This is a genomic window from Marinoscillum sp. HNIBRBA16962 (genome assembly GCF_057801515.1).
Genome location: NZ_CM173603.1, coordinates 2,617,538 through 2,732,880, shown reverse-complemented (window position 1 = coordinate 2,732,880; position 115,343 = coordinate 2,617,538). Strand labels below are relative to the sequence as shown.

The following is a 115,343-nucleotide window of genomic DNA, read 5'->3' as shown; positions in this document are numbered from 1 at the left end:
TAGTGAATCTCCACAAATGGCGATAGACCCCTCTCCTGCCCAGGCTGCCGTTTTTATGCCTGATGAACTCAAATACCTGGTGGCAGATCAGTTTGGTAAAATACGGATCAAGGATTTTTCAAATCACAACAGGGAAGTAGGAAGCTCGGCTTCTAAGGTGCTCAGCTTTGCGGTGAAGGAAAGTGACAATAAGATTTTTGCAGGCACAGAGGAAGGTCTCGTCCATATCTGGAAAGATACCATGCATTCTGTACTGTATTCTCAAAAGATCAGGGCCATTCACTCGTTGGCGATAAGTCATGACCAGCAATACCTGGCTTTAGGTGATGAATTTGGAGAAGCTATAATCTGGGATGTAAATGATCGCGAGATAATAAGAAAGATATCAGGACATTCTTCTGCTATCACAAAGGTGGAATTCAGCCCGGATGACCGATCGTTACTTACTGCCAGCAGGGACGGAACGATCAGGGTCTGGGACTTGCAAAATACCAAACGCCTTCCACTGGTTTTGGATGATCACAATGGCTGGGTTCTTTCAGCCACGTTCAATACCACAGGTGATATGATTATCTCCGGGTCAGCAGATAAAAACATCCGGGTGTTCCCAACCACTCCTGAAAAGCTGGCAGAGCGAATCTGCAACCTGGTCAGCAGAAACCTCACTCACGAAGAATGGCAGGAATATGCAGGAGATGACATTCCTTATCAGAAAACCTGTCCGGATATCGAATAATAGAATCATTCTGATAAGAAACTGACATACAGGGATTTACCTTTCAACAAGCCGGTGTAACCTCTGGTCCAACATAAGCCATCAAAACAGGCTCATAAGGTATGAGGTTGATTATCAGTCATTTACTAAAAACTATATCTCTTATTACTGCAATTGGTCTTTTCTCCTGCGAAAAGGTTCCACAAAAGACCTCAGTTATTGATCCTGCAGAGCCATTCACATTTGACCTAAAGGACATTAAGAAGCGAGATACATTAAGGGTGATCACTACCTATTCTTCTCATAGCTATTTTCTATACCGTGGAGAAACTATGAGTTATGACAATGAAATGGCCAGAAGGCTTGCAAATGTCAGAGAGATCTTTGAGCGGTACAACTACTACAAGGAGTTTGTACCTGATCAAAATTCCGAACTGATTGAGAATTAATCGTCAACCACATATCCCTTCCCAGGGAAAAATTCAGGCTGACAGCATCATGCCGGTACACGTGAGGTGTAGAATCCGGAAATTTCCTTAATTTGACGGGAAATTAAATCCATGCATATGACCCCATATTTTGCTGAGTTTATAGGCACGTTTCTTCTACTGGTTCTGGGTAATGGTGTGACAGCCAATGTATCTCTTAATAAAACTTATGGTAATAATTCCGGCTGGATCGTTATTTCCATGGGTTGGGGACTGGCAGTATTTATTGCTGTGTTTGTTGCCGGCTCAGTGAGCGGGGCACACATTAACCCGGCCGTCACATTGGGCTTAGCTATCGTCGGCAAATTTCCATGGGAACAGGTAGCCGGATATATTTTTTTTCAAATGATTGGGGCATTTACCGGCGCCTTTGTGACCTACGTGCAATACCGCCCACACTTCAGTGCGACAGAAGATCCGGATGCCAAGCTGGGGCTGTTTTCTACAGGCCCTGCTATCAAAAGCACATTCGACAACTTCCTATCGGAGGTTATTGGCACATTTGTACTGGTTTTCTGTGTGTTTTTCCTGGTTAGCGGAGATGGACTTGGCTCTCTGAGTGCTTTACCAGTTGGCCTGCTGGTAGTAGGCATCGGTTTATCGCTTGGCGGAACTACAGGTTATGCCATCAACCCGGCCAGGGACCTGGGCCCCAGAATATTCCATGCCCTGGCGCCTATCAAAAATAAAAGAGATAGTAACTGGCAATATGCCTGGGTACCGGTTATTGGTCCGTTGACAGGTGCTGCGCTGGCCGCTTTACTCTATTTACTCGTAGAGAGCTCTACATAACATCAAAGGCAGACACGTAACTATTGCCTGAGTCCGGCAGGGGAGTTTCTACCGACTTTGCCACCACAACGAAGGACCTTTCCTTTGATATTTTTGGCATAAATCCCCGGTTTATTTTCTGAACGGATCGATAAACTGCAGAATCCGGATCAAGGCATAAGACAGCCGTGTAAATGCCCATACGTGCCAAAACATCCTCCATTAAAACCTGGAGATAATGCTCTTTGCCCTTTTTACAATAGATCCCTTCTATGGAAAGGAAATGGAAGTTTTTTTGAAACAACCTGTTCAGAAACGGGATCTTGGATATAATATTCAGCAAAAGCTTGCCATTAGCTCCCGGCATCTCCAGCACTTTCCAGTACTCCGGAGCAGCCTGGATCCCGGCAACTATCTCTCCTTCCTTCTTACAGACAAAATAGTTACCCCGATAAAACAGGTTCTCAAAACTCAAAAAATTATGATCAACATACGTTTTCTTCAAAAGGTCAATGACCGTTTTCTGCTCACTTTCAGTAGCTTTTGATACCCGATCACTCCTCTTCGGAAAAAACCGACTAAAAAAAACCGTATTAAATATGCCAACCTTTTCAAAACCAAAACGCGTAACCAGACCGATAGAGCGTTCATTGTTTGGGTCTATGTATGCATAGTATATATGTGGACCAGAGTCACCAAACAGCCTCCCCTCCAGCAGATCCTTCACCTCACTTTTAATTCGGGTTTGCCTGTCTTTGTTACTGGCTGGTGAAGACCGGAACCGATCTCTAAACGTAAAATAACGGATATAATAAGCTTGAACCGGGCGACCTTTCAGATAAACCTTTCTTTGACAAAAACAGCATGTACCGATTAAGACATTCCGAAGACCCACCGAGACAAAATGTGATCCTGTAAGGTGGTCAAGTTTTTCATCCACCTGCTGGTGCTGATAGACCAGACTTTTACCGGGAGTTCCGATCAGATTTTCCCGAAGCAAAGCTCTGAGTTCCGGATTAGAAGAGGAGTCCTTTTTTAAAAAGTTAAAAATCACCTGATGATCAGCTTTCCTGTGTAAGTCTTATTTGTATCTTCCAGTCTGTAAAAGTACAATCCTCCTCTTAGTTTATCCAGTTCTACTGACTCCTGTCTGGTAAATAAGGTATAGCGCAGTACTTCTCCTCCCTTTTGGTCAAACAACCGAAAAACAGGGTGACTACTTTCCAGCTCTTTGGTGTAAATATTCAGGAAATCTGACCTGAATAAAGGGTTTGGAAAAACCAGCAATGCTTTTTCAGTAAGGTAGTAAGTATTGGAAGCGGTAGCAGTTATTTGTTGTCCGTTTTTCAGGTTTATGAGTACCCGGTGTTCATTATAACCCTGGTTGGGCGCATCATCAAGGACCCTGATCCGGTTGGTATTTGGTAAATCTACATGAGCCACCAACCCGGGACTATCACCAGCCAGACGCTCAAAGGCCACGCTTTCAATTCCATAGCTGGTGGTAAGATTCAGGTTCAGGTAAATACCTTCATCAGGAACCACCTCCTGGAAGAAAGAGATCAGGAAACAGCCTGATCCCTGGAAATTATAGTCAAAAGTATACCCCTCGATCAGTGGCTTATCGTTTGCTGAAAAGGCCTGAACAGCCAGGTATGGATCTACCAGCGCACTCTTTGCTAAAATTAAAAAAGTGTCCTCTGTAGCATATAAAGGAGTCATTAACCCATTGTCCAGATGAGATACTTCATACCTGCCAGCTCCGGCTACCGGTTCCCATTGCAAAAGCAGGGAATCTCCGCAGTTAAAACCTATGGATGTCTCAGGAGGTCTGGAAATAGTAAAGGTATCTGTCGCAAAGGTCTGCCCTCCAAACAGCATTTGTGCTACAGCAGGTGACTGGAGGTTCGGTATATTTTCCCACCTCCAAAAACCCCTGGAAACAGGCACTGAGTTTTCCAATACAACCCAGTCGTCTGCCCCTGCAGTCTTATACCTCAAAAGGCCTTCCTGACTGCTGTAAGTACTGGTCCATCTGAAATAGGTATCAGTTTCTCCATTATATGGCATATTATCTGCTCCTGTAGGGTAATCCCACTCAAACTGGTCATCAAACCTCCAGGAATAGGTTATATAAAATGGCTGTTTTGCCAGGGGAATGTCATACCCATTAACGATCAGCGTATAAACTCCGGGCTCTGCCAATGTGTAGCTGATTTGCTCTACATTATTCAGATGATCTTCGCCTCGTGTAGCGGGTTGTGCCAAAGCTGTACTATCCGGATCTACAGACAGCACCCACGGGTTTAGGGTATCCGTTTCCGGTGTTACCAGCTTCAGATCCAGGTCATTTACCAATGCCTTAAAATTATCTATTTCTCCGGGGGGATCGGTCCAGCATAATGTAACCTTCAGGTCCCGGGAAGCTGGCGGGATGTTGATTTGAAAGGCGCTTGCTTCACCTTGCGAGACGGTATCTGAAAAATAATACCCATTTTCCATATTTGTCAAAGCCCGATATGCATCCACAGAACCAAATCCGGTAATGTGATCCGGTCCCTCGGAACCTGCATCTCTGGCTGTATTTATAAGAAAAGCTTTAAGCAAAGCCGAAGGTATCCGGGTTTCCTCCTGCTCAAAATACTTTTCCTGCAGTAAAGCGCTGACACCACTTGCCAACGCTGCGGAGTTGGAGCTTCCTGCCATGCTATACCCCACCAGCTCTGGCTTGACGCGTCCATCATATGCAGGTCCGCGAGATGAAAGGATAACCTGCCGATATGTAGTGTCCACCGCTCCTATCACTAGAAGGTTTTTTGCCATTTTAAAGTTACCAGTAAGGTTAGCATATCCGGCTATTCCAGCATAAGTGCCCGATGAACTAACGGTGTTTCCTGCATTCCCACTCGAAAAGACATGAAGTAAGTATGGGTTTTCATAGCAGCTTTGATCAAACGCCCGGGCCTGGATCCCGTAGAAGCTTTCCTCCTGAGTTCCATAAGAATGATTTTGCGTATAAATACCAAGCTCCTGGTAATCCCCGGGAGCATCGGGAAGTGCATCGGAGAAGTCTGACGAAGTGATTTTTGCTCTGGGGGCCACCCCTCGTCCTGTAATAAATGAATTACCTGCACCAGCAATAATAGTTGCCATCTCCGTAGCATGATTGCTTTGACCCTCAGCAGCCAGATCACTGGGCACTGAGCGACCTACGAGATCCAGATCGGTCTCGTCAAAACGCTGCTCCTGGATACTTACCACTTGTGTGGACCCGGTAAGCTCAGGGTAATAAGCACGTACCTTATTAACGTAATTGGGATTAAGATTCATATCGATCACTCTACTCTCAACCGCCGGAGAAGTACCCTCCGCAGAGATAGCTAAAATGAGCGGTGACTCGATCAACTCCATCAACATGGCCTGTGTTGGAGAACTTACTTTATAAAGGTGCCTTTTTATATCAATTGTTTCAATCGGGTATTTATCCGTTAGTAATGTTATATCATTTGATATAGTTTGAATAAATACAGAATTTTCTTTTCCGGTTTCTTCAACACTTTTTTCTCCTACGAGCTTCCATAGATTATTGGCCGGCCAATGATTTTTCAAAAATTGAACTTGAGAAAGATTGCTTTTGGCAGAAATCAAATAGACTCCTTCAGCAAACCGCCTTATCCATTCTATCCCTGAACTTCTTATAGCACTGGTTTTTACTGATTTTTCCACTTCAATAATGAGATAGTCAGCCTCAGAAACTCTCTGACCAGACGGATCATCAGAAATGTACTTTTCCCAGTCATACTGCTTTTGTGAAAGAGCTGCCGGAGATAAAGTCAAAAGGATAAATATGCCAGTAATCAACCGCTTCATCGGGCTCAAATTATGGAAATTTTTGAGATTTCCTTCCTCCGGGAAAGAAAAGATTAGAAATAGAGAAATCTGATTTCACTGAATTCGAAATTGTGAAATTTTCAATATTATATTCTGAATTTATATAATAATCATAATATTATTTGTTATATCAAATGATAGTACATAAAAAAAATAATATTTTATCTTTTCAACGATATTTCATTGTGTTTATATTTAGGGGAATAACTAAACCTAATTCATTATGTACAATTCAAAATCCGCTTTGTCATTTGCGTTAATAATGACACTCTCATTTGCTTTAATCACCTCCTGTACACAAGATGTAGCGGAGCCCAAAACAGATGAGATTTCTGATGAGGTACTGACCAAGTTTGAGGAGCTTGGTTTTGATGTAAGTGATATCGAATTGGTATCCGGCAAGAACCCACTGACCGGAGAGGTTGGTCCTAAGAGTTATCTATTGGAGGGCGACATATTAATCAGTGGCCCTCAGCTGGAAGAAATGCTTTCCAGTGGTTTACATCATGAGGGACCATGCGGTGAGCAGTACAGAACCTATAACCTGGTCAGTACTCCACAAACAATCAATGTTCTGGGCTACACGGGCGGTAGTAATGCTCTTGACAACACAATGAGGAATGCGTTATCATGGGCCATTGACAATTACAACGCCATCAACACCAACCTGAACTTTACCTTATCATACGGCACCAACTACAATGCATATGATATTGTAGTGTATCGGGTAAGCGGAGGTGGCGGAGGGTCTGCCGGCTTCCCAAGTGGTGGAGCCCCCTATAAGTGGGTGCAGATCCAATCCGGAACGAGTAGCTATGGAACGAATACCACCGAGCACGTGATCACTCATGAGATTGGTCACACACTTGGCCTTCGTCACACAGACTACTTCAACCGGTCCCTGTCTTGCGGGACTGGTGGAAATGAAGGCAGTGGAAGCGTAGGTGCTGTACACATACCTAACACACCAACCGGTTTTGATGCAAACTCCATTATGCTTTCCTGCTTCAGCGCAAGTGAGGATGGGGAGTTTGGGTCTTATGACGTGACAGCTTTGGAATACCTCTATTAAGACAGGAGTCAGAGAGACTCATTTTAAGTACCAATCAGAATGAAAGGCCGCCCGTTTGGGCGGCTTTTACTATTTTTTGCGAACCGGGATTTTGAACTGTATTTTTTCCCAGGAAATGATCACGTCCACTCCCCCATCCGCAGCTTCCGTGGAAATGGTAAACTGCTCTACAAGACTTCTCTCTTCCACGGGGACTTTTATTTTTTCCACATCCAGCGTGTAGTCCGGCTCAAGTGCTCCCCACTGCCCTAATTCACTATTAAGGCGGATTTCAAAAGTTTCTTTTCCGGGAATGGCATACATCCGGTAGGTGCCCTTTTTCACTTCTTTCCCTGCGAAGAGAACATCTTCACTAAAAGTAATTTCTGTGGCTTCATTGGCTCCTAACCGCCAGTACTTCCCGTAAGGGACTAAAGCCTTATCTTCATCAGGGTCAAAGATCACCCGATCCCGGACAGAAGGGCGGCTGTAAGTCACCTCCACAGTGAGGCCCTCATTTGTCAGAGAGGTTTCACCCGGAGGACTTAAGGTACGGTTACGGTAATTCAGGTAGAAGAAGGCTACTATCAGTAGCACAACCAATATACCTGCGGCTATCAGTATTTTTTTTAACATTCGGTTTTTTTTATTAAAGCTACACAAGTCATTACTTTTTTGCCAGTGCCTAATGGCACAAATAATCAATAGAAACAACGAACTGGCAATCAACTATTTGCGACATATTTCAATGTAGTTTGATTCTGCAACTTAAATTACCAGTATTCGCTTTATAGTAAGAAATGGGTAAGTTTGACCTTAATATGAAGATCTTAGGAATAGACGTGGGGGGCTCCGGAATTAAAGGAGCCATTGTTAACACCAGGAAGGGAATACTTAAAACCGAACGTCACCGCATTGACACGCCGCAACCAGCCACACCCGAAGCTGTCATTAAAACAATCACCGATATTGTCGATTTTTTTGAGTGGGATGGCCCCATCGGAGTTGGTTTTCCGGCGGCTATCCGGAAGGAGATCATCAAAACTGCCTCCAACATTGATAAATCATGGATCGGTGTGAATGCAGCTGAGCTTATTCGAAATGCTACAGGCTGTCCTACTCACCTGGTAAACGATGTGGATGCAGCCGGACTGGCTGAAATGAAATTTGGCGCCGGTAAGGATCAGAAAGGCGTCACCATGATGGTGGCGGCAGGGACCGGCATTGGTACAGGGCTCTTTATTGGGAAAAAACTGGTGCCAAATACGGAGCTGGGTTTTATTAAGGTAGCAAACATCGCTGGTGAGCATTATGCAGCCAACTCTGTGCGTGAGGGTGAGGAACTATCCTGGAAAGAATGGGGCACACGCCTTAACGAATACCTGCAACGCCTGGAAAGTCTTTTTTGGCCCGACCTGTTTATCCTGGGTGGCGGAGTAAGCAAGAAGTATGACGAATATAAAGAGTACCTGAAACTGGATACACCTCTGGTTCCGGCTGAATCCAGAAATCATGCCGGTATCATAGGCTCTGCATTAGCTGCCAAACAGGTAAGAATTCACAAAAAGTGATCGCGTTTGTTTTAGTTGTCATTTAGTCCTTGTCATATTTAAAACCATCGCCTTGAGAGGTGTCTTCACGGTCTGTTTTATCAGCATAGAATTTCGTAGAGACACGAAATTGGGCGCAATCTTTGAAAGATGCCAGATCCTTTCAGGATTAACTAAACATAGTTGAAGCTTAGTTTATTAAAGTAACTACCGCGTAAAAGGCCAATATAACGATATTCAAGCCGGTGGCCAGAACGGTAACAGGACTTTTTGATTGCTCAAGTTGCTTAAAGAAATACTTCGTAATCCTTGTAGACCTGTAAAGCAGGTATATTCCCGCATAAGCCGAAATAAACAATATCCAGAAAAAGGAAGTCAAAAAGGTCGTCAATAAAAAGACCTTACCAATCTTAAGGCTTATAAAACCTGTCAGGCTTTCAAGGCTTAACAGGCTGATGTTATCCGGATTCACGACCTTTTGAAAAGCTGGCTCACTGTTTGTCGCTACATGTCCGAAGACCATAAAAACATAAAAGCCAACCATGAATATCAGGGAGGTCAAAACAATATCCACAAGCACCAGTAAGAAAAGCACCCAAGAAGGCTTACCTTTTGCAAAACCCAGAATCAATCGGGTTTCCAGCAATGAAAAATAATCCGGCAGGATATTAAAGAACAAAGGAGAAATCACCGCAATAATGGTAATGACCGCCGTATGGCCGGTAAACTGGACACCAGTGAAAAAGAGTGAATTAAGCTCCTCGCCTATGGGGTTGATTCCAATTAATACAGTAAATATAACCATACCCACAAGCGAAGAAATAATGGACCTCTTCAATCGCTTTTCAGAGTAATGATCTTTATCATATACAAAGTCAAAAAGCTCACAAACCAACTCATTAAACCTGGTAGTCAGTTCTTTTCGGCTACAGTTTTCTTCGAGCATATTTGTAAGCTTGCTCAAGCTACTGCGCCATTGTCCCAACTCTGGCTTTAAAAAGTACCGGTCGAGCCAGCCAGCCACGAAATAAATGATAATAAGGGTAACTATGATATTAACCATGCGAAGGACTTTGATTTTGAACCTTTGCCAACTCAATGGCTTTACCAAGCACCACTGAAGCATGAATAAGGCCATAAATCATCTTAGGCCATCCTACTGCCACAATTATGACCGAATACCAGTCTGCAGTATCCGGAAGCAACCAAATACCCAACAACCCTACGACATATCCTAAAAGGATGAACAGCAGCTTCTTTCCAACCGTATTAAGAGAATAAGGAGATGGTTTATCAAGAAATACAGGGGCCAGGACTACACCCAAACAACTAAAAAATCCCGCAAGAGGCTCCGTAGCATACAGCATAGCCACTTCAAACTTTTTTGTTTCGGTTTGTGCTAAGTCCGTTACATCAACCACAGTGAGGATTGTGTGCAAGTCTCCAAAGGCCGCAAAAAGTAAATCAAAGGAAAAGGCGGTCATTCCATCAGCAATTTTAGCTCTTAATGATTCCAAGTATAGAAAAATGCCCAATGGTAGTCAATTATTGGGCCGTTTTAAATGTATTTACATTGGAAAAATACTATTCTTTGACGGTTAAGTATAAATTTCCCCATATCGTTTTGGTGATTTGAAGATTAATCCCACCCATTCATTTGTATTTAGTAAGCTGTCTTGAGTAGATTTAGATTTTGAACTAACACATTACTCCACCTACCTATGAAAGACTTCCCGTGGTTTTCTCAATATCCCGAAAGCGTACCTCGCGAAATAGACCCCGACCGATACCATACATTGCTGGATTTTCTGGATGATTGTGTGTCAAGATTTGGTGATCAGTCGGCTTTTGAAAACCTGGGTGTAGAGATCACCTTCAATGACCTGGATGAGTTTAGCACTGCTTTGGCTAACTACCTCATACATGACACAGATCTCCAGCCAGGTGACCGGATAGCGCTCCAGATGCCAAATGTGCTTCAGTATCCTGTGGCACTATTTGGGGTGCTGAAAGCTGGTATGGTGGTCGTAAACACCAACCCACAGTACAAACCCTCGGAGATGGAGCATCAATTTAATGATGCCGGAGCAAAGGGGATCATTTTGTTAAACACGTTCGCCTATAAACTCCAGGAAATAATCGGGAAAACCCAGGTACAAACCATCATCATCGCTGAGGTGGGTGATATGCTGGGAACGCTGAAAGGCGCCATCGTGGACTTCATGATCAAGCGAGTCAGGAAGATGGTGCCGGAGTACAATCTACCTGTGGCATTGAAGTTTAACGACATCATAAAGAAAGGCAAGCAGTACGATTACCTAAAACCTGATCTAAAAAACACAGATCTGGCCCTGCTTCAGTATACAGGTGGTACTACCGGCGTAGCAAAGGGAGCAGCCCTCAGCCATCGAAATCTCGTGGCAAATATCGAGCAGGTAGCTGCCTGGATGAAACCAGGCATGGAGGATGGGAAAGAGGTAGTCATCACGGCCCTTCCGCTCTACCATGTTTTTGCCCTGACCGTCAATTGTTTTGGATTTCTGAAAATTGGGGCAAAGAACATCCTGATCACGGACCCCAGAAACATGAAGGACTTTATCGGTACCCTGAAAAAGCATCCCTTTTCAGTTATTACGGGTGTAAATACACTTTTCAACGGGTTGGTTCAGCGAGAAGAATTCAAAGCTGTCAACTTCAAACACCTGAAGGTAGCAGTAGCCGGGGGCATGGCCCTGCAGCAGGCAGTCGCTGACAAATGGAAGAAAATAACCGGAAACGATATTGTGGAAGGCTATGGACTTTCAGAAACCTCCCCTCTCCTCACCTGCAACCCCATCGATGGAAACTTCAAACCAGGTACTATCGGCATACCTGTACCATCCACTGAGATCAAAATCGTAGGTGATGATGGTGAGACCAAAACTACGGGGGATTTTGGAGAGATCTGGGCCAAAGGCCCCCAGGTGATGACCGGCTACTGGCAGAACCCTGAGGAAACCAAAATCGTCATGGAAGGTGAATGGTTCAAAACGGGTGATATCGCCTACTTTGATGCTGACGGATACATCAAGATCGTGGACCGCAAAAAAGAGATGATCAACGTCTCCGGAATGAAAGTGTTTCCGAATGAGGTGGAAGACGTAATCGCTCAAATGCCTGAAATCATGGAAGTAGGTGTGATTGGCGTCCCTCACAAAAACTCCGGTGAAGTAGTCAAAGCTTTCATCGTCAAAAAAGACCCCAAGCTAACCGATGAAGCGGTCATGAAACACTGCAGGGATCACCTGGTTGCCTATAAAATACCTAAGTTCATCGAGTTCAGAGAAGAGCTCCCCAAATCAAATATTGGAAAGATCCTGCGAAAGGATCTGCGAAAAGAAGAAGCTGCGAATGTCACTTAAAATTGTTGTTTTAGATGCAGTCTATGCTAACCCGGGCGACCTGAGTTGGGATCCGTTGAAATCTCTGGGAGAGGTCACACTTCATCAACGCACACCTCCTAATGAGGTGCTGGATCGATCAAAGTCCGCAGAAGTTCTGGTAATTAATAAAGTGAAGCTGGGAGCTAAAGAATTTGATCAGCTTCCTAATCTCAAAATGGTGGCCATCTCTGCCACGGGCACGGACAATGTAGACCTGAAAGCCGCAGAAGAACGGAATATTGTGGTCAAAAATGCTGAAGGTTACAGCACAGACTCGGTAGCACAGCATACCCTCGCCCTACTGCTGGAGCTTACCAACCGTATCAAAGATCATAATGACAGTGTGAAGCGTGGTGAATGGAACTCAGAAAAAGGGTTTAGCTACTTTCTTTCGCCCGTCCCGGAGCTAAAAGGAAAGAAATTGGGAATCTATGGTTTTGGTAAAATAGGTCAGAAAGTCGCCAAAATAGGTGAAGCTTTCGGGATGAAGATTTATGTGGTGAGTAGGCATGCTAAGGAAGAAGATTATCCATTTTACCGGATAGTAGATCTCCCTACACTTTTTTCAGATTGTGACGTGGTTAGCTTGCATAGTCCACTTACTGACTCCAACAAAGGTATTGTGGACAAAAAGCTGATTAGTCAAATGAAATCCAATGCCATCCTGCTCAGTACGGCTCGTGGCGCCCTGATCAACGAAGACGACCTGGCAGCAGCACTGAAAAACAAGAAAATAGCTGGAGCTGGGCTGGATGTACTTGTTAATGAGCCCCCTCAACCGGGCAACCCACTCCTTGGCCTTGAAAACTGCATCATCACTCCACACATGGCCTGGACTTCCACCGAGTCAAGAAAAGAACTGATAGATATCGTAGCGGAAAACATCAGATCTTCAATGAATTCACTGAAAGATCAGCCACCAGGTAAAACCGGCTCCTAAATAACCAAATAAAGCCGGCAGTGTCCCTTTTTTCAGGTATTCGATAAAGCCAAACCCGGAAACCTGACCCATGGCAGCCACACCCGCAGCTGAGCCGATCACCAGGATACTTCCTCCGGTACCGGCCGTGATTGCCAGTAGTATCCAGTACTTAAAATGGATGGCTTCCGGAAGCATATCAATAACCGCTGCTGTCAATGGAACATTATCAAGAAAAGATGAAATAACCCCCAACAACAGGTGCCCTGTAATAATGGATTCGGGATGCGCTCCAGGCAGGTCTCCAAACAGGAAATTGGCGATCTGTTGTAGTATTCCAGCGTAGCCCAAAGCATTTACAGCAAGCAAAATCCCAATAAAAAAAGTGATGGTGGACATATCTATGGTCTTAATGACATTCACAATCCGATTGGCTTTTTTATGTAGCTTTCCTCGCTTCAGTTTATAATCGATTACGATAGCTGCTACTGCAAGGCCAAACATTATTCCCATGAAAGGGGGCAGATGAAACAGGTTGACTAACACAGCAAACCCAAACGTAATCAGCCCAATGATGATTATACTCCACTGCAATGGCAAGACCTCCTCATTTTTCCGTGACTCTCTGTCTTCATAACGTATTCTGCTGGTTAACATAGCCTGAGGAATAACCCAGGCTACCAATGAAGGTAAAAACCCATAAAACAGGATTTGCCAGGCCGTAAACTTATCCGCCAGCCACATCATAATGGTTGTAACATCTCCCACGGGTGACATGGCACCACCTGCATTGGCAGCAATGACAGTGTTGATCACAAAGTAGTTGAAGTTGGCCCTGCGGATATACAGATGCCTGCCCACCTGTATCATGACCAATGTGCTGGTCAGGTTATCCAGTAGCGCTGAGGCACAAAAGGTAATGAACCCCAAAATCCAAAACAGGGTTTTATTAGATATCTGTAGTTTAAGGAGCTTGTTCTCTATCCAGGTAAAAAACCGAAAGTGTCCCATCATCTCTACGATGGTCATTGCCCCCATCAAAAAGACGATCAATTCAAATATCTCAGAAGAGCCCTCCAGAATGGCTTCATTCAAAGAGTGGGCATCCTGCCCTACAGCTACCACAATCCACATAAAGGACCCGGCAAATAACGCTACCCAGCTTTTATTGATTTCTAGCTGATGCTCGAGTGCAATGGCCATGATGCTGCCTGAAAAAATAACAATAAGGAGGACATGCTGCCAATCCATAATACACAATAATCGTTAGTTTCCAGGCGCAAAATGGAAGCTAATAAAAGCAATAAAGTATGAGCTAAATCATCTTTAGGAATGTACCTTAAGCTTTTATTCAATATCACTTTTAAGTAAACAAAGGAACTTATTTTCCATGCAGAAAGTACTAACAAGTGCTACCAAGTCACATTTATAAAACTACTCATTATTAAAATCATTCGTTTAGAGGGGTTCAATCTAAATGGATACCATTGAACTCAACCAGACAGCTTCCGCAGCTTAGGAAGCATTGGAGCATTCTTATCCTGATATTCCTCGGAGCGCACAATAATTTGATTGAGCAGTTCTATAGCTTGTACGATATGAGGCCCCTTATTCAGCATCACACATTCGGCTTTGGTTGCATTCACTGCGTCGGTTATCTCAGACCGAGCAGGTAATCCTTTTTTGGCGAGGTTTTCCAAAACCTGCGTAGCCCACACAACCGGAACATGACAGGCATTACAGATCGCAAGTATTTCCCGCTGCACATCTCCTATCCGATCCCAACCCACTTCTATAGCCAGGTCTCCCCGCGCAATCATGACCCCCAGCTTACTGCTTTTCATGCCTTCCAGCAAAATATCCGTTAGATTGTTATAGCCTTGCTGGGTCTCTATTTTCAGGATCACTCCCAGTTTATCTTTTACCCCAAGTTTTTCGAGCTCATTTAAAATATCCGACACGTCACGGGGTGTATTTACAAAAGAAAAGTTTACCGCATCGGCGTGCATGGCTATAAACTTCAGATCTTCCTTGTCCTTCTCTGTTAGTCCCCGGATTTTCAGACTGGAACGCGGAAAATTCAACCCCTTATCAGCTCTAAGCTTAGCTCCTCCGGACTTCACCCGGGTTATCCGGATCGCTATATAGTCTTTATGCTTTTCGTTAATCTCGCCCTGAATCTTCCCATCATCAAAAAACACCGATTCTCCCACATGTACATAATCCAGCACTTCAGGCAGGGTAGTGCTTATAAAACCAGGGATCAGAATTTCCCCATTTTTATTATATGTGGCCGGACTACCTTTGAGAGGCATTCTGTACAAGTGCAAAATATCACCCTTCCGAAGAAATATTGATTGATCAATGGGTGGTAACTCCCCTACTTCAGTTGCACCATGCGAGGCCTCTAGCTGTGTGCCGGTCTCAATATAAGCTGAATCCTGGCATTCTGTAATGATGCTATGAGCCAGGATTTCCGTAACAACCGCTCGTCGTTTCTTACCGCGTGTATCCGCAAATTTTATTTCCTGTCCTTCAGTCAGGCGCTTTGACCAATCCGTGGCTACCGGCAAATCATTATCTCCCAGGTGGGTTTTATCCGGACTCACCAGCCTGATGACTGCCGGGTGGACCACCTGGCCATATTCATTTCTCACCGGTTGAAAGACCTTTATTTTAGGGCCATAAGCAAGCTCTCCGGTCCTGATCTTAGGTCCTCCCATATCCATGGTGATGGTTACTTTTTTCTGCAGCTTATCTGATGCCAGCCTGATATTAGCGATCACCTCAGACCATACTTTTTGGTTGTCATGCGCACAATTAATGCGTGCACAGTTCATCCCCCGAGACAACATGTCCTCAACCATGCCGTAATCATGTGCACTTTTAGAAGGCATGGTGACCATAATGCTTAGCCTCCTGCTTTTTGGTTTTTGTCCTAAAAGACCGGCAGTGTGCTTTAGTAATAACTTTTCACTTCCCTTTATGGAAATTGCGTTTTTCACCGGAAATTCCGCAGGCTCGTTTAGAAGCTTTTTCAGGTAAAAAAGAGTTGTTCTCAGTCTTACTTCCACATGTGCTTCTGCCCGGGCAAGACGGGTCATTCCCAAATACCCAAGTTTGCGCTGAAGCTTACGAATATCGTAAGACCTTAATGACTTGTAATGAATGAGATTACGGGCACTCTTTCGGTATGCATCACTTACATGATCTAAAACAGACATATTTTCCTTTTCCCTGGTCTGAATGCCGTCGATGAGTGCCTCCAGGTTGGCTTTGATTTGCTGGATCTTGTGAGCCTTCATGGCCTTTTAAAAGTTAGAAGGTAAAGCTGGTCAAAGACCATCATCAAAACAATGACCGGAATCATGCCATTCCATGAATATGTTGACTATTTTCCTGAAAAACAGGGAATTAAATTTTCCAGGGGAGGTTTACATCAAGTGCCGATAGACCAGTAATGCGATCGCTATGAGCGCAGGCAATGCCTGGACAAAAAAGATCTTCTTTGAAGCGGTAGCCGCTCCGTAAATGCCGGCAACAGCCACACAGGATAAAAAGAAAAGACTTACATTAACCTGCCAGGACGGATCTTTGATTAACAGCCCCCAAATGAGACCGGCAGAAAGAAATCCATTGTACAATCCCTGATTAGCTGCCAGGGTTTTCGTTCTCTCAAAAAGGTCATCCGGAAATTGTTTGAACACTTTCCTGGCATGGGTGGTCCACACAAACATCTCCAGCCATAAAAAATATAGGTGAAGTAGCGCTACAAAACCTATCAGAAGCTTAGTTATCAGATCCATCGGATAAAATTAGGCCATCCATTTCTGAAAAACAACCCGGATCATGGCAAAAATTATTCAACTAAAATCACGGCATTAGAAACACGACTTCCTCTTCCTTCCTGGTTAAACGCCCTTACTTTCAACGTTGCGGATTCCTGCAGGTCTATCCCTCCTTCGTACTTGTCGGAATTCATATCAGGCTCGCTTCCATCCAACGTGTACCGCAATTCGGTCACCTTCGCAGGGTTTTCCAGCAGCAAGGCCTCTCCTGCTTTCAGTCTGACTGTATCCGCAACAGGAGGATGAGGAATGCGGTAGTTGACCCCCAGCTGGTCATACCGCAAGTATTGTTGATCCATTCTTGACTGGAAATCTGTATAGTCTTTTTGATCCTTTGGTGTCCAGGTGATCTCAGCAAGAGCTGAGATGCGTGGCATCATCATGTATTCCAGATGCTCCGGCGTAGCAATGTATTCTGACCACATGGTTGCCTCAGCCCCGATGAAGTATGGGTGAAACTCAGCCGGCACGGTATCGGGGGTTGGATTAAATCCATAGACTTTTTCGGAATTTGTCCAGCAATATCTTTGACCGTAAGGCTCCATTTTGGCACGATCAGGTTTCACATGGATCCCGTCAAAATAGAGAAACTGGTTGGGTGACATGATGACCTTATGTTTTTGTTTGGCAGCCTCTATACCGGCTTCCAGACCAAGCCACGACTGAAGCATCGCATTGGGAGCTATTCCTCCTTCCATGATCTCACTCCACCCGATCAGGATTTTGTCTTTGGAATTGATGTGTTTTTCCATCTCACTGATAAACCAGCTTTGCAGTTCATGCTCATCTGCAAGGCCTTCTTCTGCGATCCTCTCCTGACACTTAGCACATTCCTTCCACCGGTCTTTTGGGCACTCATCCCCTCCGATGTGGATATATTGAGAAGGGAAGAGCTCTGCAACTTCATCAATCACATCTTTCAAAAAGACAAAGGTGGAATCATTGCCGGCACAGAACACCTCTTTAGATACTCCCCATTTCTTCAAAACGTCAAAAGGTCCGCCGGTACAGCTCAGGTGAGGATATCCTGCAAGAGCAGCCTGTGCATGTCCGGGCATCTCAATCTCCGGAATGACCTCAATAAACCGCTCTTTCGCATACGCAACTACCTCCCTGATCTCCTCCTGGGTATAAAAACCCGCCACCGGTATGGTATCATATTTTTGGTCTTCCCAGCTGGTCTCATGGTTGAGAACGATCGTACCATCTCTCCTCGAACCAATGGTGGTAAGTTTTGGGTATTTCCTGATCTCGATCCTCCAGCCCTGATCTTCTGTGAGGTGCCAATGAAACTTATTTAGCTTATGATAAGCCATGTAGTCCAGGTAGCGCTTGGTGGTTTCCACCGAAAAGAAGTGCCTGCACGGATCCAGGTGCATACCCCGATACGAGTATGTCGGCTTATCCGTAATCTTAACCCTGGGAAGTCTGAGGCTTTCTTTCAGAGGCTCACCATTATAAACTTCCGGAGGCATGAGTTGCAAGAGTGTTTGAACACCGTAAAAAAGACCCGCAGAGGCATTGGCGGTGATAACTACCCGATCGTTCACTTCCAGCTGGTAGCCTTCAGCACCGAAGGTTTCATCAAAAGCTGTGGTGAGCATAAGCTGTATATGCCCGTCAGACCCCGTTACAACCTGACCGGTGCCCAGCTCTCCTTTCAGGTAATTCGCAACAGATGCCAGACTATCTGTGGTAGTGGCTATCACCGGATGGGATGGTAAAGTGATCGTACCGCCTGTGGGCGTTACGGAAACAGGTTTTGGAATGATGGAGGTTTCAACGGTCTCAGTGGTTTGCTTACAGCTGAAAAAAAGAGTTAAGATTAAAAAGGTTAGGATTGGGTTTTTCATATTCAGGGGTTTTGTGCTTAGGTGAGCATCTAAATTAAGGAAATTTCAGGCACTTGCATATGACTTTTGATAGTAAATGTGGTTTTATAAAGGCCTATAGTTTCGTATATTGGGAGCAGAAATCCTTTGTTCACAAACAATGTTGCATTGCCGCATCCTCATAGCGGGCCTACTGGTCACCTTATCCTGCAGTTCCCTCACTGCCCAGGTCCGGTTCAATGTAAATTCTCCATTTACCCCAAATGTAAACCTGAATCAAAAAAAACGGGAGATCAAAGACCAGTTTAAGCAGATCAGGAAAGACAGCCTCGCCAGGCTGGAAGCACGCATGGAGCAGATAGAGCAGCAAATTGAGCGTCTGGAAAACCTGGATTCTACAGATCTACAGGTGGATTCCACACTTTTTGGGGTCGACTCATCTCTCGTGGAAGTGGACACCTCTAAAGTCCAACTGGATTCACTCTATGAGGCACTTAAAGAAACAGACTATATCCAGGAAAAGCTGGGAAGGGAACTTGATTCCATTGACCGGCTCAAACAAATGATCAAATGGGACAGCCTGGAAGAGCAGTATGTGGCCGAACAGATGAAAAGCTACTTCCAGTCCAAAGGCTACTTACCTCCTACGCCAACCTCTGACGACCCGGTCAGCGATCTGAAAAACTCCATGAAAAATGAGCTGCCGGGTATGCACCTGAACCCGGAGAGCTTTAAAAGCAAAGAGGCGCTCTCCCGGGAAGCGGCTAAGCACCTCAACAAGCTGAAGAAAAAATACCTGAAGGTGGATGACCTGCGCTATCCGGAACAAGGAGTGGAAAAGCCCAAACCTTACAACACTTTTACCGACCGGCTGATCTTTGGCGGGCAGATCAACCTGACCCTTTCCAAAAAGCCCACACTGGATGTAAAACCCAATGCAGGGATCATGCTGTCTAAGCGTATCCGGCTGATGGTGGACTACAGCGCTATGTACTTTATGCGACCGGAGCTTACTTTCCTGGAGCGCAACGAAGAGAAGAAACAGCGGATTGGTTCTTTTCTGGATGTGGACATCACAAAAGGATTTTTTGTGCGTGGCAAAGCTGAAAAAGCGTTAGATGTGCCTCTAAAAAGCACCAAGGACCTGGATTACTTTATCGGTGTGGGGAAAACCCTGACCCTTTACAAAGGGTTAAAAGCCCAGGTGGTTTTCAGTCATTCCTTTACCCCCAATGAGCAGGGCAAGCGGTGGTTTCTGGAGTACGGCATCCAGCAGCAGGGTATTAGCAGGTTATTTGGGAAGAAGGAGAAGGAATGATTCTAGATATTAATTCAATTATCGGGTCCAGTTTAGAGAGAGTTAATCAGAAACTTGGAGAACCAACTTCTAAGGAATCGATTAAGCCTTCCGGCTTAATTAAAGATGCCCGAACGGGTACTGAATACGCCTCAGCTGTCTCTCCGCCTGATACCAGCCCAAACCCGCTGGTTACTTCATCGGCTATTACAAAGCTGCTGCTGTTGCTGCCCGGTGTACCCAGGTATTTGGCATAGGCCTTCACCTTCACCGTGTCCCCGGCATTTACATACAGGCTCAGGGTCGGGCCTACTACTTTTCCTTCGTTTACATTCAGCCTCGATGACTCATTCCCAAAGCCATGCACCAGGTGGGTATGGTCATAGTTAACATCTAGCTGGCGGGTTTTTCGGTCGCGTTACAAACGCACACGAACGGGGAAGCGGCAATGTAAAATCTACCTAATAATCCTAACACTGTCCTTCTTAACTTCCTCGAGCTTATTGTCTTTTATAGCAAATATGGTGACAATTGAATCTTCAATCGTCTCATACTTATCTTCTTCTTCATTGTATGCTCCAACAAACCCATTGACTGTCGTTTTGGTTAAAATACTGTCATTGAGCATCTCAGAGTTTGAGTCAGTAACTCCCCCTGAAGCAACACTATTTTCGGATATCACAATTCTATTTGATGAAGAACTAACCGATGACAAAAAAACAAGATAAGCTACGATTGAATTTATTCGATCATCTTTCTCTACCAACACTAAAGCACAAGCATCCTCTAAAATTGAATGTGCATATAATTCAGTCTCATTACAACCGTAATCAAAACCTTTACTTTTCAAAAATTTGGTGAAAAATTCACATCTAATTTCTGATAGCTCATGTATGTTGATTTTTGAGACGTCTATTGATTCAAAATCACTTAACGGTAAACGTAGTTCATCCAAAATATCACAGTTCGGGTTTTCAACAGCTACTGAATCTGACTGTAAATCAGTAGATTCATGTTTACTTGCAGGAACATTAGTGCATGATAGTAGCACTAGCATCAATCCTATAGCCTTATTTTTCATCTTGATTTAATATTTCATCCACTGAATTATAGATATTTAGTAAACTCTCATTTATAGCAAGTCTGGATTCTAATATTTCTACGTCTTTCCCTTTGGCCTGCTTTCTTGCAATTTTAGCTTTGAGTCTTTTTACCTTAGACCCAAGATAATCAATTTTATCACTTAAAGAGGGGGTATTTGATTCCCCAGCAGGCCTTCCTGCCCCAACGAAAACACTGGTTATGTCTGTTCCTCCCAGAATAACCCCGTTCCACAATGTCCCCTCTGAATTTGTCTTTTGATGATCATTTAAGCTTTTTCCACCACCGTTTTTCGTAGATTGCGCTATTGTCATTCGACCTTTTTCATCTTTTGCAATGACTAACCCTGTATGGGTAATTCCTTCACTACCCTTCATTTGCCAAAAAGCAAAGTCACCAATACGCACTTCATTTATATCAGTAACCCATTCGCCAGATTTCTTATAGTACTCAGCTTGAGCTCCTGTCCAGTTGCCCGGATCATATCCTTCTTTCAAAGCGATCTCCCGACAAAACTCCGAACAATCAACATAATTGTCTGTATACCTTGAACTTCCAGTAACCTGCTTATATTTCCGTAAATCAGATTTAACAGCTTTTTTTGCATTTTTTACTCGGTCTCCTGGTCCTAATCCATCAAAATCAACATATCTAACTGGGTTATTTTGGGTATAGTTATAGGGGGAATATGCAGGAAACATATCTACCATAGGATCAATTTGCCAAAATCTTCCCAAAACTTTATCATACATGCGGTTGCCATAATCTAAAACCCCCATCTCTGATTGCTCCTCCTTCTCGTTGTACAAGTATCTATTCGGCTTACTCAATGTTCTTTTAAACTCTCCAAAGGGAAGACCAAAGGGGTAAAACGACTGAGCCTGCACTATCGGCCCATAGCTATGCTCCACCTCCAGATCGTCAAAGAACACATTGAAATCATCCTGGGTTTCATTCCCTACATAAATATACACATACCCCTGCTGATCGGCTGTCAACTGTAGGGATAATTCTTCAAAGGCTCCATTGCTGGCGCTGCTCACCTGCATAAATCCACTGGTAATGTAGTTATGATCGGTATCAAAGTAATGGTAGGTGATGTAAGCTTTCGGTAGGTCCGGATCACTGGAGAAGCCCAGGAAGCCGGAACCACTACCCAGTAAACTATTGATAGCTGAATAGGCTTCAGCAGTCTCTCCACCGGATACCAGCCCAAACCCACTGGTCACTTCATCGGCTATCACAAAGCTGCTGCTGTTGCTGCCCGGTGTACCCAGGTATTTGGCAAAGGTTTTCATTTTTACCGTATCCCCGGCATTCACATATAAGCTCAGGGTCGGACCTACTACTTTGCCTTCGTTTACGTTGAGTCTTGCTGCTTCATTTCCAAAGCCATGGACCAGGTGCGTATGATCGTAGTTTAAGTCCGTCTGCCGGGTGGCAGCCACATTACCAAACAGTCCTTCTTCTTCGGTAGCCAGCTCGGTCTCCATGGTCGCCAGGTAGGTGTAAGACTCGGTTTTGGAGGTGAGGGTCATGCGGACATTGCCCAGGTGGTCTTTCAGGTGGTATTCATAGGCCCATAGCGGTCCCCCCTCGGTCCCCGGGATGATGCGGCCCTCACTGTGTTGGATAAATTGTAATGTGTCGTTCTCAAACACCAGTGGTCCCTGGTAGCGGGTCACGGTAGTGTCATTACCGGAGATGGTGGTTTTCTTCAGCTTTATGCCTGCTGCATCGTAGGTGTAGAATACTGTCACGGTATCCAGGTAAACCGCCTCAGGCAGGTTCAGGTGATTGTACCGGATGGAGTCGATGCCTTTGTTTTTGTCTGCCGTCATGCTGCCATTAGCGTCGTACAGGTATTCATCAGTCACTGATGCTCCATTCTTAAACCCTCCGTCATCGCCACCGTCTTCTACCTTCGTTAGCTGGTTGCCGCTGTAGGTATAGATCAGGTTGTCAAGGGTGACCGAGTTGTCATTGGCATCCATTCCCTCTCGCTGAAGCCCCAGGATGTTGCCATTCGCATCGTAGCTGATGGCCGGAACATCGTAGGTGGTAGCCCCCAGGGTGCCGTTCTCTCCGTAGTTGGCGGCTGTGAGTCTGTTTAACGGATCATAGGTATAGGCATATTGCAGATCGTCGGTATCCAGGCTGGTTTTCCAGAGCATTCGCCCGATGTTGCCGTTGTGCTGGGCATAAGTGCTCCCTGCATCGTCGTATTGCAGCTGCATGCCAAAGTGGTCCATGCTGCTATACTCATTACTGCCATCTGCGCTCAGATCGGCTTCATTGAGCTTGGTGAGCCAGCCCCGGATGTTGTATTGATAGTCTAGTGATTGTAAAACACCCCCCGGACCTCCCCCGGCCCCTCCAACTGGAGGGGAGACATGCAGATTTTTTTCTTTCAGCTGGCCTATTTCGTTGTAGACCTGTTCGCTGATGGTAACGGTATCCTCACTGCCGATCTGGTGTGCTGCTGTGATCAGCCGGTCGGCATGGTCGTAAGTGAAGTACTCGGTGATGGGCTCCGTAAAGCTGCCGCTGAGGTGCTCTGTTTTAGTGGTCAAGACTTTCCCAATGAAATCGTACTCATTGGTAGAGCGGGTGATGCTCAGGTCATCATTGTGAGTAGTGGTTTGGATCACCCGGTATTTATGGTCATAATAGATCACAGTATTTAAGAAGTTGGCGGTGCCCAGCACCCGGGTCTTGCTGCCAGTCACCTGTCCTCTTGCCGGGTCCAGCTGATCTCCGGAGGTTAATCCCACAGCCGAAACAGGTGTAAAATCAAACTCAGTCGTCCAGCCGCTCAAAGACAAATGATCATAGGTATCGTAGTAGGTTACGCTTAAGATATCTCCAAGCGTTCCCGTACCAATGTTGGTAAACGGATAGGCGCCATCATCATACCCGTGTGTACCACTGCCATCGTAAGTGAGGGATCGTTCACTAAGCCCCATAATGTAGGTCTGTAGTGTGGCCTGGTCTAGGCTATCGGTCAGGAAACCGGTGATCACAGGGCGGTTCAACCCATCATAGGTAGTGAAGGTCCATTTATTCGAGGTGCGTTGCACCGCGTCCTGGGTCAGCACCAGCCGGTCCCACTGGTCGTAGACCATAAAGACCGTATCTGCCCCCGGGACTTTTTTGTAGATCATGCGTCGGTATTCATCATATCCATAGATAAAGCTCAGCTCCTGGATATTTGTGCTACTCAGCGGACTTGTTGCTTCGGACTGCTTAGGTGGCAGCACAAACCTGAGCTGGTTGAAGTCGTCATACACGTAGTGCGTTTCATGTCCTTCCACAGACTTCAGGACGGTCTGCCCTTCCTTATCCGTGTAGGTCACCACTTCATGGTCTTCTTCATCCGTGACGGTCGTTACCCATAGTTCATTCGCCGGATAGTCTCCATTCCGGACCAGCTGATCATTGTCCACTTCATAGAGTGGCACTTCGCTGGAAGTATTGGTTCTCCAGCTGTTCTGTACCGTGTGGTTGCCCGGCTGCCAGGCCTGTCCGGGAGCCCCCTGTTCGGTAACCCGGTTTAGCGGACTGGCTTCAAAGATCTTTTTGGCAAAAGGATAAGCATCCGTAACCACATCGTTTCCTGTGTTTTGGTAAAAAGCAAATTGATCGCTGTTGGTATAATTGGTTGGGTCAATAGCGTTGGCTTTATAGCCCCCGTCATTTCCTCCGGTGTAAGGCAGGAAGCTTACCGAGTCACGCCCAAACTGATCATAAATGATCGGCTGAATAATGTCCTGATGTGAAGGGGACGCTCTCCACCCTACCGTCTGCATGGGTCGCCCGAGCCCGTCGAAATATTGGATGGAAACCGACTGCTGTTCTTCACTGAGGCCTGTGACAGTTGAGACATCTGTTATTCCTTCTTCTTTTATAGCATGGGAAATGATGTAGTTGTAGTTACCAAAAGCGGACTGGTCTTCCGTTATGGTGACACTTTGGCTGGTACCGGATATTCCCTGGCCGTCTGTAAAGGTCACATGGTAGGTGCCCGTACTGGTAGTGGTATGGCTGTTTTGAGTAGCTCCGGAAATGGAGGTATTGTCTTTATACCATTGGTAATTGGTATACCCATCAAGCGTTATCGTCACCGACTCGCCCAGAGAAACAGAAGTGGTGCTTGGCGTGGGTATCGGATCAGAGACTACAGTGATGGTCTTTGTATCGGAGTTGCTGCAGCTATTTCCGTCCTGGTAGGTATAGGTGACTGTGAATGATCCTTCACCGGATTGCTGGGGATTAAACTGGTTGCTGCTTACATAGGTGCCACTCCAAGTGCCACCGGAGGGAGAACCTCCGGAAATGGTAAAGGTTGGGGTGCTGGCATAGACTGTAATATTTGAGCCTGCCGAGACGGTGGGATTGTTATTGATGATCGCAGTGATGGCTTTACGATCTGTATCAATACAGCCGGTCGATGAATTGTAGCTGGCCGCATAATAGGTTGTTGAGCTGCTCAGGGTTGGTGTGGTGTAGCTGGTGCCGGTATACAGTAGGCTGCCTCCACTACTCGCACTATACCACCGGATCGTATTGCCGTTATTTCCTGGACTGGCGGTTAAGGTAACTGTACCACTACCACATCGATCCTCATCACTGCCACTGGCAAGGGAAGGTATGGGATCTACTATTGCTGTTATGGCTTTACGGTCTGTATCAATACAACCCGTCGATGAATTGTAGCTGGCTGCATAATAGGTCGTTGAGCTGCTCAGGCTTGGCGTGGTGTAGCTGGTGCCGGTATGCAATAAACTGCCCCCACTGCTCGCACTATACCAGCGGATCGTATTGCCGTTATTTCCTGGACTGGCGGTTAAGGTAACTGTACCGCTACCACAGCGGGCTACATTACTGCCACTGGCAAGGGATGGGATCGGGTCTATTACGGCGGTTATCGCTTTCCGATCCCCATCGATACAGCCCGTTGATGAATTATAGCTGGCCGCATAATAGGTCGTTGAGCTGCTCAGACTTGGCGTGGTGTAGCTGGTGCCGGTATGCAATAAACTGCCTCCACTACTCGCACTATACCAGCGTATGGTATTGCCGTTACTTCCCGGGCTGGCTGTTAATGTAACCGTACCACTGCCACAGCGAGCTGCATTACTGCCACTGGCAAGGGATGGGATCGGGTCTATTACGGCGGTTATCGCTTTCCGATCCCCATCGATACAGCCCGTTGATGAATTGTAGCTGGCTGCATAATAGGTTGTTGAGCTGCTCAGGCTTGGCGTGGTGTAGCTGGTACCGGTATGCAATAAACTGCCTCCACTACTCGCACTATACCAGCGTATGGTATTGCCGTTACTTCCGGGGGTAGCTGTTAATGTAACTGATCCGGTACCACAGCGGGCTACATTACTGCCACTGGCAAGGGATGGGATCGGGTCTATTACGGCGGTTATCGCTTTCCGATCCCCATCGATACAGCCTGTTGAAGAATTGTAGCTGGCTGCATAATAGGTTGTTGAGCTGCTCAGGCTTGGCGTGGTGTAGCTGGTACCGGTATGCAATAAACTGCCTCCACTACTCGCACTATACCAGCGTATGGTATTGCCGTTACTTCCGGGGGTAGCTGTTAAGGTAACTGATCCGGTACCACATCGGTCTGTGTTGCTTCCGCTGGCAAGCCCGGGGATCGGATTCACTGTAACCTGAGTAGATGGTGTATATGTGGCACAGGATCCGCGCTGAACCACTGCCTGTATTTCCCAGGTTCTTGTCCCACTTGACCACTGGCTAAGTGAATGAGCAATACTGTAGTCATTATCTGTTTCCTGAAAAGTGCTCCATGTACTCCAGGAACCACTTCCATCTTTGTAGCGCTTTTGCCACCTATGAATGGTCCCTGTTTGTCCGGATATGGAGAAAGTTACATTGCCTGTCCCACATCTGGAACCTGCACTACTGGATACAGTCCCCGCTACTGTTTGCGGATATACCGTAACCTGGGTGGAAGGGTAATAAGTAGCACAAGAGCCTCTCTGAACAACTGCACGTATTTCCCAGGTTCGGGTACCATCAGCCCATTGGCTGAGGGAATGAGAAATGCTATAGTCATTATCGGTTTCCTGAAAAGTGCTCCATCCGGACCAGGACCCACTACCATTTTTGTACCGTTTCTGCCAGCGATGAACCGTACCACTCTGACCTGATATTGAGAAAGTCATGTTACCAGTTCCACAGCGAGTCCTGGGACTGCTGGAAACTGTTCCTGCAACCGTCTGAGGCTTAACAACTACCTGAGTGCTGGGGTATAGGGTATTGCATTGAGAGCCACTTTTCACAACGGCTCTGATCTCCCAGGTCCTGTCTCCGTCAGACCATTGACTCAAAGAATGAGCAATACTATAGTCATTATTTGTTTCCTGGAAGGTGCTCCATGAACTCCACGAACCTGATCCGTTTTGATATCGCTTTTGCCAACGATGAACAGTCCCTGTTTGTCCGGATATGGAGAAGGTCACATTGCCGGTTCCGCACCTGGAGCTAACGTTGCTGCTCACTGTACCGGCAACAGTCACAGGGTCCACGGTTATGGTCTTGGTTGGATATAATGTGCTACAGGTCGATCCACTTTTAACAACGGCCCGTACCTGGTAGGTACGCTGACCACTGTTCCACTGCGATAGGGAAAGACTTTTGCTGGTTACATTATTTGTTTCTTCGTGAGTAGACCAACTGGTATAACTGCCCGACCCGTTTTTGTATCGATATTGCCATCTATGAACGGTCCCTGTATGACCTGATATTGAAAAAGTTTCCGTACCACTACCACAACGATTGCTGATCCCTGAGATGGAACCTGCAACAGTCGCTGGCTCAACGGTGACTTGCTTTGCACTAGAATATGTTGAACTACAAACCCCGCTCTTAACCTGCACCCTCACCTGGGCATATAAATTTTGAGAACTACTATTGGTTATTGTTTTGCTTCGGGTTGTAGAAGTGCTTGTGCTAAAAGTGGACCATGTAGACCATGAACCTGATCCTATTTTTTCCCGGTATTGCCACTTTTGAATAGTACCACGCTTCCCTGAAGAAGTAAAAGTCACTATAGACGAGTTGCAGAAAGTAGTAAGGTCTGAACTCATACTGCCCCCAATGGATGTCTCCCAGGACTTAGCCGTAACCTGAGTACGGCTCGAAGCTGCGCAACCAAACGCAGTTTTCAGTAATACCCAATAGGTTTTTGTCTGCCCTGGGCTGATGCTGACCGTGTAAGAGCTCCCTACATGAACAGGTGATCCACCGGTAGAGCTCGTATACCACTCGTCTGTTGAGTGATAAGATCCCATTGTTATGCTACTTACGTTACATGCTTCAAACAAGGTGGTAGACAAAGTTGCCGGGGGATCAGAATCCCACCCTGGCACAAAAACAGAAGTAGCACTGCTCCATCCTACTTGATTTTTTGCTCTTAAATAATACCACCCAGAAGATGTTATCATCCAGGTGGATGAGGAGTTTGAGGTACTTGTTCCTGTAGAAGATGTTTGCCAGTACCAGGTTGTACCGGATGGTGGTGAACCATTGAATTGCAACTCAGCACTTGTACAGTGATATTCGTATGATGGCGTAGGTGGAGGTGACGGAGGACTCAAGATAGTAATATCTTTACTTGCCGCAACATAACCACCTTGAAGAAATTCCACTCTCCCACTGCTACTGTGAGTCCATTCTACAGTTACAGTCTTACTTCTTGGGCTTTGAGAAATAATTGTTCCACCGGTCACATTCCATTCTGCCGGATTGTTGTCTAACAATGGACACTCACTACAGTCATAAGTATGAGTAGAATACCTTTCTACCGTACTAGGGCCAGTCATACCGACCAAAGGATTTTCTAAATCTGAAAAACCAGGATTTAAGAGAGTGGAGATTGCTATTAATAAAAACATTTCAGCTATTAGTTAATTGGGCGAATGGTTTATTCTATGGGAGTAGAATTGAAAAAATTATATTTATACGTCTCGATAATATTTCCATCGGAATCCTTCGCTACAGAAAGTCTTCCGAAATCATCATATTGATAGTGTATGCACTCCCTTCCCGGTGACGATTTTGCGACAATCTGATAGCGATTATTATAAGTGTACCCTTCCAGAGTGGCATTTTCAGGATAAATTTTGACCTCATCAAAACGAACTGACGCGCTGCTAACATCAATGGACATAGAGCCACCTGAGTGAGTCAAATTCCATTCAAGATATTCCCAGTCATTGGCGACATTTTTCCAGTTTCCTCCATTAATACCAACTTGTCCACTTGTCCCTTTTGCCCAAACCGAAATCACATAATCCCCCGAGGGAAGCAATGGAGAACTTATTGAATTATTCATAGCATAATTCCCAGTGTAGCCATTGTTGATCGGTGACACACCATTTAATTGCCACCCTTTTTGCGTGGCCTGGTCGAAACTATGAAATGCCACCTTGTCATTTGTGGCATTAGTCGCCTTCCCGATGATATTCACCTCATCACTATCCCATAATATAACCTGACTTATACCATCAGCACTTTCGTATTCAATGGGCTTAGCACAATTGGAATACTCTGTAAACCTCACTTGCTGATCAAATGAATAAGATGGAGTAAAAGTCTCAATTAATCCCCCTGAACCAACATTCTGAATAAAATTGCTAATCGGTGATCCAGTGATCAATTTAGAACTATAATCAAGCACAGGCTTATTGTCACTCAGTCTGTAAGCACCTACCCTCGACTCCACGGCCTTACCATCAATGTATTTAACAGAAGCGATGGGTGCTGCGTGTCTGTTTTTGCTCAGTAGAGAATCAATTGCTGGAAGAGTATTTCGGTCATACTCAAAGGCATAGTAGATTTCCTCTTTTATCTCATTTAATTCACTGTTGGTATATGTAGTTGATTTTAGAAGGTTATAAGTAGAGTCATAAGTATAGGTTACATTTCTCAATAACTGGTCTTGTCCGTTCAGATCAAATTTCTTTTCCTTAGACTCCGATAGCTCTAGCCATAAAGCAGGCAGATTATAACGTACTATATAAAAACCTAATGGAAGCCCGTTTTCTACCAATCCAGAATGATAGACCACATTCATTCCCCTAGGTGTTGTAAGACTATCAGATGAATTATTAGACTTGAAAGTATGATAACCACCCAACCTGATACGATAGGTATTTTTTCTTTCGCTGATTAATGAGTCGTCAGAGTTATAATGTTGTATTAATTTTTCTTTCCCAATAACTGGAAAAATATTTGGTAAAAGTGTTCCTGGAAAGAAGTAAGATGTAAAAGCAGGTGGAAATGAATGAGATATTGAAGGTGTGCCATACTCCTTGAAAATTTCGAGGAGAGGATAAGTATCTGAAACCTCGAAAAAAAGATCATCAAATTTTGAGTATTCATTCCCTGACAGGAACATTATGCTCATAAAATCTGATGGGGAAGTAAATGTAGTCTCTGCATACCCATTCTTAACTCCAGCCCTATTGATGTCTGTTACTCTGACTTTTCGATAATTGATATGAGAATTACCCCATGAATACAGCTGAGGATTAGCATGAACCTTTACCTCATTAATAAAATAAGAATCTTCACTAAGTTCTGAACAATCAAAATAACTAAAAACCTGACTCCAGTCCAGGGACGTCTTAATATTTTCGGGCATATCAGGATCAATTCCACAGTGATGATCCACATTATAGTCAAGGGTATTTGTTGAGTAAAGGCGTTCTCCGTAGGAAGTCCCATTTGAATCCTCATATTTAAACTGCCTTACTAAACAGTTATCTGTTTCCGCACAATTCCTTATTTCCTTTATCCTAAGACCTCCGGTGTATTCATTTGTATTTAAAACACCTAAGTTATAAATGTGATTAACTGCAAGACTTGCTACATAAAAATTAGTTCCGCTAGTAATTTCGGTATCACAAACTTGGATCTCTACTCTGTAAGTACCTGGAGGTAAACTTATGGAAGATGAATTTGATACATCATTTTGTCCACCATAAACGACAAATTCTAATGTGTTTGTATTATTATCAAATACCTTAATATTGAAACTGGAAGTAGGGCATGATGGATCACCTGTAATAAAGGAATCAAAGTTTACTTCTTGCTCCTCATTCACTGTAAAATAATCCGTGATCTGATTTTGAGGACTCCCTGCAATTATCCCAAAAGTTTTATTTCTTTCCTCACAATCATATCCTCCACCACACAAGTATGTTTTATACGCATAATGCTTTTTAACAGAATAGTCTTGATTGGCAGAGTTAAACCTATTAGGTTCATATTCATATTCCGTAAACCCACCAGTGGGATAAACAACCTTTTCAAGTATACCAGCTTTAGTAAAATTCCCGGTCGTATCAATGGACTTATCCGCATTACCAAATTCTCTCACTTGATCGTCACCCACACTACTGGGATTTTTAAAGTAAACTTTCGTCTTCTCTATATAAGAGTTATTAGAGTTTTTCCCATTATAAAAACCCCATCTATCCTGACCAGTGCTTATTCTTGAAGGAAGAAGTGTTGAATTATAGTGAAATCTCCTGTATGGAATCGTTTCTGTATCTGAAGTATTTACCTGGTCGATCCCATCCAAAAAAAGCCTGTATGCATATCCGGAACTCCCCCAGTTGTAGTAACTATTGAAATATGAACTTCCTGCTGTATTTTGTGTTTCACTATAGAGAAATCTGTACCATGAAATTGGTGTTAAAGTATTTTTGTTTTTTGCTTTAAGCTCATCCAAACGTGGGGCACCCTGTGCATCATTTCTTGTATCAGTTGAATAAATAAAATCAACGCTATATTTCGTTGAAGTGATATTGGTAACATATTTCCCATCGGATGTATTTTCATTTTTACAGATCGACCTTTGTATACCGTACCCATCCGCGAACTCATTTGGCTGCCAATCAAACTGGTAATTTGAGTTACTGTATGTAAAATAAATCGAGTTGCAGTTTGGCGATTCAATCTGACTTAAGTACCAAGCACTGTTATATTGGTTTACTCTAATATCTGTACCTGAATAACCACACGAAGAAGCTGATTTTCTTGTTTTTTCAACCTCCGTAAAATGATAAGATATACCCCTGTTATCTATTATAACAAACCCATTCTCAGGATCGCCTGAAATACTGACGTCCTGATATGGATAAGTGGATATCGATCCATTATAATGGTATATGAACGTGCCCCCACCTCCGGGATAATAAAAATTAAATATATCTGGTTGAGCATCGACCTTATTTGCTGCTACGTCACTCAGGTAGTTTGAATAGTCTATATCTGTCCCTGAAAAATCATCAATCTTGTTTCCTTCGGTAAAATAACCCCCTGTAGCTTCGTCTGGTAAACCTCGGACTGTTCGAGTAACAGCACCTCCAATGTTGATAGACCACCCAAGCCCTACTACTCCCGAAATATCTGACACTTTGATCCCTCCGGAATTATAACTTAAGGCCAGATCAATGGCAAGGTCATCCTCCTGTAAGGAGAAGAGTGGGACCGAGATCGGAATTTTACCACTTGCTCCTGGGTTCGAAAATCCGGAAAAGTTCATAAACGATTGGGCTGTCGGAGATGGTGGAAGACTGATGTTTTCTAATCCGGTGGATTGGCAAAATGCACAAAAAGAAATCGCGATCCCAATAAAGAAAATCGTAAGTTGGCGGTTCAAGGTTAATAATTAGTTAGGTTTTCAATTCAGTTTTACCCAACTAAAAAAACATTTTTTATTGAAAAACAACAGATTTCTCGAGAAACTTATTGAGTTACCTTAAAAGATTACACCTAAATAATTAAATAGTACAAAAGCGTCAGGTATCACCTACCCTCCACCTTCACCCCTACAGGCTTCTTCACAAACACCACAGGTTTCTCTGCTGTGGCTTCCAGCAAAGGCTTCAGGACCAGCTCTGCGTTTTGGGTAGTCTGCTCCAGGATCCCCGACTCCAGCGCTGCATCCCTGATCTGCTGTTCTGCTTTTCTATAGCCTTCCTGTATAAATTTTTTTGCATCTACTCTCCTGCCTGTCGTCAAAGCATAGATATGGGTTTCTTCCATATTAAGCTTATAGCTGCATAGTTCAGCATCCGGTAAGTGTATATAGACCGTGTCGTTCTTTACGGTTATATTCCCTTCTTTGATCTTTCTAAGGTCGATGCATCCAATGGCCGACCCTACGCTCACCAGGGCCATATTTGCATCTTCTCCCCAGTTGATGATATCAAAATAGTCCTTTCTCCCTTTCTTTTCCAGCTCGGTAATATCCCTGAAGTGATACCTGACCAGCTCGAGCTTACCCATGGATTCCACTTCGGTAAGGATCGTGTTTTGAGTAATGATGGTTTGGGACTGCTGACTTTGGAAGGCTCCGGAAGTGTACAAAAATGCCCCCAATAGTATTGCCAGCACCGCAGAAAGTACCCAGGGAAGGAGTTTGATGATCAAGCGAATGGTTAACACAGCAGGTTCTTTTTCCCAAAAGATACTATATATCCTTTAGTTATGTGCATTTTCCGTCTACCGGCTTTCTCTTCAACGTCTAAATTCTTATTTTTGCGGCCTTAATTCACCTTTTTAGTCATGAGATTGGGTCAGCTTTCGCGGAAACTTGAAGTAACTACCACAGATATCAGTAACTATTTATCAGAAAATGGTTTTGATGTAAAGGATCATCCTAACGTAAAACTTGATCCGGACCTGGAAGAAAAGGTGGTTGCTCATTTTTCAGAAGAACCGCTTATTGAGGATGAGCAGCCTGTAGCTGAACCGGAAATGTCTGCTCAACTGGAGGAGGAGTTTTCATCCGCGGAAATGGAATCTCCGGAAGAAGCCAGGTCTGAAGCAATACCAGCTGAGCAAAACGAAACTCCACAGCATGAAAAACAGCCTGAAGAAACGCTGAATGAAGGCACTGAAAATGATGACAGGGATGACGGGGGAGATGAAGAACCTGAGGTCATCCGTGCTCCAAAGGTAGAATTACAGGGGTTGAAAGTGGTGGGTAAGATTGACCTGCCGGAACCAACACCTAAGGATAAGGAGGAAGAAGAAACCGAAAAGCAGAAAGAAGAAGAGGATCCTGACCAGGTAAAGGTAGTACGACACAGCAGAAAAAACAGCCGGAAAAAGCTTACTCCCGAGGAACGTGAGGCCAGGAGGATCCGAAACAAAAAGGCCAAAGAAAAGCGACTCAAAAAGCAACGGGAGAAACAAAAGGAACGTGAGCTACGACAGCTAAAAAAGAAAAAAGAACAGCACTATAAGCAAAAAATCAACAAAGATCTTCCTGCAGCTTCAAGCAAAGTGAAGAAAAAGAAAAAAGAAAAAAAACAGGCCATGGAGGATACCACGCCAAAGCCTAAAACCCTGATGGGGAAGTTCTGGAGATGGTTGAATACTTAGGGATCGGTAATCGGTGAAACAGTGATCGGTGGCAGTAAGCAGTAAGCAGTGGCAGTAAGCAGTAGCAGTAGCAGTAAGCAGTAAGCAGTGGTAGTAAGAAGTGGCAGTAAATAGGCAAAAAGAAAATCCCGAAGGGATGAAATAACTATAGCTCCTGGCACATGAACCAAAACAACCCCGAAGGGGTGATATAAAGGCAGTAGGCAGTAAGACAGTTGTCGGTATGTCTGATTCTTAGCAGATTTGCGCCTCTGCGAGAAAACACGGGAGTCGGTGAGTCAGTGATCGGTGGCAGTAAGCAGTAGCAGTAAGCAGTGGCAGTGGCAGTGGCAGTGGCAGTAAGCAGTGGCAGTGGCAGTAAACAGTAGATGATTGGTAATCGGTGAAATGGTGGGCAGTGAGGCACTCCCGCAAACCCACAACACGCAACATTGTAAACCTTTGACTAACACGCAACCTGCTCAACCTCGCAACCCGTACCCCCACTACTCAGGGCTGACAAATGCTGGTAGTTCCATAGTCCCCTCCACCTCAAACGTTTCCTCCGTTTCAGGATTGACATAGGTGCCGGAAAATTTTCCACGAACGATGTAATCTATATAGCCATCGTCTTCTGAAATTTTTGTGACAGAAAAAATAGTGATCTCATTCACGGTGCTCTCATCCGGAATAACTGAGATCTCATCCATACTCATCAGCAGCCAGATCGGGTCGTCATCATTTTCCAACGTGAACACCTCACCTGACAGACTTTCAATGCTTGAAATGGTATTCTCTGTTTTTATTTCCACTTCGATCAGATCAAACGGACCTTCGCTTGGTTCTGCCCGGTATGAATTAAAACAATTTGTAAAGCACGAACCTCCATTGATCAATATATCGGGATCGTCGAGTTCAGCAACAGAAGTTGGGACCTTATAAAAGTACGATGCACCATTTACGGAGATGGTCAAGCCACTTCCTTTAGGCTTCTCTTCATCATCATCTTTACAAGAGAAAGCCACTACCAGGAGTACCACAAGGCCGCATAGTTTTTTTACCTGATTCATTTCCATGGTTAATTATTCCTACTTCAAGTTGCAGGGAGAATATTTGAATCAAACCCATGCTCCACCATGACCATTCAACATAACTTGGTGAAGTAGGATTATTTACCTTCTCCCTCTTTTTATTTCATCGATAGTGTTTACTGCTGTTTGCAGCTCACGCTTCAGCTTTACCTGCTTCTCCCTGGCTTTATCTTTATGAGCCTCAAACTCCGCACGTAAAGACTCCAGCTCTTTTTTTGATCTGGTGGTTACTTTATTGCTACGGATAAACATCAGGTAAGCCAGAATTCCTAAAACAGCCAAAGCAACGATAATAGCCCATACTAAAATATGGTAACCAAGCTTTGTAAAGGGCATTCCGACAAAATAAATGGTGTCATTCAACGTCTGGCTCTTATCTAACTGCGCCCGAACGTCAGATAGTTGCGTCCTTAGCGAATCCAGTGATGCCTGCTGAGCAGAAAGCCGGGAATTTAACTGTGAGATGGTCCTGGTATCCTGACGCAGCGAATCATTTACTGCTGCCCAGAAGTTATTCAGGTCTGTTCTCGGTATTACTTTATACTGTTGGAAGGTTTCCGTACTTTCCAGAAGATTCTGATACTTCTCTTGTAAAGATTCCTGACCGATGGACTTTGCTGAGAAAAGTACAATCAAGATCAGGCAAAAACTAAGTTTGATAACTTGTTTCAGGGTATTCATTTCGCTTAAGCTGGATTTTTAAAAAGTTAATAATAATTCACCTCACATTCCGGAAAAACCTCTTTGAGATCTTCGATCTCGCGAGACCTGACCCGGGTATTGTAACATACAAGTGTTTTCAGATTGCGAATATCGTGCAGTCTGTCCAGTTGCCAAACTCTTGTATTACTTATATTTAGATGCTTTAAGTTAATCAATTCTTCCAAGCCTTTTATCCGTTTAAGGTTTGTTCCTGAAGCATTGAGGGTTTCCAGCGAAAGTAGTGGTCTTAACGGACGTAAATCATCAATGGCTGTGTTGGAAATATCCAGCTTTTTCAGGTTTCTGAGTTTTGCCAGACCGTCCAGCTCAAAAAGCGGGCCGTTTTGACAGGTTATTTCTACCAGCGTTTCATGAGCAGCCAAATCGATAAGGCTGGTGACCCCGGTATTGTTTATGGTAATCTTTTTCAACTGGATGAAAGGGTCCAACGGACGAAGTGACACAACCGAAGCCCCTTCTATAGCCAGCTCCTCGCGCTCGATCAGCTCGTGCAGTTCCAGACCTGAAGGCTCTTCTGACAGATCAAAAACATCTCGCCAGGCATCAGACAAACCTGCCCACCAGCTTTTCAAAGCAGAGGTCTGATAAAGCACTACTACCCGGGGGTTATACGCTAAAAATCGCTCTACTTCACTTTCAATGATCGGCGTATCGTCCAGGTCTACGATCCTGAGTTTATTGAGATTATTCAACGCTGTAATATCAGTCACCAGGGAGCCCTTAAAGGAAATGGCTGCCAGGTTTTTATTGTTTTCCAGGCCATCCAAAGATTCCACCGGCAACTTCTCAGCAAAAAGCACCTCCAGGTACTGAAGCTCATCCATAAACTGAAGGTCCGTAAACAGATTGTTATCAATTACCAGGTGTCTGAGCTTCTTAAACTTGGTCAGTGGGTCGCTTTCTACCAGTCGCTGCCCAGCTAGGTTTAAAGAATCCAGGTTTATGAGCTTGATCAGGTCTTCCTTTTGAGGGTTCGAATTTCCGGTAAACGGTACCAATGCTCTTTTCCATGAGCTGTTCAGTCCCTCCCACCAATCCATCACCTTTTGGGTATTGGCGATGATCAGCACCTGTTTGTTTTCAGACATAAAATCCATGGATTGATTCTCAGTAACGCCCGTATTGTCGCAATAAATTCGTTTCAAATGCTCCAGCCCTTTTAGCGGTTTAAGGTCAAAGATCTGAGTCTGGTTGACCTTTAGCGTCTCCAGGTTATTCAGGCCGCTTAATGGCTTCAAAGTAGTGATGTAAGTTTCTGAAAGGTCCAGGTATTTCAATGCTTTCAGCTCGCTCAAATAGTCAATATTGGAAATCCCCGTTCTGGACAGGTCCAGGTATTCCAGAGCAGGGTTGTTTGAGAGCAATGCAGGATAGGAAAACGCCGTGTTAGACAGGTCTGCATACCTCAGCCCATTCAAATGCTGAAAAGCATCAAATACAGTAGCGGACACTGAGGAAAGGTTTACCCACTTCAGGTTTTTCAGGCGACCGATTGAAGACAGATCCAGCACAGGAGTGTTGTGAAGATCCAGTTTTTCGAGCTTTTCAAAGTACTGGAGCAAACTGATATCATCTACTCTGCTATTACCTGCTACCAGCGTTTGCAGTTGCATGGCAAAGCGAATAGGTTCCAGGTTATCGATCCGTGTGTCGCTTATATTGAGGTATTTCAGATTGTTAAGAGCGGAGAGTGGTCCAATATCCATCAGGTAATTGTTGCCTGACAAATCCAGGCTATCGATCGCTGCTATCTTAAGCAGTTCATCTTTCGTAGCGCTATCCCCTTTGACATACGGTCCAAATATTCGTGACCACTCGTAGGAAAGACTCCTCCACCAGAGGCGAAGCTCTTTCTCTCTGCTGATTTTGGTACTGTAAACGCTAACAATCTTTAAGTCATTTTCTTCTTCCTGAAGGTTTATTTCAACGTACCTTTTTTTTGTGCTGCTGAAAGGCTCCCCTTCCAGCGTTGTAGCTTTAATAATACTGTTAAAAGAGATGAGGTAGTAATCCGCTCCATTTTCCCTGGTGGATTTCTCCACCTCCATGTCCGTAAACTCAAACTGAATATCCTGAAAGAAAAAGTCTACATCACGCAGGTAGGCCGGTACATTTTTGTTGGTAATGGCATTTCGATTCGGCAAAAGGTCATCTTCGATTTGCACTTCAGCATCTTTAAAGACCTTTTTATAGCTTTCGGTAATGATGACCTCCTTGTCGCGGTTCGGGGTATCAGCATCCCCCACCGTATTGAGCATATACTTATAAAAGTCAACCAGGCTTTTGACCTGGTCTGTGTTATCATCCGGTGTGGTATCCTGCGCTCTTGCTACGAAAACAAAGGCTACAAGAAAGCATGCTAAAAAGCGATAGTTCATGGTCATCTAAAGTGTATCTGATCCGCTCTAATTTTTATCGTAAATGTAGTTTTTCAGTTGTTTTTTCTCCCGGTCACTGGCTTTCACCAGGTTGGAGATCAGCCAGCCGGAATTGTAGCTGCTTCGATTGAAATTTGCGATCTCAAAGTACCAGCCGTCAATCCCAAAAAAGTGAAACTTCACATTTTTTACCGTTTTGAACCTCATATTGCCTCGCTTTATTTCATACAAAAACAAGGTTAAATAATCCGGCGTATAATCTCTGGCAGTAAACGACTCTGGGTTATTTTCTTTCTGAAAAGCTTTCCTTAAGTTCATAAAATCCAACTCATGGCTCATCGGGTGGATAAACTTCTTGGATTCGGAAGTATCTTTATCAAACATCTGTTTGAAAGGATCAAAAGCCACATCGTCTATAACCCATTCATAGCCTTTGCCTTGTTTTTGAATTTTCATGTAAAGCAATACCGACTGTTCTTTTCCGCGATAGCTAAATATGGTGTTGACTTCCGCAATCCACTTACCGGAATGAAAGTCCAGGTAGGACGGTTCTTTTCGATCGGCCACATCTTTTACAAAATCTTTCGCCAGATCCGATGAAACATAGCCGGTTTCCTTATCAAAAAGATTGGGAAGATACTTTTTGCGAAGCGTTACGCTCCTGTAATCTTTATCTCCCGGGTAGTACCTGTCGCCTTTTTCGTCCTCTTCACCATTGAAGCGTCTGAAAAACTGGTTGATCTGCTTGGTAGAAGCATATAGCTGCTCCTCGGTGTCCTTCATGTCATCAGTAAGCCCACGCTGGGCCACTGATGAATAGAAGGTTACTGATAAAAAGGTTATCGTTAGTATTCGAATGCTGATCATGCGGAAGTTTCAGTTACGCGAATATCGCCAAGTAATACATCCCAAAATTCGATGGTTCTCCCGGCAATTTGCGTTTCTTTCCGCTGAACATAAATAGTTATATCCTTTTTTGTGGTGTCTTTATAATTTAATCCATCATCAGATGTACCTTCAAAACGCTGATAGATGGTAATCACTCCCACGTAGGTGCCATCAGGTTGTCTTTCCAGGTCACTGATGTAGTGAATATCATACCATTTGATGCTCACCTTATCATAGTTCAGCGCCATCAGCCGCTCAAAATACTCCCGTACTTTGTAGTAGGATATCTCCTCCCGGCTAAGTGACGAGACACCCATCTCGCTGTCAGGAGCAAAAAGCTCCTCCGCACGATCCATTACACGCTGGGCTTCTGAAAACTGGGTCTTTTTATCACCTATGATGCTGATGTATTTACTCAGGTCTTTTACTTTTTCCAGAGCAAGAGAGTCTATAGCCTGCTTACGCCTGGGGTCTACATTATCCTGGGCTACACTCACAAAAGCTGTAGCCACGAAGGCCACAAACATTATATTTTTTAATGATCTCATGTATCTTCTATTTTGACTTGGGTAATTATTTCTTTTTAAGGACCAGTTCTTTGATCTTGCCATAGTCATCCATCACCATCTCCTCTACTACAGCGCTGTTGTTCCTGGTGTCTTTCAGGTATTCAAGATACCGCTTGATAGTGGTGGGTTCATCATAATCAGTGGTGCCATTTGCGCTATAGATGACGATCAGGACAGGAGCATCCGGATTGCTAAACATGGTCAGCGTCTCGCTAATACTTCCGTTAGCTGACTGAGCGCTGGGGGCTGAAGCTATGGCTGAAAAATAGTTTTCCAGTTTTTGCGAAGCGCTGGTTTTTTCGGCTACTCGTTCCGGCTCCTCCTCTTCTTCCTCATATCCGGCTATCTCCTCCTCTATCTGTTCTTTCACTTCGGTTGGATCAGAGAGTTCCCCGGCTTTTTTCTTGTTTTTACAGGATGAAAACCCTACAACAAGAGCTAAAAATACGAGCATGTAGGTTTTCAAAAAAACTAAATTTCTTTTCTTCATTTCAATATATGTTTAATAGAGTGCTTTAACGTTTTATATAAATAAATGATGTGGCTTATCCATAAATATTTTACTGCCTGGATTATATGTGCAAATAGCATTCCAAAAACGGCAATTCATGTGAAAATAGATAAAAATTAAATCTAATTATCAAAATGAGAAAGGCAGCGCCAAAACGAGAGTTATTTTCTCAAAATATTGAGCCCCGGACAGCGACCCATCAAGGGCGTATTTAGAAGCTCAAAGTTCGGATATGATCGGCAAACTATTTAACTTTTGGATATTACTAAACCCAATATGAAATGAAACTTATAGCAGTCCTTGTCCTGATACTTGCACTCCGGCTGGATATAGAAGCCCAGATCCCGGATGCTAAAACTCAAATCGAACAGGCCATCATGGCAGCTCCTGAAGCTTACCAGCAGGATGCAAAAGTGTACGGGTATGATGAAGACGGCGCATTTGTCGTACTAAGGCAGGGGTCTAACCAGATAGTCTGCCTGGCCGATGACCCAACAAAAGAAGGTTTCAGCGTGGCTGCATATCACGCAGACCTGGACCCTTATATGGCCCGGGGGCGCACATTGAAAACGGAAGGGAAATCCTTCAAAGAACGGTTTGAAATCATCGAAGAAGAGGTAAAGGCGGGGAAGCTCAAAATGCCGGATAAGGGTACGTTATATGTTTTGAGTGGCAGCTTTGACGAAAGCGGATACCCGACGGACCTGTACCTGAGGTATGTGGTCTACATTCCTTATGCCACTGTGGAAACGACCGGGCTCCCCCTATCGCCTGCCTCTGAAGGTGGTCCCTGGCTAATGGACCCCGGTACTCATAAGGCACACATTATGATCAATCCTCCTAAAAAATAGGACCAGGCAAACATTTTTAAGAACAGGTTTGTTTTAATTAATATAACTCCCTGAAAATTATTAATTTAGCATTTGGAGTTTCTTTCATCAATTAAATTATAACAAACCAAGCGATCTATGCTTCAACAAACTAGAAGTAAAACTTCTTACGACGAATTACTTTCAAATGTAATCGAAAAGATAAAAAAACAAGGTTACGACAACATCAGAGCTGATCTGAGCGATTATGAAGCGCCTTACCAATTAATTGGGCAAACAAAAAAAGTGAATTTTACGCCAGACGTTACAGCTACTAAAAATGAAGGGAAAGCGTACTTTGAGATTTCTTCTAAAGTTGATAATCCAAACGATCTGATCAATAAGTGGAAGCTATTGGAAACACTTGCTACCATGAAGAATGGCACGTTCAAAATATTTGTACCACATGGCCATATGAAATTCACACAAGAGCTGGTAAAAGACAACAATATCCATGCGGAACTTGTAAAGCTCTGATACCTTAGGCCGGGGTTTTTATCAATTGTTCACGCAATTAATAAAAACTCCGAACTATCCTTCCTTATTACTCTCCCCTTATCTCCCCTCAGTAACAATACTTTAAGTTAAGTCCTCCTCGAAAGTCATTCCGTAGGAATCCATGTTCATTAGTCTTCAGAATATGATAGATTTAACTGCTCAAACACCAACCCACAACTCGCAACAATTTAACACGCAACCCCGCAACCCGTTACTTCAACCTGATTCCTTTCTTTTCCATTACGATCAGGCGCTTCTTATACAATGCCCCGACGGCTTTTTTGAAGTTCTTTTTACTCATCTGAAGCTGTCCCTGGATCTCCATAGGATCGCTTTTATCATGCAGAGGTAAAAACCCGTCATTTTCTTTTAGCTCTTTATAGACCCGGTCTGCATTAGGCTCTATACTTTCATAGCCCTGTTTTTCAAGAGTTACGTCAATTTTTTTGTCTGCCCGTATTTTTTTTACAAATCCTTTAGTATGATCTCCGGGCTCAATGTCCCTGAAAACCTCATTTCTAAAAAGCAACCCCCGATACCTGGTATTGATGATCACCTGATACCCCAGGTCTGTCATGTCTCCAATCAGCAGGTCCACCTCCTCTCCTTCTTCCAGCTCTATGTTTTCATGCTCCAGAAACTTATTGAGATGGGATGAAGCTACCAGCCTGTCAGTCACCTCATCCAGATACATGTATACCATGTAAGACTTCCCGGGCTCCATTTTATGACGCTGCTCCTTAAATGGCACTAAAAGATCTTTTTCAAGCCCCCAGTCAAGAAAAGCGCCGATGGAGGTCACTTCTTTTACCGTGAGGTAGGCAAATTCCCCCAGTTGGATTTTAGGAATAAGTGTCGTGGCGATCATCCGGTCCTCCGAGTCGTTGTAAATAAACACATCCAGCCAGTCTCCTACCTTGAGGCCTTCGGGAATGTATTTATTGGGTAAGAGGATCTCTTCCACCTCATCTCCCACATAAAGTCCCTGCTCAGTTTCCTTCAACACTTCCAGGTGATTAAACTTCCCGATTTCTATGATTGGTATACTCATAAAGACAATTTATCAGCCACAAAGTTATCCCAATTATCAGGCTGTCCTTAATTTAGCAGTCCAATTAAAATTTAACGGATGAAAAAAGTAGAAATACACACCAAAAGGGGCGTAATGAAAATCGAATTCTTCGAAAAAGATGCTCCTAATACGGTAGATAACTTTATTTCGCTGGCTGAAAAAGGCTTCTATGACGGGCTCACGTTTCACCGGGTTATTCCCAATTTTGTGATCCAGGGTGGCTGCCCTGATGGAACTGGCGCTGGCGGACCTGGCTATTCGATCGATTGTGAGCTGGATGGCGATAATCAACACCACGACCGTGGTGTCCTCTCCATGGCCCATGCCGGTCGAAACACCGGCGGTTCACAGTTCTTTATCTGCCACAACCGTGAAAACACTCAACATCTGGACAGGAATCACACAGTATTTGGAAAGGTTGTGGAGGGTCTGGAGGTAATCGAGGATATCCGGCAAGGTGATGTCATGGAAAAAGTAGTAGTAACCGAAGCTTGATTTTATGAAATACCTGGTTGACGAAAACTTACCCCCTGCACTTGCAGAATTTATTCGTCAATCAGGTTTTGAAGCTCTTCATGTCAATGCTTTTGGAAATGAGCTGCCCATCAGTGACAATGCGCTAAGAAAATTTGCCCTCCATAAAAACTGGGTCATTATCACCAGGGACGATGATTTTGTGAAAAGCTATGTTTCCCGGAAGGTTCCTGAAAAGCTGATCTACGTTTTTGGATTTGAAAAGAAAAAAGAAATAATGGAAGGCTTTCAAACACATTGGCCTGCCCTGATCCGGTTTATTACCGAGTTCGATCTGATAGAGATCAACCCTTCCGGTGTTAAAACACACTTCTAGGAATCACCGTATTCACTTAACTTCTCTTTCCAAAGCCAAAAAGTGGGTCAACCTGTTCCTTTTATCTGTTAACGAAAATATCTCCACCCTGCATACATATTCCTCTCCATTCTTGCGGTAGTTGATAATGTGTTCGGCAAAAGAATGCTGTTCAAAAAGACGTTCACGAATGTACTTCACTGAATTTTTTGAGGTGTTTACTCCCTGGAGCATTTTCGGGTTTTTGTCTTTCACCTCCGCGGGCGTGTATCCCGTCATTTTCTGAAAACCATCGCTCACCCACTTGATCTTCACTGCGCGATTTGTGAGAACTACTGCGTCATACGGCCTCAACAGGATCTGTCTGAAATCCACTTGCCAGCCAAACTGCTCCTGAAACTGCTGTAAGACCTTCAGATCCCTCGCTTTTTTCCCATTCTCCAGGTTTTTGGCCATTTCCATCGCATAGATGTCCCAGCTCTGTAAAGGCAGAATGATATTTGTCTTAAGTGATCCTTTTATATCTATATTCATTATACTCCAAAGTTATTTCATGATCCAAAGTTATTTCCAGGCTTTTTTAGTTTTTTCACCCCTGATGAAGCTTATGCTTTTCGGCTATTAAGCACTTTGCACAAAGACAGTCATCGTATTTTTCTTTTAGACAGATTCTTTCTTCTTCATTAAGCGGAATATCCCAGCACTGACACAGGTGAATAGAGCCAATCTTGCATTCAAATTCGCTTCCGCATCTCAAACAGACCTTAATCTCATGCTTTGCCATGATCAGTATTGGCGGACCTGGCCGGTCCGCCAAATTATCAGGTTAAACAACTTCAGGTCTGGAAGCTCTCATTTCCTGAGCTGCTCCTACCATTTCCTTAAGGGCTGCCCTGGTTTCTTCCCAGCCTCTGGTTTTCAAGCCACAGTCCGGGTTTACCCAGAGCTGATCTTCCGAAATTACTTCACGTGCCTTATCCAGGAGTTTTACCATCTCCTCCCTTGACGGTACTCTGGGTGAGTGAATGTCATACACTCCGGGTCCGATCTCATTCGGATAGTTAAAATCCCCAAATGCATCCAGCAGCTCCATTTGTGATCGTGAGCACTCAATGGTGATCACGTCCGCATCCATGGAGGCGATGTGCTCAAGGATATCATTAAACTCCGAATAGCACATGTGAGTGTGGATCTGTGTCTCGTCTTTCACGCCACAGGTAGCTACTTTGAAAGCTTTTACCGCCCAGTTCAGGTATGCTGTCCAATTGTCTCTGCGGAGCGGAAGTCCTTCTCTGATAGCTGGCTCATCCACCTGGATAATCCGTATCCCGGCCTTTTCCAGGTCCAGTACCTCATCCCGGATAGCCAATGCGATCTGAAGACTCGTTTCCGATCTGGGTTGGTCATTTCTTACAAACGACCATTGCAGTATGGTTACCGGCCCGGTAAGCATTCCTTTTACCGGCTTTTCAGTTTGAGACTGAGCAAAGGAAGACCATCGGACGGTCATGGCCTCCGGACGGCTCACATCTCCATAGATAATCGGTGGCTTTACGCATCGGCTTCCATAGCTCTGTACCCACCCAAACCTGGTAAACACAAAACCCTGGAGCCGCTCACCGAAATACTCCACCATATCGTTTCGCTCAAATTCACCGTGAACCAGCACATCCAAACCAATCTCTTCCTGTATTCTTATCGCTTCAATGGTTGCTTTCTCAATTTCCGCGTCGTACTGATCCTGAGTTAACTCACCTTTTTTAAATCGTGAACGAAGCTTTCTCACTTCCGCAGTTTGTGGAAAGGAGCCAATGGTGGTAGTGGGGTATTGCGGCAGGTTAATACGCTTCTTTTGAAGCTCCCTTCGCGCGGAAAAGGGGCTGTTACGAGATGCATCACCCTCGTTCAAAGCACCCAATCGGGTCTTTACTTCCTGACTGTGTATCAGATCAGAAGTTTTCCTGGAAGCCACAGCCTGTCTGTTTTCCTCGAGCTTTGACTGTAACACCTCGGAAGTTTTTCGCTCAGCCAAGCTGGCGATAGTCACCACCTCGTCCAGCTTTTGCCTGGCAAACGCCAGCCAATTCTTAATTTCGTTAGGGAGAGCTTTTTCATTGGTTTCCAGCTCCAGATCGCAGGGCACATGCAACAGCGAACATGAAGGACCCACAAAAACGCGCTCATAACCAAGTTTATCAACAGTCTTTTCGATCAGTTTTAGAGAATGCTCAAAATCATTTTTCCAGATATTCCTCCCATCCACCAGACCAAGGGATAGTGTAAGGCCTTCCGGAGCTAAGTCCAGGATCTTATTAAGCTGATCCGGATCGCGCACCAGATCAATATGAAGTGCGCATACCGGCAATGAAGCAGCAACTTCCGCATTATCCTCCAATCCATTGAAATATGTGGCTACAAGTGTTTTGAGGGTTGGAAAACGTTCTTTGATAAAAGAATAAGTTTTACGGAAAGCTTCTTTGGCTTTTTCGTTCAGGTCCAGACCCAAAAAAGGCTCATCCAGCTGCACCCATTCACCCCCCACAGTTACAAGATCCTGTAACAGGGCCTCATAAGCGGACAACAGCCTGTCCAGAAGATCCAGTTTGTCAAAACCATCTTCTTTTTCCTTGCCCAGCAGCAAATAAGAGACGGGACCTATAATTACCGGTTTGGTAATGATCCCGCATTCGACCTTAGCTTCCAGAAACTCATTGGCGAGTTTGCGTGAGTGGACGCTAAACGTCTGGTCTTTCGTAAATTCCGGAACGATGTAGTGGTAATTGGTATCAAACCATTTGGTCATCTCCATGGCAGTGATGTCATGACCTTTCTTTTGAAAGCCACGGGCCATTGCAAAATAAAGATCCAACTCTGTGAAATCCCCCAACATCAGGGGTTCGTATCGTTCAGGGATAGCCCCCAAAGTCAGGGACATATCAAGCACCTGATCGTAGTAGGAAAAATCATTGGAAGGGATGAGGTCGATCCCCATTTCTTTCTGAAGGTTCCAGTTGGTTTTTCGGGTTTTCTTACCAACAGCCAGCAATTCTTCAAGAGAACCTTTGCCTGACCAGTAGTTTTCACAGGCTTTTTTAAGCTCCCGATGGTTCCCGATTCTGGGGTAACCTAAATTGTGTGTGCGCATTTTTAAAGCTTTTAAAAAAATTGAACATGATTTTAAAAGCCCTTAGCCTAACTTCACAATGCCTTATAGGAACGGGTAAAAGAGGAACGGGATAAAAGATCCCACAAACTGAAAAGCCTCTTTGACCTGCTTCAAATAACGCGAAAGCATTGTCAAATCCCCCGTCAAACAGCTCTGACAGAGGTCGAAAACGGCAGGTCTCCTGGCTTATCTGATCTTCACTCCCTTCTCATCCCGTCTCAGACGAAACAATGGTCTTTTTTGTGAAGACATAACTATCAAGGCATTTCTCCCTGATCAGAATTACAGTTGCGCGTCAGCTCATGATTCCCAACCACACCTGGTCGGTCACATGATTCCCTTTTAATCCCAATATTCTAATAGTAAAATACCGGAACCGCAATCGATTTTGATTAAGAAATCAAGTAAAGAACTTACTCCCAAAGATAACTGAACTGCAACTTTCAACCAACTGAAAGCTACTAAAGATCAACCCTTTCTCCGTCTGGAAAAAGACCGGTTACTTTTTTTATGGCTCTTACCTCCTGATTTTTTCGGACGCTTAAAGTCTCCTCCGGATCTTTTGCCGGAGTGATTAAACCCTCCCCTGTCCCGACGGCCTTTACCTTTCTTTGGAGCATCTTTATAAAAATCTTCCTTCTCGTGATAGGGTTCTTCCAGCTCTTTGCTCTTCTGATCAATCTGTCCCATTTCCAATGCAACCAATCGTTCAATAAGTTCCGTTTTAGAGAGAGAGGACAGTTGGGCTTCCACTTCGTCGGTGATCGCTTTGTCAGGTAGGTCCTGCACAGACTTCACCTCACTTACCCATTTCATAAGGCGCTGCTGTGAGATCTCAACAACTGAAGGCAATTTGGATTTTTGCAGCCCAAGCTTCAGTTTTTTGTCAAACTGATTGATTTTACGTAAGTCGCCGCGGGTAGCCAGCGAAACAGAAACTCCCTTCTCTCCGGCTCTGGCTGTTCGTCCACTTCGGTGAGTATAGTACTCTACATCATCCGGTAGGGAGTGATGGATCACATGCGAGATACTTTTTACATCTATTCCCCTTGCGGCTACATCTGTAGCAGCAACCAGCTTGATCTTGTGGGTTTTGAATTTGTTCATCACCCGGTCACGCTGGTTCTGATTCAGGTCTCCATGCAGAGCCTCCACCGGATATCCCCTGCCTGATAGCTCATCGGCGAGCTTTTGGGTATCGCTCTTGGTCCGGCAAAAAATGATCCCCAGCATGTCCGGTTCCGCATCCAGCATCCTGACGATCGCTTCTGTTTTATCTTCCCGGTTGATCAGGTAGTAATGGTGAGAAATGTTTTCGTTAATTACATTTTTTGGGGTAACCCTTACTTCCTGAGGGTCTACCATGTAGGTCTTTACGATCTGCCGGATCTCCGGCGGCATAGTGGCCGAAAACAACCAGACCATGGATTCTCCTGAAGTAAAAGAAAGGATGGTATCAATGTCCTCCTTAAAGCCCATGTTCAGCATTTCATCCGCTTCGTCCAAAACCAGGGTTTTGATCTTACTGATGTCTATAACTTTTCGCTTCATCAGATCCATCAGACGGCCTGGTGTAGCGATGATGACCTGAGGAGACTTGCTTTTGATGGATTTGATCTGTACCTGTATGGGCGCTCCTCCGTATACAGTTTCCACTTTCAGGCCTTTGATGTATTTGCCAAATGCTTTCAACTGATCGCCGATCTGCTGCCCAAGCTCTCTTGTAGGAGCGAGCACCAGCGTCTGGGTGTAGTCTTTAGTGGTGTCTACCTTTTCTATTAGTGGGAGACCAAAAGCCGCGGTTTTACCGGTACCGGTCTGCGCCAGGCCTATGAAATCAATGTCCTGAGAAATTAATAACGGAATTGCTTCAGACTGAATTTTGGATGGTGTTTCAAAGCCTAACTCAGATACGGCTCTGAGGATTGAGTCGGAAAGACCCAATTGAGAAAAGTTATTCAAATTATTTTTTTTAATACGCTACAAAGGTAGCTCATTTCTGCTGATTATTTAGCAACAATGAAAATATATATGAATCGTGACAGCCTGTACTATAAGTATAATAATATTAGGGTAATAGTATCAACAGGGTTAAATTAAGGCAACAAGCCGCCTATGCGGTCCAGCTTGTTTTAGCAACATATGAACATGAAAAGATACCTCTATGTATTTAGCTTATTTTTTCTAAGCTCCATAGCCATAAAAGCTCAGGTAGATTTCCAGTCTTCCAATCTCCCTATTATCATCATTGATACTGATGAACAGGAAATCCCGGACGAACCTAAAGTTTTTTCCACACTGAAAATCATCGATAACGAACCCGGGGTGATCAATCAGGTAACAGATCCTGCAAATGATTATGATGGATATGCAGGGATAGAACTAAGAGGACAGTCCAGCCAGTTTTTTGATAAGAAAAGCTACGGACTGGAACTACGAACCATCAATAATGAAGACACGTCTGCCATGGTGCTCGGGCTTCCTAAAGAAGAGGATTGGGTATTATACGGCCCCTACTCTGATAAATCGCTGATGAGAAATCACCTCAGTTTCTATCTCTGGTCCAGGATGGGCTGGTATGGCAGTCGTACCAGGTTTTGTGAATTGGTTATCAATAATGACTATAAGGGAGTTTATGTATTTATGGAAAAGATCAAACGCGATGGGGACCGGATAGATATAAGTACCCTGAATCCTGATGAAAACACCGGGGATGATCTGACCGGTGGATATATCATTAAGATTGATAAAACAAATGATGGCGAAACTGTAAAAGGTTGGGCCTCCTCCTTCCCACCACCAAACAGGGAGCAGGACTATCAGGAGATTTTTTTTCAGGTAGAAGAACCGGACCCTGAAGATATTACTTCTACCCAGCTAGACTACATCAGGACTTATGTTTCCGGCTTTGAAGAAGCACTGGCAAGCAGTCAGTTTACTGATCCTGTCTATGGTTACCGGCGATTTATCAATATCCGGTCATTTGTAGATTATTCTCTGTTATCTGAGATAAATCGTAACGTTGATAGCTACAGACTGAGCACCTATTTTTATAAAGATAAGGACAGTAATGATGGCAGGTTAGTCATGGGGCCTCCCTGGGATTACAACCTGGCATTTGGTAACGCTGACTACTGTGACGGATGGGAAACCGACGGGTGGGCCTGGAATTTTAATCAGATTTGCCCCCATGACTATTGGCTGAATCCATTCTGGTGGAATCGGTTCATGCAAGACCCTGTCTATATAGCTCAACTCCAGGAAAGATGGGAAGAACTTCGATCAGGCCCCTTTTCCACAGAAGCTATTCATGCCTACATAGATTCACTGGCCATTGAACTGGAAGCTCCCCAGCAAAGAAACTTCGAGCGCTGGCCGATCCTGGGTTCATACGTATGGCCCAACAGCTATGTGGGTCAAAGCTACAAGGATGAAATAGACTTTCTGAAATCCTGGATTGAGGCTCGAATGAGTTGGCTCGATATTACTATTAGTGACCTGGAGGTGGTTTTAGGGAACCAGCAAGAAACCATATCAGATATTAAGGTCTTTCCTAATCCTGCTTCCGGGCACCTAAAAGTGACCGCTCCTGAAAACCTTATCCATTACCGGTTAACGGACCTGAAAGGCAGGTTGTCTGATTCCGGAGATATTGCCAACAAGTCTGAATTTCTATTGGACATCAGCGAATTACCACAGGGCATATACGTACTTAAAGTAGTTGATTCAAATCATAGAAGTCATATCCACCTGGTAAAGAAAGAATGATATTAAGTTAAGGTTGTAACTTCACAAATCAGTCATTCCAGTGATTCCATCCGGATAGAATCTATCAAATTATTGAAGCGGGAATGCCCCTTTTACCAAAGACTCCATTCTGGAGTGACCTTAACTTAAGAGCATTGACCAGCGCCCTGGTCTGATCATTACAAAGCCGGTACCAGGTTTAAAACGGACTCAGCAAACTGATATGTACTGTTTCTGACCTCCTCTACACTATTCGACTTGACAGGGTTTGCTATGACGTGCTCTCCTGCTCCAGGAAAAGCCCTTAACTCCTTTTGATCCTCGGGTGTGCTGGTTTGAGAATCAAATCGCTGAATAGCTTTTACTGAAATGACCTTATCCTGTTCTTCTTCATTTTTGTAGTAATATCCTGCAAAGTAAGGCTGCTCTACTGCTCCAAACACTTCAGTGGTCATGGTAGCATCCAGGAGTGTTTGCAATGCCAACAATCCTTCATTGCGATAGGTGGTGGTCCAGTACTGATGTCCTTCTGCAGTGGTGGTAGAATCAGGAAAACGATATTTTCCAGCGACTGTCAGAACTATTTGCTTACCCCACGGACCTGTCATTAGCTTTGCCATAGGGTTATATAGTTCAATGTTAGGCGAATACATGATCATCGCATCGATCATTTCCCTGTTAGCGCCTGCAAGGTAAATAGCCAGGGTACTGCCCGTACTGCAACTCATAACGATCACATCCTCCCCGATCAACTGTCCGATTGCTATAGCTTCTTTAGCATCTTTTACCAGGTCGTTAGGCTCCAGAGTCAAAAAAGACTCTTTGTCATCTTGTCCGTGTCCTGCAAACAACGGAGCATAGAGATTCATCCCGTAGCGTTTGGCAAAGTCAAATGGAATAGGGTTACTTTCCATAGGGCTGGCAGAAAACCCGTGCAGATAGACGAGGCTATATCTGGTTTTACGGATACTATCTGCCCAGATGATACGGGATTCATTGTTTGGCTTCAGGTTTGGTATGTCAGCATCCTTCATGTGTACATACAGGTCTACGCTATCCAGGGAGATATCCCATGCCGTGATTTGCGGACCCTCTATCGGCTCAAAAGAAACCTTCGGTCCCAGAAAGAAAGCAGCGATAAACAAAAAACAGACAACTACGACGATTAAAGGAACTTTTTTCATGGGAAGATGTTGGGTTTAGACATTAGACTTCAGAGGTTAAACTTTGGCTCTTTAGTTAAGACCTGGGTTTTCGAATACTTGTTAGTCATTGTAAAAATAGAGCTAAAACAATAAATGGATCTTAGACATTAGATGGATCTTAGACAATGCAGTCTTAAATCTTATTATCTGGCGTCTCTTGCCAGACTAACATTAACAATCTTTTTTTGACTGCAACAGACTATTGACCAAATAAGGGGTTATTTTTGCGCTCTTTTATAAAAAGGACTATGACTGATATTAGAAATATTGCCATCATTGCTCACGTAGATCATGGCAAAACGACCCTGGTAGACAAGATGATACACTTCTCTAAGCTCTTTAGAGAAAACCAGGAGTTTGATGACCTCATCCTTGACAATAATGACCTGGAACGCGAAAGAGGCATTACCATACTTTCCAAAAATGTTTCTGTAATATACAAAGACGTAAAGATCAACATTATTGACACTCCCGGTCACTCCGATTTTGGAGGTGAAGTAGAGCGGGTACTTAAAATGGCAGATGGTGTACTGCTCCTGGTAGATGCTTTTGAAGGCCCTATGCCTCAAACCCGGTTTGTAATGAGCAAAGCGCTGGCGCTCGGCCTAAACCCTATCGTAGTGGTCAATAAGGTGGATAAAGAAAACTGCCAGCCTGAATTGGTCATGGAGCAGGTTTTTGACCTGATGTTTTCACTGGATGCTTCAGAGGAGCAGCTCGACTTTACCACAGTATACGGCTCCAGCAAAATGGGCTGGATGGGCTCGGACTGGAAACACCAGACCGAGGACATCTCCCACCTGATGGATGTGATCCTGGAAAAAGTGCCTGCACCAAAGGTAGAGGAAGGTGTTCCTGCATTACAGATCACTTCTCTGGACTTTTCAAATTTCGTAGGACGGATTGCTATTGGAAAAGTGATTCAGGGTACCCTGAAAGAAGGCGCACAGCTAGGCCTGGCCAAAAAAGACGGGTCTGTGAAGAAAATTCGTGTGAAGGAACTTCACATTTTTGAGGGGCTGGGCAAAAAACAGGTAAAGGAAGTGCCCTGCGGAGACATCTGTGCCATCACAGGCATTGAAGATTTTGATATCGGAGATACGGTGACAGACTTTGAAAACCCCACCATACTACCGAGAATTGCCATAGATGAACCTACCATGAGCATGCTCTTCTCGATCAATGACTCTCCTTTTTTCGGAAAAGAAGGCAAATACGTGACCTCCCGTCAGATCAGGGACCGACTGTTTAAAGAGGTAGAACGAAACCTGGCACTACGAATTGAAGAAACCGGATCTGAAGACAAATTTCTCGTTTATGGCCGGGGGATACTTCATTTGTCCATTTTGATAGAGACAATGCGTCGTGAGGGCTACGAACTGCAGGTAGGTCAGCCACAGGTGCTGATCAAAGAAGTAGACGGGCAAAAACACGAACCAATTGAGCACCTGGTAGTGGATGTCCCGGATGAGTACTCCGGAAAAGTGATCGAGCTGGCTACTCAGCGTAAAGGCGACCTGACGGTCATGGAGCCTAAAGGAAACATCCAGCACCTAGAGTTTGATATTCCTGCAAGAGGGCTGATCGGTCTGCGTAACAGGATGCTTACTGCTACAGCAGGTGAAGCAGTGATGACCCACCGTTTTAAAGCCTACGAACCAATGAAAGGCGAAATACCAACCCGTAACAACGGTTCGCTGGTAAGCATGGAACAAGGCGCCTGCACTGCTTACTCCATTGATAAGCTCCAGGACCGGGGAGTCTTCTTCATCGATCCGGGAGACGAATTGTATGTGGGTCAGGTGATCGGAGAACACACACGTGGTAATGACCTGGTGGTGAATGTCATTAAAGGCAAGAAGCTGACCAACATGCGAGCGGCCGGTTCAGATGATAATGCGAAAGTAGCTCCAAGACGACAGTTTTCGCTGGAGGATGCACTGGAATATATCCAGAAGGATGAATATGTGGAAGTAACACCCAAGTCGCTAAGGATGCGAAAGATCCAGTTTAAGCCTTAATGATTTTGGGGTTTCGGGCTTAGGCCTCGATTTGACCCTTCATTAACATAGCCCTAAAACACTTAAAGGCCATCTTAGCAGGTTTTTGTAGACTATAATCTGTTAATCAAGGGGTTGACATGACACTACTCTCCACAGGAGATTAGCGGACATACCTGACATTCGATAAAACCAACTGATCTATCTCATAAAAAACTTATTGCGAATCAGATTAAATCTCCAGATTTCCTTCAGATTCTCCTCGTTTCTTTATATAATAATAGAAAAAACAAACCGTGTAAGTCATGGAAACTGTATTTTCATTTATTACTGATTGGACAGGGGAGATTGGTTTATTCTGCCTGGGAGTAGCCGTCTTGCTGGTTCTTATTTATGAGATTGGGTTGGTAACTACTACTAAACAAACTTCTAAATATGAGTTTGCGAGCAAGTACGAGGTGCGATTTCTTAAGAATGCTTCTACCTTTTTCTCGATTGCCGTTACGCTCCTGATCTTTGACTTCATCACTCGTGTAATTGCCAATGTAAAGATCTACGAGTACTATTTCATTGCCTTTGTGGCGCTGGGGATCGGTTTCCTCTTCGGGTATGGTCTTACCCAGTATTTTAAGGTTTACTACCCTTTTATCCTGGAGAAAAAGCTGAGCAAAATTCGGTTTAAACCGCGTAAATCACCTGAGACGGGTAAACCCATGAAGCTTCTCAATGAATTGGAAGAAGATGCTCACCTGACGGAAGAAATGATCGAGCATGAAGAAGCCTTTACGTATGACTATGATGTATGGCTGGATGAAGAAACCGGCTATAAGCTGATAGAACGCTATGATGGCCACCTGCATGCGCTGGTTTGCCCCAGGTGTAACTTCAGGACGCTGAAGGACTATAAAGAGGAAGTGATCAAATCACCCACAGCCAATGAAAAAGGGCTCTTAAAAAAGCACTATAAGTGTTCCTATTGCAACCACGAAGAGATCAAGGAAGTTAAGATCGCCTCGCTGAAGGAAGAGCAGGAGCTCATAGCATAATCTTTAAATAAAAGGTTCAAGCCATGAAGAAGGAAGTCGAATTGAGGGTAAAGATTATAAGCTGGACTTTTGGTGTGGTTATTTTCTGTGGCATCATGTTTCTGATGATGGACGTATTGCGGGAAAAAAACCAGTCGCACGAAGGAGCACTGATGAGTGCCGCATGCGAGGACATCAAATCTCATGAGACACTGAGAGCTAAGAATGACTTTGACCAGATTGTGGAAACGATCTCTTCACACCTTCACAGCTATCGTGATCAGAGTGACACCATTGTAGCCCAGGCGGTAATAAACCTGCGAATCCTTAAGGATGAAGCGGTTTTTCACAACAATGATCTGCAGATCTATCACAGACATTTTGCACATACGCTGAACCAGCTCTCTTATCTGGAGCTGGAAGATGCGATCTACCTGACAAAAAATAAAAAGCTGAAAGAGGCAAAAGAAGCCATAGGAAGGGCGCAACATTACCTCCATGATGCGCTAAATTTCACTAAAAAAACGAATTATAATGAGCAATTGGAACTACTCCATGAGGTTAACCAACTCCATTTATCCAAACCGGAAAGTCAGGATATTCAGCGGTCACTGGAGAGGGTTAGAGAGGTAATATAGTTTTTGAATCTCCGGGAAAGTAAAGAGATGCGGGAAAGTCTGTATTCCTTTACCTTCCCGATAGATTTACTTTAAACCAGACTCACTGAAAGTGCTTTAAAGAGCTTCCCATCTGATAGTTGACAGCCGGACTGTGTCATCTCAAAGAGCTCCTCTTCGCGGTTTTTTGAATAGGGCTTTTCTGAGGAAAATACTTCCAGACCTTTTGGGGGATCCTCAGTCGCCCGCTGAATAAAGGATGGATCTGTAAAGTCATGCTGTGGATTAGCCGTTTTCATTCCTATCAGGATGATTTTTTCTTTAAGACACTGAAACGTTCTAACTTCATTTTTTGAAATGTAATCCAGAAAAAGGAGCTTTCGCATGATCCCTTCAAAAACCACGTCGCTAAACAAGGTGATAATGTCCTCTGCTTTATCTTTCTCATCTTCTCTGAGCTTTACCCAATCGTCAGCAGTGATCCCATTTACGATCAGGTATTCGATAAATTCCTTTTCTAACGAATTCAGCTCTTCGGTGGTTAAATGTCTGTACTTCGGAGTAACCGGCATAATAAGTTTGTATAAATGCAATTCAGAATTATGGACACAAAGATAAAAGGCCTATTTTAAAGCCAGAATGAAAGTCAACCTGTTTCCCGGAAAATCAAAACTGAGTAAAATACTCTCCGAACACCTGCTGGTCAATCCCCAGCGAATGATACTGCTGAGTTTTCTGCTGGTCATTATATGTGGAACGATACTTCTCTCCCTTCCTGTCGCGACTACTGCGAAGGGATCATTACCGCTTTTAGATGCCCTGTTTACCGCCACTTCCGCCACATGTGTTACCGGCCTGATCGTTACAGATACTGCAAGCACATTTTCCCCTTTCGGCCAGTGGACGATCCTGATCCTTATACAGCTTGGAGGTCTGGGGATCATGTCATTCAGCACATTTTTCATGTTCTTGCTTGTGGGAAGGCTGAGTATCTACGGACGGGATATTCTGATAGACAGATTTAGTCAAAAACCGATCTTGGGGCTAGGAAACCTTATCAAAACAGTCTTTCTTTTTACCATTACACTGGAGCTGATCGGAGCAGCTTTACTTACCGTTTCATTTCTGCAGGATTATTCCCTGGCTGATGCACTATACTATGGCCTCTTCCATAGCGTTTCCTCCTTTTGTAATGCAGGCTTTTCTCTACTTGGAAACAGCTACATGGATTATGCAGGAGACTGGTATTTCTGTATAACAAACGTATTACTGATCATCGCTGGCGGATTGGGGTTCATTGTTATTTTCGATATCAAAGTCCAGCTATCTTATTTTCGATCGGGAATTCTTTCCAGACTCAGTCTTCATTCCAGGGTTGCTCTCAGTACCACTGGTTTACTTATTGCCATAGGCACCATAGGTATTTTCCTGCTGGAGACTCAGCATTCATTAGCTGACCACCCATGGCATGAACAGTTTCTCATTTCTATTTTTCAGTCAGTTACCACCCGCACAGCCGGATTCAATACGATTTCCATAACCAGCTTATCCTTACCGACACTTTTTATTATGCTCATCATGATGGTTATTGGGGCATCACCCGGATCATGTGGAGGCGGCATTAAAACCACTACATTCACACTTTTTATTCAAAACCTGCTCAAGCAATTTTCTAATAACAAAGACATCAATGTGTTTAGCAGACGTATTCCGTCAGAAACACTCTCCCGCGCTATATCCATCGTCTTCTTTGCCATATTCACTATATCAGCATTTATCTTTTTGTTGCTTTTAAGTGAAGACTACTTCGGACTTCACCAGGGAGTCCCGCCGGAGTTAATGGATATTATCTTTGAAGTTGTATCTGCTTTTGGCACTGTAGGGCTGAGCACCGGTATCACTGAAACATTGAGTCCCGTAGGAAAACTATTGATCACCATCATGATGTATATCGGCAGACTGGGTCCCCTGACTCTGGTTTTTGCACTGAAAACCAGAAAAGCATCCAGTCTACGCTATATGAAGGAAGATATTCTTGTAGGATAATCACAATGACTAAAGCTTATGAAAAAGAAAAAACGTATAGAATCCTTTATGCTAATCGGCCTGAGCACCTTTGGAAGGTTTCTTGCCAGGTACCTGCATGAAAGAAATTTTGAAGTGATCGCAGTAGATCAGGATGAGGAAAGGGTCGAGAAGGTCAAGCCCTACGTAACCAAAGGGATTATCGGGGATGCCAGGGATGAGGGGTTTCTCCAAAGAGCCGGGGTGAAAGATGTAGACTCCGTCATAGTAAGCCTTGGTAGAAAAACCGACGACAGCCTGCTGGTTGTTTTGCACTTGCATGAGCTTGGCGCAAAGAACATTCACGTAAAGGTAGTGGAAGAAGATCATGCCAGAATTTTGCATAAAATCGGTGACTGTGAAGTGATCTTTCCTGAACAGGAAAGTGCGCTTCGGCTGGCCCAGAGGATCGATAACCCAAACGTTCTGGATTATATACCCCTGACCGAAGATTACTCCATCATTGACTGGACTCCCAGCAAAGAGTTTGTGGGTAAAACACTCGGTGAGCTCAATCTGAGACATGAATATGGCGTTCAGGTAGTTTCTATTGAAGATGGTGAAAAAGAGGTTAAACTTGTCCCAAAAGCAAACCATAGAATAAAAAAAGGTGACGTATTGGTCGTAATTGGCGAAAATGAAAACCTGGAAAAACTGAAAGAAACAAATTAGCTGGCAAAAAGCTGATTCATGTCCTTAAACGCCTTAAACTCAAGGGCGTTTCCGGACGGATCTTTGAAAAACATAGTGGCCTGCTCCCCTACCTCGCCTTTAAACCGGACATAGGGCTCTATGATAAATTCCACGCCTTTGGTTTTCAGCTTTTCAGCCAATGCCTCCCACTCATCCATGTCCAATACCACTCCGAAATGTGGCACAGGTACTGCATGACCATCTACGGGGTTGTGATACAATGCTGGCTTCTCTTCATGGGGCTTCAGGTGAATGACAAACTGATGCCCATAAAGATCAAAATCCACCCAGTGATCCGATGAGCGACCTTCCGCACAACCAAGCACATCCCTGTAAAAGGCACGGGTTTCCTTCAGGTCATAAACAGGTACAGCCAGGTGAAATGGGTTGATTTTACTCATGAGATTCGTCTTTGAGCAAAAGTACCCGCTACCGCTCAAACATAGAATAAGAGCTTCACATTTTAAATGGGGTGTTTTATCCTGTTTTTTCAGGGGAATCCGGTTTAAATTGGTTCTACTGAAAAACCTTACGATGCAACGTACCTGTGCCTCATTCTTCTTCCTGATTATCACCTTGTCTGCCGCTGCTCAGATGGACAGCTTACAGTCTTACTATCAGCAGAGCATAGCTGCTTACAAATCCGGTGATTATAAGACCTTCCTGAAATACGCCAGCCTGGCTAACGATATACGGCCCAATCACCCCACCCTGGCCTACAACATTGCTTCTGCTTATGCTTTGAATAATCACAAAGAAAAAGCCATCGAAGCTCTCAAATCCTGCATCAGCATGAATGCTACAGATAGTTTCCTGGAGGATGAAGATTTTGCCAACCTGCATGGTGATCCTCGTTTTAAGGAGCTAAAAAGCTGGCTGCAGGAAAAACAGAAAAGAATAACCAACAGTAAAATCGAGTTTACAATTGACCAGAAGGATATTCATTTTGAGTCGATAGCATCAGGTAAGTCCGGAATATTTCTGGGAGGGGTTCATTCCAAAGCCATTTATCGATACCGGAACAACCAGTTGGAGCCATTTATAAAACCGGATGAGGCGGGGTTATATTCCGTAATGGGACTTGGTGTGGATGATAAGCGTAAGGTCTTATGGGCTTGTACAGCCGCATTACCCGAAATGGAAAATTATACAGATTCCCTGCAGGGAAAATCTACCCTCATGGCATTCAGCTTAAAGGATGGTAAGCTATTGAAATCCTTCAGGCTGGAGAAAGCGATACTTGGCGACCTGATTGTGACCAGTAGAGGCGATGTGATTACTTCAGACGGGATGTCTAACCGACTATTCATAGCTGATCCGGACAGCATCCAATTACTGCTGGACCTGTCGGAAACAGTTCTTAATCTTCAGGGACTGGCTATTGACGAAAAGCGAAACAGGCTTTACATCTCTGACTACCTGACGGGCATTTACCGGGTAGACATTGGCACTAAAATGCTCACTAAGGTAAACCCTAACAGACTTTATTCTGACAAAGGTGCAGATGGACTTTTATTCAATGATAACCGGCTAATTGCTTTTAAAAACGGAACATCACCCAAACGAACCATTGTGATTACACTAAATGAATCCGGTGATATGGCAGAAAAGGTTAAAATCATTGATCAAAACCTGGAAGGCAGCGGAGAGCCCACACAAGGCGTGATCATTGTGGGTTCCGTTTACTATATTTCAAACAGCTCATGGGATGCTTATGAAGATGGAGTATACAACAGGGAGCTCAGTGATAGCCTGAAAGTTCGCTCGTTTCAACTCAGAGATTAGGATAGATTTTATCACTCACTTTGTTATTTTAGGACGCCTCAAGAAATCTTATCTCAATGCACCGAAATAAGCGCTTAAGGTACCGAAATGCCATCTCAATGCACAGAAATATCCTCTCAACGTACCGAAATGCTTGCTCAATGCACCGAAATGCTTGCTCAATGCACCGAAATGTTGTCTCAATGCACCTAAATATGTGCTCAACGTACCGAAATACTATCTCAACGCGCCGAAACCTCATCTCAATACACCGAAATCTCAACTGAATGAGGCATCCTAAAATAACTTGATCCGGCGTGGAGCGCAAGTTTTTACTTAATTCCTGTTTAATCCCTATCCTGATAGAGCAGCTCATCGTTTTGGAAGTCATAGAGGGTTAGTCTTCTCAGATCAAAGTAAGCATTCCAGTATGACCTCAATGCATTGATATAAGCCCTTCTCGCCGTGTCTTTTTCCTCCAGGGCAATGTTGAGGTTTGTAATGTCGATCTTGCCGATCAGGTACCTGTTTTGAGCTACATCATACCTTTCCCGGGCCACCTCATTTGATTTTTTGGTAATCTCCACCTGTGATTGCAACACCTCAAACCTGGATACCAACGTGATGATCTCCTGCTCAAATGCCTGGACGTCCTGGGCAACAAGGTATTGGGTCAGCTCCTGATTAGCCAAAGCGGTCTGTACCCTGGACTTTGTTCTTCCCCAGTCCAGAATAGGTACTTCTAAAGTAAGGTTTACCCGCTGCTGATTATTGGGATCTACATAAGTATCCGGTAGCTGTGCAGCGGCATTGTTTAAGCCGAATGAAGCAATTAGGTTTGTCTGAAAACGTGAGGTTTTAGCCCTGGCTACTTCCCTGTCGGCTTCAGCTTTCCTTCGCTCAAACTCAATGAAGTCAGCCCGGTTTTGCTTGGCATATGACAGTGCTTTGATCAGCTCAATGTCAAACTCGGGAAGTTCTTCAGGTAAAAACAGCTCCAATGTGTAGGTAGAAGTGTCCTGCATGCCTATGTATCTCCTCAGATCCAATCGAGAAGTTTGCAGGTCCAGCTGAGCCTGGGCTACATCCTGCTGTGACCTGAGCAGCTGCAACTCCACCTGCAGCAGTTTGTCTTTGGAAGTAGTACCAATATTGTATCGCCCCTCTTCGATGTTATAGATCGTATCATTATTAGCCAGATTAAATTTGGCAATCTGTAAATTGATCTGGGCATCGAGGTAATCGAAAAAGCGATCAGTAGCTTCGCGAGAAATAAACTCCATCTCTTCCACATAGGACCGTTTAGACTCCTCATACCTCAGCGGCTCTGTGCGTTTATCCCACTTTAGCTCATTAAAGCCAAATACAGGCTGTATCAAGCGCACGTTAAACAACGTAGTGTTGTATCTGGTAAGATCCTGGTTTATATCGTTAAATTGATTCAGGCTACTGTTTACACTGATCATTCCCCCGGTCCATGAGATCGGCTGCCTCAACCCCAGCTCGAGTTGTGATGAAAGCTGCTGGCGCTCCTGGAAAACGATCTGTCCGTCATCCTGCCTGTTACCAAAAAAGTCCCGGTCATAGCCAGGGATATTTCCTTCCAGGTTAAGTGACGGATTGTAATTGGCCCTGAAGGTACGATACTGCCAGTAAAAGTTCTTTTTCCGTGTCTCAGCAGCCTTTGCCGAAGGCGATTGTGCTTTGGCCAATTCGATAACTTCTACAAGGGACAGTTGACGTGTTTGTTGCTGGGCAAAAACTGAAACCGAAAAAGCAAACACAGAAAAGGCTGCTAAAATAATCTTATTCATATCTTAGAGATTCAATAGGGTTTTGATTAGCGGCTTTTCTTGCTGGAGCAATCCCAAAGATAAGACCTACTCCAGCAGCCACACCAAATGAAAGAAGAATTGAAGTAAAGGTGATTACAGTGGGGATTTCGGCAATAGAGCTTACTAATAGTGCGATGGTTATTCCTAGAAAAACACCAATGAGCCCCCCGGAAACACTGATCATCACCGCCTCAAACAAAAATTGATTAATAATATCAAACTTCTTGGCCCCCAGGGACAACCGCAACCCGATTTCCTTAATACGCTCAAGCACCGAGGCAAGCATAATATTCATAATACCTATGCCCCCAACCAGCAGAGAGATACCCGCTATGGCCCCCAATACATAATTAAAAATATCATTAGTGCGTTGCTGTTGTTTCAGTAAAAGCTCAGGGATCTCAATCTCAAAATCGATGACATCATAATGTTTTCGCTCCAGCATTCTGGCAATTACATCGGCAGTAGGAGTCATCAACTCGGTTTTATCTACCTGAACGACCAATCTGTCCAGCTGATGATAGTTGGTTGGTCCGGTGTTTTCATTTCCTGCCTGGTCTGTTTGAAAAAATCCCCTCCCCCGACTACCTGAATTGGCACGTCTGAGCATTTCTTCAGTTACTAACGCCCTGTTTTTATAGCGAATGAGCATGGTCCGAAGAGGCACATACACATCCATATTATAGTCCCGAATACCCAGGTTGGAAATACTGCTGGAGGAAATCAGCCGCTCTTCCAGCATACCGATGACCTTGAGCCAGTTGTTTCCACATTTGATATACTTGCCTATGGGGTCTTGAGTAGGGAAAAATTTTGCTTTGATAGACTCTCCAATAATACAGACCGGTTCCCCATGCTTGAGGTGATAATCCGTGAACATACCTCCCCTGTCCAGATTGAAATTGAAAATATCAAAATAAGCGGGCTCCACTCCTACCAGCTTGGCCGTCCTTCGTATCCCGTTGTTGATCAAATAGGTATCCAGAATGATTTCGGGGCTTAACCTATTGATGCCGGGAATCACTTCCCGAATCCCCTCAACATCCTGGGTACTGAGTCCCGGAGACCATTTCTGCTTCTCCTTTTCATCCTCTTCCTGCTCTTCCAGGTTTTCCTCGCTCTGAGGCACAATAGGCCTGATAACGATATTATTGACGCCTACCAGCTTGATCTGCTCAAGGATTTCCTGCTGTGCACCGTTACCGATGGCCAACATCGCAATGACAGCAGCTACTCCAAATATGATTCCCAGCCCGGTAAGGATGGACCGCACACGATTAGCCAACACCGCTTCTGAAGCGATGTACAGATTCATTAAGACTTTTTGGGAAATCATGACGTGGGCTTCTTTCCTCTGACTCTTTGTTCTCCCGGTGTATTCTGAGCAGGACTCTCCTTAGAGCCTCCCTTGAGATTACGCTTACCGTCCAACTCAGGAAGCAGTGAAATATCGCCTAATTCATCGCTATTTCCATTAGGAGTGGAGAGATATACATCATCAGAAGCTGATAATCCAAGTAATATCTCTGCCTGGTCAGCGTTAGTGGCCCCCACCTGTACTTCCTGCTTTCGGTAGTTTATACCTACTTGTTTGTAAACGTAGGTAATACTATCCTGGAAACTGTGCAGACATTCCAGCGGAACAGAAACGGCACGCTCTATTACATGGGTATAGATCTTGTTGCTGGTGGTCATACCCGGGCGAAGGTCACCGTCTACTTTATTTAACTCAACGGTAACCTGAAAAACCTTAGCTTCAGAATTAGGTCGCTGCTCCCCAACATTAGCAACCCTTGTCACTTCGCCAGTTAGCATTTTGTCAGGAAAGGCATCCAATCCAATATCCACTTTTTGACCAACCGCAACCTTGCGAATATCCACTTCATTGATGTAGGTAATGGAGTTCATAGAAGATAGATCCGGCAATGTAGCTACCACAGGATCCCAGGCGCTGATCTGACTGCCTTCTTTCATCGGGCGGCCATCGTATCCTTTCCGGTAGATGAGCATGCCTGATTCCGGCGCTGTAATGGTAAATTGGTCCAAAAGAGACTGCATGCCATCGTATTCCAGCTGATCCTGCCGCAGGTCAATAGACACCTCCTTCATTCTGGCTGCCAGCTGCCTTTTCTTGATCTGGTAGGCCTCCTTGGCCTGCTTGAAAGCTCGTCTGGCCTTCTCCACTTCAATCTCGGCTTGCTTGATTGTAGCCGGAGGCTCAAACTGAGACTGCTCCAGGATCAACCGTTTTTCTTCAACAGCGTATTCCAGGTTGGTCAGGTTATCTCTGGCTTCCCGTAGCTGAAGGGTGGTGTCCAGCTGTACCTGTATATATTCAGACTGTTGCTCTTCTATCTGAAGCTCTGAATCCTTTATCTTGGTATTAAGCTCCGAAGGATCAAGCCGGGCCACATACTGCCCTTTTTCCACATAAGTTCCTTCATCAATGATATCCTGGATGTTTACCTGATAGATCCGGTAGTTGCGCAAACCTGACGGACCTGTGATATTTGTGGAATTTTTAGCTTCGAGCTCCCCCGAAGTATTAATATCCACGACAAACTCGCCTTCAGTCACACTGACAATGATATCAGATTCTGGTCCGCCACCGGACCCGCTTAGAAGAAAAAAGAGGATCAGTAAGGAAACTGAAACTCCTCCAACAATTAGTACTCTTTTATTTTTTAGCATTTTGACAGTAATTTCACTACAAAAGTATACTTCAGGTTAAGGACATGGTTACCATTTATATAAACCCATGACCAGCAATATAAAATACCTCAACTACTAACTAACGTTTTAGTTGTTAATTATTGTTAAGCATCTTTTTGAAGCGTAAAATTAAGTTACTAACCTGAAGCAAATTTGAAGTTGTAATTAACGCTTGGCCCTGAAAAGTCCGATAGTCTAAAGCTTTGCAACAGATACTCTGAAGCTAGCACTAAAATGTTCTCCCTGGTTAAGAACTTTCAGCCCCTGCCCATTATTAAAAGCATTTACGTTACAGGTCATAGGCTCTATGGCTACCGTCTCATCGCCCGGAGGAGTAAATACCTGGATGTAATCAAAGTCCTCTGATACTTCCATTTTAAGACGCACTCCGGATTTTTCATCCAGCAAACTGTAAGTACGATCGCCGTTTACAATCCTGAACCCATTATCCAGTTTAGTGGCTTTCAGATCAATCAGACGATTACTATATGGAGTCTCTTTACCTGTTGGTATGGCATTTTGATCCAGCTCGATGATATTTACCTCGGGCAGCTCCAGCTTATATGAATGAATGTTATTTTGATCTATCTGAAAGTAAGGGTGCCACCCTATCCCGTACGGCAGGGGCCTGTCTCCTGTATTTTCCACATCAAATCTCACTTCCAGAGACCCGTTGATGTATGTATAGGTAATCGTAAACTTAAATGGAAAAGGATAATAGTCTAAGGCACCGTCATATTTATGAGTCAGCGATACATGTGCCTTATCATCTCCTGCCTCCTGGCTTGTAATTTCAAAAGGCACATCAAAAATCAACCCATGAAGCTGATTCCCTTTATCCGGCTCATTGATTGGAAACTGGTAATCCTCTCCTTCAAAATGATACCTGCCTTTGGCTAACCGGTTTGGGTAGGGAAATAATGCAGCGCTCTTGTACCAATCATTTGTTTTCAGGTCTTCCGCACTCATCCCCCACAAAGTCTCATGGTAACTCGCATTACTTTTTAATTTAAGACTCACAAGTTTAGCGCCATGCTCTGGCGCCACACTCAGGAGTACTTCCCGGTCATCCACGAGGTTTATATAGGTGATGCCCAGATCCTCTCTTGTGATAAACTTCATTCTTAATTGTTCGTTGAAATGTATGGAATTAAAATAAATTTCGTTTTTGTTCGAAAAAGGTCCTCAAGATATTATTTTTGGAGACTTAATTTGAACAATCATTAAAAAATCCATCCATGAATAATAGAGTCAGTATTGCACTTATTATTATCCTAGGTTTAATTTTTACCTACTGTAGTAGCGGTAAAAAGGGATCTGAAGAAGCCGAAGAGAAAAAGAAGGAGTTAGAGGCCTTTGTCGAAAAGCAGTTTGAATACCCTATACCTACGGCATTTGAAGTAAGTAAAATGCTACAGGACGCTAACGCTTCATATATAGCAGATCTTACTAATGATCCGGAAAATGTGGATCAGTACGTGACCGAATGGCAAAAGGCTCTGAATCTTGGCGTATACGGAGCGGACCTTAGTTATTCAAGCACATTTGACAAGCAGCAGGAAACCGTAGCATTCCTTGAGTCTTCCAAAAAACTGATCGATGACCTGAATATCTCAACAGCTTACAACCAAGCCCTGGTTTCCCGAATTGAAGAAAATCTGGAAAATAAAGATTCATTGATCCTGATCATTACTGAGTCATTCTATGATACTTACAACTACCTGAATCAAAGCGGTGACGAAAAAACCTCACTTCTTGTAGTAGCAGGAAGTGTAATCGAAGGTCTGTACATCACCACCAACCTTATTGAGTCAAGTGACTACAACGCTGAGCTAATGCGTGTACTCGCCAATCAAAAAGATCAGGTGAGTAAACTGACTGAGCTTATGGAAAAGCACGCTGAGGATGAAAACGTGAATAAGGTTTTACCATTTCTGAGATATGTGAACCTGTTTTACGATCAGCTGGGCGATGACGGTGAGATCAGCAGAGGACAATTTGATGATGTTTCCAGCAGTATTGCCGATATGCGAAGTGAAATTGTTAGTTGATATATTAAAACTTTGATAGTAATTTAAGCCTCTCCCTGTAAAACCGGAGAGGTTTTTTTATATTCAATTCCCAGAAATGACAGAATCCATAATTAATGCCCTTGTTCATCTGTTTGCTATCATTGAAAGCGTGAAAGAAGATCTGGATGTTGTGGATTCCGGTGAAGTCATTGTAAAACCCTACCTCTCTAAAACCCTCAATCATGAGCTAACCTCAGAATACCTGCGACTGTTCTACGATTACCTGTCTTTTTACAGGGAGGCTAACACGGACCCTTCGGGAAATCACGAGTTGGGCATTGACTCCACGAGCATTCTCCAGGTAGCCAAAATCTGTAACCAGCTTAATAAAGAACTTCTCTCCAAGGAGCGATTTATCGTATTGCTACAGCTTCTTGAGCTTATTCATACTGATCAGCAGGTCACCCCTAAAGAAAACGAATTTATCAACCTGGTAGCCATGAACTTCAACCTCAATTCCAAGGAGGTTGAATCTCTGAAGTCCTTCATTATAGACCCTGAAGTAAAGAAAATTGAGAAGGATAAAGCCATGGTCATCGACAATAAGATGACTGAATGGCCGGAAGAGGTGGCCTGGATGATGCGAAAGAAGCGCAAAAAGGTACCCGGAGGTACAGAGTTTCACCACATGTACGTGGAAAATCTCTTTGGCAAAATACTGGTGATGCACATCGAAAGCGTGGATACCTACATTTTCAAATATGAAGGACCACTGAACCTGTATGTGGAAGGGAATCGCATCACGCCAAAGAAATTTTACATCCTGAAACCCGGCTCTATCATTAAGGGCCCCAATATTCGATCGATATACGAATCTGATATCATCCGCCACTTTCTTAAGGAAAAAAGCAAGGTAAAAATTGTTCTGGCTGGTGAGGACCTGGAATATCACTTTAAAAACAGTGATAACGGAATCCAGAAGTTTTCCTTCTACGAGGAAAGCGGTAACCTGGTTGGCGTCATGGGCGGTAGCGGAGTGGGCAAATCCACTCTCATCAATCTGCTGAATGGAAAGCTCACTCCAACCGGCGGACGAGTGCATCTAAACGGGCATTCCATTCACCGGGCAAGCAGTGAGGGTGTAATCGGTTATGTACCTCAGGATGACCTCTTGTTTGAAGAACTTACAGTCTATCAAAACCTGTATTACAATGCCCGTATCTGCTTCAGTGACTTTTCAGACAGTCTGCTAAACAAAACAGTAGACAAAGTGCTGGATGACCTGGACCTGCTGGAAATCAAAGACCTTCGGGTAGGTGATCCATTAAATAAATTTATCAGCGGTGGTCAGCGAAAGCGGCTCAATATAGCCCTGGAGCTGATGCGGGAACCATCGGTGCTTTTTGTAGACGAACCTACCTCAGGTCTGTCCTCCATGGACTCTGAGAAGGTTATGCTTCTCCTCAAAGAACTGGCACGCAGAGGTAAGCTGGTCATTGCAATCATCCACCAGCCATCATCTGACATTTATAAGCTCTTCGATAAATTATGGATCCTTGACAAGGGTGGTTACCCTGTATATAACGGCAATCCAATAGATGCTGTGGTGTATTTTAAAACAATGAGCACCCAGGTAAATGCCGCGGAAAGTGAGTGCCCTAAATGTGGAAATGTCATTCCCGAACAGATCCTGCAGATCATTGAAGCCAAAGAGATCGATGATAATGGCAAGGTAACTCATAAACGCAGAGTTGGCCCGCTCACATGGTACCAGAAATACAAGAGCAATCTGGAATCCAGACTCAAAAAGATCAGGTATGAGGAGCGCCTGCCTCCTACTAACTTTAATATTCCCAGCCTTTTCCACCAGTTCAGGATATTCTCAGAAAGAAATTTCAAATCCAAGCTCTCGAACAAGCAGTATATATTTATCAACCTGCTTGAGCCTCCAGTGCTGGCCATGATCCTGGCGTATTTTTCCATGTATGCCCCACATGGAAACTATGTGTTTGCCGATAATAAAAACCTCCCGGTGTACTTGTTTATGTCCGTAGTGGTGGCCCTTTTTATGGGCATGTCAGTAAGTGCAGAGGAAATCTTTAAAGACCGCAAGATACTGGAGCGCGAGTCCTTCCTCAATTTAAGCAGGTACAGTTACATCAACTCAAAGATTATGTTCCTGTTTTTGCTCTCGGCCATTCAGACCTTATCTTTTGTGCTGATCGGCAATTATATTCTGGAAATACAGGGGATGACATTTTATTACTGGATCATTCTGTTCTCTACGTCCTGCTTTGCAAACCTTGTAGGCCTCAATATTTCCTCGGCATTAAATTCCATTATAACCATTTATATACTGATCCCATTTATCCTGGTTCCTCAGCTGCTTTTGGGTGGGGCTATGATCAAGTTTGATGAACTGCATAAAAATATATCAGGACAGACGTATGTCCCTCTCGTAGGAGATATTATGACTTCCCGGTGGGCCTATGAGGCCCTTTCCGTGGCCCAGTTCAAAGACAACAAATACGAAAAATACTTTTTTGATGCTGAGAAAGAAATGAGTGAAACTTCCTTTCAAAGGTCTTATGTGATTCCCCGTCTGGAAAGCATCACCCGTCAGATCATCAAAGACAGTACTAATTATGGAGCTTACAAAGATGAGTTTACCCTGCTCAGAAATGAATTGGAAAAGCTTAATCAACGTCATGAGGTGAGGTCATTTTCTTTTACGGCATCATTAGCTCCCGAAACCTTCAGTACATCCACAGGAAACCGGTTCCTCAACTTTCTGAAAAATCAAAAAAATGAATTTCAGGAAGACTACAAACAGGCCGTTGACAAGAAAGACTCCATATATGAGGCTCTGGTAAGTAAAATAGGAAAAGAAGGTTTTATAGAGCTAAAAAAGAATCATTTTAATGAAAGCATTTCTGACCTGGTAGAAAACAGAAATGAGTTTAACAAAATTGTCAGAGTTAACAATCACCTGGTGCAGAAAAAAGATCCCATTTTTATGGACCCGTATACAAAAATAGGCCGGTCCCATTTTTATGCGCCAGTCAAACTGATCGGTAGCTGGCGAATCGATACAATAGTCTTTAACATCGCCGTTATCTGGGTAATGATTATTCTGCTGTATATTGCCCTTATCGATAACACACTGAAGAAGGTCATCTTACTTTTCAGCGGAAAAAAGAAAAAGTAATCACCATCCTGTTCGAAGGGCTCCTTCTACCGCTTTTTTATACTTCTGCTTGTCGAATTTGTACAAAAGCGGAGCTTTATGTCTTCCCCCTCTCCTACGCTCATTGGTTGAGATGAGGATATCATAACTAAGTATTTTTCTTCTGAAGTTTCTGCGATCCAGAGATCGCTCCAGGATGGTTTCATACAGTGACTGAAGCTCCGGCATGGTAAATTGATCCGGCAGCAGATCCAAACCTACAGGATGGTAATTAAGCTCCTTCTTCAATGAGTCATGAGCCTTCTCCAGAATCCGGAGATGATCCAGCATCAGGTCAGGCAAATGGTTAATAGCATACCAGTCACAGGACTCGGAAGTCATATCCGGAGATGGTTCTCTTACTTTAGAGTACTCAACCAATGCGTAATAACCTACAGTAACAAACCGCTGCTCAAACCAGTCCTGAAATTCTTTAGGGATAACATCATGATTCACGAGGTTGCGCGCATGATCAGGATCATTACGGGCTACATCACCAAAAAAATGAAACTGCCTGAGAAAAATATTATCCAGTCCTGTTCTTTGCTTAAGAATGCTAACAGCTTCTTTATCCACATCTTCCTCTTTTCTAATAAAACCTCCCGGTAAAGCCCACTTATTCAGGCCTTTTAACTTGAGCAATAGTACTTTAAGCTCATTTTCGTGGAAGCCGAAAATGACACAATCCACGGACAATCCCGGCTGATACTTATCTGGTTCAAACATCCTCTATTCTTCAATTCTCCCTCAAAGTTGAATAAAAAATCCGAATTGTTTTTTTATGTTTGTGTCAATACGACACAATAAAGATATGAAGAAGCACATTACAACATTTATCACCATTTTGCTGGGAATTACCCTGACTGCTAATGCACAAAGCAACTACCGTGACCTGAACGGAAACGGTAAAAAGGACAAATACGAAGATCCGGATGCATCCATCAATGATCGTGTGGACGACCTCCTTTCAAGGCTTTCACTTGAACAAAAAGCAGGTTTAGTGGTAGGTATGGGAATGAGTATCCCAGGCATATCCCAGGCAGAGCAGGAAGAAAAAGTCCCGGGAGCAGCAGGTAGTACCATGCCTGTTCCTGAGCTGGGAATACCTTCCATCGTATTGGCTGATGGCCCGGCCGGGTTGAGGATAGCGCCAGTCAGAGACTCATCCACCAATGAGACTTTTTATTGTACTGCATTCCCAATTGAGACGTTAGTAGCATCTACCTGGGACCGGGACCTGGCTCGTGAGCTGGGCAAGGCCATGGGTAGTGAGGTGATGGAATACGGAGTGGACATACTGCTGGCACCTGCCATGAATATCCATAGGAATCCCCTGGCTGGAAGAAATTTCGAATACTTTTCGGAGGATCCTTACCTGAGCGGACACATGAGCGCCGCTATAGTGAATGGTGTAGAATCAAATGGTGTAGGAACTTCTGTGAAGCATTTTGTAGCTAATAACCAGGAAACTAACCGAATGATGATCAATACGATCCTAAGTGAACGTGCCCTGAGAGAAATTTACCTGAGAGGGTTTGAAATCACGGTAAAAGAAGCTCAGCCCTGGACCATCATGAGCTCATACAATAAGGTAAACGGCACCTATACTTCACAAAGTGAGGAGCTGCTTTCCACCCTGCTGAGAGACGAGTGGGGGTTTGAGGGACTGGTAATGACCGATTGGTTTGCCGGTGAAAATGCAGTGGAACAGATGGTAGCCGGAAATGACCTGCTGATGCCCGGCATACCTCCACAGCGGCAAGCTATCCTGGAAGCCGTGAAAAATGGTGATTTGGACGAAGCTGCTTTAGACAGAAATGTAAAGAGAATTCTTAAGGCTGTATTGAAATCCCCTGCTTTTGCAAAATATGAATACACCGATGCTCCCGACCTGCAAAAGAATGCGGCTATAGCCCGACAAGTAGCTGCTGAAGGGATTGTCCTTTTAAAAAACAACGAGACTTTACCCATAAAAGACACAAGCATTAAAATAGCCGCTTTTGGTAACGGCTCTTATGATTTCATTGCTGGCGGGACTGGCAGTGGCGATGTGAATGAAGCGTATACGGTTTCACTAGTGGAGGGACTTGAAAATGCCCAATACTCAATAGATGAGGAGCTAAAGTCAATTTATGACCAATACATTCAAAATGAAAAAGCCAAACAGCCTGAAAAAAGGTTTTTCTTTGAATTACTCCCTCCCATCCCGGAAAGACCTCTCGAAAGTGAGGAGGTTAAAGAAAAAGCCAAAGAATCAGATATTGCCTTTATCACTATTGGAAGAAACTCGGGAGAATTTCAGGACAGGCAAAAAGATGGAGACTTTTACCTGACTCAGGCTGAAACAGACATGATCCGAAAGGTTTCTGAAGCATTTCACAATGAAGGCAAGAAGGTTATCATGATCCTGAACATAGGAAATGTCATCGAAATAGCCAGCTGGAGGGAGCAGGTTGATGCCATCGTATTGGCATGGCAAGGTGGACAGGAAGCCGGAAATGCGCTTACAGATGTGCTATCCGGGAAAGTAAACCCTTCCGGAAAACTCCCCACCACATTCCCAATAACTTATGATGATACACCCAGCGCTAAAAACTTCCCGGGAAAAGAACTTCCGGGCGCACAGGAGCAAATGATGGGTGGCTTCTCCAGAGGCACTCCGTCTGAAGTGACCTACGAAGAAGGAGTATACATTGGCTATCGGTATTTCAATACATTTGATAAGCCAACAGCTTATCCGTTTGGGTACGGGCTCTCCTACACCACTTTCGGCTATGAAGATCTCAAATTAGGTTCTGCCACTTTCGACGAGCAGCTACAGGTAAGTGTTGCTGTTACCAATACCGGAGAGGTTGCCGGTAAAGAAGTGGTGCAACTGTACCTCTCTGCTCCCGGTAAGTCACTGGATAAGCCCTCAATGGAGCTGAGAGGATTTGATAAAACCAGACTGCTGAAGCCTGGCGAAAGTGAAACAATCACGTTCACGCTATCTCCAAAAGATCTGGCTTCATTCGATTCTAATCAATCTGCATGGGTTGCCGAAGGTGGCACCTATACAGTCCATATCGGAGCATCCGGTAAGGACATCAAGGTGAATAAATCGTTTACATTGCCAAAGGAGCTGATTGTGGAAAAAACCAACAAAATACTGAGTCCCAATCGTAAGATTGAGGAATTTGCTACTGCAGATTGATATCGATGAAAAAGACACTATTTACTTCGTTTGTGTTTTTCATGCTCCTGTCCGCAACGAGCTACGGACAGGGCGTAATGCTAAACACCTACACGGTTGAGAACAATATCGTTTGGGCTTCTCCGGGAGGATTTGATCTCATTATGGATATCTACACTCCTGAAACAGGAAAAAAGAAATTACCCGTGCTGATCATTTTTCATGGCGGTGGCTGGCTCATTAACAATAAGTCCATCATGGACGAAATGTCCAAATATGTTGCGGAACAAGCTGATTATGTAGTCTGTAACGTAAACTACCGGCTACTCGCAGATGATGAGAATACCGTCACAATGAATCAGATCATAGAGGATGTTTTCGGGGCTGTGCTGTGGATTAAAACCAACATTAAAGCGTATGGAGGTGATCCTAAAAAAGTGGCCGTAACCGGAGATAGTGCAGGCGGGCACCTGGCCGAGATGATTGTTGTGCTGGGGTCACGTTTGTCCGAATACGGATATAGTAAAAAACCTCTGGGATTTAGACCTACTTACCTTCCCCCTGGTAAAAAGGTGGCCAAAATCATTAAAAAGGATCTCATGAATGTCCAGGCGGCAGTAATTAGCTATGGAGCATTTGATATTTATGAAAACTGTAAAGGGAATTTTGAAAAGCCTTCAAATTTTTTCTGGCAAATGGGTGGCGCTAAAGCAAGACCAATCTTTGGTGACACGATCAGTGTATCCGAAAATGAGGAATATTACAAACTGGTATCTCCAATTTATAACATACCAAAAAGGTCAGAAAGGGAATTGCCTCCACAATTATTTACAGTAGGCTCAAAAGACAACCTGACTACACCTCAATCTGTCAAAGCTTATGCAGATAAGCTTGAAGAAGCTGGTCAACCTGCTGAATATTGGGTCTATGAAGGGAGGCCTCATGCTTTTTTGGATTCGGGGTCCAATGACTATCTGGGAACCAGCTTTGACAAGGATGCTCCTGAAGCACTGAATAAAATGATCGAGTTTCTGAATGGAATTTTCTATTAAGCTTCTATATTCTTGGGCAAGCCTATGCGATCATTTTTCCAGTATAGTCTGAATCGTTTGTCGCAGCAGGATCTATTTCCAGTTCTTCACAGAAGTAATTAAAGCACCCCAGCTGCTTTTCTTCATTCAGATCACTCCATATCGTTTTAAGTGGCCTGAGTTGCGGAGCTACTGAATCTGCCTCCATATAGCTCTTCAACCGCTTTAAATTAAAGGTTTTGAAAACACTCTCACCATCCATTAAGTCATCTGCATCAATTACCTTATCACAGACTGCTTGCAAAGAGCGATCAAGGTCATTTTTTAGGAGCTCCATTTGATACTCCATGGTATCATGGTCAAGCTTAATGCTCCCAAGGGCTTTGTAGTCGCTTTTAAGCTTACGGTAAATGCCGTTTAGCTCGTCGATTCCTTTGGCGGAAATTTTAATCAGTCCCATAGTTTTACAATCCACTGAATATACATGTCTAAATATGCTCCATATAATACTGCAATTCCAGATTACTGAAGCGATCAGGAATAATCCTGTACTAGAATACTACTATGATCGGTGGTTTATAAATTGCCTGGAACAGGCTACACTATGACGATATTTGAAAGTAAAAGAAAAAAACCGTCCTTAAGCTATCAGAACGGTTTTTTAAATAATATTCTTGAAATAATTATACTTATTCTAATTTAGATTGCATTTCTTCTGCTTTCTCATTCATACCAAGCTGCGTATAAATGTAAGCAAGTGTCTCGATAGCCTGTGTCTCATCTGGCTTTATTTCATACACTTTCTCCCATTGAGGCATCGCTTCTTTCAGCTTCTCTTTAATTTTTGGCTCTAGTGTTTTCGCTTTTTTCTGATCTGCCCTGGATAGTCCCAGGTTATTTCGTTCTTTGATGATTTCATTAGCCTTATTGATCAGTATAACGCCATAGTTGAAGTTGGATTCAAAGTGATCCGGATCTGCTCCTATAGCTTTTCTGTAAGCCTCCGCAGCTTTATCCAGACTATCTAATTCTTCATAAAGTACGCCAAGAGTGAAATACAGGTTAGCATTATCAGGCTCAGCCTCGATCGCCTTCATCAGGTCTGATTTGGCTTCATCTATTTTCTCCAATCCTATAAGGACATTAATCCTGTTTTTCTGAAGTGTTCCGTTTGCCGGGAATTTTTCCAGGGCCTCATTAATCACCTTCAGGGTCTTTTCATTGTCTTTATCTATCGAAGAGAGGATATTAATGTAGTTATAATACAGGTCCTTGCTTGAAGCACCATTATCCAGCGCCAACCGGTAGTGTGTCTTAGCTTCATCCCAAAGTTCGCCATTGTGTGCAGCAAATGCAGCATTGATGTAAGCGTTGGTATCTTCAGGAACGATATAGTATGATTTTTTAAAGGCCTCTACAGCTTCTTTAAATTCACTGTCCTGGAAAGCCGTCACAGCCTGATTGTAGTAGTAAGAATAATAACCATCTATCTGCTGCGTTTTGGTAATTGGCAGTCCAAATTCTCCAGTAATGTAGTAATCTTTATCTTTCTCACCTAAAGAATCAGCCATAGCAAAAGCCTCTACAGATTGCTGAAGTGCATTTTCTGCAAGGCTGCTGAATTGCTCATTGGGAATAGTATCGAGCGTGGCATAGATAAGTCCTCTGTAGTACCAGGTCTTACCGTCATCTTTTGTTTTCTCATGCTCTATGGCTCTATCAATAATGTCTTTCGCTTCCGCCAACTCTCCATTTTCCCAAGCCCTTAAAGCCTTATTTATTTTTGGTTTTTTCTGGGCATAACCTGCAAACGTCAGGGCGAATGCCATTATGATTATGGATAATCGTTTCATGGTTAATCTTTATAAGTTTATATTTTGTTCAGTTAATTTAGTCAACATTTTCATCTTTCCCCTCCTGATTATCAGCACTTTCCGAATTTTCATCAGCAGGCTCTTCTTCTCCCAAATTTGAGATTTTTTCTACTGCGGAAATCTGATCATCGTCATTCAAACGGATGAGTTTTACTCCTTGTGTAGCTCTACCCATCACCCGGAGGTTACTTACCTCCATTCGGATAGCGATCCCTGATCTGTTTATGATCATCAGGTGATCCGAATCCACTACATCTTTGATAGCCACTAACTCACCTGTCTTTTCTGTAATATTCATGGTTTTAACACCTTTACCACCTCTTTTGGTTATCCGGTAGTCTCCAAGGTCAGATCGCTTGCCGTAACCATTTTCCGAAACAACCAGCAAATGCGGCGGTTCCTTATGGTCTACACAGACCATGCCAACCACGTACTCCTTATCTTTCAGACTAATTCCCCTGACTCCTGCAGCCATTCGACCCATCGGACGAACATCAGACTCATGGAAATTAATCGCACGACCCGTATTAGAGGCTATGACGATATGATTATCCCCATTAGTCAGCCGCACATTCAGGAGCTTATCTCCTTCATTGATGGTGATTGCATTGATACCGTTGGTCCTCGGTCGGCTGTAAGCTTCCAGTGAGGTCTTCTTGATAGTACCTCGCTGAGTGCACATCACCAGGAAGTTATTGTTTATGTAATCCGGATCTTCCAGGTTGATCACGTTAATAACCGCACGTACTTTATCCTGGGGATCAATATTGATCAGGTTTTGTATGGCTCTGCCTTTTGAGGTTTTTGTACCTTCAGGAATAGCCCACACCTTATGCCAGAAAACCTTTCCAAACTCTGTAAATATAAGGAGGTAGTTATGGTTTGTGGCAATAAAAAGGTGCTCAGTGAAGTCATCATCCTTGGAGGTAGCAGCACGTGACCCTACTCCACCTCTTCCCTGGGTTCGGTATTCGATCAAAGGAGTACGCTTGATGTATCCACCATGGGAAATGGTAATAACCATCTCATCATCCGGGATCATATCTTCAGCGGTAAACTCATCAGCAGAGTGCTCAATGTAAGTTCTGCGCTCATCTCCGTACCGATCCTTCATTTCGGTCAGCTCATCCTTAATGATCTGCATTCGCCTGTCTTCATCAGAAAGAATGGCTTTGAGTTCTTCTATCAAGGCCTTTACCTCTTCATATTCTTTTACGATTTTCTCCCGCTCCAGACCTGTAAGTCGATGAAGACGCATATCAAGGATCGCACGAGCCTGAATCTCAGAAAGATCAAACTTCTCCATCAAACCAGTTCTGGCGATCTCCGGATCACGCGAACTCCTGATAAGAGCTATGACCTCATCAAGATTATCCAGCGCTATGAGATAACCTTCCAGGATATGTGCCCGCTTTTCTGCTTCTTCCAGCTCATACTGTGTACGCCGAACAATTACCTCATGCCGGTGCTCCACATAAAAGTGGATCAGGTCTTTGAGGTTTAAAGTTTTTGGTCTTCCGTTGACCAGAGCGACGTTATTGATACTAAAAGAAGACTGTAGCTGAGTCTGCTTATACAGGTTATTAAGAACGACATTCGGAATGGTATCCTTTTTCAATTCATAGACAATCCGCATTCCTTCCCGGTCGGATTCATCCCGGATATCGGAGATACCTTCTATTTTCTTGTCATTGATGAGCTGAGCAGTCTTCTCGATCATTGAAGCTTTATTGACCATGTAGGGGATTTCCGTAACGATGATCTGCTCCCTCCCTGATTTCATGGTTTCTACCTCAGCTTTGGCACGCATAACTACCCGTCCTCTTCCCGTTTCATATGCTAACCTGACTCCCTGGTAACCATATATAATCGCTCCGGTTGGGAAATCGGGCGCCTGAACATGCTTGGTTAGTTCATCAATGGTGATTTCACGATTATCGATGTAAGCATTGATACCATCTACTACTTCAGACAGGTTATGGGGAGCCATGTTTGTGGCCATACCTACTGCGATACCGCTGGCGCCGTTCAATAGCAGGTTTGGTACTTTAGCGGGAAGTACTGTAGGCTCCTTAAGACTATCATCAAAGTTTGGCTGAAAGTCAACCGTATTCTTGTTGATATCCGAAAGCATTTCCTCAGCGATACGCTTCAGCCTGGCTTCCGTATAACGCATAGCAGCCGGAGAATCTCCATCCACAGATCCGAAGTTACCCTGACCATCTACCAGCATATATCGCAATGACCACTCCTGGGCCATACGGACCATGGTATCATATACTGCAGTATCTCCATGCGGGTGATACTTACCCAATACCTCCCCAACAATCCTCGCAGACTTTTTGTAAGACTTGTTGTAGTTTACGCCAAGCTCCTGCATTCCATAGAGTATGCGCCGATGAACAGGCTTAAGGCCGTCTCTGACATCAGGAAGGGCTCTGGAAATGATGACCGACATTGAATAATCAATGTACGCGCCTCTCATTTCATCTTCGATATTTATTGGGATAATATTCTGACCTGATGATCCGGCTCCTGACTCTCCTTCAGGTAGGTTTTCAATATCTCCGTCCGACATGAAATATCATTAAAAAGGTTTACCTAAAAACAAGTCGCAATTTAAGGAATTTTTTCGTGCTAAAAGTGTTTAATACGGGTGTATTTTTCGGCGATTTCTCCACTTATAACGCCATAGCCTTCGGTGGTTCTGACCCACCTTGGGATTTTGTACTTTCCAGAATGGCTGTCCCCTTACTTCCATCAGTCTCCCGCTCTTTGGATCTGTGATCACATGCTTCAGCTGAACATGATCACTTTTCAGTGGTGAGCGTGGTATCTCAGGTATGTTGATGCTTACTCCCACGTTTATAAGAAAAGCCATATTGCCATGCCTGATACTGGAGGCCTGATCATCAGGAATGTTAACTACATAGCTTTTAAAATCAATGCTGGGCCTGACTACCACTCTGAGGTATTCTGACACATTGTGCTCAATATTGACTCCTACATTAGTGAAGAAGTTTTGGCCTATGGCAAGAGCATTGGTGTTGATCTCTTTCCCGGCTTTGGATCGCCCGGCACGGACCTCCAGGGCAAAGGTGTAGCTCCACCACTCGTAGAACCGATATCCAACCATACCGTATATCTTGGTGTTGCTTGTTTTATCAAACTCAGGAAGGTACTCCCTGACCACAGTGCCTTCAATGATCTCTACTGAGGGCTTCAACGGGTTCATAAAATGCCTCTCCCACTGAAGTCCCCCGCCGATTCTGAAGTTTCCAAAACTGTAGTGAACACCCACTGAAATGGGTACAGTAGTGGACAGAGAAGAAAACGATAGCCCGATGGAATCTGCATCAATGGGCAAGATGGGTCCTCCCCGTCTTAAGAGAGGATTATTTACCGGGTTATCGATAGGTCGATATGGCAGATCGTAAATATCATCGAGTGTTAGTGTAGCTTCAGTAATGTTACCACTCAACCAGTTTTGATAGCCTGTAAAGAGCGCTCCCTGATTTCCATTGCTTGAAATGTATTGTCCAAATGCATCCTGAGCAAAGAAAAATCCTTCCAGGTCGTGACCATAGTTAGTACCGCCTATCCCGGAGGTTACGGTCCAGGAAAACTTATTTAAGAATACACGAAAGGGATTTCTGTAGATATTGTATTTTTCATAGATGTCCTGCGCATGGACAGAAAACCCTTGCAACCCCGCAATGATAAAGATGATTAGAGACAGTAATTTGCGCAACACACACCTATTTGGAGTTTAAAATTAAGCATTAATTGATACTGAGCAATTCTAATTCGACCAAAATGATCTGATACGGGGGTATTCTGGCCACATAGGTAGGTAAAACCTGTTCGGTAAACAATGGATTACTTTCAATAGAAATAACCGAAGGGTCAGCCAAGTATCCGGGAATTACCGCTGCACTATAATAGTAAGCGGCTTTTGACGGCAATACCAAAGTGGCCCGTTCATTAAGCTTCATCTCTTTCACTGCGACATTCAACCCCAAAATAACCGGAGTTTCACCATCCACTATAAAAACAAATGGATCAGCTCCTCCCACTGCATCAATTTGCTGTCCGTCAAGCGAACGGATAACATAAGAAACTGAAACCGTATCTTTTGTAATAACTGCAGTGCCTGAAACTCCCGGCCTTGTAGTCTTCATGCGCATATTCAAGCCCTGGGGAAGCGTCCTGACGGGTTCATTCCCATCTTCAAGATTATCTGCCGCGTATTCTGCGATAATATCTTCTTCATCATCCTCCATAGTATCCTGACTCCTTATTTTTACCAATGTAATGATAGCGTGTAAAGTGACATTATCCGGAATCCCGGTAAGTGACAAATCAGCGTAGGCAAGCTTTGTAGGAATTACAAATCCTCTTGTTTCTCCTGCATTCATATAACTCAGAGCCAGATCGATACCGGGAGGATACACGGCTCCATAACCCTGCTTGAGTATTACAACTGTATCCTGTGTATTATCCGTCACACTATCTATCAGGTCACCCCCGAGTTCATAAAGTTCGTATTGAATGCTGTAGACATCACCGGAATTATTTAATGACGGATCGGTGTTTGGGGTAATAAGGTACTGATAAATACCATTTTCATCGCTTGAATAATCCACACCAAGACTATCCAGGTAAGCTTTTATCTCAGCTTCCTCATCCGGTTGTGGATTATCATTATTGCAGGCAGTAAACAGGAAACTCAACCCAAAAAACAGTAAAACAAAACGCATGTTAACTAAACGCATGAAAGTGCGAAACATTATACCCGTAAAAGTAGCGGATTTAAACCTAAAGGGTTTGCTGATACCTGATCAGTAAATGAAGTGACAGCAACTTATGCCTTCTGATCAAAGGTCTTGCAAAACATCTGAAAAACAGGGATCTTATCCAGCCCCATCTGTTCCCCTATCTTTAACATTTGTAGATACTCATTACGACCTATGTGCCGGTTTTCACTGATGACATCCTCATCGTTTTCCAGAAAAAAACTTGCTATAAACCGGATCAGAATATACGGGGTATTGAGCACTGTACGTTTATACTCAGAGTAGCTTACCTCCTGATTCTCATTAAAAGGTTTACTTTCGATCTTCTTCAGATCAAAAGTAGCGTGCATGGTAACATTGAGCACATGAAAAAACTTTTCACACCATAGATCATATTTCTTTAGGAGAAACTTCATGGCATAAACTACCGGGTCCTTTTTCATGAAGTACCCACCCTTAGACAACTTCCTGGCTTTTTTATTCAAAGCAAGTTCTTCAAATAAGCTTACGGTACCATCTGCAAGTGCAATGCCGACCGTAGGAGCCATCATTATCAGAGAAAAGAAATCATGATCACTGATATCGAGATAGGGTGCCTCATTCCTGACAAAATCCTTTTTGAGCGCTTGAGTAGCCTCCAGCACTTCAGGAATTTCTATCATGGTTTCAATTTCGTACTCCGTAAACATTTTTCTCCGTGGGTTAGGTCTAGCAAGACCTGAAAATAAGCACTCTTGGCGAAATAAAAAAGAAGCCATCCGAAAACGTGGATGGCTTCACTATTTTTACCGATGTTATAAAGGGGTTACTTATCAGAGCCCGCACTGTTATCACTCTCGCTTACACCCATCTCCTTTGTTTCAGCTTCAGCCTCTTGTTTGGATTCTTCTCTCAGGGCTGCTTCAATCTCCTCATATCGTGCCTTTACTTCTTCATCAGATTTTAAGGACTTTCTAAGTCTGTTGTAAAGACCTGCTCCAATATCTTCTTTGATCCTGGTTTTGTAAAGCTCTACAAAGTTGTTAGTCTTTTCATCAATCCGCGCTTTGATCTCTTTATATTCATTTAGCTCTGTCTCAGTAGCTTCAGCGGACTCCAGGTCTCCTTTTTTATCAGCTTTACTCAATTCATTGTATTTTGAGTTTGTTAGCTCTTTACTCTCCAGCCAGATACTGACGGAATCACTAACAAGCCGACTTAACGATGCTTTCTGATTTTCCGCCCATACCATCACAGTAGCATATGATTTCAATTCTTCATCAGTATAGCCTTCTTCGTCCTGAGCCTTCACAAAAAACACCCCGCAAAGCATCAGGATCATTAACAATGTTTTTTTCATAATTCGTTCGTTTTTATCCAATCCTTTTTACAACAACAGGCAAGTCTAATAAACGGTTAGTAAAAAATCCACAAAAAAAGCATTTATCGACGCATTTCAAGAGATTGATAGGTATGAAAAACCGTTTCCCCTTCCGAAATGTCAAAAGAAAAGTTTTCCCGGGAGCTGGTTGGTAGTTGGGAACTTTTCATTTCTAATGTAACGGTGTTATTGCCTTCGTGGAGCGGTACTCTGGTATAAAATATTCCATGCGGAATGGTCTGCCAGTTTCTGGTATCAGCTTTCTCCGTTACCGCATTAAAAACACCCACAAGTAATGAAAGGCCACCTCTAACAGCCTCTTCCTGCTTTTCTTTGTCAGATTTCTCTTTATCTTCTCCCGAAGAATCTCCTCTTACAGCCATTTCCACAGATTTTTTGATTGCGGCGCGCAACAGACCCTTTCCCAGCTCCTCAAGCATCCGTTCCTCCAGTGTTTTGAAAGCAATACCATTGACTGGCTCTGCTTTTTCCAATGTAAACCTTTGGTCGTTAACTGTAAGTTTAGCCTGATCAAACAGGGGTTTTCTTTCCACATATTTGGGAAAGGCTACCCGAAACAATCGCAGATCAGTCAATTTGGTCTTGTCTTCACTACTTCCTACCGAAAACGGAAAACTCATATTGTGCTCTTCATTCACAAAGGTCACCGCACCGGGTCCTCCATCCACCACCGTAAAATTAATAGACCACTCTGCCTTCACAGGCCCTAACCCATTGTGCCAAAAAAATACGAGCTCCCCTGCGGAATGAGCCGGCTGATAAGTTCTGTCAAACTTTTCTTCATAGAATCTCACCTGATCCTGAAAGCCTGTCAACGCTGCAGAACGAATCAGATCATCTTTAAGCTGACCTGGCGCATCAACTCCAAACATGGGCAGGTAATCCTCCTCATAAATGTTGTAAGCATTTCGGTAAGCAATAAAAGCATTGTTATAGTCTCCGCTGGCCTCATAGATAATCCCCATCAGGTTATGAATGAAGGCATCACGTTTATACTTACTATCGGATCGGTATTTATCACTGAGCTCATTCAGGCGGTTATTCAACCTGCGACATTCTACTAAAGCCGCATTGTAATCCTTCATTTTCAGGTAGTTGATGGCCTTGTAATACAAAAGCAGCAAATGCTCATGATCTTCCCCCGGATAGACAATTGTGTTAGGGTTTACCAGGAATGAGGCTGCAATATTACCGGCATTTTTATGGTAATCCTCTCCAAAAATATAGGCCTTCTCCAGCCATTCATTGCTTTCCTCAAGGTTGCCAAGCATCGCGTTGACTACTCCCTGATTGGCGTAGTACAAAAACTGAACTTTACCCTTTCCGGCTTTCTTGTTATTGTCGAGAACCTCCTCTGCCGCCTGCAGATTTCCCTGCTCAAAGTTCTGATTGAACTCTGCGTTGATTTGGTAATAAGTAGCACAGGAGCAAACTACCAATGCCAAAAACACCGGCAGTATGCACTTCATCATGATTAGCCTCAAAATTTAAGTTTAATTCTTAATATATTTCTTGATCTCCTTGTCTCCGATCCAGACCTTCTCATTGGTTTCAAGGTTAGCGAGTTCAAGATTTACTTTGTAGTTGACCACTTTTTCGTTTTTGTACTGATCTGTAACGGAGGTCATCACACCAAACATCATGAAATCAGCTCCGAGTTCACGCCCCCACTGACTTTGGGTCTCTGGTGAAGCAAATTCTCCCTGATCTGCTCGTTCTTCTCTTAGCTTTTCGCGAAATACGGAATTTTCAACCACTCTCACCATTCCGGAGTTGATAAATTCACGCTCTACGTCTTTGATAAATGTTTCCGGTTCTATGTGTTCACTGGTACGGTTTTGGATCATTCCCACAATTACTACAGGTTTTCGGTTGGTGGCCTGGTAAAAATCTTCTCTCCAGGGTCTGTTTAGCACATCACGGATCATTTCTTCCGCTACAAGCTTCGAGTCGGTATCATTCCAGCGTCCGCTTAGATCTATTTGCTGATCAGGACTTACTCGTGTTACAGTACGGTTAGCACATGAACTGGCAAAAAGAATAACAGCTAGTAAAAGCGATGAGTAGGTTAATTTTTTCATTTCTTAAAGTATGATTTTATTAAAATTGAAACCGCAGATATAGACGTAAATCACTCACTAAAGTTCTGCTGATAATTTGATATTCAAAAACCTTGCCGAGAGTGAATTTGGAATGGCAAATTGATTGCCATTTACATCCTCAATCCAGGTATATGAAAGGGTGTTATCGGCAGCAAGGGCATTTAATACTTCTACACGCAACCAAAGTTTACTAAATAAATTATTGATCGAGACATCAAAGGACTTGGAAAATCCTATATCCACACGATAGTACTCATCACCACTAAATGCATTTCTATATCTTTTATTTTCAGGTGGCCCAAATGGATAGCCGGAACCAAAAACCATATTTAAATATACCCGAAGTGTTGGATTGCCAGGCATGTGATCTTCAAAATAAGCAGCAAGGTTTATGCGTTGGTCTGTGGGTCTCCGCAGATAACCAATAATATTTTCAATAGTATCAGAAACATTTGCAAACTGAGGTGTTCCGGGGAAAACTTCATCTCCTCCATCATCATAATAAGCAGTATATGAATCCCCCTCTATGTCCTCCCTGGTTTGCAACACTCCCAGACTAAACCACGATTGTGTACCGCGCACAAACTCACCATGTATCCTCAGATCAAATCCCCTTGCAAAGGCTTTTGCATTGTTATCAGCATGATACCTCAGACGAACATTATCGATATCATACGGAATCACATCGTAAAGCTCTTTATGGTACACATCCCCGCTAAAAAGAAACGAACGGCCCCACATGTAAAACAACCGGGTGAAGCTCCCGATGAAGTGAATGGATTTCTGAGCCTGTACGCCTGTACGAATCTGCCCGTCAAAACCTCGCAACTCCCGATAAAATGGCGGCTGCTGATAAAGTCCTGCGCTAAACTTAAACGTGGTGGTTTTCCCCCATTTCGGAGCAAACCGATACGTTAGTCTTGGGCTAATAAGTACCTCACTATTGTAGTCCCAATGGGTAACACGTACGCCTGAAGATAAGGCGTGAACAGAGTCCCTCCACAGCAAGGTGTTCTGGATGTATCCGTAGTATTGCTTTGGGTCTAAGCTTATATCATTGAAAGTGGACTCTGTAACACTGACATAGTCTGCCGAATCAATGAAGGAATACTCATTGATCTTGTCCTCTATTTGCTGAAAATTTAGTCCTACTCCTGCTTCCAACACATGATTTACATTTAGTAGGTATTCGTATCGGTTTTCTATGGTGTATAGCTGAGCATCAAGTGAGTTTCTACCGTATTCATAGTTAGTGCCAATTCCCCGAACGATCACACAGTCATCAAAAGAAGATGAACCAGGGTTTGTATTGACATCACATAATTTATATGCCCCTTCCACATCATACTGTTCTTTCTCCTGAGTATACAGAGCAGAACCAATGAGGTGAGATCTCAGCCGCTCGTTGAGTCGATGAGTAAACCTAAATCCAGCCTGATAGGTATCATACCGTAAAATTTCTCGCCCTTGAAAACCGGTCTGCAAACGGAAAGTCTGTTGGACAGACCCAAACTCCGTAGACTGAGATGTGGGTTCGGTCAGGTACCTGTTTCTACCATAGCTCAACAGGATATTGAGTTTGGTTTTATTGAGAAAGTTTGATTTTTTACCTGAAAGATCAAAAGTCAACAGGGACTGAACATCGGTGTAAGTAGGAAAATACTGTCCTTTCGTTTCCAGACTATTTAGCAAATACCTGGAGTCTCTGTGTCGCACTCCGAATAGATAAGAAACCCGATCGCTACTACCACCAGTGTAAGCGGTACCACCGAGGAGACCCACCGTAACAGCCGCTTCCAGGCTATCGGGTTCCTTATACTCAATATTTAAGCTACTGGATAGCTTATCTCCGTATTTTGGTTCCCAGCCGCCTGCATAAAACTCGATATCCTGGACCAGGTCAGGATTCACAAAGCTCAATCCTTCCTGACGTCCGGCATTAGCCAGGAATGGTCTGTAAACAGGAATGTCATTGACATAAACCAGGTTTTCATCAAAGTTCCCACCCCTTACAGAGTAAGCAGAAGAGAGCTCATTGTTACTTGAAACCCCCGGCAGTGTGACCAGGATCTTATTGAAGTCTCCGAAGGTAGAGGGAAGGGACTTTGCCGACCGGGCATCAATGGGCTGGAAGTTGGTGATCTTCTCCTGATAGGCTCTGTCCGAAATTTCAATATCTTCAAGCTGTTGACTGGTCTCTTCCAGCTTAACATTGATTGCTCTATTTGAATTTGTATTAAAAGAAACCTCCTCGCTCTTAAAGCCCACGTGAGTAAAAACCAATACCCCTTTACCGGCAGGTACACGAAGCTCGTATATTCCTCTTTCATTGCTCACCGTCCCAAGGGAAGTCCCTTTGAGGGAAATATTTACTGAGGGAATGGGATTATCCTCCTTATCACTAATTGCACCACTGATCAACACTGACTGTGACAAGGCAGTAATTTGAAATAAAAAAATGAGGACAAGTACCGGGAAATATCGCATACCGGATACTAAACGTTCTTAAGTGATTTAATTGTATCGATGGGGTTTTCAGATGTGAAAACAAAGTTGCCGGCGACAAGCATATTTGCTCCCTTTTGGATCAGCTCGGCAGCATTGGACATGGATACCCCCCCATCTATCTCTATCAAAAGGTTTGGATTTACCAGCCTGGCCATCTTTCTGAGTTTTTCCACTTTGCTGAAGGTATTGGGTATAAATTTCTGCCCCCCAAAGCCAGGGTTGACAGACATGATAAGGACCAGATCAATCCTATCAATAATGTCTTCCAAAACATGAACCGGAGTATGTGGATTTAGCGCTACACCTGCCTTTACCCCCATATCTTTAATGGCAGTAACAGTACGATGCAGATGATCACACGCCTCATAATGCACAGAAATGATTTCCGCGCCACTTTCCTTACAGGTTTGGAGGTATGGATCGGCATGCTTGATCATCAAATGAAAGTCCAGTGGCTTTTTAGCGTATTTAGCAATAGCCCGGGTTACGGGGAAGCCAAATGAAATATTGGGAACAAAAATCCCATCCATGATATCGATGTGGATATAATCTGCTTCACTGGCATTAAGCATTTCTACTTCTTTCTGAACATTTGCAAAGTCAGCCGCCAGCATGGATGGTGAAACCAATACGCTCATGTGTTCTTTTTTTAGCTCGCTCAAAATTAATCAAAGCTACCAATCGGCCGCACCCGGGAAAGGATTTCTTAAATCTTGATGAGTTTTACTCTTTTTTCGAATTTGCGAGAACGTAAGATAAGAAAGTAAATGCCCTTTCGTGTAGATGAAAAGTTCACTTCAAACTCCTGTGGGATTTCCTTATGCGATATTTTGTCTGAATAGATCTCAATTCCCCTGGAGTCAAGCAGGCGGATTTCAAGGTTTTGATTTATTTCAGCTCCTCCAAAATCAATATAAAGCGTGTTCTCCGAAAAGGGGTTTGGATAAACCGTAATACGTTCGCTTAAAATATCAGCTGCAGATAAGACAACCCCCTGCACGGCATCAATGTAATTAGGAATTCCGTAACCAATAAGCGTATCCGGATTTAGAGCCTGACTTGCAGAGAATTTTATAGCATTGAAAAGCTCTTTACTGGTCCATGTAGGGTTAGCCTGTAAAATACCGGCAGCTAAACCGGCCACCTGCGGGGAAGCAAAGCTGGTACCACTCCCTGTAGATATTTCACCATTACCATTTATCATTCGAAAGATAGTCGTGGATGAGCCCATAGCAGCCACATCTGGTTTGATCCGTCCGTCGGCAGAAGGCCCAAAAGAACTAAAACCGGATTTCTGGCCAAACATAGTTACACTACCAACGGCTAAAACATCCCTGGCATCTGCCGGAGAGGTGATGTATTTCCATGAATATGGCCCTTCATTTCCTGCGCTTACGACCACTGTGATCCCCCGATCAGCAGCCATTTGTGCTGCCCTTGCCACAATGGTTGTTTCCCCATCAAGCTGTGAATAGATATAATCCATTTCATCGCTATTGAAAGTGGAATATCCAAGTGATGAATTAATCACATCCACACCTGCGCTGTCGGCCAGCTCCGCAGCAAGAAGCCAGTTGTACTCTTCTATACGAAACTCACTGGAAACATCCTCAGTGACACAAAGGATAAAGTCTGCTTCAGGCGCTGTACCGGAAACATTACTTCCATACTGGGCAGCAATACAGGAAAAAGATGAACTACCATGATCATCATACTGAAAAACATTACCGGAATTTTTCACAAAATCCATGCTAAGCAACAACCGGTCTTCATCGAAAATATGCTGGAAAGGTTTGTACTCATTGATCCCTTCAAAACCATCATCAAAAACTGCAATGATCACCCCATCACCTTTGTAGCCATCAGCATGCATCTTATCAGCGCCTATCATTGCCAGCTGAATGTCAGTATCATTCTCCACCTTAACAGGGTCTAAAAAAGTATCCGGTATGACTGCCGGGGATTGTTCGGTAGAAAGCTTGGCTCCCGGAGCAATAAACTCTACCTCCTTCACAAAAGATAAGGCACTAATATTAGCGGTATCTGGTGATTCCATTTGCACCAGAGCCCCGTTCATCCATTTTGTGGTAAAATACACCTCCGCGCCTTCAGCTTTCAGCCCATCTACATATTCCTGATTCACAGGCAGATCAGCTTCTGTAATGGCTACATTGTTTCGTAATCTCCGGTCAATCGCTCTTTGACTTAAAAAAGCCTCCGGCTGATCAACTGAATAGTCGGAATTATCTTTATCTGTAAAAAAGACCATGAACCGGTCCTGGGCGGTAAGAGTCAGTGTACTGACCCATAAGATCATCAATATGATCAGCTGCTTAATCTTCTTCTCCATACAAAATTAATACCTGACTTAATATCCTGCCTTCATCTATAACTCCCACATCTTCACAGCCAGAGCCGGGTTGGTAAAACGAAACACAAAGTTAAGGCATCCAAATTGACTGAACAATAATTTTACATAACTAGCCCGTTTGAGGGTTAAACATTATTTTTGATAAATAAGAAGATGCCAATTACAAGGAGGATCAATCAAAAACCTATTAGACTCAAAACAAAAACATAAGAAGAGGACAAACTTACCTCTAACTATCAGGTTTGTTAATATTTTCTCACAAGTACCTTAATCACCCTATCTACTCCTTTATCTGTTTGAACCTTTAATAGATACATACCACTAGGAAGGTCTGAGACATTCACTGATTCCCGGAAAGATGCACCCAAATGATCTACGGCCCATACCTCTTTACCCATGAGATCTACAAGTCTGAGACTCATACTCTGGTCTTCAGTAAATTCAAGAGAAATAGTAAACAAGTTATTAGTTGGATTTGGATATACTGTCATGAATGTTGTTGAATCAGAATTTGAAATATCAGCAAATTCTTGATCAACAGCACCAAACCGTAAGGTCAAATTATGATCTTCGCAATTCCCGCTATTAATGATGGCTTTGAAATTTGAACCAGGTTTTGCGTGAAACCCTGGCTTTAAAGTAACTAAGGTTTTCGCTACGAGGGTGAGACTCTCACCAGGATCTAAATCCACTGAGCAACCTTGAGATACTGTTATATTATTACCAAAGAAAGTCTCATGCAAATCTTCAATATCTGAACCACATAAGAATAGGTCCTGATCACTGATTTTATCCCTATTAAGTACCATACTATAAGTAGGCCCATAATCATTAGCAGATGGCTTAATGTAATCTACCACTAGATTACTCCCATGTAAAGTAGACCCAATCAGATAATCAAGGTCCGGTTCATAAATGCTGTTTTCTGAAATCTTATTTCCATCAAAATCAATAAGAATTACATTGACATTGGAGTTATCTTGAGATACGAGGATTAATGATCGTTCTAATGGTTCGATGGATCTGAATTTAAGATCTGAAGCACTTGAAGATACTGTCTTACTCCATATTTGATTCAGGTTTTGATCATACTTAATTACCTTCAATGAATTAGAAGTATGATTCTTAATTAGAAATAAATTTCCATCTCTAAAGACCATTTTTGAATTGGGTAGAGCACTGGTATTTGTTGGGTATACTGTACTAACCTCGCTCAAGGTACTTAAGTTTAACTTATCGATTCTAGTGTAATACGAAGACGTACCGGAGAAGGAGAACGTACTTGCTACATATAAATAGTTTCCATGAATCTGAATATCATTTAAGCTAAGATCATAACCTCCGGAAGTAATTGTTTTAGTTTGGGTTGTATTAAAAACCCCACCGCCTGTCACCCTGTAAATTATAATTCCACTATAGCTTGAGCTTATTTCATCACATGATGCTGCAACAAAAAACTCATCATCATTAATCCTGGCCATAGATACAGGAGAATTGGGGTGTACTGGCACCCCACCGTAGTGAAATCGTTTTATTGAAACGCCAGTAACCACATCATAACTCGGATCTTTCATTCCAATGATTTCAAGAAGTGGATCAGACCAAGAATCTGGTTCTTCCATTATGCCCCCGGAAACCTGAATTTCATACCCACCAATATCTAATGAAATTAGTGAGGTTGGATAAAAATTTCTCTCTGTTGAATGATTAGTGAAGCCCCCCCCCTCAAAATGGCTATAATCTTCGTTCCAAGATTCAAAAAAGAAAACCCCTACTTCTGAACCATTTACATAATATCTACCATCAATTGTGACTAGCTTATTGAGATAATTTACTTTTGAAACATTTCCTCCATTTCCTTTAAAATAATTCTTATTATTAATCAGAGTCCCGCCTGATGCCCATGTATGTTCAAAATCTAACTCCTTGGCAATATTCAATCCTGCCACCGCACAACTATCATTTGTTACTCCTATGAGGTTATTCTTTAGATCATATGCCTTTACTCGATAACAATATTCCTTGCCTCCTAGCAAACATTGATAATTGAGGTATGCAGGCTGATCAGAATCAGATGTTCCGACAACTTCCCAGGTGGATCCTCCATCGAACGAGCGCTCTACTACAAAGTATTTTTCGATAGAATTATCCACCCACGATAAATCAGGATATCCAAATTCATCTATAGTAACAACAAGGTCACTTGGAGGATCATTCTCGACAATTATCTGGACATTTCCACTTGCACTACAGTCTCTAAAACTTGCGGTCACAGTGTAGGGAACTGTTCCACCTGTCAAAGGAGGAGTAAAAACCGGGTTTGGGGATTTTGGATTATCCAAATAAGAAGCAGGTGACCATAGATATTCATAAGAACGACCATCTCCTTCAAAAGGAGCAGGTAAGGTAAAGGCACCGGCTCCAGCTTTAGTTGAGAGTTGAATAGTGGAAGTCGGTTGAATACCACCAACTGTTACACTAACATTTTCTTGTGAAACACAACCCGATTCAAGGTTAGTGACGCTAAGCGTATAATTATAAGTTTCATCAGCCACCATGGCAGTAAAGATTGGATTTGAAACAGCGGTAGATGAGAGGTACTGGGTATCGTCCCCTGTCCACTGATACGAATAGCCTGACACAGGTGGAATACCAATACTTGCGGAGGCACCTTTACAAAGTTCCATTCCGGACTCCACTTCAAAATCCTTAGGTCCGTCTAACTTTATTTCATATATCTTTGACTCAATAACCCGACAACTAGCTCCATCTCCACAATCATAATGCACATCCACCTTCAAATGGGTTTCATAAGGAAATGAGGATGGGGTATTAGCTGAAGTCCAGTTCAAAGCTCCATTACCAGAGGCAATGACATTGTTGGTAGTAAGGTCAGTTACACTTACATAATCGTAATCACAATTACTGTTCCCGAGTGAAATATTTATTGGAATATCGGAACCATCCCAGCAAGTCTTTCCTAATGAAAAACCAGAAATTTCTGCCCAACACCGGGAAATATCTGATGCATAATTAGAGATTTGCACATAACCATATACAACAACTTGGTTATCGCAATATGCTCCCGACTTTTTATACTCTATTCTCCAAACATCACCCTCTTCACCTGGAAACGAAAATGAATGTGGACCCTCACCTGAAAATTGTGGACAACCTCCAATACAGAGCCCTTCTTCAGGAACTATCTCGTAGTAACCTCCTTCTATATGAGTGCCGGATAAAACCTTTGTCGCATCATTTATAGTAATTGGTAAGCCTGAAGTCACTTGACGAGTTATTGGGTAAAAGGTGTCATCATAGCATGTTTCGGGGTCACCGGGAACCCAAAAAGCTGCCTCAAAACCATTAACAGTAAAGTTTGGTTGCTGAACTGCAGGGAAATCATCTTCATCGTACTCAACAATACAATTCGTAGTGTGACACCTTGATGCATCACAGACCGTTAAGCTAATTGTGTAACGTCCCGGACTTTTATAAGAGTGGTTAATAACGGAGCCAGATTTTGAAGTTCCATCTCCCAAATCCCAATAATAGGTTTCATTACCAGGAATATTATCACCTTTCAAAAAGCTTCCGGTCAAGCCAATATATCCATCCCAACCACCTCCGGAACATCCGCTTATTGAAGCCTCAATTGGATTTGGGTAACCGGATACATAAATAAACCCACTTTCCGTTTGAGTGACACACTGGTTATCATCACAGATGGTCAGGCGAACTGTTTTTAATCCTTCTGAAGAGTAAGAAACTGTGGGAGTAGCAGAATTCGAAGTAGTATAGTAAGCCCCATCCCCGAAATCCCATTGGTAAGTAACCGTACCCTGAGTACCACTCAGATTACTTATTGAAAAACTAACATCTCCGTCTATGCCTACCGTAGTATTATCTGCAGAAATATCAAAGGTAAGAGGGGGATTTACTGCCCCAACATTGATAAAACCAGAAAATGGAAACACCTCTCCATCTACTGTAACAGAAATATCCTGAGGACCCCTTTCTGAATAGAAAACAGTCACTTCTTCCTCATCGGTGTTATCGGCGTAGTATTCAGCTTCGTCACCAAAGTCCCATGAAATTGTAGAATAGGTGCCAGTCACCAGGGTAAAAATTACCGCTTCACCTACCTCAGGATTCTGCTTGGTAACCTCTATGTCCACATACTGACAACTACTGCTTTGAGCAACTAGCGTACGTTGACCACTTGGGGCTATGGGAGGGGTACAGCTGTTTTCAGAATTAAACACATGATTTAAATCATTACCGGGAACTGGTGTAGGTACCCAATTTGTCGCATCTTGCCGAATTGAAATAACACTGGGGTTAGTTTGCAATTGATTGCCATTCGAGTCCTGACCTTTAATCACTAACTGCAAGTCCTCAGCTAAATTTGAACCTAATGAACTTAGAGTAAAATAAAATTCTCTATTGTCCTTTGAATTTGCAACTGGATCGATAAAACCTGAGTGTATGTTTTCAATTTTTACACCCACCTCATCAATATCTAGCGGTTCACTTGCAGTCAATTTTATCCATATATTATCCGCAGATTCCAGTAAATTCCAATGATCAATGTATTGCCCTAAGGCAGCGCTTTCATATTTCCAGTTCGAACTATAAATAACTCGCCCATCTTCATTATTGGCCTTGATCAGAACATTTTTAATGTGAGGTCTGAAGTTGTCAATCACCAATGTACTAGGACCATTTTCATCAGGAAAATAGTCCCCATGCACATTTTGAGCCTCCGATTTTAAATAATAAATACCATCCGGATATCTTGCCTCACTAATCTCCGCTGCCATAAGCGGACTATCTCTACCATAATTATCATCTTTATGAATTCTGGTGGGAAAATCATTGAAAAAGTAATCGTCCCATGGACCAGGGGTTGGATTTGGATTGTAATTCGAATTAACCCATGTTGTGGTTGATCCGGTATAAGCAAAGCCAACTATTCCTGTTTTACGAGGGTGTCCAAATCCGGCACTTGTACCTGTAGCACCAGTAGATGTCTTGTAGTGCGCAATATCAATTCCACTGGTAGTTGGCCAATCCGCATTACCATCTGCATTCCCATCTCCTCCATCTGTATTATTGAAAGGGTGTTCATGAGCTGGATACCTTCTATCATACCATCCGGTAGAAACTGAACCATCAGAAATATATGACCGGAAATAAGCACCTTTGATCAAATCATATTCACTATCCGCATCTGTATTCTTTTTTATATACAAAGACATTGCATTGAGGTTTCCAATCGGCCTGTTTGCCCAATATTGACCATTTCTACCATCTTGCCAATCATCATCATCAAATTCATGGGTCATATCTGCTCTCAACCTGAAAGAGGGGTTGACATAATAATCCCCATCAGTCTTTATCTCTTCAATAGTAGCATGATAGTCAGGGCTTGTGTGGTCCAGAAACTCTAATGGATCCTTTAAATTACTCCACCTTCTGGTTTGATAAGCAGAACTTGCTGAGTTTAAATCCACGAAAGAGTAAAGGTGAATGTGTACAGCATAAGAATCCCTATCAGTTCCATCTTGATTTGCACCACCAGAATCCCCCATTGGTGCTATTACCTGACCCTCATCTACTCGATTGGTTAATGTGTAAGCACCCTCTGTATCCAAAAAAGAAAAGGTGTAATCCGTTCCACCTTCTGAAAAAGTAAATGTCCATTCATTTTCCGGGTCAGAATTAGGTAATGGATTTGGAGGAACAACTTGAGTGAAGGCAATTTCCTGATCCAAGTCTAGAATCACATATGTATTTTGAGCAGACCAATAATAAAGTCTAAAATCATAGATTTCATCATCCCCCCAATCGAAAATATGACCGTACCCAATATTACGAGTACCACTTATGCCAATCCAGTGATAGTGGCCATCACCTTCTATTCTGACTATTCTGCCATCTTCTATAGATTCAATTTTATAACCTCTATCGTCATCGCCAGGACCACCTGTAACATCCACACCATCATGCCATTTATTAGTACATGTACATTCTCTTCTTCCAAAATCTCCGGCAATGTGATTTGAATTGAGTTCAACTTGTGTGTAATTTCCATTATTATCTCTGGACTGCCAAGTTAGTTCTAAATTTTGCCCAAATACCAAACAATGAAAAAGAATTGAGAATAGGAAATAAAGTAACTTTCTCATTTGATTCGATTTAGGTCCACGAAAGAAAACCGTTCATTATTATATTTAAAAGAACCATATCCTCCTATGAAAAGATTATTGGGACCTGGGACACTTATTTCATAAATAAATCCAGTTTCCTGATCTAAGATGACTGACCGAAGACCATCTTGAGAATAGGTCCCTATTCTGATCATTCCGTACAATGAACCAATTCCACTTGTTTCCCCTTTTTCTTCATAATGTAAGGTTCCGGTTTTTGTATCATATATATGAAACATAGGTTCTCCGCTGAATGTAGAATGCTCAAGATACTCGCCGGATGAAAAAGCCACATATCTGCCATTTTCAGATATTTTAGCACTGTAGATGTCTATCGGGAGGTCATTTAATGCGAATATTTCTTCCCCCTTTTCATTTAAGGCCACTAAAGTACTTGACCGTGCCTCTTCCAGCACCTCTCCCTGTGACCTCACAACAGAAGTATAATTGACTAAGGCATAAGCCCCCCTCTTGATGGCCTTGCTGTAACTATTAAGGGTAGCATCCTCACTGATAGGAAAATCGTCCTTCAACTTGAATTTTTCTTTTATTTTTTGAACTCCGGATCTTCCAAGTGAGTAAGTTTTATTGCCGCTATTGGAAGTTGATTTAATGGATAGTCCAAGCTTATTGTACGGATTATTCGCCTCGATATCGAACTCTTTTCTCTCTTTTCGTACCTGGGCAGGTTGGCCAGGGGCTCCTGCTGTACGCTCTTCGTATTCAAAAACGATGGATTGATAACCACTCTGACTTTTGTCTTCATAAGGTTTCAGCGTGATCTTATTTTGCGAAAGAGACTGCTGCGTGACTGCAATGCACAGACACAATAGCATAAAGTTCAGGCAGGTGTTTTTCATGATTCCTGGTTAAATCGATTTATAAAAAAATGATATCCTTTCTTAGATACTTTGAGCTACGACTATTCTCGGTGAATGGAAATATTCAAGCGGTGAACAGGCGGAAAAAAGCGACAAAAGGAAAATCTTTTCGAAGAAAGCGGATATTATATTAAATTTCAAGTAATGTTTGATAAAATTGCTCCGTTTTATGCATTGATCGCATTTTGTTTAACTTAAACATGTAATTACCACCTAAAACCTAACCTTTATGATATTGCGTAGATTATTTTATACTAAGCGTGTTATCCTCCTGATCCCTTTCATTTTTGCAAATTTTCTTTCTTATGGACAATGGGTAGAAAACAGTGCTGGAACCGAACTTCAAACGGATAATGATATAAGAGTTACTGGAAAGATCAGAAGTTTTGACGGCAGTGATTACTTATTTCTTCAAACCAGTGATGCTAATAATTATTCCCAGATCCAATGGGGAGATAATGGTGATGACCGGTTAAGTTTTTTTTATAATTATTACAATGGGACATCTTCCGATAAAGAAGTGATGACCCTCCTTCCCAATGGGAACGTAGGAATTGGCATTACTAATCCTGGTGTAGCATTGGATATAGACGGTGATGCCCGAGTTAGCTATGGAAATAAATTCCTAATCGAACGTACAAATTATGTAACCTCAGAAATGTTCATCACCGGACATGGTCAGGGGGCAGGCTGGATGATCAATGCATCCTACTCAGGCTCAGGTAATCCACAAGGAAATGCCGTCTTCGATATAAATCAGGGAAATTACAATACCAGCGCCGGGTATCTGGATTTTGACGGAAATGCGCGGGCATGGTCCCTGAACGTCTCCGAAGGAACCTCCGTAGTTGGAGAACCGGTCACTTTTAAACCATTAGCTGCTTTTCGGTACAATAAGTATGTAACTATTAGCGCTAATGGGAATAGTAAAGATTTTTATATGAAACCCGGGGGCAACATCGGCATAGGCACCACCACTCCTTCGGTAAGGCTGGAAGTAGATGGGAAAATAAAAAGCGAAGAAGTAAAAGTGGAGATCATAGAAGGAACCGGCCCGGATTACGTCTTTGAAGAAGACTACCCGCTCCTACCTCTCGAAGAAATCAAATCTTATATCTCCATAAACAAACACCTTCCGGAAGTCCCCTCAGCTAAAGAAATGGAAGCTAATGGAGTAGAGCTTGGGGAGATGAATATGTTGCTGCTTAAGAAGGTGGAGGAGTTGACGTTGCATCTTATTGAGCAGAGTGAAGAAATAAAAATGCTAAAAAAAGAAATCACCCAACTTAAAAGTAACTAATCGTTAAAATGAAAAGCTTAATCCTACCATCATTTATTATTCTATCACAAATAGCACTTTGCCAAAACAACAATTATCCAAGTAGTGGAAATATAGGCTTTGGAACTTCCACAATTCCAGCTAAACTTAACATAAACCAGAACGCATCAAGCTACGAATCAATTCTTAACTTAACAGTTGACGATGCAGCTTCAGACTATTTCCGAGTTGTAAACTCAACTGGAGTGGGAGGTCAGTTTATTCCTCATCTAATTGGCTTTCATGATTCGGATAATCGTCAAACCCTCATCATTTCAGGATATACAACACAGGAAAACGACAATGGGGACAGGCCATTAGTATCATTTATAGGTCGGTTACAAAGTGGAACTCCAATAGTTACCAGACCATTATTTGAATGGAGAAACCATGATCAACAAAAAATGATCTTAGGAGCCCAGGGGAATCTTGGTATCGGAACCTCCGATCTTTTTGCTCGATTGAATGTTCGGCAAAAAGCAACGTCATATGAGAAGATTGCTCGGTTTACAGTTAGTGACGCAAATTCTGATTATTTCAACATAGAGAATGCCACAGGTTCATCAAGCCAACTAATACCGCATTTAATTGGGTTTCACAATTCGGATAATCGTCAGAGCCTGATAATATCAGGAAGAACGTCCCCAAGTCAGGATACTGGAACTCGTCCTTTGGTTTCTTTCACGGCCAAGCTGGAAGGAAATCTCCCAATCAACACTCGTCCATTATTTGAGTGGAAAAACTACAATCAGCAAAAGATGATTTTAGATGCCAATGGCAACTTGGGGCTCGGAGTGAACTCCCCAACCGCCAAACTCGAAGTAGACGGCAACATCATCTCCGAAGAGATCAAAGTCCAGGATGTGACCGGAGCAGATTACGTCTTTGAAGAAGATTACCCGCTCCTATCACTCGAAGAAATCAAATCTTACATCTCCGTAAACAAACACCTTCCGGAAGTCCCCTCAGCCAAAGAAATGGAAACCAATGGAGTTGAACTTGGTGAGATGAATATGCTGCTGCTTAAGAAGGTGGAGGAGTTGACCCTGCATCTTATTGAGCAGAATGAAAAGCTACTATTTCAGGATAGTGAGATTAAAAAACTAAAAATGGAAATCAAAGAATTAAAATCACCCTCAAAATGATCCTAAAACATTTACCCTTATTTCTGATTATTTGCACACTTCAAACACATGCCCAAGTTTACCCTGACGATATAGCATCAGGGGGTTCGAACTCCTGGATTTTCCATACACCTGATGATGGAAGGAACTATATGCATATAGCACCTGGAGTTAATTCTTCCAGTTGGCAATGGTCTAAAGGGACCCTTTTTTATAATTCTGGAACGGTAAAATTTCAAAACAAAGTAAATATTCACGGGTCTCTGAGTCTTGGGAAGGTAGGAAGTTCCGGCAACCTGCTAATTAGAAGAGGAGGAGATGGTAACGCAGTAGGCTTTTTTGGTTTTTTGGGTGGAGGTAATGAAGGTCACAACCTAACTATCTCCTCTAACTCCGGGGGTGGATATATTACATTCCGAACTAACTATGGAGGTGTGGACGAAAAAATGCGCATAGATAATAATGGAAACATAGGAATTGGAGTTACCACCCCCTCCGCCAAACTAGAAGTAGACGGAAACATCATCTCTGAAGAGATCAAAGTCCAGGACGTCACCGGAGCTGATTATGTCTTTGAAGAAGACTACCCGCTCCTCTCTCTGGAAAAAGTAAAATCCTACATTTCTCAAAACAAACACCTTCCGGAAGTACCTTCAGCTCAAGAGATGGAAGCTAATGGAGTAGAGCTTGGTGAGATGAATATGTTGCTGCTTAAGAAAGTGGAGGAGTTGACGTTGCATCTTATTGAGCAGAGTGAGGAAAATCAAAAATTGAGTAGAAAAATAAAGTACCTTGAAATGGAGGTAACCCATATGAAAACCCAAATCAGTAATAAATAAATAAATAAATAAATAGAAATGAAACACATACTAACATTTCTCCTTGGCCTTTTTACGATTTTAGTTTCTAAAAGTCAGTCCACGGAGAATTTAATTATTAATAAAGATGTCGCAACCATTTATCTCGGTCAAAATGGCGATGTAGGACCTCATGGAATTATTTTTGATGACCCAGAGGGATCACTTCTTCAATTTGTATATAGAACTACCCCAAACAGATTGACTATTGAAAACAGCATCTCTGATAAGCAATTGTTCTTCATAGATGCTGACAATGAGAATGGATATTTTTCAGGTAGACTGGGTATTGGTAATGCAGAGCCTTCATCAAAACTCCATGTTGCTGGGAATATTCAATTGGACGAAGGATTAATAGGAACAAAGTTCAGCATTGATATGAATGCAGGAAATAACCCTAAAAAGATTACTTCAAATGCCATTGGAGGAGGTTCAACAATGGAATTACAAACCTATAGTTACGCCTCATCATCTTTGCAAACAAGATTTCTAATTAGAGGAGGTTCTGTTAGCGATATAGAGTTTTATGATAAAGATCAGCAACTATTTGTCTTTTTCGATGGTGATTCCAGAAATGTAGGAATTGGAGTCACTGACCCCTCCGCCAAACTCGAAGTAGACGGCAACATCATCTCCGAAGAGATCAAAGTCCAGGATGTGACCGGAGCAGATTACGTCTTTGAAGAAGATTACCCGCTCCTATCACTCGAAGAAATCAAATCTTACATCTCCGTAAACAAACACCTTCCGGAGGTTCCTTCTGCTAAAGAAATGGAGGCTAATGGCATTGAGATTGGGCAGATGAATATGCTCCTGCTTAAGAAGGTGGAGGAGTTGACACTTCATTTGATTAAGGAAAATCAGAAAAACAAGCTTCTTAAAGTAAAAGTCGAAAGGCAATCAAACCAGATAAACGAGCTAATTAAAAGAATCGAAAACCTTGAATCCAAATAGGTAAACATATGAAAAAGTTTTTACTCATTTTTTCGACCACTTTTATTCCCATTACTCTAATTGCACAAGCTGAATGGAGTGGCTCTACTCCAGGGGATATTTATTATAATGAGGGCAATGTAGGGATTGGTGTTTCTAATCCATCTCACCCCCTTGAAGTAAGTGGGACCGCATACTTTAATAATTATCTTCATGTAAAAGGGGGTCGCTTATATGCCTACAGGGATTCAGATAATTGGGGTGTAGTGTACAGCAAACACCTAGATAGCCCATCCAATAATACACTTTTTTTGAATTATTATTCTTCAGGCTCAATTGTTTTGGGAAATGGCGGTGGAAATACTACAATAAAAGGTAAGCTTGATATTACATCTTCGAAAGTCTGGATAAGCAAAGCAACTAACATTGACGGAGCTTCACCGGGACTAACTTTAAGGAACAATAACGATGATTTCACCTATGATGACGCATATTTAAACCAATACGGATTTGGTTTTCATGGCTACCAGGACGGAACTACTTCTTTTTCAGATCCGACAAATTCATATATATCAGGGCATTTTGGCATTGATTTTTTTACTGGTAGTACCCACAGAATGCGAATAAGCAGGAATGGAGAAATTAGTATTGGAACACCTACTCGACACCCTGGCTACTTACTAGCCGTGAATGGCAAGATAAAATCTCAAGAAATTAAAGTACAAGCCTCCGGTTGGTCAGACTTTGTGTTTGACGAAGAGTATAACCTGAGATCCCTGGAAGAAACCGAAACCTTTATTTCTCAAAATAAACACCTCCCGGACATTCCTTCAGAAACAGAGGTCCGGGAAAACGGGATCAACCTGGGAGAAATGGATGCCAGGCTACTTCAAAAGATCGAAGAGCTCACTCTCTACCAAATCCAGCTCCTAAAACAGCTAAAAGCACAAAGCAAAAAGATCAAGGAGTTGGAAGAAAGACTTTACGATCTGAACAACTAACCTCCTTTTGGCTTGATCTGTTTCTTACCCATTATCTATTGTAGCAGTATCATTCCAACAACCAAAATTAAATCTCTTGAAGACCTCGGGTGTAACAAATTGGATATCCCGTTCACCAACTGCTTAATCTTCTTCTCCATACGAAATTAATACCTGACTTAATATCCTGCCTTCATCTATAACTCCCACATCTTCACAGCCAGAGCCGGGTTGGCAAAACGACACACTAATATAATCTTTTTGGACAAGACCGATCCCCTTTGCGTAGATCTCACTTCGCTCATCCTGCTCCACGAGGTTTTCGGGTATGTCTGATATTACTACCTGTATTGTACTGGCCAATTGCATGCCATCAATTTCCACTGCTCCGGATTGTTCATAATAATAGGTATCCTCTCCCTGAGTATTCAAAGCATTACCATCCCAGGTAACACCTGCCTCCACAGGAAAGGTAAGTTTAACAAATGGCACATTATTTTCCACTACTATGGCCTGATTTTCTGTTTTCCTGGCTGTCCACACAGAATCCAAATTCCATGCCGCAGTGGTATCCGTTGTTTTATATCTATAGACCAAATAGGTAACCTGTCCCCCATTCACAATCGAATCTTCCAGAACTTCCTTTAAAAAATAATTCGAAGTATCAGGAACAGCACCTGTAACAAGTATTTCCTGAACCTGAAAGGTACGGTACTGACCAGAACTTAAGGGAAAGAAGTCGTATCCCTGATCAATGGAGATATCAGCTTCCTGATTACAGGAAATGAGCAAGCTCAACACAATTATTGGGATCATCAGCTTCCGGGCATGCTGAAAGCTGAGTAAAAGGCCCCTGATTTCGAAACTTTGAGCAGGTGAAATCAGGAACCCGCCATGCCCCAAAAACAGAAAAACCATATGGATGAACTTTTCCAATCCTATATTAACGAACAGCTTTTATTTCAGGCATTGCATTTGTCTTCTCCTTACTTTGATGAAAACTGGCACTGATCCATCCTCCGCCGATCACATCATTCCCTTCGTAGAAGACAGCAGCCTGTCCTGGTGCTATGGCCTTCACTCCTTTCCCGAAGAAAACCTTTATGGTATCACCAACCTGCTCTATGACTGCAGGAGTACCACTATCATTGTAGCGTACTTTAGTGATCGTATCTTTCCGCTCGCCCTCGATTGTCGGATATTTTTGCATGGTCAGATTCTTAACGTACATGCCGTCTCGCGAAAGCTCGTCAAAAGTACCTAAAACCACGCGGTTTTTATCCTTTTGGATTTCAGTAACATACACCGGATATCCTAGTGCTATTCCCAGGCCTTTTCGTTGACCAACAGTATAAAAGGGATAACCTTCATGGGTACCGACTACCGTTCCGTCTTCCAGCACAAACTCTCCGCCTTTCACCTCTTCTTCCAGACCGTCCACTCTTCTTTTCAAAAAGCCACGGTAATCATTATCCGGCACAAAACAGATTTCGTAAGACTCGGATTTTTTCACCAGCTCATGAAAACCACGCTCTGTGGCCATTTCCCTGATTTGAGACTTGTGAAGGTTTCCCAATGGATATTTTGTCCTGCTCAGGCTTTCCTGAGATATACCCCAAAGCGCATAAGATTGATCTTTATGCTCATCCTTTCCCTTTGAAATCACGAACCTTCCGTTTTCCTCTCTTACATTGGCATAGTGACCCGTTGCGATATGCTCACAATCCAGCTTATCTGCCCTTCTTAGTAGAGAATCCCACTTAATATGGGTGTTACAGAGTACGCAAGGATTTGGGGTCCGACCATTCAGGTACTCATTGGTGAAATGGTCGATCACATAATCACCAAACTCCTCCCGGATATCTACGATATAATGTGGAAAACCAAGACTCACGGCAATGTTTCGTGCATCATTGATAGAGTCCAGGCTACAACAGCCTGTTTCTTTTTTAGAACCACCGGAGGTTTGGTAGTCCCAGGTTTTCATGGTCATGCCAATGACCTCATAACCTTCTTCATGTAGCATCACTGCAGCCAGTGAGCTGTCTATGCCGCCACTCATAGCGACAAGAATTCTTCCGTGTTTACTCATAATTCGCTTCGCGAGGTTGAAAGCCTCGTTTACGGTTCGACAAAATTTATTAACAAACGAAACAGCAAACTGGTCACTTTGATTCGTCCATTAAATATTCGGACGAAAAAATGTCCGGATTGCTTTTAAGTACTCTAAAAAGCAAAAAAAACGGAAAGGTTCCCGTTCTGGTGCAAAGGTAATGAAATAAACAACTTGCAATCAAAAACCTCCCTTTGCAATGCAGTGTTTTTAGTAAACCAAACTGAGCACCAAGAGAGGTTTAAAATATTCAGTCGCCATGATCAAATACCCTTGAGCTAAGTGTAATTATTTATGAATTTTAAATTCATTTACCCTGATTCTAAATGTCGATGACATATAGATCAACCAAATTAAACTTACGATAAAACTGATATACTATATATTTAAACTCTATCAACCTATATTTATAATGATGAAACTAATACTTATTGCCGCCACTTTACATCTAATTCAGCTTAGCTCATTCGCACAATATGTGGATGAGACTTTTGAGGTGAAGATCCGAGATTACCCATCAGTATACCGATCAGCCTTACAAAGTGATGGCAAAGTTCTGTTATCAGGAAGTATAAATTATCTGAATGACATACCTGGAGGCCCTCTTTTTAGAATTAATGCTGACGGCTCAACTGATACTGAATTTTACCCTCCTAATGATTTAATTGGTGATACCCCGGTCAATAATATTGTGACTTATGGAGATAGTCTGATCATTGTTTCAGCAGAAGGAGAAGGTTGGATGTTAAATCAAGATGGATCAATCTGTCTGTCTACACTTGACATTGCAAAGTATGGCTCAACTGTGGTTAATGCCATTAAAACAAATGATGGGTTTCTTCTGGTTGAATTTGGAGATGGAATGGTCAAAACAAACAAATACAATCTTAATGGAGAGATAGATGAATCTTTCAATGAAATATCAACCAATGGACGCCCTATTGACGCAGCAATTCTATCTGATGGTAAAATTCTACTTGTCGGAGAGTTTTCAGTCTTAAACGGTATTAGTGTTGGATATATAGCTCGATTAAATAGTAATGGAACCATAGATCAATCCTTTAATCCAGGTGACGGAGCTGATTCATATATCAAAAGGATAGAAATCGATAATAATGACAATATCTATATCTCCGGACCCTTCAATAATTTCGATGGGATCGCAACGAGTGGTATCACGAAGCTGAACTCAAGTGGAGGAATTGACCCTATTTTCAACTTATCAACCTTTTCAAGTTACAATCCCTGCTTATATCATACTTTGGATAAATCAAATGGCCTGTTGTATGCAGCATTCTATAATAGCCGAGGAACCAGTTTATTGAAATGTAACTTGGATGGTGACAATGATGAGGCATTCAATGTAACAGGTCAAAATATATCAAGTAGTGCATTTGCCAGGATTCACCTTCTTGATACTGCCATCCTGTATACTGGTTCATTTGGCCGGTTAAATGGACAAGACATTAACGGTGTATCAATAATCAATCCTGCAGGAGAGTTTGTTAGTGGATACAACCCTACTGCTGAATCTATCCCTAATATTGAGCAAGTTGACCGGACAGACGGCAAGATTATTTTATCCGGTGACTTTTATAAGGTAAATGGCAAAATAAGATCATCAATTGTCAGGTTAAATGCTGATGGGACTATTGATAATGATTTCAACACACCTTTTGAAAGTGAGAATATCGACTTTGTAAAACCTCTATCTAATGGTAAAATTCTCGTCATTGGTAACGGAATAAATACCACAATGCTAAATAACGATGGAAGTATTGATGGTACTTTTGCTATTCTACCAGGGTCTATAAACACTTTCATGGAACTAAATGAGGGCTCCATTTTATTAGGAGGAAGCTTCAGTAGTATTCAGGGTTCTGAAGTTCAAAGTTTAGCAATTGTAGAACCAGACGGACAACTAAACCAAGCCTTTAATCCTGACAACCTATTTGAATCTAAAGGAACGTCCTTTAACATTTTTTCTTTGGACACCCTTCAAAACGGCAATATTGTTATTGGAGGATATGATTATGGTGTGGGTGCTGGTTTTTTAAAGATTATCAATAATGATGCTACATCAGAATTATACAGTGATGACACGTACAATGAACTCATCAACACCATCAACACTAGCATTAGCGACCGTGTAGTTTATGGTGGTTTCTACAGCAACAGTCCAAACTACGTAAGACAAATTAGTTTTGACGGAACCTCAGTAGGAGGTACAATTCAAGTCACCAGTAATGATTCCAATATTAATGAAATTATAATACATAATGGGGATTTGATTGTTGGAGGAAGATTCACAGAAATTAATGAAGTTGAAAAAAACGGGATAGCTAAAGTAGCATTAACAGGTTCTGTTGATCAGAATTTTCAGTTAGAATTCGGAGGTGTCGAGAGGTTTGAGGTAACAAGAATTTTAAAAAAAAACACAGATACGGCCTATGTTTCTGGTTTTTTCAGTCAGATCAACCAGTCATCCATTGGAGGATTCTCGAGAGTTATATTAAAAGATGGTATTCCTCAACTAGAAAACCTGATCAGTCAGCTTTCATTCTCTGAAGATGAAACGCTTGAGTTTCTATTGGATCAATTTCAATATAAGGCTTATGGAAACAATCCTAATGAAATAGCAGTTACAGTTTCAGAAGGCGCGAACTACACTGTAGATGAAAATGTAATTATCCCTGACCAAAATTTCTATGGCACTCTTGATGTTGAGGTAACATTAGAGGCAGAAGGAGGTAGTAGTGAACCACTACAATTTCAGGTCGAGGTAAATCCCGTAAACGATGCCCCTGTCATTCTTTCTCAAACAGAGGTACCTATTATCCGTAAAGGAATGACCTATGATATTTCGCCTTCTCTTTTCGAAATCAGCGATGTAGACAATGAAGATGGTTTTGAAGTTGTTGTTTCGGAAGGAAGCAAATACACTTCTTCTGGTACAATTTTAACTCCGGATCCTTCATTTATTGGAAACCTTATCGTTCCGATCACCATTACAGATGGTGAACTGGAGAGTGAAGTTTTTGAGGCGGAATTTGCAGTGGAAGAACCACTATATATTTCATTATCAAATGGTCTATTGATCAGGCCCAATCCGTTTCATAATGATTTATTTATCGAAGTGCCTCAAGATTTTGTAGGCGGCCTATTAAAGGTTTTTGATCTCAGTGGAAAGGTACACATCCAAATGCAAAATGCAAACAAAGAAATGACCATTCGATTAGGTGAACTTAAAAACGGAATATACCTAATCGAGTTAAGTCATAACGATGAGATCTTAAGAAAAAAAGTAGTTAAAAAATAATCAAACCACCAAATGTTCCCAGCTTCCAAATAACCAATTGCCATTCTTAGACTCGTCATCACTTCTAAAAAACTGCTCAACAGCTGTGTAAAGCTCTTCCTTACTAATGAGGTCATCTTTATTCAGATCGATCTTGGTAAAGGCCTTTGCTGAATAACGAACCTCTAACCTGAAAGCCATGAATAAGTTGAGGTATTCCTGGAGGGAGATGTAATTGTCTTTGTTTTGATCAAAAAGAAGGAAAATGTGCTCTACTACTTTATTCAGGTATTCGTCATAAGATTCCTTGTCACAATTTACGATCTTATCATCAGCATACCTTAGCCATTCATAAAATGAAGCTTTCTGATCATTATTGGTATCTACATAGCTGTACAGGTCAGCCCATACCTGACGACAGGCCTCAAAAATAAGATCATGATACGGATTATCTTCCGGGATCTGTAACATTAAACAGATATTTTCTCCGATACTCTCAAAATCATCCGGCTCTACAAACCCGTTACGATCATAATCCAGGATGTTAAAAAACAGGCGGAGTTTAGTTTCCTGAAAGGCAGATAGCATAGCTAAAAGTTTTATTCAGCTTGTAATTTATACTAATCTGACAAAAATCCTTCTCACCAATAAGCAATATTCGAAAGTGACTTTTTCAACGACAATTTCTTTTTACTAAAACAACTTTCAAAGTTCCTTGTAACTGTTTAAGCAATTGTAACCTCTATTTTCCTTTAAAAGGAAAACAATCTCCCTCTTAGTGATTTTTTAAAATAAAAATGAGTTTCAAAAGACAATTTTTGGTTCCTTTGCCTTCTGTAAAAGAAGGAGAATGAGCTTAAAGACCTTTGTGAAAATAGGAAGCATTAATAACCTGAGTGATGCACGGTATTGTGCGGGAATGATGGTGGATATTTTAGGATTCAACCTTGAAGAAGGTACGGAGGGTTTCGTAGACCCCGAAACTTTCAGGGAAATCTCCGAATGGGTGGCCGGCGTACAGTTTGCAGGTGAATTTAAGAATGCTCAGCCAGCAGAAGTAAAACTTGCCGCAACTAGCTATAAACTGGATTACATTGAAGTTCAAAATATTGATTATCTGGAGGGGCTTAGCCAGGTTGATCAAAAGCTCATCCTGAAACTGATAATTGATTCTGAAGATGATTTACAAAAATTACCTTCAAAAATTGGCTTTGCCGCCGGATTGGTTGAATACATCATTATACACTGCCTGAAGCCTTCCTACTCTGAAGAGATCCAAAAAAAACTAAGCGAGGTACAAGAGGAAGTAAAACTCCTGAGATCTTACGGACTCAGTGAAGCATCAGCGCCAGCTATAGCGGAGGATACAATTTATCATGGCATAGAACTGGAAGGCAGTCCTGAAGAACGTCCGGGATTTAAAGATTATGGTGAAGTTATGGACATCCTGGAAGTTTTAGAAGAAGACTAATCCAACGTAACCTTCTTTAGCCGATAATGCCCAAAAAGCGGATGAACTATATTCCCATCCGCTGCTCTGTGAAGAAACATGACCGTCTGTCCGGTATATTTCTCTGAATCTTGCCACAGGTCAAATTGATTTCTCCTGGAATTGATATTGAGTGCCGGCACCCACTCTTCCAGATAAAAAGTAAGCAGTGATGCCTCCTGATAGCGGTTTGTAACGATGGGCAACCCCTCACTGGCACCTTTTACTTGCTGTGCAAACTCCTTGTGTCCATGAAACTCATAAAGCCGATTCCCCTCTCCTACCGGAAATAGCAAAAGAATACGAAAGACAACAATGAAAACAAGCCCGGAGTAAGCTAATTGTTGATGAAACGTGTTCTGATCTATTTTTTTGAAACCCAGGATCATAGCTGGCACCAGAACAGGTAAAGTCCAGTTTGCTTCTACACTGCCCCGAAAAGACATGAATAAAAAAAACAGAAAAAAGCCAATCAAATTGACAAACAAACCCCTCTCATAAAAATCAGTCACAGAACCTTTAAAACTTTTCACAAAAAGTGGAATAAACATAAACGGACCATTGAAAAAGAAGAATCCGAGAATGTACTCTATGATCCCTGGAACTCCGAATCCCCTGCCCTCCCGTTCAAAAAGATGGTAGGAAACTGTAATAAAATCATTTTGAAAGAGCCACCACAAGTGAGGCAGATACAATACCAGGGAAAGGACAACCACCGCATAGAAACTGCGACTTTTGAATAACTGTGGGTTAGAGATCACGGTAAAAAAGACGACCAAAATCCCGTGATACTTACTGTAGAGCATCCCCGCAATGGCTATTGAAAGAAGGATAATACTTGCAATGCCGGGGCTGTATAAAAACCGCTTATAAAATAAAAAAAACAGCACTGTGAAGAAAAGTAAAGGAACATCTGGGAGAGCCATAAATCCGATTAGCTGAATCGGGAACAAGCCAGCGACAATCAACCAGAAAAAGAGTTTATTTTCAGGCCTCACCAAAGCATATAACACCCCGTAGCAACAAGATGTAAGGAAAACAAAAAGCAACCTCACTCCCACTTCGCCATTGAAAAGGAAGGTTCCAGCCCGGGTTAGCCATGCCACCATTGGCGGGTGATCAAAATAACCAAAAGCCAGGCGCTGGCTATAGAGAAAGTAGTAAGCCTCATCTGCGTAAAGCTCAAGTAATGAAGCCCAGATTAAATTAAATAGGGTAATAAAAAGGAGTGGCCCTATGGGCCACTCCTTGAATTTAAAGTTTCCGTTAAGGGGCAATTAATCTACTATTGAATTAATAGTGACGTTATATAGCAGTGGCGTACTACCATCGATACTTGCTGAACCGCCTGCTCTGTAAGCAAAATCTGACGGGATAAACATGGTAATCGTACTCCCTACTTTTGCGTACGGTAGCAATATCTTCCAACCCTCTACAGAATAGGTATCTAATTGCACCGCCACATCGTCAGCCTGCAAGATAATTCTATCGTCCTCATCCTCTATAATTTCTCCATTTTCATCGAGAATGTACCTGACATCAAAATCTACATTTACCCGGTCTGTAGCCTGAACATAATCACCAGAACCCTCCGGGTTGATTATGTATTTAAGTCCCTCCACTGTATCTGCTTCTACAGTCAGCCCTTTTTCTACAATGTATTCATCAATCCTCTTTTGCTCATATTCAAACTGTGATAATGCATGGTGCAGCTTTACCTCAAATACCAGGGGCGAGTTGGCCGGAATGTCTTCTGAAGAACTTTGGCCAAAACCATAATAAGAAGGAATGAACATAACCATTTCTCCGCCTTCTCTGAGATAAGGCATCAAAATTCGCCAGCCCAGGATCGTATTAGAGAGTGGTAAGTAAACACTATCACCCTCACTAAAAGTTTTCCCGGTTATAAGTTTTCCGGAATAATTTACATACAACCAGTCGCTATCAATCGGGTAGTCACCCGTTCCCGGAGAAGTAATGACATATCGCATTTCAGAGCCTGCGGTATCCGTTTGTACATTACTATAACCTTTGTTTTGTATATATTCTGTAAGAGCTTCCTGATCCTTTTCAAACTGCTCTGCAGCATCAAAGGGTTCCTCCGTATTCAGACAACCTGAAAGCCCCAGGATCATGATTCCTACCAAAGTCGTTGAAAACGACCGAAATACTTTGTTTCTCATTTTTCTTGAAATTGAAATTTTAAATACTTGATTTTTTCACCTTTTTCCGTCCAAATACCTTCATATTTAGTCTTTATTCCATAATGTTCGTGTAGCAGCTCAGACTGATAGAGATCAAAGGTGTACTCCAGTTTTTTCACCGGAAACTGATTTTCCAATACTTCTAACGTAAATTCAAAAAGTTGGGTATTGTCTGTCTTAAACTTAAACCAGCTTCCCGGACCAGAAAGTCTTTCGTAAATTTCCAAAAACCGTGGATGACTGAGCCTGCGCTTTTCATCTCTTTTTCTGGGTCTGGGATCAGGAAACGTGAGCCAAAACTCATCCACTTCTCCCGGATCAAAAAAATTCTCCAATTGATGAACTTTCGTTCTCAGAAACCCTACGTTATTTAGGTTGTTTTTGATCGCATAAGTACTACCCTGATACAGACGATCACCTTTAATATCCACTCCTATGAAATTTCGATCCTTTTGAATCTCGGCCAAACCTACGGTATATTCCCCATCTCCACATCCAAGCTCCACGGTTAAAGGACGCACATTTTCAAAATATAGTTGGTTCCAGTTTCCTTTTATTTTTTCATAAAGCTCTTTTCCAGGCTCCACGATATTTTTCCGCTTAGCGTTTTCAGTAAATCGTAACTTCTTCTGTCTCACAAATCTTCTATTTCTGACACCACAAAAGTACTACCGCAGATTAAAATAAGGTCTTGATCCGAGGCTTTCTTTTTAGCCTCCTGAATAGCAGCATTGACATTTTCATAAGCCTCGCCCTCTATACCAAAAATTCCCGCCTTTTCTTTTAATTCAGCAGCTTTCATAGAACGCGGCACGTCAGACTGGGTGAAATAAAAACCACTATTTGCTGGGAGTACGGGAAGGATTCTTGCCAGGTCTTTGTCCTTCACTACTCCAAAAACCAAATGTATTTGTTCAAAGGGCATTGAATCAACCTGTGCAAACAGGGACCTCAGCCCAGGCTCATTATGACTGACATCCGCTATGATGTACGGCTTCTCTGACAGAATGTGCCACCTTCCCTTCAACCCCGAGTTTGTTTTGATCTTATCAAAGCCCGCACGGATTGCATTATCTGAAATTGCCCATCCTGCGGAAATCAGCACATCACACACCGTTAAAATTCCCGGCACATTCCGAACGAAATAATCAGCGGTGATATCAGTCTTTAGCTCAGCAAACCTCACTTCGCCCCCATTGGCCACCTTTAGTAGCTGATGATCCGGAGCCTTACTAACTACTTCCACCACATAATCCCTGGCCAACAACATTTCAGAACCTACTTCCATCGCCTTCTTTTCAAATACCGGCAAAAGGTCTGGCTGATCCGCCCCGATCACTACAGGCCTGCCAGGCTTCATAATACCCGCTTTTTCTCCGGCTATAAGCTCAAGTGTATCTCCCAGCATATCCGCATGGTCCCAACCAATCATCGTTACTAATGCTACCTCCGGATCAACAACGTTTGTACTATCCAGTCGCCCTCCCAGCCCGGTTTCTATGACAGCAATATCCACCTCTTTTTCCCTGAAGTAATCAAAAGCCATAGCTACAGTAACCTCAAAAAAAGAAGGACTTATCTCCTCGATCAGTTCGCGGTTTCGAGTCACGAACCTGGCTACGTAATCTTGCGATACTTCCACTCCACTGCACCGTATCCTTTCAGTAAAAGACTTCAGGTGTGGAGACGTGTAAAGACCGGTCATGTATCCCGCAGATTGCAGGATAGATGAAAGTGCATGAGCTGAAGTTCCCTTACCGTTGGTGCCTGCTATATGAACAGATTTAAAATGATGATGCGGATTATCAAGCCCCTCCAGTAAACGAACGGTATTCTTCAGGTCCTTTTTAATAGCTGCTGCACCAACACGCTGAAACATCGGCAACCGCTGGTACAGATAATTTAGGCTCTCATTATAATCCATCTTTCGATTTTAATGGTTGCAATGCTTTTATTTTAATGACTTGTGCGAAATCCGGATGATCGGGATTGAGCAAAACATTTCCTCGCTCCGTGGAGCTATGCCTGGACTTAACCCGCAAACCCACACCCTGTCGTTTGGACACAAAAAGATCTCCAATTAATTGGGTTTTGTGAGATGGAGGTACCTTATCCCATTGATCAGGATAATCCAACTCATCAAGCTCCAGGATCTGATCGTCGGTACCAGCAACTTCAATAACCATCAAATACGGATCAGGTAATAAACCAACCGGTAAATAGCTGCTCATTTCTGCTAAAGCCAGCTCCCGGCTTTCAGATGTGTAAATGATTTCTGTCCCCTTGCTGTTCCAGCGGTTAGCTTTAGACCTGGCTGCACCCCTGCCATTTAGTACAGCATTTGCACGCTTTCCAACTACTCGATACAAAAGCATATATTAAGCAAAAGCTCCGGCCTGAATGGTTTTTAGCAACTCAAGAATATAGCGGGTACCGGAAATTGTATTGAGAAAATCAAAAGGTTTTTGGAAGTTTAGAGCTTCCAATTCCATATGAAGCCAGGTACCAAAACGATCCGCCTCTCCAAAAGTCTCAATACCCTCTTGAAGTAAGTTAAGCAGTGTAATCAACATCTCGGCTTCCATACCCTTAAATGGTTGGTTGTTTTTTAGGTGATTCCTGTACGAACGGTCAGACATGTGTAACAACCCGGCAATCTGCTTTTGAGAAAGCTTAAGGTATGAGGCGATCAATTCAGCAGCTTCTATATCTACTCCCTTCGCAGCAATAACCGGAATATAATAATCAGAAATAGCCTCCATTTCATTACCTGCATAAACAACCGGGGGCTCGGACACCACTCCGCTCAAATTGTCACGAGTGGCCATTTTATGCAGGCCAGAAAGTATTTCTTTCAATGATTTTTTACTTTTTTGTGTGGATGATTGGCTCTGTACCATGTCCGTATTCTTGAATTCAAATATAGGAATTTTTTCCTAATTAAAAGGAATTTTTTCTTATTATTTTGAACGGATAATAAAGGTAATGGTTCCGCTGGAAGTGGGTGGTGCGGGGGTATTGGTTGTCTGGCTAAAGGTGATCTTTTCTACACTTTGCCGGTAATAGCGCTCTACTACTGGAGATACTGTGCTGGAGAGAAGTTCAATATCAATGATATATCCTGAATCATCGATTTTAATTTTGTATACAATTTTTCCTGACTCTGAAGAGTCATCTTTAGGTTTTGGCTTTGTATCCCAGGTCCAACCTGCCATATTGAGATTGGCACCGTCAGAAGCTCCCTGCTGTCCCATCAGTGCCCTACCATCGATGGTCCCTTCCTCCTTACCTTCATTACCTTTTTCTTCGGTAGTACCCTTACTTTCATTTGTTTCGGTGCTTTTTTCAGTTTTGTGCATGGAGGCATCCGGATTTAGTTCATTCTTTTCTTCTGCTTTAGATTCCTCTTTTGGTTTTTCAGCTTCTTCTACCTTTTCTTTCACCACATCAGGGCTGGGGGTTTCGGTCAGAGGGGTTTCTGTTTGCTCTGGCAAGGTTTCATCAATAAACGCTTCAGCATCTTCTTCGGTAGGCTCGTCCGCGGACTCATTTTCACTATTCTCCTGTATTTCCTGCACAGTTTCTTCAGGAACCGTCGGAGAAGTGACTGGCTGCTCTCCCCGCCCCTGATCTTCTATCCCGAAACTTAACTCTATACCGTATGAAGGAATTGGAGGAAAAGGCTCCTTCCAGGCAATAAGAAAGTAAAACAGGACTAACAATATCACCTGAGTACTTATTGAAGTGATCCAGCCAATTCGTTTATGTCTTTTGTCCTGATCCTGTCTCATCGGTTCAATTGGGTTTGGTTGCTATAGACACTCTGGCCTCTAAAGCTGTAGCTATCCCCGCAACTTGTACTACATTCTCCACGGGCACACTCTTATCACAATGAAGTACAACCACTCCTTCTTTACCTGAAAAAGCACTTCTCAAACGAGCTTCAAGCTGATTTATACTTACCTGTTTATCGTCCACATAATATTTCAGATCCTCAGTGATCGTCACGCTTACTTTTTGGATGACGATCTCAGAGCTCTTGCTTGAGGGTAAGTTTACCGGTAATCCCGACGGTGTAATAAATGAAGCCGTAAGCATAAAAAATATGAGCAGCAGGAATATTACATCAGTCATAGATGACATGCTAAACGCCGCTTCCACTTTATGTTTTGATTTCAGGTTCATTTCTGAGGCTCTTGTAATAAGTCAACAAAATCTATGGAAGTATATTCCATCATGTGTACAAGTTTTTGCACCCGGGTAACCAGGTAATTGTAACCCAGGTAAGCCAGAATACCCACAAAAAGGCCTGTAGCGGTAGTGATCATAGCTTCGTAGATCCCACTGGAAAGAAGCTTGGGACTTACGGCCCCTTCTTCCTGAGCAATCGCAATAAATGCCTGGATCATACCGGTCACCGTACCCAGAAACCCGATCATAGGAGCAGCTCCGGAAATGGTGGCCAGCATGCTAAGGTTTTTCTCTAGTCTGTAGATCTCTATCTTTCCCGTATTTTCTATGCTTACCTCAATATTCTTTAACGGGCTACCGATTCGCTCGATTCCTTTTTGGATCATTCGGGCTACCGGGGTATTTGTCTGGAAGCACAGGCTCTTTGCTCCTTCCACATCTCCTGAAAGCACCCGCATCCTGATCTGCTCTTTAAAATCCTCCGGAGTTTTTGAGGAGGCCTTTATAAGACTTAAACGCTCAGCGAAAATGTATATAGCTCCAATAAAAAGGAGAATAATCGGGATCATCATGTAACCGCCATTGAGCAAAAGCTCCAGCACAGTGATGGTTTCCAACCCTTCGGCAGATTCTACTTGTAATAGCATATGGTTTTTATCAATGGGTATAAACAAAAAAATCGCACAATCCCGCGATTGTAACGCGGGATT

90 protein-coding genes and 1 riboswitch (1 of these 91 cut by a window edge) are annotated in these 115,343 nt (G+C 43.0%); of the genes, 31 read left to right on the top strand and 59 right to left on the bottom strand.

Going from position 1 to position 115,343, the window contains the following annotated elements; genetic code table 11:
* From AC3E9V_RS11570 to AC3E9V_RS11560, 3 genes are all read left to right on the top strand, one after another.
* Positions 1-736 carry the 3' portion of a WD40 repeat domain-containing protein gene (locus AC3E9V_RS11570; protein ID WP_488753357.1) on the top strand. The gene continues 614 nt to the left of window position 1, outside the view, so the window shows 736 of its 1,350 coding nt (coding positions 615-1,350); the start codon falls outside the window, past its left edge; its stop codon occupies positions 734-736.
* Positions 737-837: 101 nt separating this feature from the next.
* Positions 838-1,164, top strand: coding sequence for a hypothetical protein (locus AC3E9V_RS11565; RefSeq protein ID WP_488753356.1), 327 nt, complete (start codon positions 838-840; stop codon positions 1,162-1,164).
* Between the two features lie 117 nt (positions 1,165-1,281).
* The gene (locus tag AC3E9V_RS11560; RefSeq protein ID WP_488753355.1) at positions 1,282-1,995 is read left to right on the top strand and encodes an MIP/aquaporin family protein; all 714 of its coding nucleotides are present in this window, start codon (positions 1,282-1,284) and stop codon (positions 1,993-1,995) included.
* Here AC3E9V_RS11560 and AC3E9V_RS11555 read toward each other — a convergent pair.
* Positions 1,988-3,028, bottom strand: coding sequence for a GNAT family N-acetyltransferase (locus AC3E9V_RS11555; RefSeq protein ID WP_488753354.1), 1,041 nt, complete (start codon positions 3,026-3,028; stop codon positions 1,988-1,990). The genes AC3E9V_RS11560 and AC3E9V_RS11555 overlap by 8 nt on opposite strands.
* Positions 3,025-5,844, bottom strand: a complete 2,820-nt coding sequence (locus AC3E9V_RS11550; RefSeq protein ID WP_488753353.1) for a S8 family serine peptidase — start codon at positions 5,842-5,844, stop codon at positions 3,025-3,027. Before AC3E9V_RS11550 ends, AC3E9V_RS11555 begins: the two co-directional genes overlap by 4 nt.
* A 244-nt stretch (positions 5,845-6,088) precedes the next feature.
* Between AC3E9V_RS11550 and AC3E9V_RS11545 the strand changes: the two genes are divergently transcribed.
* Positions 6,089-6,937, top strand: coding sequence for a M57 family metalloprotease (locus AC3E9V_RS11545; protein ID WP_488753352.1), 849 nt, complete (start codon positions 6,089-6,091; stop codon positions 6,935-6,937).
* Between the two features lie 69 nt (positions 6,938-7,006).
* On the opposite strand, the gene AC3E9V_RS11540 is transcribed toward AC3E9V_RS11545, so the two are convergent.
* Positions 7,007-7,552, bottom strand: a complete 546-nt coding sequence (locus AC3E9V_RS11540; RefSeq protein ID WP_488753351.1) for a DUF2911 domain-containing protein — start codon at positions 7,550-7,552, stop codon at positions 7,007-7,009.
* A 185-nt stretch (positions 7,553-7,737) separates the two neighbouring features.
* Between AC3E9V_RS11540 and ppgK the strand changes: the two genes are divergently transcribed.
* On the top strand, positions 7,738-8,487 hold the full coding sequence (gene ppgK, locus AC3E9V_RS11535) for a polyphosphate--glucose phosphotransferase (RefSeq protein WP_488753350.1): 750 nt from the start codon (positions 7,738-7,740) through the stop codon (positions 8,485-8,487).
* 169 nt (positions 8,488-8,656) lie between these two features.
* On the opposite strand, the gene AC3E9V_RS11530 is transcribed toward ppgK, so the two are convergent.
* Positions 8,657-9,529: a hypothetical protein gene (locus tag AC3E9V_RS11530; protein WP_488753349.1), complete on the bottom strand. Its 873-nt coding sequence runs from the start codon at positions 9,527-9,529 to the stop codon at positions 8,657-8,659.
* The gene (locus AC3E9V_RS11525) at positions 9,522-9,950 is read right to left on the bottom strand and encodes a hypothetical protein (RefSeq protein ID WP_488753348.1); all 429 of its coding nucleotides are present in this window, start codon (positions 9,948-9,950) and stop codon (positions 9,522-9,524) included. Before AC3E9V_RS11525 ends, AC3E9V_RS11530 begins: the two co-directional genes overlap by 8 nt.
* Before the next feature lie 237 nt (positions 9,951-10,187).
* On the opposite strand from AC3E9V_RS11525, the gene AC3E9V_RS11520 reads away from it, so the two are divergent.
* The gene (locus AC3E9V_RS11520) at positions 10,188-11,867 is read left to right on the top strand and encodes an AMP-binding protein (protein ID WP_488753347.1); all 1,680 of its coding nucleotides are present in this window, start codon (positions 10,188-10,190) and stop codon (positions 11,865-11,867) included.
* Positions 11,857-12,828, top strand: coding sequence for a D-2-hydroxyacid dehydrogenase (locus AC3E9V_RS11515; RefSeq protein WP_488753346.1), 972 nt, complete (start codon positions 11,857-11,859; stop codon positions 12,826-12,828). Before AC3E9V_RS11520 ends, AC3E9V_RS11515 begins: the two co-directional genes overlap by 11 nt.
* On the opposite strand, the gene nhaD is transcribed toward AC3E9V_RS11515, so the two are convergent.
* The 4 genes from nhaD to AC3E9V_RS11495 all read right to left on the bottom strand — a co-directional run bounded on the left by nhaD (position 12,790) and on the right by AC3E9V_RS11495 (position 18,508).
* Positions 12,790-14,010, bottom strand: coding sequence for a sodium:proton antiporter NhaD (gene nhaD, locus AC3E9V_RS11510; RefSeq protein WP_488753345.1), 1,221 nt, complete (start codon positions 14,008-14,010; stop codon positions 12,790-12,792). The two genes, AC3E9V_RS11515 and nhaD, sit on opposite strands and share 39 nt — an antisense overlap.
* A gap of 290 nt (positions 14,011-14,300) precedes the next feature.
* Positions 14,301-16,112, bottom strand: coding sequence for a pyruvate kinase (locus tag AC3E9V_RS11505; RefSeq protein ID WP_488753344.1), 1,812 nt, complete (start codon positions 16,110-16,112; stop codon positions 14,301-14,303).
* Positions 16,113-16,241: 129 nt separating this feature from the next.
* Complete coding sequence (locus tag AC3E9V_RS11500) at positions 16,242-16,613, bottom strand: DUF1304 domain-containing protein (RefSeq protein WP_488753343.1); 372 nt, start codon at positions 16,611-16,613, stop codon at positions 16,242-16,244.
* Between the two features lie 53 nt (positions 16,614-16,666).
* Positions 16,667-18,508, bottom strand: coding sequence for a beta-N-acetylhexosaminidase (locus AC3E9V_RS11495; protein WP_488753342.1), 1,842 nt, complete (start codon positions 18,506-18,508; stop codon positions 16,667-16,669).
* 139 nt (positions 18,509-18,647) lie between these two features.
* Between AC3E9V_RS11495 and AC3E9V_RS11490 the strand changes: the two genes are divergently transcribed.
* A complete protein-coding gene (locus AC3E9V_RS11490; RefSeq protein ID WP_488753341.1) occupies positions 18,648-19,805 on the top strand; it encodes a hypothetical protein in 1,158 nt (385 codons plus the stop codon).
* 46 nt (positions 19,806-19,851) lie between these two features.
* On the opposite strand, the gene AC3E9V_RS11485 is transcribed toward AC3E9V_RS11490, so the two are convergent.
* The 5 genes from AC3E9V_RS11485 to AC3E9V_RS11465 all read right to left on the bottom strand — a co-directional run bounded on the left by AC3E9V_RS11485 (position 19,852) and on the right by AC3E9V_RS11465 (position 33,383).
* Complete coding sequence (locus AC3E9V_RS11485; protein ID WP_488753340.1) at positions 19,852-20,151, bottom strand: hypothetical protein; 300 nt, start codon at positions 20,149-20,151, stop codon at positions 19,852-19,854.
* Between the two features lie 90 nt (positions 20,152-20,241).
* Positions 20,242-20,865, bottom strand: a complete 624-nt coding sequence (locus AC3E9V_RS11480; RefSeq protein ID WP_488753339.1) for a hypothetical protein — start codon at positions 20,863-20,865, stop codon at positions 20,242-20,244.
* On the bottom strand, positions 20,855-28,819 hold the full coding sequence (locus tag AC3E9V_RS11475) for an Ig-like domain-containing protein (RefSeq protein ID WP_488753338.1): 7,965 nt from the start codon (positions 28,817-28,819) through the stop codon (positions 20,855-20,857). Before AC3E9V_RS11475 ends, AC3E9V_RS11480 begins: the two co-directional genes overlap by 11 nt.
* 29 nt (positions 28,820-28,848) lie before the next feature.
* Positions 28,849-32,478 carry a hypothetical protein gene (locus AC3E9V_RS11470; RefSeq protein WP_488753337.1) on the bottom strand — a complete coding sequence of 1,210 codons (3,630 nt, stop codon included), beginning with the start codon at positions 32,476-32,478 and terminating at the stop codon, positions 28,849-28,851.
* A gap of 263 nt (positions 32,479-32,741) precedes the next feature.
* Positions 32,742-33,383: a DUF4230 domain-containing protein gene (locus tag AC3E9V_RS11465; RefSeq protein WP_488753336.1), complete on the bottom strand. Its 642-nt coding sequence runs from the start codon at positions 33,381-33,383 to the stop codon at positions 32,742-32,744.
* Positions 33,384-33,503: 120 nt separating this feature from the next.
* Here AC3E9V_RS11465 and AC3E9V_RS11460 point away from each other — a divergent pair, with 120 nt between their 5' ends.
* On the top strand, positions 33,504-34,325 hold the full coding sequence (locus AC3E9V_RS11460; protein ID WP_488753335.1) for a hypothetical protein: 822 nt from the start codon (positions 33,504-33,506) through the stop codon (positions 34,323-34,325).
* A 485-nt stretch (positions 34,326-34,810) separates the two neighbouring features.
* Here AC3E9V_RS11460 and AC3E9V_RS11455 read toward each other — a convergent pair whose 3' ends face one another.
* The 6 genes from AC3E9V_RS11455 to AC3E9V_RS11430 all read right to left on the bottom strand — a co-directional run bounded on the left by AC3E9V_RS11455 (position 34,811) and on the right by AC3E9V_RS11430 (position 40,443).
* A complete protein-coding gene (locus AC3E9V_RS11455; protein ID WP_488753334.1) occupies positions 34,811-35,374 on the bottom strand; it encodes a hypothetical protein in 564 nt (187 codons plus the stop codon).
* Positions 35,375-35,476: 102 nt separating this feature from the next.
* Positions 35,477-36,076 carry a hypothetical protein gene (locus tag AC3E9V_RS11450; RefSeq protein ID WP_488753333.1) on the bottom strand — a complete coding sequence of 200 codons (600 nt, stop codon included), beginning with the start codon at positions 36,074-36,076 and terminating at the stop codon, positions 35,477-35,479.
* A gap of 26 nt (positions 36,077-36,102) precedes the next feature.
* Positions 36,103-38,502 carry a leucine-rich repeat domain-containing protein gene (locus AC3E9V_RS11445; protein ID WP_488753332.1) on the bottom strand — a complete coding sequence of 800 codons (2,400 nt, stop codon included), beginning with the start codon at positions 38,500-38,502 and terminating at the stop codon, positions 36,103-36,105.
* Between the two features lie 21 nt (positions 38,503-38,523).
* On the bottom strand, positions 38,524-39,363 hold the full coding sequence (locus tag AC3E9V_RS11440) for a hypothetical protein (RefSeq protein ID WP_488753331.1): 840 nt from the start codon (positions 39,361-39,363) through the stop codon (positions 38,524-38,526).
* Positions 39,360-39,911: a hypothetical protein gene (locus AC3E9V_RS11435; RefSeq protein WP_488753662.1), complete on the bottom strand. Its 552-nt coding sequence runs from the start codon at positions 39,909-39,911 to the stop codon at positions 39,360-39,362. The genes AC3E9V_RS11440 and AC3E9V_RS11435 overlap by 4 nt, the downstream gene beginning before the upstream one ends.
* A 46-nt stretch (positions 39,912-39,957) precedes the next feature.
* A complete protein-coding gene (locus AC3E9V_RS11430; protein WP_488753330.1) occupies positions 39,958-40,443 on the bottom strand; it encodes a nucleoid-structuring protein H-NS in 486 nt (161 codons plus the stop codon).
* A 302-nt stretch (positions 40,444-40,745) separates the two neighbouring features.
* On the opposite strand from AC3E9V_RS11430, the gene AC3E9V_RS11425 reads away from it, so the two are divergent.
* Both AC3E9V_RS11425 and AC3E9V_RS11420 read left to right on the top strand, forming a co-directional pair.
* Positions 40,746-41,315, top strand: a complete 570-nt coding sequence (locus tag AC3E9V_RS11425) for a hypothetical protein (RefSeq protein WP_488753329.1) — start codon at positions 40,746-40,748, stop codon at positions 41,313-41,315.
* Positions 41,316-41,432: 117 nt separating this feature from the next.
* Positions 41,433-41,810 (top strand): hypothetical protein, encoded by a 378-nt coding sequence (locus AC3E9V_RS11420; RefSeq protein WP_488753328.1) that lies wholly within the window; start codon positions 41,433-41,435, stop codon positions 41,808-41,810.
* A gap of 232 nt (positions 41,811-42,042) precedes the next feature.
* Here AC3E9V_RS11420 and AC3E9V_RS11415 read toward each other — a convergent pair whose 3' ends face one another.
* Entirely contained in the window at positions 42,043-42,882 is an 840-nt protein-coding gene (locus tag AC3E9V_RS11415) for a CvfB family protein (RefSeq protein ID WP_488753327.1), read from the bottom strand.
* Between the two features lie 78 nt (positions 42,883-42,960).
* Between AC3E9V_RS11415 and AC3E9V_RS11410 the strand changes: the two genes are divergently transcribed.
* Positions 42,961-43,398 (top strand): peptidylprolyl isomerase, encoded by a 438-nt coding sequence (locus AC3E9V_RS11410; RefSeq protein ID WP_488753326.1) that lies wholly within the window; start codon positions 42,961-42,963, stop codon positions 43,396-43,398.
* Positions 43,399-43,402: 4 nt separating this feature from the next.
* Positions 43,403-43,753, top strand: coding sequence for a DUF5615 family PIN-like protein (locus AC3E9V_RS11405; RefSeq protein ID WP_488753325.1), 351 nt, complete (start codon positions 43,403-43,405; stop codon positions 43,751-43,753).
* Positions 43,754-43,765: 12 nt separating this feature from the next.
* On the opposite strand, the gene AC3E9V_RS11400 is transcribed toward AC3E9V_RS11405, so the two are convergent.
* The 4 genes from AC3E9V_RS11400 to AC3E9V_RS11385 form a co-directional block, all read right to left on the bottom strand.
* Positions 43,766-44,266, bottom strand: coding sequence for a PAS domain-containing protein (locus tag AC3E9V_RS11400; protein WP_488753324.1), 501 nt, complete (start codon positions 44,264-44,266; stop codon positions 43,766-43,768).
* A 55-nt stretch (positions 44,267-44,321) separates the two neighbouring features.
* Complete coding sequence (locus AC3E9V_RS11395) at positions 44,322-44,516, bottom strand: cysteine-rich CWC family protein (RefSeq protein WP_488753323.1); 195 nt, start codon at positions 44,514-44,516, stop codon at positions 44,322-44,324.
* Between the two features lie 42 nt (positions 44,517-44,558).
* Positions 44,559-46,877 carry a 5-methyltetrahydropteroyltriglutamate--homocysteine S-methyltransferase gene (gene metE / locus AC3E9V_RS11390; RefSeq protein ID WP_488753322.1) on the bottom strand — a complete coding sequence of 773 codons (2,319 nt, stop codon included), beginning with the start codon at positions 46,875-46,877 and terminating at the stop codon, positions 44,559-44,561.
* Between the two features lie 175 nt (positions 46,878-47,052).
* A riboswitch (cobalamin riboswitch) is annotated at positions 47,053-47,294 on the bottom strand.
* 72 nt (positions 47,295-47,366) lie between these two features.
* Positions 47,367-48,860, bottom strand: coding sequence for a DEAD/DEAH box helicase (locus AC3E9V_RS11385; RefSeq protein WP_488753321.1), 1,494 nt, complete (start codon positions 48,858-48,860; stop codon positions 47,367-47,369).
* 186 nt (positions 48,861-49,046) lie between these two features.
* On the opposite strand from AC3E9V_RS11385, the gene AC3E9V_RS11380 reads away from it, so the two are divergent.
* A complete protein-coding gene (locus tag AC3E9V_RS11380) occupies positions 49,047-50,666 on the top strand; it encodes a CotH kinase family protein (protein ID WP_488753320.1) in 1,620 nt (539 codons plus the stop codon).
* 158 nt (positions 50,667-50,824) lie between these two features.
* Here the strand turns inward: AC3E9V_RS11380 and AC3E9V_RS11375 are convergent, their stop codons facing one another.
* Complete coding sequence (locus tag AC3E9V_RS11375) at positions 50,825-51,829, bottom strand: alpha/beta hydrolase (RefSeq protein WP_488753319.1); 1,005 nt, start codon at positions 51,827-51,829, stop codon at positions 50,825-50,827.
* Between the two features lie 269 nt (positions 51,830-52,098).
* Here AC3E9V_RS11375 and typA point away from each other — a divergent pair, with 269 nt between their 5' ends.
* From typA to AC3E9V_RS11360, 3 genes are all read left to right on the top strand, one after another.
* Positions 52,099-53,871 (top strand): translational GTPase TypA, encoded by a 1,773-nt coding sequence (typA, locus tag AC3E9V_RS11370; RefSeq protein ID WP_488753318.1) that lies wholly within the window; start codon positions 52,099-52,101, stop codon positions 53,869-53,871.
* 284 nt (positions 53,872-54,155) lie between these two features.
* Positions 54,156-54,896 (top strand): hypothetical protein, encoded by a 741-nt coding sequence (locus AC3E9V_RS11365; RefSeq protein ID WP_488753317.1) that lies wholly within the window; start codon positions 54,156-54,158, stop codon positions 54,894-54,896.
* Between the two features lie 23 nt (positions 54,897-54,919).
* Entirely contained in the window at positions 54,920-55,513 is a 594-nt protein-coding gene (locus tag AC3E9V_RS11360) for a hypothetical protein (RefSeq protein ID WP_488753316.1), read from the top strand.
* 71 nt (positions 55,514-55,584) lie between these two features.
* Here AC3E9V_RS11360 and AC3E9V_RS11355 read toward each other — a convergent pair whose 3' ends face one another.
* The gene (locus AC3E9V_RS11355) at positions 55,585-56,064 is read right to left on the bottom strand and encodes a DUF6495 family protein (protein ID WP_488753315.1); all 480 of its coding nucleotides are present in this window, start codon (positions 56,062-56,064) and stop codon (positions 55,585-55,587) included.
* 67 nt (positions 56,065-56,131) lie between these two features.
* Here AC3E9V_RS11355 and AC3E9V_RS11350 point away from each other — a divergent pair, with 67 nt between their 5' ends.
* Complete coding sequence (locus AC3E9V_RS11350; protein ID WP_488753314.1) at positions 56,132-57,538, top strand: TrkH family potassium uptake protein; 1,407 nt, start codon at positions 56,132-56,134, stop codon at positions 57,536-57,538.
* An 18-nt stretch (positions 57,539-57,556) separates the two neighbouring features.
* On the top strand, positions 57,557-58,228 hold the full coding sequence (locus tag AC3E9V_RS11345; protein WP_488753313.1) for a potassium channel family protein: 672 nt from the start codon (positions 57,557-57,559) through the stop codon (positions 58,226-58,228).
* Here AC3E9V_RS11345 and AC3E9V_RS11340 read toward each other — a convergent pair.
* Positions 58,225-58,650, bottom strand: a complete 426-nt coding sequence (locus tag AC3E9V_RS11340) for a VOC family protein (RefSeq protein WP_488753312.1) — start codon at positions 58,648-58,650, stop codon at positions 58,225-58,227. The two genes, AC3E9V_RS11345 and AC3E9V_RS11340, sit on opposite strands and share 4 nt — an antisense overlap.
* Positions 58,651-58,783: 133 nt before the next feature.
* Between AC3E9V_RS11340 and AC3E9V_RS11335 the strand changes: the two genes are divergently transcribed.
* Positions 58,784-60,034 (top strand): TPR end-of-group domain-containing protein, encoded by a 1,251-nt coding sequence (locus tag AC3E9V_RS11335; protein WP_488753311.1) that lies wholly within the window; start codon positions 58,784-58,786, stop codon positions 60,032-60,034.
* A gap of 326 nt (positions 60,035-60,360) precedes the next feature.
* Here the strand turns inward: AC3E9V_RS11335 and AC3E9V_RS11330 are convergent, their stop codons facing one another.
* The 4 genes from AC3E9V_RS11330 to AC3E9V_RS11315 all read right to left on the bottom strand — a co-directional run bounded on the left by AC3E9V_RS11330 (position 60,361) and on the right by AC3E9V_RS11315 (position 65,682).
* On the bottom strand, positions 60,361-61,827 hold the full coding sequence (locus AC3E9V_RS11330) for a TolC family protein (protein ID WP_488753310.1): 1,467 nt from the start codon (positions 61,825-61,827) through the stop codon (positions 60,361-60,363).
* Positions 61,820-63,163, bottom strand: a complete 1,344-nt coding sequence (locus AC3E9V_RS11325) for an ABC transporter permease (protein ID WP_488753309.1) — start codon at positions 63,161-63,163, stop codon at positions 61,820-61,822. Before AC3E9V_RS11325 ends, AC3E9V_RS11330 begins: the two co-directional genes overlap by 8 nt.
* A 17-nt stretch (positions 63,164-63,180) precedes the next feature.
* A complete protein-coding gene (locus AC3E9V_RS11320) occupies positions 63,181-64,539 on the bottom strand; it encodes an efflux RND transporter periplasmic adaptor subunit (RefSeq protein WP_488753308.1) in 1,359 nt (452 codons plus the stop codon).
* 216 nt (positions 64,540-64,755) lie between these two features.
* Positions 64,756-65,682: an aldose 1-epimerase gene (locus AC3E9V_RS11315; RefSeq protein WP_488753307.1), complete on the bottom strand. Its 927-nt coding sequence runs from the start codon at positions 65,680-65,682 to the stop codon at positions 64,756-64,758.
* Positions 65,683-65,798: 116 nt separating this feature from the next.
* Here AC3E9V_RS11315 and AC3E9V_RS11310 point away from each other — a divergent pair, with 116 nt between their 5' ends.
* On the top strand, positions 65,799-66,611 hold the full coding sequence (locus tag AC3E9V_RS11310; protein WP_488753306.1) for a hypothetical protein: 813 nt from the start codon (positions 65,799-65,801) through the stop codon (positions 66,609-66,611).
* 76 nt (positions 66,612-66,687) lie between these two features.
* A complete protein-coding gene (locus AC3E9V_RS11305) occupies positions 66,688-69,780 on the top strand; it encodes an ATP-binding cassette domain-containing protein (RefSeq protein ID WP_488753305.1) in 3,093 nt (1,030 codons plus the stop codon).
* On the opposite strand, the gene AC3E9V_RS11300 is transcribed toward AC3E9V_RS11305, so the two are convergent.
* Positions 69,781-70,524 carry an NUDIX hydrolase gene (locus AC3E9V_RS11300; protein WP_488753304.1) on the bottom strand — a complete coding sequence of 248 codons (744 nt, stop codon included), beginning with the start codon at positions 70,522-70,524 and terminating at the stop codon, positions 69,781-69,783. It abuts the gene before it with no gap.
* A gap of 85 nt (positions 70,525-70,609) precedes the next feature.
* Between AC3E9V_RS11300 and AC3E9V_RS11295 the strand changes: the two genes are divergently transcribed.
* Both AC3E9V_RS11295 and AC3E9V_RS11290 read left to right on the top strand, forming a co-directional pair.
* Positions 70,610-72,991, top strand: coding sequence for a glycoside hydrolase family 3 C-terminal domain-containing protein (locus AC3E9V_RS11295; protein WP_488753303.1), 2,382 nt, complete (start codon positions 70,610-70,612; stop codon positions 72,989-72,991).
* A 5-nt stretch (positions 72,992-72,996) separates the two neighbouring features.
* The gene (locus AC3E9V_RS11290; protein WP_488753302.1) at positions 72,997-74,022 is read left to right on the top strand and encodes an alpha/beta hydrolase; all 1,026 of its coding nucleotides are present in this window, start codon (positions 72,997-72,999) and stop codon (positions 74,020-74,022) included.
* A gap of 22 nt (positions 74,023-74,044) precedes the next feature.
* On the opposite strand, the gene AC3E9V_RS11285 is transcribed toward AC3E9V_RS11290, so the two are convergent.
* From AC3E9V_RS11285 to AC3E9V_RS11220, 14 genes are all read right to left on the bottom strand, one after another.
* The gene (locus AC3E9V_RS11285; RefSeq protein ID WP_488753301.1) at positions 74,045-74,461 is read right to left on the bottom strand and encodes a hypothetical protein; all 417 of its coding nucleotides are present in this window, start codon (positions 74,459-74,461) and stop codon (positions 74,045-74,047) included.
* 229 nt (positions 74,462-74,690) lie between these two features.
* A complete protein-coding gene (locus tag AC3E9V_RS11280; RefSeq protein ID WP_488753300.1) occupies positions 74,691-75,854 on the bottom strand; it encodes a tetratricopeptide repeat protein in 1,164 nt (387 codons plus the stop codon).
* A gap of 37 nt (positions 75,855-75,891) precedes the next feature.
* Positions 75,892-78,453 carry a DNA gyrase subunit A gene (gyrA, locus tag AC3E9V_RS11275; RefSeq protein ID WP_488753299.1) on the bottom strand — a complete coding sequence of 854 codons (2,562 nt, stop codon included), beginning with the start codon at positions 78,451-78,453 and terminating at the stop codon, positions 75,892-75,894.
* A 69-nt stretch (positions 78,454-78,522) separates the two neighbouring features.
* Positions 78,523-79,626: a hypothetical protein gene (locus tag AC3E9V_RS11270; protein ID WP_488753298.1), complete on the bottom strand. Its 1,104-nt coding sequence runs from the start codon at positions 79,624-79,626 to the stop codon at positions 78,523-78,525.
* 31 nt (positions 79,627-79,657) lie between these two features.
* A complete protein-coding gene (locus AC3E9V_RS11265) occupies positions 79,658-80,650 on the bottom strand; it encodes an FKBP-type peptidyl-prolyl cis-trans isomerase (RefSeq protein ID WP_488753297.1) in 993 nt (330 codons plus the stop codon).
* Between the two features lie 89 nt (positions 80,651-80,739).
* Positions 80,740-81,360: a hypothetical protein gene (locus AC3E9V_RS11260; protein ID WP_488753296.1), complete on the bottom strand. Its 621-nt coding sequence runs from the start codon at positions 81,358-81,360 to the stop codon at positions 80,740-80,742.
* A gap of 116 nt (positions 81,361-81,476) precedes the next feature.
* Positions 81,477-82,010, bottom strand: a complete 534-nt coding sequence (locus AC3E9V_RS11255; RefSeq protein ID WP_488753295.1) for a hypothetical protein — start codon at positions 82,008-82,010, stop codon at positions 81,477-81,479.
* An 83-nt stretch (positions 82,011-82,093) separates the two neighbouring features.
* Positions 82,094-83,524, bottom strand: coding sequence for a COG3014 family protein (locus AC3E9V_RS11250; RefSeq protein ID WP_488753294.1), 1,431 nt, complete (start codon positions 83,522-83,524; stop codon positions 82,094-82,096).
* Between the two features lie 21 nt (positions 83,525-83,545).
* Positions 83,546-84,133, bottom strand: coding sequence for a penicillin-binding protein activator LpoB (locus tag AC3E9V_RS11245; protein ID WP_488753293.1), 588 nt, complete (start codon positions 84,131-84,133; stop codon positions 83,546-83,548).
* Positions 84,134-84,190: 57 nt separating this feature from the next.
* Complete coding sequence (locus tag AC3E9V_RS11240) at positions 84,191-86,590, bottom strand: TonB-dependent receptor (protein WP_488753292.1); 2,400 nt, start codon at positions 86,588-86,590, stop codon at positions 84,191-84,193.
* Positions 86,591-86,649: 59 nt separating this feature from the next.
* The gene (gene rpe, locus AC3E9V_RS11235; RefSeq protein ID WP_488753291.1) at positions 86,650-87,300 is read right to left on the bottom strand and encodes a ribulose-phosphate 3-epimerase; all 651 of its coding nucleotides are present in this window, start codon (positions 87,298-87,300) and stop codon (positions 86,650-86,652) included.
* Positions 87,301-87,368: 68 nt separating this feature from the next.
* Positions 87,369-89,012 (bottom strand): S8 family serine peptidase, encoded by a 1,644-nt coding sequence (locus AC3E9V_RS11230; protein WP_488753290.1) that lies wholly within the window; start codon positions 89,010-89,012, stop codon positions 87,369-87,371.
* 266 nt (positions 89,013-89,278) lie between these two features.
* Complete coding sequence (locus tag AC3E9V_RS11225) at positions 89,279-95,224, bottom strand: PKD domain-containing protein (RefSeq protein ID WP_488753289.1); 5,946 nt, start codon at positions 95,222-95,224, stop codon at positions 89,279-89,281.
* Positions 95,221-96,105 (bottom strand): hypothetical protein, encoded by an 885-nt coding sequence (locus AC3E9V_RS11220; RefSeq protein ID WP_488753288.1) that lies wholly within the window; start codon positions 96,103-96,105, stop codon positions 95,221-95,223. The genes AC3E9V_RS11225 and AC3E9V_RS11220 overlap by 4 nt, the downstream gene beginning before the upstream one ends.
* A gap of 250 nt (positions 96,106-96,355) precedes the next feature.
* Here AC3E9V_RS11220 and AC3E9V_RS11215 point away from each other — a divergent pair, with 250 nt between their 5' ends.
* From AC3E9V_RS11215 to AC3E9V_RS11195, 5 genes are read left to right on the top strand one after another with little or no spacing between them, the layout of a single operon-like run.
* On the top strand, positions 96,356-97,426 hold the full coding sequence (locus AC3E9V_RS11215; RefSeq protein WP_488753287.1) for a hypothetical protein: 1,071 nt from the start codon (positions 96,356-96,358) through the stop codon (positions 97,424-97,426).
* 8 nt (positions 97,427-97,434) lie between these two features.
* On the top strand, positions 97,435-98,589 hold the full coding sequence (locus AC3E9V_RS11210) for a hypothetical protein (RefSeq protein ID WP_488753286.1): 1,155 nt from the start codon (positions 97,435-97,437) through the stop codon (positions 98,587-98,589).
* Positions 98,586-99,407 (top strand): hypothetical protein, encoded by an 822-nt coding sequence (locus AC3E9V_RS11205; RefSeq protein WP_488753285.1) that lies wholly within the window; start codon positions 98,586-98,588, stop codon positions 99,405-99,407. The genes AC3E9V_RS11210 and AC3E9V_RS11205 overlap by 4 nt, the downstream gene beginning before the upstream one ends.
* An 18-nt stretch (positions 99,408-99,425) precedes the next feature.
* Positions 99,426-100,379 carry a hypothetical protein gene (locus AC3E9V_RS11200; RefSeq protein ID WP_488753284.1) on the top strand — a complete coding sequence of 318 codons (954 nt, stop codon included), beginning with the start codon at positions 99,426-99,428 and terminating at the stop codon, positions 100,377-100,379.
* Positions 100,380-100,387: 8 nt separating this feature from the next.
* Complete coding sequence (locus AC3E9V_RS11195; RefSeq protein ID WP_488753283.1) at positions 100,388-101,359, top strand: hypothetical protein; 972 nt, start codon at positions 100,388-100,390, stop codon at positions 101,357-101,359.
* 123 nt (positions 101,360-101,482) lie between these two features.
* On the opposite strand, the gene AC3E9V_RS11190 is transcribed toward AC3E9V_RS11195, so the two are convergent.
* Both AC3E9V_RS11190 and mnmA read right to left on the bottom strand, forming a co-directional pair.
* On the bottom strand, positions 101,483-102,274 hold the full coding sequence (locus AC3E9V_RS11190; protein WP_488753282.1) for a hypothetical protein: 792 nt from the start codon (positions 102,272-102,274) through the stop codon (positions 101,483-101,485).
* Between the two features lie 7 nt (positions 102,275-102,281).
* Complete coding sequence (gene mnmA, locus AC3E9V_RS11185; protein WP_488753281.1) at positions 102,282-103,430, bottom strand: tRNA 2-thiouridine(34) synthase MnmA; 1,149 nt, start codon at positions 103,428-103,430, stop codon at positions 102,282-102,284.
* A gap of 433 nt (positions 103,431-103,863) precedes the next feature.
* On the opposite strand from mnmA, the gene AC3E9V_RS11180 reads away from it, so the two are divergent.
* Positions 103,864-106,770, top strand: coding sequence for a T9SS type A sorting domain-containing protein (locus AC3E9V_RS11180; RefSeq protein ID WP_488753280.1), 2,907 nt, complete (start codon positions 103,864-103,866; stop codon positions 106,768-106,770).
* On the opposite strand, the gene AC3E9V_RS11175 is transcribed toward AC3E9V_RS11180, so the two are convergent.
* Complete coding sequence (locus AC3E9V_RS11175; RefSeq protein ID WP_488753279.1) at positions 106,771-107,337, bottom strand: EF-hand domain-containing protein; 567 nt, start codon at positions 107,335-107,337, stop codon at positions 106,771-106,773.
* Positions 107,338-107,599: 262 nt separating this feature from the next.
* On the opposite strand from AC3E9V_RS11175, the gene AC3E9V_RS11170 reads away from it, so the two are divergent.
* A complete protein-coding gene (locus AC3E9V_RS11170) occupies positions 107,600-108,220 on the top strand; it encodes a phosphoribosylanthranilate isomerase (RefSeq protein WP_488753278.1) in 621 nt (206 codons plus the stop codon).
* On the opposite strand, the gene AC3E9V_RS11165 is transcribed toward AC3E9V_RS11170, so the two are convergent.
* The 9 genes from AC3E9V_RS11165 to AC3E9V_RS11125 form a co-directional block, all read right to left on the bottom strand.
* Entirely contained in the window at positions 108,217-109,515 is a 1,299-nt protein-coding gene (locus AC3E9V_RS11165; RefSeq protein WP_488753277.1) for an ArnT family glycosyltransferase, read from the bottom strand. The genes AC3E9V_RS11170 and AC3E9V_RS11165 overlap by 4 nt on opposite strands.
* The gene (locus AC3E9V_RS11160) at positions 109,516-110,421 is read right to left on the bottom strand and encodes an FKBP-type peptidyl-prolyl cis-trans isomerase (RefSeq protein ID WP_488753276.1); all 906 of its coding nucleotides are present in this window, start codon (positions 110,419-110,421) and stop codon (positions 109,516-109,518) included.
* Positions 110,418-111,080, bottom strand: a complete 663-nt coding sequence (gene trmB / locus AC3E9V_RS11155) for a tRNA (guanosine(46)-N7)-methyltransferase TrmB (protein ID WP_488753275.1) — start codon at positions 111,078-111,080, stop codon at positions 110,418-110,420. Before trmB ends, AC3E9V_RS11160 begins: the two co-directional genes overlap by 4 nt.
* Complete coding sequence (locus AC3E9V_RS11150) at positions 111,077-112,366, bottom strand: bifunctional folylpolyglutamate synthase/dihydrofolate synthase (protein ID WP_488753274.1); 1,290 nt, start codon at positions 112,364-112,366, stop codon at positions 111,077-111,079. The genes trmB and AC3E9V_RS11150 overlap by 4 nt, the downstream gene beginning before the upstream one ends.
* Complete coding sequence (locus AC3E9V_RS11145) at positions 112,356-112,817, bottom strand: RES family NAD+ phosphorylase (protein ID WP_488753273.1); 462 nt, start codon at positions 112,815-112,817, stop codon at positions 112,356-112,358. The genes AC3E9V_RS11150 and AC3E9V_RS11145 overlap by 11 nt, the downstream gene beginning before the upstream one ends.
* A gap of 3 nt (positions 112,818-112,820) precedes the next feature.
* Complete coding sequence (locus tag AC3E9V_RS11140) at positions 112,821-113,300, bottom strand: Xre family toxin-antitoxin system antitoxin (RefSeq protein WP_488753272.1); 480 nt, start codon at positions 113,298-113,300, stop codon at positions 112,821-112,823.
* A 102-nt stretch (positions 113,301-113,402) separates the two neighbouring features.
* Positions 113,403-114,233: a hypothetical protein gene (locus AC3E9V_RS11135; protein ID WP_488753271.1), complete on the bottom strand. Its 831-nt coding sequence runs from the start codon at positions 114,231-114,233 to the stop codon at positions 113,403-113,405.
* A 4-nt stretch (positions 114,234-114,237) separates the two neighbouring features.
* The gene (locus AC3E9V_RS11130) at positions 114,238-114,627 is read right to left on the bottom strand and encodes an ExbD/TolR family protein (protein ID WP_488753270.1); all 390 of its coding nucleotides are present in this window, start codon (positions 114,625-114,627) and stop codon (positions 114,238-114,240) included.
* Positions 114,624-115,280: a MotA/TolQ/ExbB proton channel family protein gene (locus AC3E9V_RS11125; RefSeq protein ID WP_488753269.1), complete on the bottom strand. Its 657-nt coding sequence runs from the start codon at positions 115,278-115,280 to the stop codon at positions 114,624-114,626. The genes AC3E9V_RS11130 and AC3E9V_RS11125 overlap by 4 nt, the downstream gene beginning before the upstream one ends.
* Positions 115,281-115,343: the final 63 nt, after the last annotated feature.

What these genes read in the sequence shown, in the direction of transcription:
- AC3E9V_RS11565 (WP_488753356.1), top strand. Translation starts at nt 838, where the DNA reads ATGAGGTTGATTATCAGTCATTTACTAAAAACTATATCTCTTATTACT.
- AC3E9V_RS11560 (WP_488753355.1), top strand. Translation starts at nt 1,282, where the DNA reads ATGACCCCATATTTTGCTGAGTTTATAGGCACGTTTCTTCTACTGGTT.
- AC3E9V_RS11550 (WP_488753353.1), bottom strand. Translation starts at nt 5,844, where the DNA reads ATGAAGCGGTTGATTACTGGCATATTTATCCTTTTGACTTTATCTCCG.
- AC3E9V_RS11545 (WP_488753352.1), top strand. Translation starts at nt 6,089, where the DNA reads ATGTACAATTCAAAATCCGCTTTGTCATTTGCGTTAATAATGACACTC.
- AC3E9V_RS11540 (WP_488753351.1), bottom strand. Translation starts at nt 7,552, where the DNA reads ATGTTAAAAAAAATACTGATAGCCGCAGGTATATTGGTTGTGCTACTG.
- ppgK (WP_488753350.1), top strand. Translation starts at nt 7,738, where the DNA reads ATGAAGATCTTAGGAATAGACGTGGGGGGCTCCGGAATTAAAGGAGCC.
- AC3E9V_RS11530 (WP_488753349.1), bottom strand. Translation starts at nt 9,529, where the DNA reads ATGGTTAATATCATAGTTACCCTTATTATCATTTATTTCGTGGCTGGC.
- AC3E9V_RS11525 (WP_488753348.1), bottom strand. Translation starts at nt 9,950, where the DNA reads ATGACCGCCTTTTCCTTTGATTTACTTTTTGCGGCCTTTGGAGACTTG.
- AC3E9V_RS11520 (WP_488753347.1), top strand. Translation starts at nt 10,188, where the DNA reads ATGAAAGACTTCCCGTGGTTTTCTCAATATCCCGAAAGCGTACCTCGC.
- AC3E9V_RS11515 (WP_488753346.1), top strand. Translation starts at nt 11,857, where the DNA reads ATGTCACTTAAAATTGTTGTTTTAGATGCAGTCTATGCTAACCCGGGC.
- nhaD (WP_488753345.1), bottom strand. Translation starts at nt 14,010, where the DNA reads ATGGCCATTGCACTCGAGCATCAGCTAGAAATCAATAAAAGCTGGGTA.
- AC3E9V_RS11505 (WP_488753344.1), bottom strand. Translation starts at nt 16,112, where the DNA reads ATGAAGGCTCACAAGATCCAGCAAATCAAAGCCAACCTGGAGGCACTC.
- AC3E9V_RS11500 (WP_488753343.1), bottom strand. Translation starts at nt 16,613, where the DNA reads ATGGATCTGATAACTAAGCTTCTGATAGGTTTTGTAGCGCTACTTCAC.
- AC3E9V_RS11495 (WP_488753342.1), bottom strand. Translation starts at nt 18,508, where the DNA reads ATGAAAAACCCAATCCTAACCTTTTTAATCTTAACTCTTTTTTTCAGC.
- AC3E9V_RS11490 (WP_488753341.1), top strand. Translation starts at nt 18,648, where the DNA reads ATGTTGCATTGCCGCATCCTCATAGCGGGCCTACTGGTCACCTTATCC.
- AC3E9V_RS11480 (WP_488753339.1), bottom strand. Translation starts at nt 20,865, where the DNA reads ATGAAAAATAAGGCTATAGGATTGATGCTAGTGCTACTATCATGCACT.
- AC3E9V_RS11475 (WP_488753338.1), bottom strand. Translation starts at nt 28,819, where the DNA reads ATGTTTTTATTAATAGCAATCTCCACTCTCTTAAATCCTGGTTTTTCA.
- AC3E9V_RS11470 (WP_488753337.1), bottom strand. Translation starts at nt 32,478, where the DNA reads ATGAACTTTTCCGGATTTTCGAACCCAGGAGCAAGTGGTAAAATTCCG.
- AC3E9V_RS11460 (WP_488753335.1), top strand. Translation starts at nt 33,504, where the DNA reads ATGAGATTGGGTCAGCTTTCGCGGAAACTTGAAGTAACTACCACAGAT.
- AC3E9V_RS11455 (WP_488753334.1), bottom strand. Translation starts at nt 35,374, where the DNA reads ATGAATCAGGTAAAAAAACTATGCGGCCTTGTGGTACTCCTGGTAGTG.
- AC3E9V_RS11450 (WP_488753333.1), bottom strand. Translation starts at nt 36,076, where the DNA reads ATGAATACCCTGAAACAAGTTATCAAACTTAGTTTTTGCCTGATCTTG.
- AC3E9V_RS11445 (WP_488753332.1), bottom strand. Translation starts at nt 38,502, where the DNA reads ATGACCATGAACTATCGCTTTTTAGCATGCTTTCTTGTAGCCTTTGTT.
- AC3E9V_RS11440 (WP_488753331.1), bottom strand. Translation starts at nt 39,363, where the DNA reads ATGATCAGCATTCGAATACTAACGATAACCTTTTTATCAGTAACCTTC.
- AC3E9V_RS11435 (WP_488753662.1), bottom strand. Translation starts at nt 39,911, where the DNA reads ATGTTTGTGGCCTTCGTGGCTACAGCTTTTGTGAGTGTAGCCCAGGAT.
- AC3E9V_RS11430 (WP_488753330.1), bottom strand. Translation starts at nt 40,443, where the DNA reads ATGAAGAAAAGAAATTTAGTTTTTTTGAAAACCTACATGCTCGTATTT.
- AC3E9V_RS11425 (WP_488753329.1), top strand. Translation starts at nt 40,746, where the DNA reads ATGAAACTTATAGCAGTCCTTGTCCTGATACTTGCACTCCGGCTGGAT.
- AC3E9V_RS11420 (WP_488753328.1), top strand. Translation starts at nt 41,433, where the DNA reads ATGCTTCAACAAACTAGAAGTAAAACTTCTTACGACGAATTACTTTCA.
- AC3E9V_RS11415 (WP_488753327.1), bottom strand. Translation starts at nt 42,882, where the DNA reads ATGAGTATACCAATCATAGAAATCGGGAAGTTTAATCACCTGGAAGTG.
- AC3E9V_RS11410 (WP_488753326.1), top strand. Translation starts at nt 42,961, where the DNA reads ATGAAAAAAGTAGAAATACACACCAAAAGGGGCGTAATGAAAATCGAA.
- AC3E9V_RS11405 (WP_488753325.1), top strand. Translation starts at nt 43,403, where the DNA reads ATGAAATACCTGGTTGACGAAAACTTACCCCCTGCACTTGCAGAATTT.
- AC3E9V_RS11400 (WP_488753324.1), bottom strand. Translation starts at nt 44,266, where the DNA reads ATGAATATAGATATAAAAGGATCACTTAAGACAAATATCATTCTGCCT.
- AC3E9V_RS11395 (WP_488753323.1), bottom strand. Translation starts at nt 44,516, where the DNA reads ATGGCAAAGCATGAGATTAAGGTCTGTTTGAGATGCGGAAGCGAATTT.
- metE (WP_488753322.1), bottom strand. Translation starts at nt 46,877, where the DNA reads ATGCGCACACACAATTTAGGTTACCCCAGAATCGGGAACCATCGGGAG.
- AC3E9V_RS11380 (WP_488753320.1), top strand. Translation starts at nt 49,047, where the DNA reads ATGAAAAGATACCTCTATGTATTTAGCTTATTTTTTCTAAGCTCCATA.
- AC3E9V_RS11375 (WP_488753319.1), bottom strand. Translation starts at nt 51,829, where the DNA reads ATGAAAAAAGTTCCTTTAATCGTCGTAGTTGTCTGTTTTTTGTTTATC.
- typA (WP_488753318.1), top strand. Translation starts at nt 52,099, where the DNA reads ATGACTGATATTAGAAATATTGCCATCATTGCTCACGTAGATCATGGC.
- AC3E9V_RS11365 (WP_488753317.1), top strand. Translation starts at nt 54,156, where the DNA reads ATGGAAACTGTATTTTCATTTATTACTGATTGGACAGGGGAGATTGGT.
- AC3E9V_RS11360 (WP_488753316.1), top strand. Translation starts at nt 54,920, where the DNA reads ATGAAGAAGGAAGTCGAATTGAGGGTAAAGATTATAAGCTGGACTTTT.
- AC3E9V_RS11355 (WP_488753315.1), bottom strand. Translation starts at nt 56,064, where the DNA reads ATGCCGGTTACTCCGAAGTACAGACATTTAACCACCGAAGAGCTGAAT.
- AC3E9V_RS11350 (WP_488753314.1), top strand. Translation starts at nt 56,132, where the DNA reads ATGAAAGTCAACCTGTTTCCCGGAAAATCAAAACTGAGTAAAATACTC.
- AC3E9V_RS11345 (WP_488753313.1), top strand. Translation starts at nt 57,557, where the DNA reads ATGAAAAAGAAAAAACGTATAGAATCCTTTATGCTAATCGGCCTGAGC.
- AC3E9V_RS11340 (WP_488753312.1), bottom strand. Translation starts at nt 58,650, where the DNA reads ATGAGTAAAATCAACCCATTTCACCTGGCTGTACCTGTTTATGACCTG.
- AC3E9V_RS11335 (WP_488753311.1), top strand. Translation starts at nt 58,784, where the DNA reads ATGCAACGTACCTGTGCCTCATTCTTCTTCCTGATTATCACCTTGTCT.
- AC3E9V_RS11330 (WP_488753310.1), bottom strand. Translation starts at nt 61,827, where the DNA reads ATGAATAAGATTATTTTAGCAGCCTTTTCTGTGTTTGCTTTTTCGGTT.
- AC3E9V_RS11325 (WP_488753309.1), bottom strand. Translation starts at nt 63,163, where the DNA reads ATGAATCTGTACATCGCTTCAGAAGCGGTGTTGGCTAATCGTGTGCGG.
- AC3E9V_RS11320 (WP_488753308.1), bottom strand. Translation starts at nt 64,539, where the DNA reads ATGCTAAAAAATAAAAGAGTACTAATTGTTGGAGGAGTTTCAGTTTCC.
- AC3E9V_RS11315 (WP_488753307.1), bottom strand. Translation starts at nt 65,682, where the DNA reads ATGAAGTTTATCACAAGAGAGGATCTGGGCATCACCTATATAAACCTC.
- AC3E9V_RS11310 (WP_488753306.1), top strand. Translation starts at nt 65,799, where the DNA reads ATGAATAATAGAGTCAGTATTGCACTTATTATTATCCTAGGTTTAATT.
- AC3E9V_RS11305 (WP_488753305.1), top strand. Translation starts at nt 66,688, where the DNA reads ATGACAGAATCCATAATTAATGCCCTTGTTCATCTGTTTGCTATCATT.
- AC3E9V_RS11300 (WP_488753304.1), bottom strand. Translation starts at nt 70,524, where the DNA reads ATGTTTGAACCAGATAAGTATCAGCCGGGATTGTCCGTGGATTGTGTC.
- AC3E9V_RS11295 (WP_488753303.1), top strand. Translation starts at nt 70,610, where the DNA reads ATGAAGAAGCACATTACAACATTTATCACCATTTTGCTGGGAATTACC.
- AC3E9V_RS11290 (WP_488753302.1), top strand. Translation starts at nt 72,997, where the DNA reads ATGAAAAAGACACTATTTACTTCGTTTGTGTTTTTCATGCTCCTGTCC.
- AC3E9V_RS11285 (WP_488753301.1), bottom strand. Translation starts at nt 74,461, where the DNA reads ATGGGACTGATTAAAATTTCCGCCAAAGGAATCGACGAGCTAAACGGC.
- AC3E9V_RS11280 (WP_488753300.1), bottom strand. Translation starts at nt 75,854, where the DNA reads ATGAAACGATTATCCATAATCATAATGGCATTCGCCCTGACGTTTGCA.
- gyrA (WP_488753299.1), bottom strand. Translation starts at nt 78,453, where the DNA reads ATGTCGGACGGAGATATTGAAAACCTACCTGAAGGAGAGTCAGGAGCC.
- AC3E9V_RS11265 (WP_488753297.1), bottom strand. Translation starts at nt 80,650, where the DNA reads ATGCGTTTAGTTAACATGCGTTTTGTTTTACTGTTTTTTGGGTTGAGT.
- AC3E9V_RS11260 (WP_488753296.1), bottom strand. Translation starts at nt 81,360, where the DNA reads ATGTTTACGGAGTACGAAATTGAAACCATGATAGAAATTCCTGAAGTG.
- AC3E9V_RS11255 (WP_488753295.1), bottom strand. Translation starts at nt 82,010, where the DNA reads ATGAAAAAAACATTGTTAATGATCCTGATGCTTTGCGGGGTGTTTTTT.
- AC3E9V_RS11250 (WP_488753294.1), bottom strand. Translation starts at nt 83,524, where the DNA reads ATGATGAAGTGCATACTGCCGGTGTTTTTGGCATTGGTAGTTTGCTCC.
- AC3E9V_RS11245 (WP_488753293.1), bottom strand. Translation starts at nt 84,133, where the DNA reads ATGAAAAAATTAACCTACTCATCGCTTTTACTAGCTGTTATTCTTTTT.
- rpe (WP_488753291.1), bottom strand. Translation starts at nt 87,300, where the DNA reads ATGAGCGTATTGGTTTCACCATCCATGCTGGCGGCTGACTTTGCAAAT.
- AC3E9V_RS11230 (WP_488753290.1), bottom strand. Translation starts at nt 89,012, where the DNA reads ATGGAGAAGAAGATTAAGCAGCTGATCATATTGATGATCTTATGGGTC.
- AC3E9V_RS11225 (WP_488753289.1), bottom strand. Translation starts at nt 95,224, where the DNA reads ATGAGAAAGTTACTTTATTTCCTATTCTCAATTCTTTTTCATTGTTTG.
- AC3E9V_RS11220 (WP_488753288.1), bottom strand. Translation starts at nt 96,105, where the DNA reads ATGAAAAACACCTGCCTGAACTTTATGCTATTGTGTCTGTGCATTGCA.
- AC3E9V_RS11215 (WP_488753287.1), top strand. Translation starts at nt 96,356, where the DNA reads ATGATATTGCGTAGATTATTTTATACTAAGCGTGTTATCCTCCTGATC.
- AC3E9V_RS11210 (WP_488753286.1), top strand. Translation starts at nt 97,435, where the DNA reads ATGAAAAGCTTAATCCTACCATCATTTATTATTCTATCACAAATAGCA.
- AC3E9V_RS11205 (WP_488753285.1), top strand. Translation starts at nt 98,586, where the DNA reads ATGATCCTAAAACATTTACCCTTATTTCTGATTATTTGCACACTTCAA.
- AC3E9V_RS11200 (WP_488753284.1), top strand. Translation starts at nt 99,426, where the DNA reads ATGAAACACATACTAACATTTCTCCTTGGCCTTTTTACGATTTTAGTT.
- AC3E9V_RS11195 (WP_488753283.1), top strand. Translation starts at nt 100,388, where the DNA reads ATGAAAAAGTTTTTACTCATTTTTTCGACCACTTTTATTCCCATTACT.
- mnmA (WP_488753281.1), bottom strand. Translation starts at nt 103,430, where the DNA reads ATGAGTAAACACGGAAGAATTCTTGTCGCTATGAGTGGCGGCATAGAC.
- AC3E9V_RS11180 (WP_488753280.1), top strand. Translation starts at nt 103,864, where the DNA reads ATGATGAAACTAATACTTATTGCCGCCACTTTACATCTAATTCAGCTT.
- AC3E9V_RS11175 (WP_488753279.1), bottom strand. Translation starts at nt 107,337, where the DNA reads ATGCTATCTGCCTTTCAGGAAACTAAACTCCGCCTGTTTTTTAACATC.
- AC3E9V_RS11170 (WP_488753278.1), top strand. Translation starts at nt 107,600, where the DNA reads ATGAGCTTAAAGACCTTTGTGAAAATAGGAAGCATTAATAACCTGAGT.
- AC3E9V_RS11160 (WP_488753276.1), bottom strand. Translation starts at nt 110,421, where the DNA reads ATGAGAAACAAAGTATTTCGGTCGTTTTCAACGACTTTGGTAGGAATC.
- AC3E9V_RS11150 (WP_488753274.1), bottom strand. Translation starts at nt 112,366, where the DNA reads ATGGATTATAATGAGAGCCTAAATTATCTGTACCAGCGGTTGCCGATG.
- AC3E9V_RS11145 (WP_488753273.1), bottom strand. Translation starts at nt 112,817, where the DNA reads ATGCTTTTGTATCGAGTAGTTGGAAAGCGTGCAAATGCTGTACTAAAT.
- AC3E9V_RS11135 (WP_488753271.1), bottom strand. Translation starts at nt 114,233, where the DNA reads ATGAGACAGGATCAGGACAAAAGACATAAACGAATTGGCTGGATCACT.
- AC3E9V_RS11130 (WP_488753270.1), bottom strand. Translation starts at nt 114,627, where the DNA reads ATGAACCTGAAATCAAAACATAAAGTGGAAGCGGCGTTTAGCATGTCA.
- AC3E9V_RS11125 (WP_488753269.1), bottom strand. Translation starts at nt 115,280, where the DNA reads ATGCTATTACAAGTAGAATCTGCCGAAGGGTTGGAAACCATCACTGTG.